Source organism: Dehalobacter restrictus DSM 9455 (genome assembly GCF_000512895.1).
Classification (GTDB): Bacteria; Bacillota; Desulfitobacteriia; order Desulfitobacteriales; family Syntrophobotulaceae; genus Dehalobacter; species Dehalobacter restrictus.
In genome coordinates, this window is sequence record NZ_CP007033.1 from 115,343 (window position 1) to 230,685 (window position 115,343).

The 115,343-nt window shown below is 44.4% G+C and carries 102 protein-coding genes, 2 tRNA genes, 3 rRNA genes, 1 other RNA gene, 4 pseudogenes and 1 riboswitch (1 of these 113 cut by a window edge); of the genes and pseudogenes, 80 read left to right on the forward strand and 32 right to left on the reverse strand.

Translation table 11 applies throughout. The annotated features are described in order from the left end of the window. Positions 1-101: 101 nt before the first annotated feature. The 13 genes and pseudogenes from DEHRE_RS00590 to rsmI all read left to right on the forward strand — a co-directional run bounded on the left by DEHRE_RS00590 (position 102) and on the right by rsmI (position 12,429). Positions 102-195, forward strand: a tRNA-Ser gene (locus tag DEHRE_RS00590). Between the two features lie 77 nt (positions 196-272). Then, positions 273-539: signal recognition particle sRNA large type (ffs, locus tag DEHRE_RS14240), an RNA gene on the forward strand. Positions 540-723: 184 nt separating this feature from the next. Further along, entirely contained in the window at positions 724-2,400 is a 1,677-nt protein-coding gene (gene dnaX, locus DEHRE_RS00595) for a DNA polymerase III subunit gamma/tau (protein ID WP_019224872.1), read from the forward strand. 108 nt (positions 2,401-2,508) lie between these two features. After that, complete coding sequence (locus DEHRE_RS00600; protein WP_015042278.1) at positions 2,509-2,847, forward strand: YbaB/EbfC family nucleoid-associated protein; 339 nt, start codon at positions 2,509-2,511, stop codon at positions 2,845-2,847. An 81-nt stretch (positions 2,848-2,928) separates the two neighbouring features. Continuing rightward, complete coding sequence (gene recR / locus DEHRE_RS00605; RefSeq protein ID WP_015042279.1) at positions 2,929-3,525, forward strand: recombination mediator RecR; 597 nt, start codon at positions 2,929-2,931, stop codon at positions 3,523-3,525. Positions 3,526-3,670: 145 nt separating this feature from the next. Continuing rightward, the gene (locus DEHRE_RS00610; protein ID WP_019224871.1) at positions 3,671-3,925 is read left to right on the forward strand and encodes a pro-sigmaK processing inhibitor BofA family protein; all 255 of its coding nucleotides are present in this window, start codon (positions 3,671-3,673) and stop codon (positions 3,923-3,925) included. A gap of 294 nt (positions 3,926-4,219) precedes the next feature. Beyond that, entirely contained in the window at positions 4,220-7,756 is a 3,537-nt protein-coding gene (gene nifJ / locus DEHRE_RS00615; protein WP_019224870.1) for a pyruvate:ferredoxin (flavodoxin) oxidoreductase, read from the forward strand. A gap of 176 nt (positions 7,757-7,932) precedes the next feature. Then, complete coding sequence (locus DEHRE_RS15590) at positions 7,933-8,154, forward strand: sigma factor G inhibitor Gin (protein ID WP_083221924.1); 222 nt, start codon at positions 7,933-7,935, stop codon at positions 8,152-8,154. 66 nt (positions 8,155-8,220) lie between these two features. Further along, on the forward strand, positions 8,221-9,666 hold the full coding sequence (locus DEHRE_RS00620; RefSeq protein ID WP_019224869.1) for an aminotransferase class I/II-fold pyridoxal phosphate-dependent enzyme: 1,446 nt from the start codon (positions 8,221-8,223) through the stop codon (positions 9,664-9,666). 13 nt (positions 9,667-9,679) lie between these two features. Beyond that, positions 9,680-10,525 (forward strand): DNA polymerase III subunit delta', encoded by an 846-nt coding sequence (locus DEHRE_RS00625; RefSeq protein WP_019224868.1) that lies wholly within the window; start codon positions 9,680-9,682, stop codon positions 10,523-10,525. Beyond that, positions 10,518-11,270 (forward strand): PSP1 domain-containing protein, encoded by a 753-nt coding sequence (locus DEHRE_RS00630; RefSeq protein WP_019224867.1) that lies wholly within the window; start codon positions 10,518-10,520, stop codon positions 11,268-11,270. The genes DEHRE_RS00625 and DEHRE_RS00630 overlap by 8 nt, the downstream gene beginning before the upstream one ends. Before the next feature lie 2 nt (positions 11,271-11,272). After that, entirely contained in the window at positions 11,273-11,581 is a 309-nt protein-coding gene (locus DEHRE_RS00635; protein ID WP_015042287.1) for an initiation-control protein YabA, read from the forward strand. 15 nt (positions 11,582-11,596) lie between these two features. Further along, positions 11,597-12,429 (forward strand): annotated as a pseudogene (rsmI, locus tag DEHRE_RS00640) (16S rRNA (cytidine(1402)-2'-O)-methyltransferase). A 59-nt stretch (positions 12,430-12,488) separates the two neighbouring features. On the opposite strand, the gene DEHRE_RS00645 reads toward rsmI, so the two are convergent. Then, positions 12,489-12,755, reverse strand: coding sequence for an AbrB/MazE/SpoVT family DNA-binding domain-containing protein (locus tag DEHRE_RS00645; RefSeq protein ID WP_015042289.1), 267 nt, complete (start codon positions 12,753-12,755; stop codon positions 12,489-12,491). A 294-nt stretch (positions 12,756-13,049) separates the two neighbouring features. Between DEHRE_RS00645 and metG the strand changes: the two genes are divergently transcribed. From metG to DEHRE_RS00660, 3 genes are all read left to right on the forward strand, one after another. Beyond that, positions 13,050-15,047: a methionine--tRNA ligase gene (gene metG, locus DEHRE_RS00650; protein WP_019224865.1), complete on the forward strand. Its 1,998-nt coding sequence runs from the start codon at positions 13,050-13,052 to the stop codon at positions 15,045-15,047. Then, positions 15,044-15,841, forward strand: a complete 798-nt coding sequence (locus DEHRE_RS00655; protein WP_019224864.1) for a TatD family hydrolase — start codon at positions 15,044-15,046, stop codon at positions 15,839-15,841. The genes metG and DEHRE_RS00655 overlap by 4 nt, the downstream gene beginning before the upstream one ends. Before the next feature lie 409 nt (positions 15,842-16,250). Further along, positions 16,251-16,889, forward strand: coding sequence for a cobalamin B12-binding domain-containing protein (locus DEHRE_RS00660; protein ID WP_019224863.1), 639 nt, complete (start codon positions 16,251-16,253; stop codon positions 16,887-16,889). 188 nt (positions 16,890-17,077) lie between these two features. Here DEHRE_RS00660 and DEHRE_RS00665 read toward each other — a convergent pair whose 3' ends face one another. The 17 genes from DEHRE_RS00665 to DEHRE_RS00745 all read right to left on the reverse strand — a co-directional run bounded on the left by DEHRE_RS00665 (position 17,078) and on the right by DEHRE_RS00745 (position 37,584). Continuing rightward, positions 17,078-17,683 (reverse strand): DUF3786 domain-containing protein, encoded by a 606-nt coding sequence (locus DEHRE_RS00665; RefSeq protein WP_019224862.1) that lies wholly within the window; start codon positions 17,681-17,683, stop codon positions 17,078-17,080. Between the two features lie 12 nt (positions 17,684-17,695). Beyond that, positions 17,696-17,887: a CooT family nickel-binding protein gene (locus DEHRE_RS00670; RefSeq protein ID WP_019224861.1), complete on the reverse strand. Its 192-nt coding sequence runs from the start codon at positions 17,885-17,887 to the stop codon at positions 17,696-17,698. Positions 17,888-17,931: 44 nt separating this feature from the next. Then, the gene (gene acsV / locus DEHRE_RS00675; protein ID WP_019224860.1) at positions 17,932-19,866 is read right to left on the reverse strand and encodes a corrinoid activation/regeneration protein AcsV; all 1,935 of its coding nucleotides are present in this window, start codon (positions 19,864-19,866) and stop codon (positions 17,932-17,934) included. A gap of 51 nt (positions 19,867-19,917) precedes the next feature. Further along, entirely contained in the window at positions 19,918-22,044 is a 2,127-nt protein-coding gene (gene acsB, locus DEHRE_RS00680) for an acetyl-CoA decarbonylase/synthase complex subunit alpha/beta (protein ID WP_025204935.1), read from the reverse strand. 55 nt (positions 22,045-22,099) lie between these two features. Beyond that, positions 22,100-22,885: a carbon monoxide dehydrogenase/acetyl-CoA synthase methytransferase subunit gene (acsE, locus tag DEHRE_RS00685; protein WP_025204936.1), complete on the reverse strand. Its 786-nt coding sequence runs from the start codon at positions 22,883-22,885 to the stop codon at positions 22,100-22,102. 81 nt (positions 22,886-22,966) lie between these two features. Then, positions 22,967-24,322, reverse strand: a complete 1,356-nt coding sequence (gene acsC, locus DEHRE_RS00690; protein WP_025204937.1) for an acetyl-CoA decarbonylase/synthase complex subunit gamma — start codon at positions 24,320-24,322, stop codon at positions 22,967-22,969. A 50-nt stretch (positions 24,323-24,372) separates the two neighbouring features. Next, the gene (gene acsD / locus DEHRE_RS00695) at positions 24,373-25,317 is read right to left on the reverse strand and encodes an acetyl-CoA decarbonylase/synthase complex subunit delta (RefSeq protein WP_025204938.1); all 945 of its coding nucleotides are present in this window, start codon (positions 25,315-25,317) and stop codon (positions 24,373-24,375) included. A gap of 19 nt (positions 25,318-25,336) precedes the next feature. Then, positions 25,337-26,104, reverse strand: a complete 768-nt coding sequence (locus DEHRE_RS00700) for an ATP-binding protein (protein WP_038603022.1) — start codon at positions 26,102-26,104, stop codon at positions 25,337-25,339. Positions 26,105-26,109: 5 nt separating this feature from the next. Then, entirely contained in the window at positions 26,110-26,883 is a 774-nt protein-coding gene (locus DEHRE_RS00705; protein ID WP_025204939.1) for an ATP-binding protein, read from the reverse strand. Between the two features lie 87 nt (positions 26,884-26,970). Continuing rightward, positions 26,971-28,935 (reverse strand): anaerobic carbon-monoxide dehydrogenase catalytic subunit, encoded by a 1,965-nt coding sequence (gene cooS, locus DEHRE_RS00710; RefSeq protein ID WP_038603024.1) that lies wholly within the window; start codon positions 28,933-28,935, stop codon positions 26,971-26,973. A gap of 545 nt (positions 28,936-29,480) precedes the next feature. Beyond that, entirely contained in the window at positions 29,481-30,446 is a 966-nt protein-coding gene (locus DEHRE_RS00715; RefSeq protein ID WP_019224857.1) for an amidohydrolase family protein, read from the reverse strand. Positions 30,447-30,536: 90 nt separating this feature from the next. Continuing rightward, positions 30,537-31,340, reverse strand: coding sequence for a methyltetrahydrofolate cobalamin methyltransferase (locus DEHRE_RS00720; RefSeq protein ID WP_019224856.1), 804 nt, complete (start codon positions 31,338-31,340; stop codon positions 30,537-30,539). Between the two features lie 192 nt (positions 31,341-31,532). Continuing rightward, a complete protein-coding gene (locus DEHRE_RS00725; RefSeq protein WP_019224855.1) occupies positions 31,533-32,384 on the reverse strand; it encodes a bifunctional 5,10-methylenetetrahydrofolate dehydrogenase/5,10-methenyltetrahydrofolate cyclohydrolase in 852 nt (283 codons plus the stop codon). A gap of 5 nt (positions 32,385-32,389) precedes the next feature. Then, positions 32,390-33,022, reverse strand: coding sequence for a cyclodeaminase/cyclohydrolase family protein (locus DEHRE_RS00730; protein WP_019224854.1), 633 nt, complete (start codon positions 33,020-33,022; stop codon positions 32,390-32,392). 271 nt (positions 33,023-33,293) lie between these two features. Beyond that, complete coding sequence (locus tag DEHRE_RS00735; RefSeq protein ID WP_019224853.1) at positions 33,294-34,970, reverse strand: formate--tetrahydrofolate ligase; 1,677 nt, start codon at positions 34,968-34,970, stop codon at positions 33,294-33,296. A 96-nt stretch (positions 34,971-35,066) separates the two neighbouring features. Next, entirely contained in the window at positions 35,067-35,921 is an 855-nt protein-coding gene (locus DEHRE_RS00740) for a formate/nitrite transporter family protein (protein WP_025204941.1), read from the reverse strand. A 100-nt stretch (positions 35,922-36,021) separates the two neighbouring features. Further along, positions 36,022-37,584 (reverse strand): methylenetetrahydrofolate reductase C-terminal domain-containing protein, encoded by a 1,563-nt coding sequence (locus tag DEHRE_RS00745; protein ID WP_019224851.1) that lies wholly within the window; start codon positions 37,582-37,584, stop codon positions 36,022-36,024. Positions 37,585-37,928: 344 nt separating this feature from the next. Between DEHRE_RS00745 and DEHRE_RS00750 the strand changes: the two genes are divergently transcribed. The 4 genes from DEHRE_RS00750 (at position 37,929) to queF (ending at position 41,700) form a co-directional block, all read left to right on the forward strand. Continuing rightward, positions 37,929-39,722, forward strand: a complete 1,794-nt coding sequence (locus DEHRE_RS00750; protein ID WP_025204942.1) for an ASKHA domain-containing protein — start codon at positions 37,929-37,931, stop codon at positions 39,720-39,722. Positions 39,723-39,823: 101 nt separating this feature from the next. Beyond that, a complete protein-coding gene (locus DEHRE_RS00755) occupies positions 39,824-40,537 on the forward strand; it encodes a GntR family transcriptional regulator (protein WP_019224849.1) in 714 nt (237 codons plus the stop codon). Positions 40,538-40,706: 169 nt separating this feature from the next. Continuing rightward, complete coding sequence (locus DEHRE_RS00760) at positions 40,707-41,255, forward strand: VUT family protein (RefSeq protein ID WP_019224848.1); 549 nt, start codon at positions 40,707-40,709, stop codon at positions 41,253-41,255. Then, positions 41,236-41,700, forward strand: a complete 465-nt coding sequence (gene queF, locus DEHRE_RS00765) for a preQ(1) synthase (RefSeq protein WP_015042314.1) — start codon at positions 41,236-41,238, stop codon at positions 41,698-41,700. The genes DEHRE_RS00760 and queF overlap by 20 nt, the downstream gene beginning before the upstream one ends. Here queF and DEHRE_RS15130 read toward each other — a convergent pair. Then, a complete protein-coding gene (locus DEHRE_RS15130) occupies positions 41,684-42,019 on the reverse strand; it encodes a protein-L-isoaspartate O-methyltransferase family protein (protein ID WP_345787669.1) in 336 nt (111 codons plus the stop codon). The genes queF and DEHRE_RS15130 overlap by 17 nt on opposite strands. Continuing rightward, a complete protein-coding gene (locus tag DEHRE_RS15135; RefSeq protein WP_242836997.1) occupies positions 42,016-42,183 on the reverse strand; it encodes a class I SAM-dependent methyltransferase in 168 nt (55 codons plus the stop codon). Before DEHRE_RS15135 ends, DEHRE_RS15130 begins: the two co-directional genes overlap by 4 nt. Positions 42,184-42,357: 174 nt before the next feature. Between DEHRE_RS15135 and glpK the strand changes: the two genes are divergently transcribed. Both glpK and DEHRE_RS00780 read left to right on the forward strand, forming a co-directional pair. Beyond that, positions 42,358-43,851, forward strand: a complete 1,494-nt coding sequence (gene glpK / locus DEHRE_RS00775; RefSeq protein WP_025204943.1) for a glycerol kinase GlpK — start codon at positions 42,358-42,360, stop codon at positions 43,849-43,851. 156 nt (positions 43,852-44,007) lie between these two features. Further along, complete coding sequence (locus DEHRE_RS00780; protein ID WP_242836998.1) at positions 44,008-44,736, forward strand: M48 family metallopeptidase; 729 nt, start codon at positions 44,008-44,010, stop codon at positions 44,734-44,736. A gap of 2 nt (positions 44,737-44,738) precedes the next feature. Here the strand turns inward: DEHRE_RS00780 and DEHRE_RS00785 are convergent, their stop codons facing one another. Both DEHRE_RS00785 and DEHRE_RS00790 read right to left on the reverse strand, forming a co-directional pair. Then, positions 44,739-45,482 (reverse strand): TIGR03915 family putative DNA repair protein, encoded by a 744-nt coding sequence (locus DEHRE_RS00785; protein WP_242836999.1) that lies wholly within the window; start codon positions 45,480-45,482, stop codon positions 44,739-44,741. A 79-nt stretch (positions 45,483-45,561) separates the two neighbouring features. Beyond that, positions 45,562-46,788 carry a putative DNA modification/repair radical SAM protein gene (locus DEHRE_RS00790; RefSeq protein ID WP_025204946.1) on the reverse strand — a complete coding sequence of 409 codons (1,227 nt, stop codon included), beginning with the start codon at positions 46,786-46,788 and terminating at the stop codon, positions 45,562-45,564. Between the two features lie 199 nt (positions 46,789-46,987). Continuing rightward, positions 46,988-47,103: riboswitch (TPP riboswitch) on the forward strand. Between the two features lie 118 nt (positions 47,104-47,221). On the opposite strand from DEHRE_RS00790, the gene thiD reads away from it, so the two are divergent. Genes thiD through thiE form a run of 4 tightly spaced genes read left to right on the forward strand, consistent with a single transcriptional unit; the run spans position 47,222 to position 50,705 of the window. Then, positions 47,222-48,028 carry a bifunctional hydroxymethylpyrimidine kinase/phosphomethylpyrimidine kinase gene (gene thiD, locus DEHRE_RS00795; protein ID WP_025204947.1) on the forward strand — a complete coding sequence of 269 codons (807 nt, stop codon included), beginning with the start codon at positions 47,222-47,224 and terminating at the stop codon, positions 48,026-48,028. Next, entirely contained in the window at positions 48,021-49,253 is a 1,233-nt protein-coding gene (gene cytX, locus DEHRE_RS00800) for a putative hydroxymethylpyrimidine transporter CytX (protein ID WP_025204948.1), read from the forward strand. The genes thiD and cytX overlap by 8 nt, the downstream gene beginning before the upstream one ends. Beyond that, positions 49,229-50,044, forward strand: coding sequence for a hydroxyethylthiazole kinase (thiM, locus tag DEHRE_RS00805; protein WP_025204949.1), 816 nt, complete (start codon positions 49,229-49,231; stop codon positions 50,042-50,044). Before cytX ends, thiM begins: the two co-directional genes overlap by 25 nt. Next, positions 50,037-50,705, forward strand: a complete 669-nt coding sequence (gene thiE, locus DEHRE_RS00810; protein ID WP_025204950.1) for a thiamine phosphate synthase — start codon at positions 50,037-50,039, stop codon at positions 50,703-50,705. Before thiM ends, thiE begins: the two co-directional genes overlap by 8 nt. 301 nt (positions 50,706-51,006) lie before the next feature. On the opposite strand, the gene DEHRE_RS00815 is transcribed toward thiE, so the two are convergent. Continuing rightward, the gene (locus DEHRE_RS00815; RefSeq protein WP_025204951.1) at positions 51,007-51,786 is read right to left on the reverse strand and encodes a DUF3102 domain-containing protein; all 780 of its coding nucleotides are present in this window, start codon (positions 51,784-51,786) and stop codon (positions 51,007-51,009) included. A gap of 170 nt (positions 51,787-51,956) precedes the next feature. On the opposite strand from DEHRE_RS00815, the gene DEHRE_RS00820 reads away from it, so the two are divergent. Both DEHRE_RS00820 and DEHRE_RS00825 read left to right on the forward strand, forming a co-directional pair. Beyond that, positions 51,957-52,187 (forward strand): DUF1659 domain-containing protein, encoded by a 231-nt coding sequence (locus tag DEHRE_RS00820; RefSeq protein WP_025204952.1) that lies wholly within the window; start codon positions 51,957-51,959, stop codon positions 52,185-52,187. A 37-nt stretch (positions 52,188-52,224) separates the two neighbouring features. Beyond that, positions 52,225-52,458: a DUF2922 domain-containing protein gene (locus DEHRE_RS00825; RefSeq protein WP_025204953.1), complete on the forward strand. Its 234-nt coding sequence runs from the start codon at positions 52,225-52,227 to the stop codon at positions 52,456-52,458. A gap of 397 nt (positions 52,459-52,855) precedes the next feature. Here DEHRE_RS00825 and DEHRE_RS00830 read toward each other — a convergent pair whose 3' ends face one another. Both DEHRE_RS00830 and DEHRE_RS14250 read right to left on the reverse strand, forming a co-directional pair. Next, a complete protein-coding gene (locus DEHRE_RS00830; RefSeq protein ID WP_025204954.1) occupies positions 52,856-53,620 on the reverse strand; it encodes a hypothetical protein in 765 nt (254 codons plus the stop codon). Positions 53,621-53,640: 20 nt separating this feature from the next. After that, the gene (locus DEHRE_RS14250) at positions 53,641-54,228 is read right to left on the reverse strand and encodes a matrixin family metalloprotease (RefSeq protein ID WP_158407230.1); all 588 of its coding nucleotides are present in this window, start codon (positions 54,226-54,228) and stop codon (positions 53,641-53,643) included. Positions 54,229-54,866: 638 nt separating this feature from the next. Between DEHRE_RS14250 and DEHRE_RS00835 the strand changes: the two are divergent. Next, positions 54,867-55,604, forward strand: a pseudogene (locus tag DEHRE_RS00835) (transposase); the annotation flags it as partial. A 231-nt stretch (positions 55,605-55,835) separates the two neighbouring features. Here DEHRE_RS00835 and DEHRE_RS00840 read toward each other — a convergent pair. The 4 genes from DEHRE_RS00840 to DEHRE_RS14565 all read right to left on the reverse strand — a co-directional run bounded on the left by DEHRE_RS00840 (position 55,836) and on the right by DEHRE_RS14565 (position 59,006). Continuing rightward, positions 55,836-56,420, reverse strand: coding sequence for an indolepyruvate oxidoreductase subunit beta (locus DEHRE_RS00840; protein ID WP_025204956.1), 585 nt, complete (start codon positions 56,418-56,420; stop codon positions 55,836-55,838). Then, positions 56,413-58,176, reverse strand: coding sequence for an indolepyruvate ferredoxin oxidoreductase subunit alpha (iorA, locus tag DEHRE_RS00845; protein ID WP_025204957.1), 1,764 nt, complete (start codon positions 58,174-58,176; stop codon positions 56,413-56,415). The genes DEHRE_RS00840 and iorA overlap by 8 nt, the downstream gene beginning before the upstream one ends. Before the next feature lie 217 nt (positions 58,177-58,393). Next, entirely contained in the window at positions 58,394-58,744 is a 351-nt protein-coding gene (locus DEHRE_RS00850; protein ID WP_019224840.1) for a type II toxin-antitoxin system Phd/YefM family antitoxin, read from the reverse strand. Then, positions 58,722-59,006: a hypothetical protein gene (locus DEHRE_RS14565; protein ID WP_144284031.1), complete on the reverse strand. Its 285-nt coding sequence runs from the start codon at positions 59,004-59,006 to the stop codon at positions 58,722-58,724. The genes DEHRE_RS00850 and DEHRE_RS14565 overlap by 23 nt, the downstream gene beginning before the upstream one ends. Positions 59,007-59,051: 45 nt before the next feature. On the opposite strand from DEHRE_RS14565, the gene DEHRE_RS00855 reads away from it, so the two are divergent. From DEHRE_RS00855 to DEHRE_RS00915, 13 genes are all read left to right on the forward strand, one after another. Further along, on the forward strand, positions 59,052-60,173 hold the full coding sequence (locus DEHRE_RS00855) for a PRK06851 family protein (RefSeq protein WP_025204958.1): 1,122 nt from the start codon (positions 59,052-59,054) through the stop codon (positions 60,171-60,173). A 139-nt stretch (positions 60,174-60,312) separates the two neighbouring features. Further along, complete coding sequence (locus DEHRE_RS00860) at positions 60,313-60,984, forward strand: AlbA family DNA-binding domain-containing protein (protein WP_025204959.1); 672 nt, start codon at positions 60,313-60,315, stop codon at positions 60,982-60,984. A 1-nt stretch (position 60,985) separates the two neighbouring features. After that, positions 60,986-61,609, forward strand: a complete 624-nt coding sequence (locus DEHRE_RS00865) for a ribonuclease M5 (protein WP_025204960.1) — start codon at positions 60,986-60,988, stop codon at positions 61,607-61,609. Further along, entirely contained in the window at positions 61,610-62,464 is an 855-nt protein-coding gene (gene rsmA, locus DEHRE_RS00870) for a 16S rRNA (adenine(1518)-N(6)/adenine(1519)-N(6))-dimethyltransferase RsmA (protein ID WP_025204961.1), read from the forward strand. A 115-nt stretch (positions 62,465-62,579) separates the two neighbouring features. Beyond that, positions 62,580-63,407, forward strand: coding sequence for a sporulation peptidase YabG (gene yabG / locus DEHRE_RS00875; RefSeq protein ID WP_019224834.1), 828 nt, complete (start codon positions 62,580-62,582; stop codon positions 63,405-63,407). 69 nt (positions 63,408-63,476) lie between these two features. After that, positions 63,477-64,352, forward strand: coding sequence for a cyanophycinase (locus tag DEHRE_RS00880; protein ID WP_025204962.1), 876 nt, complete (start codon positions 63,477-63,479; stop codon positions 64,350-64,352). Further along, a complete protein-coding gene (gene cphA / locus DEHRE_RS00885; RefSeq protein WP_025204963.1) occupies positions 64,349-66,979 on the forward strand; it encodes a cyanophycin synthetase in 2,631 nt (876 codons plus the stop codon). Before DEHRE_RS00880 ends, cphA begins: the two co-directional genes overlap by 4 nt. A gap of 88 nt (positions 66,980-67,067) precedes the next feature. After that, on the forward strand, positions 67,068-67,967 hold the full coding sequence (gene ispE, locus DEHRE_RS00890) for a 4-(cytidine 5'-diphospho)-2-C-methyl-D-erythritol kinase (RefSeq protein ID WP_025204964.1): 900 nt from the start codon (positions 67,068-67,070) through the stop codon (positions 67,965-67,967). 6 nt (positions 67,968-67,973) lie between these two features. Further along, the gene (locus DEHRE_RS00895) at positions 67,974-68,660 is read left to right on the forward strand and encodes a GntR family transcriptional regulator (RefSeq protein ID WP_015042331.1); all 687 of its coding nucleotides are present in this window, start codon (positions 67,974-67,976) and stop codon (positions 68,658-68,660) included. Between the two features lie 47 nt (positions 68,661-68,707). Continuing rightward, positions 68,708-69,520 (forward strand): pur operon repressor, encoded by an 813-nt coding sequence (gene purR, locus DEHRE_RS00900; RefSeq protein WP_019224831.1) that lies wholly within the window; start codon positions 68,708-68,710, stop codon positions 69,518-69,520. 112 nt (positions 69,521-69,632) lie between these two features. Continuing rightward, the gene (spoVG, locus tag DEHRE_RS00905) at positions 69,633-69,890 is read left to right on the forward strand and encodes a septation regulator SpoVG (protein ID WP_015042333.1); all 258 of its coding nucleotides are present in this window, start codon (positions 69,633-69,635) and stop codon (positions 69,888-69,890) included. Between the two features lie 230 nt (positions 69,891-70,120). Continuing rightward, positions 70,121-71,482, forward strand: a complete 1,362-nt coding sequence (gene glmU / locus DEHRE_RS00910) for a bifunctional UDP-N-acetylglucosamine diphosphorylase/glucosamine-1-phosphate N-acetyltransferase GlmU (protein ID WP_025204967.1) — start codon at positions 70,121-70,123, stop codon at positions 71,480-71,482. A 10-nt stretch (positions 71,483-71,492) separates the two neighbouring features. Next, entirely contained in the window at positions 71,493-72,434 is a 942-nt protein-coding gene (locus DEHRE_RS00915; RefSeq protein WP_019224828.1) for a ribose-phosphate diphosphokinase, read from the forward strand. A gap of 13 nt (positions 72,435-72,447) precedes the next feature. On the opposite strand, the gene DEHRE_RS00920 is transcribed toward DEHRE_RS00915, so the two are convergent. Further along, complete coding sequence (locus DEHRE_RS00920; RefSeq protein WP_025204968.1) at positions 72,448-73,209, reverse strand: PRC-barrel domain-containing protein; 762 nt, start codon at positions 73,207-73,209, stop codon at positions 72,448-72,450. 202 nt (positions 73,210-73,411) lie between these two features. Between DEHRE_RS00920 and pth the strand changes: the two genes are divergently transcribed. The 30 genes and pseudogenes from pth to dusB all read left to right on the forward strand — a co-directional run bounded on the left by pth (position 73,412) and on the right by dusB (position 101,141). After that, positions 73,412-73,984 carry an aminoacyl-tRNA hydrolase gene (pth, locus tag DEHRE_RS00925; RefSeq protein WP_025204970.1) on the forward strand — a complete coding sequence of 191 codons (573 nt, stop codon included), beginning with the start codon at positions 73,412-73,414 and terminating at the stop codon, positions 73,982-73,984. Positions 73,985-74,050: 66 nt separating this feature from the next. Further along, complete coding sequence (locus DEHRE_RS14945; protein WP_167539421.1) at positions 74,051-74,227, forward strand: hypothetical protein; 177 nt, start codon at positions 74,051-74,053, stop codon at positions 74,225-74,227. A 98-nt stretch (positions 74,228-74,325) separates the two neighbouring features. Further along, positions 74,326-77,895, forward strand: coding sequence for a transcription-repair coupling factor (gene mfd / locus DEHRE_RS00930; protein ID WP_025204971.1), 3,570 nt, complete (start codon positions 74,326-74,328; stop codon positions 77,893-77,895). A 61-nt stretch (positions 77,896-77,956) separates the two neighbouring features. After that, positions 77,957-78,901 (forward strand): peptidylprolyl isomerase, encoded by a 945-nt coding sequence (locus tag DEHRE_RS00935; RefSeq protein ID WP_025204972.1) that lies wholly within the window; start codon positions 77,957-77,959, stop codon positions 78,899-78,901. A 237-nt stretch (positions 78,902-79,138) separates the two neighbouring features. After that, positions 79,139-79,687, forward strand: coding sequence for a stage V sporulation protein T (gene spoVT / locus DEHRE_RS00940; protein ID WP_015042341.1), 549 nt, complete (start codon positions 79,139-79,141; stop codon positions 79,685-79,687). A gap of 232 nt (positions 79,688-79,919) precedes the next feature. Next, the gene (gene mazG, locus DEHRE_RS00945; RefSeq protein ID WP_025204973.1) at positions 79,920-81,089 is read left to right on the forward strand and encodes a nucleoside triphosphate pyrophosphohydrolase; all 1,170 of its coding nucleotides are present in this window, start codon (positions 79,920-79,922) and stop codon (positions 81,087-81,089) included. Positions 81,090-81,176: 87 nt separating this feature from the next. Beyond that, entirely contained in the window at positions 81,177-81,449 is a 273-nt protein-coding gene (locus DEHRE_RS00950; RefSeq protein ID WP_015042343.1) for an HU family DNA-binding protein, read from the forward strand. A 99-nt stretch (positions 81,450-81,548) separates the two neighbouring features. After that, positions 81,549-81,803, forward strand: coding sequence for an RNA-binding S4 domain-containing protein (locus DEHRE_RS00955; RefSeq protein ID WP_015045101.1), 255 nt, complete (start codon positions 81,549-81,551; stop codon positions 81,801-81,803). A gap of 65 nt (positions 81,804-81,868) precedes the next feature. Further along, entirely contained in the window at positions 81,869-82,147 is a 279-nt protein-coding gene (yabP, locus tag DEHRE_RS00960) for a sporulation protein YabP (protein WP_025204976.1), read from the forward strand. A 42-nt stretch (positions 82,148-82,189) separates the two neighbouring features. Continuing rightward, positions 82,190-82,372 (forward strand): annotated as a pseudogene (gene yabQ / locus DEHRE_RS15140) (spore cortex biosynthesis protein YabQ); the annotation flags it as partial. A 90-nt stretch (positions 82,373-82,462) separates the two neighbouring features. Further along, entirely contained in the window at positions 82,463-82,642 is a 180-nt protein-coding gene (locus tag DEHRE_RS15145) for a hypothetical protein (RefSeq protein WP_242837094.1), read from the forward strand. A 137-nt stretch (positions 82,643-82,779) separates the two neighbouring features. Continuing rightward, complete coding sequence (locus DEHRE_RS00970) at positions 82,780-83,019, forward strand: sigma factor-like helix-turn-helix DNA-binding protein (RefSeq protein ID WP_025204977.1); 240 nt, start codon at positions 82,780-82,782, stop codon at positions 83,017-83,019. After that, entirely contained in the window at positions 83,009-83,320 is a 312-nt protein-coding gene (locus tag DEHRE_RS00975; protein ID WP_019224818.1) for an FtsB family cell division protein, read from the forward strand. Before DEHRE_RS00970 ends, DEHRE_RS00975 begins: the two co-directional genes overlap by 11 nt. Before the next feature lie 245 nt (positions 83,321-83,565). After that, the gene (locus DEHRE_RS00980) at positions 83,566-85,689 is read left to right on the forward strand and encodes a SpoIIE family protein phosphatase (protein ID WP_025204978.1); all 2,124 of its coding nucleotides are present in this window, start codon (positions 83,566-83,568) and stop codon (positions 85,687-85,689) included. Between the two features lie 162 nt (positions 85,690-85,851). Next, positions 85,852-87,234: a tRNA lysidine(34) synthetase TilS gene (gene tilS / locus DEHRE_RS00985; RefSeq protein ID WP_242837000.1), complete on the forward strand. Its 1,383-nt coding sequence runs from the start codon at positions 85,852-85,854 to the stop codon at positions 87,232-87,234. Positions 87,235-87,369: 135 nt separating this feature from the next. Further along, complete coding sequence (gene ftsH / locus DEHRE_RS00990; protein ID WP_025204982.1) at positions 87,370-89,262, forward strand: ATP-dependent zinc metalloprotease FtsH; 1,893 nt, start codon at positions 87,370-87,372, stop codon at positions 89,260-89,262. Positions 89,263-89,328: 66 nt separating this feature from the next. Then, the gene (gene ndk, locus DEHRE_RS00995) at positions 89,329-89,778 is read left to right on the forward strand and encodes a nucleoside-diphosphate kinase (protein WP_019224814.1); all 450 of its coding nucleotides are present in this window, start codon (positions 89,329-89,331) and stop codon (positions 89,776-89,778) included. A gap of 109 nt (positions 89,779-89,887) precedes the next feature. After that, a complete protein-coding gene (locus DEHRE_RS01000) occupies positions 89,888-90,601 on the forward strand; it encodes a DUF881 domain-containing protein (protein ID WP_019224813.1) in 714 nt (237 codons plus the stop codon). 2 nt (positions 90,602-90,603) lie between these two features. After that, the gene (locus tag DEHRE_RS01005) at positions 90,604-91,308 is read left to right on the forward strand and encodes a DUF881 domain-containing protein (RefSeq protein ID WP_019224812.1); all 705 of its coding nucleotides are present in this window, start codon (positions 90,604-90,606) and stop codon (positions 91,306-91,308) included. A 62-nt stretch (positions 91,309-91,370) separates the two neighbouring features. After that, positions 91,371-92,594 carry a dihydropteroate synthase gene (gene folP, locus DEHRE_RS01010; protein ID WP_083221926.1) on the forward strand — a complete coding sequence of 408 codons (1,224 nt, stop codon included), beginning with the start codon at positions 91,371-91,373 and terminating at the stop codon, positions 92,592-92,594. Beyond that, positions 92,581-92,976, forward strand: coding sequence for a dihydroneopterin aldolase (gene folB / locus DEHRE_RS01015; protein WP_025204988.1), 396 nt, complete (start codon positions 92,581-92,583; stop codon positions 92,974-92,976). Before folP ends, folB begins: the two co-directional genes overlap by 14 nt. Next, complete coding sequence (folK, locus tag DEHRE_RS01020) at positions 92,945-93,418, forward strand: 2-amino-4-hydroxy-6-hydroxymethyldihydropteridine diphosphokinase (RefSeq protein WP_019224809.1); 474 nt, start codon at positions 92,945-92,947, stop codon at positions 93,416-93,418. The genes folB and folK overlap by 32 nt, the downstream gene beginning before the upstream one ends. A gap of 281 nt (positions 93,419-93,699) precedes the next feature. After that, positions 93,700-94,605, forward strand: coding sequence for a Rossmann-like and DUF2520 domain-containing protein (locus DEHRE_RS01025; protein WP_019224808.1), 906 nt, complete (start codon positions 93,700-93,702; stop codon positions 94,603-94,605). Next, complete coding sequence (gene panC / locus DEHRE_RS01030; protein ID WP_025204992.1) at positions 94,602-95,465, forward strand: pantoate--beta-alanine ligase; 864 nt, start codon at positions 94,602-94,604, stop codon at positions 95,463-95,465. The genes DEHRE_RS01025 and panC overlap by 4 nt, the downstream gene beginning before the upstream one ends. Before the next feature lie 6 nt (positions 95,466-95,471). Beyond that, the gene (gene panD, locus DEHRE_RS01035; RefSeq protein WP_015042360.1) at positions 95,472-95,855 is read left to right on the forward strand and encodes an aspartate 1-decarboxylase; all 384 of its coding nucleotides are present in this window, start codon (positions 95,472-95,474) and stop codon (positions 95,853-95,855) included. 61 nt (positions 95,856-95,916) lie between these two features. Continuing rightward, positions 95,917-96,837, forward strand: a complete 921-nt coding sequence (gene nadA / locus DEHRE_RS01040; RefSeq protein ID WP_025204993.1) for a quinolinate synthase NadA — start codon at positions 95,917-95,919, stop codon at positions 96,835-96,837. Positions 96,838-96,869: 32 nt separating this feature from the next. Then, positions 96,870-98,483, forward strand: a complete 1,614-nt coding sequence (nadB, locus tag DEHRE_RS01045) for an L-aspartate oxidase (RefSeq protein WP_019224805.1) — start codon at positions 96,870-96,872, stop codon at positions 98,481-98,483. Next, positions 98,461-99,339: a carboxylating nicotinate-nucleotide diphosphorylase gene (gene nadC / locus DEHRE_RS01050; protein ID WP_019224804.1), complete on the forward strand. Its 879-nt coding sequence runs from the start codon at positions 98,461-98,463 to the stop codon at positions 99,337-99,339. Before nadB ends, nadC begins: the two co-directional genes overlap by 23 nt. Positions 99,340-99,376: 37 nt before the next feature. Next, positions 99,377-100,143, forward strand: a pseudogene (locus DEHRE_RS01055) (type III pantothenate kinase). 20 nt (positions 100,144-100,163) lie between these two features. Beyond that, positions 100,164-101,141 (forward strand): tRNA dihydrouridine synthase DusB, encoded by a 978-nt coding sequence (dusB, locus tag DEHRE_RS01060; protein ID WP_025204995.1) that lies wholly within the window; start codon positions 100,164-100,166, stop codon positions 101,139-101,141. Between the two features lie 155 nt (positions 101,142-101,296). On the opposite strand, the gene DEHRE_RS01065 is transcribed toward dusB, so the two are convergent. Then, positions 101,297-103,009 (reverse strand): IS1634 family transposase, encoded by a 1,713-nt coding sequence (locus DEHRE_RS01065; protein ID WP_019226929.1) that lies wholly within the window; start codon positions 103,007-103,009, stop codon positions 101,297-101,299. A gap of 443 nt (positions 103,010-103,452) precedes the next feature. Here DEHRE_RS01065 and greA point away from each other — a divergent pair, with 443 nt between their 5' ends. The 6 genes from greA (at position 103,453) to rrf (ending at position 111,837) form a co-directional block, all read left to right on the forward strand. Continuing rightward, positions 103,453-103,923 (forward strand): transcription elongation factor GreA, encoded by a 471-nt coding sequence (gene greA, locus DEHRE_RS01070; protein WP_019226924.1) that lies wholly within the window; start codon positions 103,453-103,455, stop codon positions 103,921-103,923. Positions 103,924-104,244: 321 nt separating this feature from the next. Then, complete coding sequence (gene lysS, locus DEHRE_RS01075) at positions 104,245-105,714, forward strand: lysine--tRNA ligase (RefSeq protein ID WP_019226925.1); 1,470 nt, start codon at positions 104,245-104,247, stop codon at positions 105,712-105,714. A gap of 277 nt (positions 105,715-105,991) precedes the next feature. After that, positions 105,992-107,557, forward strand: a 16S ribosomal RNA gene (locus tag DEHRE_RS01080). A 137-nt stretch (positions 107,558-107,694) separates the two neighbouring features. Continuing rightward, a tRNA-Ala gene (locus tag DEHRE_RS01085) sits at positions 107,695-107,770 on the forward strand. 477 nt (positions 107,771-108,247) lie between these two features. Next, positions 108,248-111,578, forward strand: a 23S ribosomal RNA gene (locus tag DEHRE_RS01090). A 154-nt stretch (positions 111,579-111,732) separates the two neighbouring features. Beyond that, positions 111,733-111,837 (forward strand): 5S ribosomal RNA (rrf, locus tag DEHRE_RS01095). Together the 16S, 23S and 5S rRNA genes with 1 tRNA gene alongside form the textbook arrangement of a ribosomal RNA operon. An 82-nt stretch (positions 111,838-111,919) precedes the next feature. Here the strand turns inward: rrf and DEHRE_RS01100 are convergent. Beyond that, on the reverse strand, positions 111,920-112,252 hold the full coding sequence (locus DEHRE_RS01100) for a L,D-transpeptidase (protein ID WP_019226694.1): 333 nt from the start codon (positions 112,250-112,252) through the stop codon (positions 111,920-111,922). A gap of 883 nt (positions 112,253-113,135) precedes the next feature. On the opposite strand from DEHRE_RS01100, the gene serC reads away from it, so the two are divergent. Both serC and DEHRE_RS01110 read left to right on the forward strand, forming a co-directional pair. Continuing rightward, positions 113,136-114,218 (forward strand): 3-phosphoserine/phosphohydroxythreonine transaminase, encoded by a 1,083-nt coding sequence (gene serC, locus DEHRE_RS01105; RefSeq protein ID WP_019226695.1) that lies wholly within the window; start codon positions 113,136-113,138, stop codon positions 114,216-114,218. A 40-nt stretch (positions 114,219-114,258) separates the two neighbouring features. Further along, on the forward strand, positions 114,259-115,343 hold the 5' portion of the coding sequence (locus DEHRE_RS01110; RefSeq protein ID WP_019226696.1) for a phosphoglycerate dehydrogenase. 79 nt of this gene lie beyond the right edge of the window; 1,085 of the gene's 1,164 nt are visible here — the first part of the coding sequence; its start codon is at positions 114,259-114,261; its stop codon lies off the right edge, out of view.

The following is a 115,343-nucleotide window of genomic DNA, read 5'->3' on the forward strand; positions in this document are numbered from 1 at the left end:
TAGAGTTGACGTTCGCTGTCCGAGCCAGTATAATAACATTTGCGACTTTGTTAATCTTTTGCGAAAAACTGATATTAATGAATAATTGCTGTTTCAGACCCGGAGAGATGGCTGAGTTGGTCGAAGGCGCTCGCCTGGAAAGCGGGTACATGGTGATGAACTGTGTCGTGGGTTCGAATCCCACTCTCTCCGCCATTGACATTATTCGAAGCCTTGACATTTAAAGGCTTTTTATTTATTTACTTTCTTTTTCATGGTATAATAAAGTTTGACCGTGCTAGACGGGGAGTCAGCGGTTCCTTGTAACCCGCAATCCGCTATAGCGGGGTTTAATTCCTTTGATGAGGATCTGGTCGTCGGAGCAGTCCATGTTTGAATGTGATGAGTTTCTGGTCTTGCGCAACGGAACGCTTTGAACCGTGTCAGATCCTGACGGAAGCAGCACTAAGGAGTTAGTTCTGTGTGCCGCGAGGTGACCGGGAATGAACATTTGAGCAGGGTTAACGTCCGGAGGTTTTGGTTCGATCAAAGGTGCACGGTCTTTATTCATATAAGGTGGTTTTTGGAGACCATCTTTTTTGGTGTATCAGAAAATTCAAGTTTCTGGTCGTATATCCGAAAGTATATTGCTTTTTGATATATCTAAGTGCAACTAAGGCTTCCGCCAACGGCTTGGCGTCGGCCAAGTATTCTTTATGAATTTAGGAAGTGACGGGTGATAACATGGCATATCTTGCACTTTATCGAGAGTGGCGGCCCAAAAAGTTCAGTGAGATGGTGGGCCAGGAACATGTCAAAATAACCTTGACTAATGCACTGAACCAGAATAAGGTCGCGCATGCTTATATGTTCAGCGGCCCCCGGGGTACAGGAAAGACTTCGGCAGCGAAGATTTTGGCGAAAGCACTGAACTGCTCCGACCGGGATGGCGCTGAACCGTGCAGCCGGTGTGCATCGTGTCTGGATATTGAGCAAGGAAATGCGATGGATGTCCTGGAAATCGATGCCGCTTCCAACAGAGGCATTGATGAAATCCGGGATTTAAGAGAGAAAGTAAAGCTGGCGTCGTCTGGCGGCAAATATAAAGTATATATTATCGATGAAGTCCATATGCTCACACCTGAGGCTTTTAATGCTTTGCTCAAAACATTGGAGGAGCCACCGGTCAATGTTGTCTTTGTCTTGGCAACGACGGAGGCCCATAAAGTGCCACTGACGATTTTATCCAGAGTGCAGAGATTTGAGTTCCACCGCATTTCCGCGGAAGGCATTGCGATGAGACTGCAGGAGGTGTGTCAGGCTTTAGGGCGGGATATCGAGACCAAAGCACTGCGGGTTATCGCGGCTAAGGCCGAAGGTGGTTTGCGCGATGCATTAAGCATCCTGGACCAGTGTCTACTGCAGGATGATCCTATTAGGATGGAGCATGTTTATCAGGTGATCGGCATGGTTGGGGAAACTTTCAGTGCAGATCTGACGGATTCCCTGCTGAATCAAGATTATGCTTTGACCCTGGCTAAGCTCGGAGAAGGAATTTCTCTGGGTCGGGATCCCCGGCAAATCATCCGCGAACTGTTGGACTATCTGCGGCAGGCGCTTTTATATTTGGCCGGCGGTCAGGAACCTTTGATGGCACCTGAGATGACCCGGCGGCTTGTTGCGCAGAGTCAGGCAATCGGTCTGAACCGGCTTCTCTGCTGGATCAATGTCCTTCTGAAGGGTGAAGGGGAATTGCGCTACGCGACAAATGCCCGTCTGGCAGCGGAAATGATTCTGGTGCAGACCATTTTTGGAGCAGATATAGCGGGGGGTTCAACTGATTCAACCGAAAACCGGCCTAAAGAAACGCACGTTAAACAGCCGCAAAAGGCTGTGCAGACGGCCAGTAAACATCCGGCTGAAAGTAAGGATGAGGCTCCAACGAAGGCAGTTGAAACCACCGAACAGGACCAGAATATGGCTGAAACCTTACCTGCTGCTGAACAAGGCAGTGTCAACTTCCAGACGGTCCAGGATAAATGGCCGGAAATACTCGAGGAAGTCCGGAAACGAAAAAGATCTACTCATGCTTTCCTGCTGGAGGGAAAACCGCTTGCCGTAAAAGATGATCAGGTCTATTTGGTTTTTAAAGACGGCTATTCTTTCCACCGGGACAAATTCAATCAGGTAGAAAATAAAAATGTTGTGGAAGAAGTACTTCTGCAAACATTTGGTAGAAAACTCAGTCTGAACAACCTTATTGAAAGTGAGGTTCAGGCTCTGCCGGCTGAAGCTGCGGATTTTACAGAGTCAAAAAAAAGAGTAACGGACCGGATGGGACCAGCTGAAGACGACTATTTGGTCCAAAAAGCCCGCGAATTATTTGGAGATCAGCTTGTGCAGGTGCGAAAAGAAAAGTAATATAGATGATAGACAGCTTTAAGCGAGCCATAAGCGGGCAAACGAATGTTAGAAAAAAGAATCAAGCAATAGCAAAAAAAGAATAGTCGAATAAGGAGAGTGTTATTCATGGGATTTAAACAAGGCGGCGGCGGAATGGGCAATATGAACCAGATGCTGAAACAGGCACAGAAGATGCAAGAGAATATGATGAAAGCGAAGGAAGAACTGGAAAGTCAAAGTATTCAGGCATCTTCAGGCGGCGGCATGGTGGAAGTCGTTGTCAGCGGTAAAATGGAAGTTCTGGAACTCAAGATAAAGCCGGAAGCGATTGATCCGGATGACGCTGAACTACTCGAGGACATGATTAAAGCTGCAGTCAACCAGGGACTTAGGAATGCCCAGGCGATGGTCGAGAACGGCATGGCCAAAGCAACCGGAGGATTCAATATTCCCGGATTATTCTAAAACATTGATACCGTTTAACGCTAAATCTAATCAGTTTAAGGTTGACAAGGGACTAGAAAAATTCTGGAGAGTATACATTTTATGGATTATCTATATTATCCTCAGCCAGTATCCGATTTGATTGCGGCATTTTCTCGCTTGCCTGGAGTTGGGCCGAAGACTGCAGGGCGCCTTGCCTTTTATCTTTTGAGGCATCCGGATCAAGCCGGTGAACTGACGCAGGCAGTGACAAAAGCGTTGCAGGATATCAAACAATGCACGGTTTGCGGGAATTATACCGATATTGATCCATGTAAAATTTGTTCAGGGGAGCGCAGGGACAGAACGCTTCTTTGTGTCGTAGAACAGCCCCGCGATGTGATTGCGCTGGAGAAGACCGGCGAATATAAAGGGCTTTATCATGTCTTACACGGTGTACTGTCGCCAATGGAAGGGATCGGGCCGGAGCAGCTTAATCTATCTCCATTATTCCACCGGCTGGAAGGGGTTCAGGAAGTTGTACTGGCAGTGAATCCAACGGTTGAAGGTGAAGCCACCTCATTGTATATTTCAAAGCTCCTAAAACCCATCGAGATTAAAGTGACAAAGATCGCGCATGGCCTGCCGGTAGGCGGAGATTTAGAATACGCGGATGAAGTCACCATTGCCCGGGCGCTCGAAGGCAGACGTCAGCTGTAATTCAGATGTCGGTCCGTATTTTTAGATTATATTGATCATTGTGGGAGTATCTGAATTTGGGATACTCCCTTTGCTATTTTGGTTCTAACTTGTCCACTGTCGGCATAGCCTGATAACAGGATATACGGCGGGAGGAATCATCATCATGACGTTCGTTTTTTTAGGGTTGTTTATTGTCCTATTAATATTGGTGACCGTGGCCTCATTAAGAAAACCCAATAAACTGATTAACCTCTTCATTCACATCCTTGGCGGAATTGTTGGTTTATGGGTCGTGGATTTGCTGTTAAGCATTTTTTCATTTGAGATCCCGATTAATATTTTTACCGTGAGTGTTGTCGCAATACTTGGATTTCCTGGGGTAATTGTGCTTGCTGTTCTGCAATTAATAGGAATATAAATTGTCTGATTGAATACAGTATTCTTTTTTAAATAAGCCCTTTTGCAGCAAAATTAAGCTTGACGAATAGAAGAAATAAAAAGTATACTAAAATAGCAGGGGACTATCGTAAAAAAATAGTTCCCTGTATTTGTAGCCTAATCCAGGTAGTTTACTCTTAATCGCATACTACTGGCCGAAGCAACATTTTCAATCCGTTAATGTTATTTTTTTAGTTTCTTTTATTTAGTTGGTCGGATAGGGGTTATCTCTACGAAAGAAAAACAAACAAGAAGATTGAGGAGGAGAAAACAAATGTCGAAAATGAAAACAATGTCAGGGAACGAAGCTGCTGCGCATGCTTCATATGCGTTTTCCGAAGTAGCTACTATTTTCCCGATTACCCCTTCATCCGACATGGCAGAGCTTGTTGATGAATGGGCTGCGTATGGCCGTAAGAATATTTTTGGCCAACCGATGAAGGTAGTTGAGATGCAATCGGAAGCCGGAGCCGCCGGTGCTTTTCATGGTTCGCTGCAGGCTGGAGCGCTTACTACGACGTATACGGCTTCTCAAGGTCTGCTTCTGATGATTCCGAATATGTATAAAGTCTCCGGTGAGCAGCTGCCCGGTGTCTTTCATGTCAGTGCCAGAGCACTTGCAGCACATGCCTTGTCCATCTTTGGCGATCATCAGGATGTCATGTCTGTCCGGATGACCGGCTTTGCAATGTTAAGTTCCGGAAGTGTGCAGGAAGCCATGGATCTTGCTTACATCGCTCACCTCTCTGCAATAAAAGCCAGAGTGCCGTTCCTTCATTTCTTTGACGGCTTCAGGACTTCTCATGAGATTTCCAAAATCAACGTGCCGGAGTATGAAGAAGTTGGAACGCTGCTTGATTGGGAAGCATTGAAACAGTTCAGAGACAATGCCTTGAATCCTGAACATCCCTGTCTCAGAGGGACCGCCCAGAATCCCGATATCTACTTTCAGGCCCGTGAAGCCAGTAATAGTTTTTATCAGGCGGTGCCTGGGATTGTCGAAGAATATATGCAAAAATATAAGGGTCTTACGGGACGTGAATATAAGCTCTTTCAGTATTATGGAGCGCCAGATGCTGAGCGGGTTATTATTGTTATGGGTTCTGTCGGGGATACAATCAGTGAAACGATTGATTATCTCGCAGCCCGGGGTGAAAAAGTAGGTGTATTAAGGGTTCGTTTGTTCCGGCCTTTCTCTGCGGAACACTTTATCGCAGCTTTGCCCAAGACAGTCAAGAAAATAGCTGTATTGGAACGTACCAAAGAGCCGGGTTCCCTTGGCGAGCCTTTATACCTTGATGTTGTAGATGTTTTCTCCAAACAGGCCGAAAAACCGGTAATTGTCGGCGGACGCTATGGTCTGGGTTCCAAGGATACCACACCTTCTCAGATCCTCGCGGTATATGAGAACCTGAAAGCGGAAAGTCCCAAGCACGGTTTCACCATCGGCATTATTGATGATGTTACGTTTACTTCTTTGGAAGAGAAGCAATTTATTGATACAACCCCTGAAGGAACCATCAGCTGCCAGTTCTGGGGACTTGGTGCGGATGGAACCGTCGGTGCCAATAAGCAGGCGATCAAGATTATCGGAGATTTCACGGAACTCTATGCTCAGGCTTATTTCGCCTATGACAGCAAGAAATCAGGAGGTACGACCGTATCGCATCTGAGATTTGGCAAAACCCCGATCAAAGCGCCTTATCTTGTCAATACCGCGAACTACATTGCCTGTCATAACCAGTCCTATGTGGATAAATATCATCTGCTGAAAGGACTGAAACCTGGAGGTACGTTCGTATTAAACTGTCAGTGGCCAGTGGAGGAACTGGACGAAAAGCTTCCTGATGCACTCAAAAAAGCCATTGCGGCTAAGAATGCCAAGTTCTATATTATTGACGCCGGCAAGATTGCCAGGAAAATTGGACTCGGCAGCAGGATCAATATGATTATGCAGTCGGCCTTCTTCAAGCTGGCCAAAGTCATTCCGCTGGAGGATGCGCTTCAGTACCTGAAGGATTCGGTTGTTAAGGCCTATGGCAAAAAGGGACAGGAAGTCGTTGACATGAACAATAAGGCGATCGATGCCGGATGTAATGCACTTGTGCAAGTTGAAGTTCCCGCATCCTGGGCTGAGGCCGATGCCAATAAGGGCATTTTCCTCGGAAATGAGAAAGACCCTGCCTTTATCAAAGATGTTGCGCGTGTTATGGCTGCCCAGGAAGGTGACAAACTTCCGGTAAGTGCATTTTTAGGCCGTGAGGACGGAACATTCCCTCTGGGGACCTCGGCTTACGAGAAACGCGGGATTGGTACTGCGATTCCTGAATGGATCAAAGATAACTGCACCCAATGCAACCAATGTTCTTATGTATGCCCACATAGCGCAATCAGACCTTTCCTGATGGATGAGCAGGAAGCGGCTCAGGCTCCGGAAACTTTTGCTGCTGTCAAGGCTGCCGGCAAAGATCTGGCCGGACTTCAATACCGCATGCAGGTCAGCCCGCTCGATTGCACAGGCTGTGGCAACTGCGCGGATATTTGTCCTGCGAAAGAAAAAGCGCTAGTTATGAGGGAAGTCGAAGAGATGACCGCTGTCCAGGCTCCTCTCTGGGAGTATGCGGTGACTTTAAGCGGTAAAGAAGACAAAATTGCCAATAAATATTCCGTGAAGAACAGCCAGTTTGTTAAACCGCTGCTTGAATTCAGCGGCGCTTGCCCCGGCTGCGGAGAGACTGCCTATGTAAAACTCTTAACCCAGCTGTTTGGGGATCGGATGATGGTTGCAAATGCCACAGGCTGTACGTCAATCTGGGGCGGCAGTGCTCCTTCCATTCCATATACCACCAACAAAGAAGGTAAAGGACCTACCTGGGCCAACTCCTTGTTTGAAGACAATGCTGAATACGGGTATGGTATGTATCTTGGCGTTCAGCAGATACGCAGCAGACTGGCTGACGAAATGAAGCAGGCCCTCAGTCTGGATATTCCTGCGGAAATGAAAGCAGCTTTCCAGGAATGGACAGAGAATATGAATGATGGAGATACCTCCAAGGCCGCTGCCAAAAAAGTGCTTGACGCTTTTGCTTCCGTCGATGTGAAGTCCAATGAACTTCTACAAAAGATTTGGGAGAAGAAAGATCACTTGGTCAAAAAATCACAGTGGATCATCGGTGGAGACGGCTGGGCTTATGATATCGGCTACGGCGGACTGGACCATGTCCTGGCTTCGGGCGATGATGTCAATATTCTGGTTCTCGACACAGAAGTCTATTCGAATACAGGCGGTCAGGCTTCCAAGGCAACACCACGTGCTGCCATTGCTAAATTTGCTGCAGCCGGCAAGAAAATCCGCAAAAAGGATCTCGGCATGATGGCCATGAGCTACGGCTATGTTTACGTTGCCCAGGTTGCTCTGGGATCCAGCATGACTCAGACCTTAAAGGCCATTCAGGAAGCAGAGGCGTACAAAGGACCTTCTCTGGTTATTGCGTATGCACCCTGTATCAACCATGGCATTCATTCCGGTATGGCGACCAGTGTCACACAGGCCAAGAAAGCTGTTGAAGCCGGGTATTGGCATCTGTACCGTTACAATCCGGATCTTCTCGAAAAAGGAGAAAAACCGTTTACCCTCGATTCGAAAGAGCCATCAGCGTCCTTCAGAGATTTTATCATGTCTGAAGTAAGATACAGCTCCTTGCTTCGTACTTTCCCGGATACGGCGGAAGACCTTTTTAAAGGAGCCGAAAAATTTGCCGGAGAACGCTACAAATCATACAAGCGCCTGAATGATCAGGATTGGAACTAACACTGCAAAATTGGAGAACTAACGGAAGCTGCTGCAGGCAGATGATGAACATTTGCCGCAGCAGCCTCTTTTTTTTAGTTTCCATATCCGGCAAAAGGGTACTAATAACTCTTTTTTAAGGGAAGAATATACTATGAACAGTAAGCATTCTGGTTAACCGAAAGGAATGAGTCTCAATGCATAATATTTATCCACGTTGTTCACTGTGCCGGAATACTCCCTTAAATGGTCTGTATGACGGGTTTCGCCTTGCCGGAAAGTTTATTTGCTCAGCTTGTGAAGAACAAATTATGACAGCCGATGTCCGGACCCCAACGTATCAGGAGAATTTACTGCTTATACGGAAAGTCCTATACGGACAGTCTGCTGATTACATAAGTGGACAGTCAAATCGCTAAAACAAAGGTGAAATACAAGTGAAAATATGCTAAAATAAAATGATACCTATTGTGGGGAGGAACCCGGTGGATTCACTGAGAAAAGGACTTGATGACTACTGTGGGCAGGGTATGGTTTCGTTTCATACGCCTGGTCATAAAGGCAGTAAGGAACTACTGTCCGGAATAATGTTTCCGGATTATGATTTGACGGAACTTCCAGGGTTGGATATGCTCCACCATCCACATGGGATTATCGCTAAAGCACAGAAAAAAGCTGCGGAAGCTTATGGATCGGAAGAGACCTTTTTTTTGATTAACGGAGGTACTGCGGGTAACCAGTCTATGTTTGCCGCGCTGATGGCCGGTATGCGGCTGACAGACAGAAAAGTCCGAATTGACCGCAGGGCGCACCGGTCAGTTTTTGGTGCCTTGATCCTGTCGGGAGTTGTTCCCGAATATATTGCTCCGATTATTCATCCGGATTTTCATTTGGCGCTAGGAATGGATGCGGTAGAATATTCCGACGATCTGGCAGGAATTGGGGCCCTGCATCTGACGAGTCCAAGTTATTACGGAACAGTCACAGATCTCAAAACAATCATCAAGCAAAGGGACGGGAATGCTCCGTTTATTCCGATCCTGGTGGATCAGGCCCATGGCTCCCATTTGCAGGGAGGGCTGTTCCCTGCCGGTGCTGTAGTCGAAGGAGCAGACCTGGTGCTCCATAGTTCCCATAAGACCCTCGCGGCGCTTACTCAGGCCGGAATGCTCCATGTACAGGGCAGCAGAGTTGACCGTACGGCCCTGAAAAAATCATTGGAATTTCTGCAGACTTCCAGTCCGAGCTATCTTCTGATGGCTTCTCTGGAAACGGCGCTTGAAGGATTAACACAGACACAGATCTGGCAGGATCTTTACGTGGAAGTATGTCTGCTGCACCAAAAACTGGAGGGACCTCTTCGGATACTTACAGGTAAGGACTCCGGGAAATATGGCATTTATGATGTTGATTGGTCCAAAATTCTGATCAATGTTTCGGGTTTGGGCTTGACTGCGTTTGAAGCTGTAGATTTTTTAAGAAAGGTATTCCAGATTGAGCCTGAATTATGGGACAAAGAAAATATTCTTTTTATGCTCGGCGCAGGCAGCAGGCCTGAGGACGTACGTCATTTGACGAAGGCGCTGGAATACCTGGTGGGCAAGTACCGTGGGCTGGCAGGACAGCAAAAGGAGCGAAGAACGGATCAATCTCAGAATTCTGCCGGATCAGGCTCCACTCTGCTTATCCCTCCGATGCATTTGACACCGAGGGAAGCATGGCTGGCAGCCAAGAGACCGGTGAAACTAAAGGATGCCCTTGGTTTAATTTCCGGAGAAACTATTTCGATTTATCCCCCCGGCATCCCGCTTATTGCAGGAGGAGAAGAAATCACCTCTTATGTACTGGAATATCTGAACAGGGCCAGAGAGTATAATTGGCAGGGATGGGATGGTTCGGAACGCGGAGAAATTCTCGCAGTGAATATTTAAGGTGGATACGATCATGGGGATCAATTATACATTATTAACAAAAGCAGCACTTGAAGGAAAACTGGCCCATTTTCTCTTATTTCACGGCAGCGGGATGATCGAAAGAGAAAGGGCTGTTCGAGATCTTGCTCTCATGTTAAACTGTAGAAAAGAAAATAAACCCTGCAGGGAGTGTCCGGATTGCAAAAAGATGTTATCCGGCAATCACCCTGATTTTCATATGATCAAGCCGCAAAAGACATCGATTGGCATCGAACAGATTATTCAGATTCAGGGGAAACTATATCGTAAGACCTATGAAGGGAAATTCCGGATATGTTTGATTGACCAGGCAGACAAGCTTACACTCCCTGCTGCGAATGCGCTGCTTAAATTGGCCGAGGAGCCACCAGATCATACGTTAATTGTCTTAAGTGCAGGAAATGCCGAGGGAATTATTAATACCTTAAGGAGCCGCGCTCAGGAAGTCTATTTCTCTTCGCCGGCAGAAAGCGATTGGCTGGAGGAGACGGATGCTTTCCGGCTTAGCGGCGGAGATCCAGATCTGGCAAGGAAAATCCAGGAAGTTGGTCTAAGCCGGATCAAGAGCCTGTCAGGAAATTATCTGGAGGCCATTGATAAAAAAGATTTCCTCAAAATGTTTGCGCTTTTTCCGATGGAAAGAGAAGAAGGCCAGCTTCTTCTGCAGGTCCTGGCTGTTGTCCTGAAAGAAATGGTGATTAAAGGGCAGCAGTCACCTCAAGTTCTCAAAGAAATTACACAAATGACAGAAGCCGTCCGCAGACAGGTTAATCACAGGCTGGCGCTGGAAGTACTGGCCCTAAAACATTTGAAATTGGGAGGAACCGATATTGGCTAAAGTTGTTGGTATTCGTTTCAAAAAAGCCGGCAAGATCTATTATTTTCTTCCCGGCAGCCTCGATATAAAGCCGAACGACGGTGTTATTGTGGAGACGGTACGGGGAATGGAATACGGTAAAGCGGTCATTTCGTTAAAAGAGATTTCCGAAGAGGAAGTGGTATCGCCGCTCAAAGAGGTGCTGCGCTTAGCAACACCCGAAGATGAGGAAATCTATCAAAACAATGAGAAGAAAGAAAAAGAGGCTTTTCAGATATGCCTCAAAAAGATTCATGCCCATCAGCTTCCGATGAAACTGATTGATGTAGAATATACTTTTGATGGCAATAAGATTATTTTTTCTTTTACAGCCGAAGGCCGGGTGGATTTCAGGGAACTGGTGAAAGATCTGGCCTCCGTATTCCGTACCCGCATAGAACTTCGACAGATCGGGGTGCGGGATGAGGCGAAGATGCTCGGAGGACTCGGTTCCTGTGGCAGGGAACTGTGCTGCAGCTCTTTCCTGGGAGATTTCGAACCGGTATCGATCCGGATGGCCAAAGATCAGAATCTTTCGCTTAACCCGACAAAAATTTCCGGCATCTGCGGAAGGCTGATGTGCTGTCTTAAATATGAGAATAGCTGCTATGAATGCCACAACACATTAAATAAGGGACCCAAAGAGAATCGGATTTTCTCTGAGGTATATGATAAGGAGAGCCAAGAAGAATTGCGCAAACTTGTTGCCGAAGAAGCGGAGGAATAGAGTTGGGCCAGCTATATCAGGCAATTACGGAAGTTGAAGAAAATATCTCAACGCTTTTAAGTGAAGTAAAAAGCCTTAGGCAATATGTTGAGTATCTGGAAGAAGAAAACGTCAAACTAAAAAGGCAGCTTTGTGCCGTCTCAGAGGCAGATACGGTCAGGGTACAGAAAAATGCAGCCAAAATCCAAAAGGAAGCACAGGAAAATCTCGAAAAGCTCTATCAGGAAGGTTTTCATGTTTGCCATATTTATTTCGGGGAACCCGTTGAAGGAAGCTGCCTTTTCTGCAATGCTTTTCTTCGTAAAGACTGACGACCGGAGGATATCATGCCGCAAATAGGGACTTTGTATGTCTGTGCCACCCCAATCGGCAATTTAGGAGATATTACGCTTCGGGTGCTCGAAACACTGAAAGCAGTCGATTTTATAGCCGCGGAAGATACGAGGCATTCGAGAAAACTTCTTGATCATTATCATATTAAGACCCCTCTTTTAAGTTACCATGACCATAATGAAAAATCGCGTGCCGAGGAGATTGTTCGCTTCTTAAAAGAAGGAAAAAGCGGTGCGTTGGTCTCTGATGCGGGAATGCCCGGGATATCTGATCCCGGTCATATACTTATTGCCCGCTGTCAGGAAGAAAAAATCTGTGTTGACGTTTTGCCTGGCGCCAATGCTGCTTTAACAGCACTTGTTCTGTCGGGAATGCCGGCGGAGAATTTTCTTTTTCTGGGATTTTTGCCTTCGACAAAAACAGAGCGCAAGAAAATTCTTAGAGAAATGACCGAGATTCCTTACACCATTATTCTCTATGAGGCACCTCACCGGATCAAAGCAACGCTGGAAGACATTCTGGAGATTCTTGGGAACCGTCAGACCGCAGTTGCCAGGGAGCTGACTAAACTGCACCAAACGGTACACAGGGGTCTCATAAATGAACTTCTGCAGGAATTCCGGCTTGCACCAGTAAAAGGTGAATGCTGTATTATTCTGGCACCTGCAGAAAAAACATTGATCCCGGGGACCCTTCCCTTTGGATGGAGGACCTCCGAAAATTTGAAAAAGACGGCAAAGATCGCAAGGAAGCAATGAAAATGGTTGCTAAAAAATATGGTATGAGTAAAAGTATGATTTATAAGGCTTTTCTGGATCAGAAGTGACAAAATGGACAAAAAAAACAGGAAGTAACTATTTACCTCCTGTCTGGAAAGCCAGATGTTCAACCGGCTTTATTTTCTGAAGCAGCAGCTTCCCCCATTGCCGCGGCACATTCACGACAGACATTCTTCCCGCGGAATACTTGAACATTGGAAGCATTGCCACAGAAGACGCAAGCTGGCTCATACTTTTTAAGTATGATTTTTTCTTCGTCAACATATATTTCCAAAGCGTCTCTTTCATCAATTCCTAATGTTCTGCGAAGTTCGATTGGTAATACGACCCGACCCAATTCATCAACTTTTCTCACAATTCCTGTAGATTTCATAATTTTCATCCCCTTTCTCAACAAGTTTCGACATATATCATCCTAATGTTACCAATCATGTCTGAAAAAGTCAATAGGCGAAAAGTTTTAAAAACGCTTTTTTATCAGAAAAAATATATAGTGTATTCATGATATCCAAAATTATAATATTTAGTTTACCGAAATAGTCTCGTTGGGCCTTGACAGTATTTGCTGAAATTTCCTATATTTATTGAAGAGAATGCAAACATAGCAAACCTTGAAACTACTGATGATAACGAATTGTCTACCGTAAATAAAAGGAGGTCTATTCCTGTGAAATATTATATTACCACACCTATTTATTATCCCAATTCCAGTCCTCATATCGGGACTGCGTACACGACTATTGCTGCCGATGCGATGGCTCGTCTGCGAAGAATGAAGGGCGATGATGTCTATTTTTTGACCGGGACGGATGAGAATGCGCAAAAAATTGTACGGACTGCTGAAAATGCCGGGATGGATCCGCTTACATATGTTGACGGGATCGTCGATAAATTTAAGGAATTCTGGAGACTGCTCGACATTTCCAATGATGATTTTGTCCGGACAACAGAAGAGCGGCATGCCAAAGTCGTACAGCAAATATTTACAATGCTCTATGAAAAGAGCGATATTTACAAATCCGAGTACGAAGGTTGGTACTGTACACCATGTGAAACTTTCTGGACAGAAAACAAACTTGTTGACGGAAAATGTCCGAATCCAGATTGTGGAAGAAATGTGGAACTTCTGAAAGAAGAAAGTTATTTTTTCAGGATGTCCAAATACAGTGGCAGACTGCTGCAATATATTCAGGACCATCCCGATTTTATTCAGCCTACTTCGAGAAGAAATGAAATGATCCGGTTTATTGAAGGCGGGCTTGAAGATCTCTGCGTATCGCGTACGACCTTCCAGTGGGGCATCAAGGTTCCTTTTGATCCGAAACATGTGGTCTATGTCTGGCTCGATGCTCTGATTAACTATATCTCTGCGCTGGGCTATCCCGACGGCGAAAAATACAAAACTTACTGGCCGGCCAGTGTTCATCTTGTTGGCAAAGATATTGTCCGTTTCCATACCATTATCTGGCCAATTATTTTGATGGCGCTTGATCTTCCTTTGCCCGAGAAGGTTTTTGGCCACGGATGGTTCTTAAGCAAAGAAGGTGGAAAAATATCCAAGTCAAGAGGAAACGTTCAGGATTCGTTTCAGTTGATTCAGAGATATGGCGCTGATCCCATTCGGTATTTCCTGTTAAGAGAACTACAGTATGGGATGGACGGTACTTTCTCTGAGGATGATCTGGTCGAAAAATTAAACAGTGATCTGGCGAATGATCTCGGAAATTTTGTGTCTCGCACCTTGGCCATGGTCGTAAAATACCGGAATGGAATTGTCCCGGAACCCGGAGAAGATACCGATTTGGAGAGGGAGATCAGAGATTTAAGCAGCAAGGTAAAACAAGGGACGGAAGAAAAAATGCTGGCCTGTGATACGGCGGCGGCGCTTGAGGTTATCTGGCAGTTTGTCAGCAGGTGCAATAAATATGTCGATGAGACAGCTCCCTGGAATCTGGCAAAAAGTGAGGATAATCAGGACAGGCTGGATACGGTGCTTTATACATTTATGGAGTGCATCAGGATCCTTGGCATTTTATGTGCCCCCTTTATGCCGGGAGTACCGAGAAAAATCAAACCCCTCCTGGGAGATACAGATTTCTTCAAGGACTGGGAACAGGCAGACAGCTGGAATGTTATTCAGCCGGGCACGGCCATCCGAAAGGGAGAAGCCATTTTCCCGAGAATCGATGTCTCCGCATACCTTGAGCAGGTCAATTCTGAAATGGAAAGGTGTGTCACACAGGTGCAGGGTAATACAGGCCATCAACAAGAAGTAAATCTAGAAGTCAGTCCTTCGCAACTGGGAAATTTGCAGCAAATGGCGGAGATGGTTCCGCTCAAGGAAGAAATCAGCATTGAAGAGTTTGCCAAAATGGATTTTAGGGTTGTTAAAGTGCTGCAGGCAGAAAAAGTAGAAAAAGCTGACAAACTGTTAAAACTGGAAGTTGAAATGGGTGGGGAGCGTAGAACAATTGTATCCGGTATTGCTCAGCATTACAGCCCAGAAGCGCTTGTCGGCAAAAAGGTCATTCTGGTTGCGAATCTTAAGCCTGCCAAGCTCCGCGGAATCATGTCCCAGGGGATGATTCTGGCAGCTTCGCAGGACGGAGAGCTGGAAGTACTTACAGTTCAGAAAGATCTTCCGACAGGGGCTCAGGTCAAATGATTTGGGATACGCATGCGCATCTGGAAGACAGCCAGTTTAGCCCGGACAGGGGTGAGACCATAGCCCGAGCTACCGCAGCTGGCGTAACGACGATTGTAAACGTCGGATCTACCGAAGCGACAAGTCAGAATTCGGTGAGGCTGGCTGAAGAATACCCGTTTATTTATGCAGCAGTAGGCATTCATCCGCACGATGTTGAAGCTTGTACGGATAAAACCTGGGAGACGCTGCTCAGATTGGCGCAGAACCCGAAAGTTGTTGCCTGGGGAGAAATTGGCCTGGATTATTTCAGGGACATTTCTCCCCGGGATGACCAGCGCAAGTGGTTTATTCATCAATTAAAACTGGCCAATGAAGTTGGTTTGCCGGTGATCATCCATAACCGGGATGCACACGGGGATATTCTCCAAATTATAAAAAATCATCCTCCTGAGGCAGGCGGCGTTTTTCATTCTTATTCGGGTTCCTGGGAAATGGCAAAAGAACTTTTGGCCATGGGTTTTTATTTGTCTTTTTCGGGGCCGCTTACTTTCAAAAATGCCCGCCATGCCCCTGAAGTTGCGGAGAAAGTGCCGGAAGACAGGTTCTTAATTGAGACGGACTGTCCGTATCTTACCCCGGAGCCCTACCGCGGTAAACGAAATGAGCCTGCTTATATATGTGAAGTATTGGCGAAAATTGCGGCAATCAGGGGAATGGAGGTCAGGGAAGCAGCCCGTCTGAGCAGTGAAAATGCTCGCAGATTGTTCAGAATTGATCAGTTTCAGTGTGAGATAGGAAGTAATCTTCAGTGATCTGCTGCAAACCAAACGGAGAGACGGAGAGACGTATTATTATTCTGAAAATTTTGGCGGTTTCTTGTCAAAATGGTCATTTTTTCTATTGTGAATACTCCCGGTCTAATGGTAAAATGTACAGTGTATAGGAAAAATGTAAATGCCAAATCAGATTAGACTCGTTCAAGTTTCGAAAGGGCTAATAATTTTTTTCACTATCTTGTAGATACAGTTATACACTTCTAGCGGCAAAATGTGTTTTGGAACTGGAGCCTTCGATTAAGAAAACACATACCAGACAGGAGGAGTGCAATATTTCTCAGTTACCTGAGGATATTATTTCAGTTGTAGAAACAAGATATTAGCATTAAGCAGATGCGAACTTTTAACAATTGCTTTGCATTATTAATTTTAAGGAGGAAATAAAATGATTGATCTGAAAGTGTTAACAGATGCCGTAGGTGACCTGGACGAAGATAAACTGATGGGGATGCTGAATGACTTTGTTGCATCGAAGCCTACCGAAGAAGAGGCTCAGTCCGTCGTTGGTGCCTGCCAGCAGGGAATGGCAAAAGTAGGGGAACTGTTTGAAAGCGGCGAGTACTTTGTAGGCGATTTGATCTTTGCCGGTGAGCTCTTAACCCAGTCCATCGATATCTTGAAACCGGTAATCGGCAGTGACAAATCCGCCAAAGTAGGCAAGATCGTACTGGACACTGTCGAAGGTGATTTGCACGATATCGGCAAGAACATTTTCAGAAGCATGTCTGAAGCAGCCGGATTTGAAGTCTTTGATTTGGGGATCGACCAAGGCCCAAGCGCATTCATTGAAAAAGTCAAAGAAGTACAGCCGGATATCGTAGGGATGAGCGGTGTACTGACGTTGGCCCTGGAAGCGATGAAAAAGACGGTAGATGAATTGAAAGCTGCTGGCGTGCGTGACAGCCTCAAAATCATTATTGGCGGAAACCCTGTAACAGAAGAAGCCTGCAGACAGATCGGTGCAGATGCATTTACCACGAATGCAGCCGAAGGCGTTAAGATTTGCCAGAGCTGGGTAAAGTAAATATCTGATGTAAAAGCCGAAGCGACCATGTTCAGCAGAACTAAGGCGTTTTGGATGTTAGCGAGGAGATAAGGGAAATAGTCCACTGGGACTGTTTCCCTTATTGTGCTGTTTGGAGCTGCAAAAACGCCTCAATATAATGAAGCGTCCTTGTTAAGCTTGCTTGGATTCATGTTATAATAATCTATTTACTTCGCGAGCTCCTTCAAAAAGCTTAGCGCAATATCGCAGACAACAGCATGATCTTCAGCGTTGAAGTAATCCAGTGTATTGGCATCAAAAAGAATATTGGCTCCCGTGGCAAATTCCTCGTCGCCGTTCCAGAGAATAAAGGTGACATAAATGTTGTTTATAAACTGAAAACGGTAGCTGAGGTCTCCGTGCGTTGTTTTCACTGCATTCAGCTTTTGCATCGCGCGTTCGAGCGCAGAAAAATCCTTACCAAACATTCTGGCCAGCCGCATGATACAACGGCCGTAAAAATTCCGGTAGTACACCTGTCCGCCGGAGACTTCCTGATAGGTGATGTTCCTTTGTGTAGGAGGTGTACCCTTGGCGTGGACCAGGTAACGCAGGATTAACGTCATAACCGGAAAGTTTGTAATTTCGGAGCGGTTTGAATCGTAGATTTTCCCTGAGGGGTAGGAGACAAAATAAGTTCTGCCCATTAGAAAAACACAAAACTCTTGCTTTTGGCTGTCATACGCTGTTCCGGATTTCCGGGATATTTCCACAGGGTCACAGTCTATGAGCTTTGTGCGGATAAATTCATAATGCATCGGTGTATCGGACACGGTTTTATTCCTTTACGCTTTTTCGGTAATCAGGATTTTATGTTCCAAAAGCTTAATTTCCTGAATTATACCGTTAATCGTTTTTTCGTCTCCCAATAAACCTGTTAAAAAGATTTTACCAGAGTCAACCTTCATGTTCGCAACATTTTCCATAACCATTTTTTCTCCGTCAGGAGTCAGAACATAAGCATTCGATTCACACATACTATATCACCTTTCTTAACAGTTATTCTATGGTTTTATTTCATTCAGATGATTTTGCGCGGATCCTTGACCGTTGGAAATCTTTCTATTTCGGTGTGGGGAAGGAAACAGGCGGATATGAATTCTCCCATGTAGGAGCTGTCGGTACTGAGTTCCAGGTAAGTCATATGAGAGGCAATATCCTCGGCTTTTTTTCTGGCGTCAGTGCTTCGCAGGGTCAGATAACTGCCCATTAAGGAACTATTGCCGAGATATTTAAACTTTTCGACTGGAAGGTCCGGGAAAAGCCCAATGGTTATCGAGTTGTTCATACTAATATTTGTGCCGATTCCGCCGGCAATATATATTTTGTCTATTCCGGAATAATCCATACCCATGCTGTTTAATAATACTGCTACAGCAGCGTAGACAGCGCCTTTGGCCCGGATAAAATTTTCCAGATCAATTTCCGTAATCGTAATATCTTTGGGGATATAATATTCTCCTCTGAAAGCGAACACGTATTCACCGATTCCATATTCGTCAAAACGGATACGGCGAGTTTTTAGATTTCGGTTCAGACGTCCCCGGCTGTCAATAATGCCTGCTCGGAACATTTCGGCAATAGCATCAATGATTCCCGAGCCGCATAAGCCAAGTGGAAGTTGGTTGTCAATCGTATCTATTGTAGGCTCAAAAGTTTTTCTGTCAATCCTGACATTTTCAATTGCGCCTGGTGCCGCACGCATCCCGGAACTTATTTCTCCGCCTTCAAACGCAGGCCCGGCGGAACAGGCACAGGTGAGTAAAAAGTCTTTATTGCCAAAGACAATCTCGCCATTGGTACCCAGGTCCATAAAAAGAATATTCTGATCTTCTGACCACAGGCCGGAAGCCAGGATGCCAGCAGTAATGTCTCCGCCGACATAGCTTGAAACTGAAGGCAAAATATATAAAAGGCTCTCTGAGTAGGCTTCTAACCCAAGGTCGGCAGCTTTAAGGTATTCAGAACTTAGGAAAGCGGGAATATAGGGTTCTTTCCGCAAATAGTCCGGATAAACGCCTAGCATAAGGTGCATCATGGTTGTATTCCCGGAGGCAACCATCACACTGATGTCGTCTTTGGAAATATGGGTTTCCTGTCTCATTTTCTTAAGCAAGGGATTAATCGTTTCTTTGATAATGGCATGAGTTAATTCCTGCAAGCCATTTTTCTTGGTTGCATGAATAATTCGATTGATTACATCAGCACCATATTTAATCTGAGCGTTTCCGGCAGAGGCTTTGGCTATAATCTTTCCGTTATAAAGATCGACCAGGAAGGCAGCTACAGATGTAGTTCCTACATCTATAGCTGCTCCATATAGCCTGTCGGAAGTATCATCAGGTTCAATATTGATAACTCTGATTCTTTCGCTGTTTTCTGCAAAATACGTAACAGTCGCGTGAAAATCATTTTCTCTTAGAACATGAGGGATCTTTTTTAGGATTGGTAGTCGACAAAGGGCTTCACTGTAAGAAATATTTTTAAGCAGATGTCTTTTAATTCTGTCCCAGTCAGAGATGCAGTCATCAAGGCTTGGTAGGTCTAACTCCATATAGGCCTTTTGCATCGGGGAGTTAAATAGAATATGGTTCTCGGCAGCCAGGTTAATGACCGTGTCGATAATCTGTTGATCTTTCGTTCCAGCCAAGTCCTCAACTTTCATTCCGCTTAGTGCGGATGTCTGGATAGCCGGCACTTCAACAGTAATATCGCCATTAATTTTGGAATTACATGCTAAGACAAAACCCTGTGCTAGTTCAGATTCAGTAATGTGATGGCTTTTACGAAAATTTACACTGCCTTTAAGAACCTTTAGCTTGCATTTGCCGCATGATCCGAGTCCATTGCAAGGCGCATCAAGGAAGATACCAGCTTTGCGGGCCGCATCGAACAGTGTCTCACCTAATTTAGCAATCACAACGGTGTTTTCAGGGATAAATTTTACTTTAAACATGTTGCACCACACCCCTTCTGATAGGACAGTCCTATAACAGTACTGCTTAAATTACATCAGCGGATCCATTGTTAAGGCAGGGTGACCTTTTTCACTTAAATACTCTAAGACTGCTTCGGATTCTGAAGCAATTGTTTCATCGCAGATCATATCGACAAAATTGTCTATTCCATACATCTCTTTGGCGGTTGCATTCAGTTTGTCAGCAACAAATTCTTTAAGCTCTTTTGGCATCCAGACAATACGCCCAGGACCACCTTCAGCTGAGATGAATTTTTTGGAGGAGATGAACTGTCTGCCGTGTCCCATAAATCCAGGAGTCTGAACGCCGCCACCTGTCATGGAAGCCAGTTCGCCGAACGTCATGCCCACCGGAGATACGCCGGAGAACTCTCTGTTCACGATGACAATGCCGTTGGCTTCCGGCATAATGCCAGCAATACATTCAAAGCAGCCGCAGGAAGTCATCGGATCTTCCAGTAAACTGTACAGCGTAATCTGGCTCAAAGCGCCTTGGGAGTGCCGTTCCACGGTTTTGTTGACTTCTTGCCAGATACCTTTGACAGGATCATCAACAGGACCTTTGTTAATTGGCTGACAAGGACCGGTTGGATCGAGCTCAAAAGTAGCTTTGGAATCAAGCCAGCTTACGGCGCCGCATAATCCTAGTCTTTCCGGTGTAACAATGCACACATGGGAAGGGGCAAAGGACTGGCAAAGAATACAGGTATAAAAAGTGTCGACACTTTCATCAGTCAGACTGGCAATACGCTCGTCTCTTGCTGCATATTTGGGAACAACCTGCTGGGTTTTCACTTCTTTGACTTTGTCAGGATCAGTAATAATCGTGACCTGACATTTGTCGACGACTGCGCCAAACTCGTCCAGCATCTTGGCATACAGCACTTCACCAAAATGGCGTAGTCTGAAGCCTTTTTCGTAAGCATCCTTGCTGATACGGATCCAGGTGGCGTCTCTCTGGCCGACGTGCATGATGCCTTCAATATAGTTCATAAAATAGTGGATTCTTCTTTCCAGAACCGGCTCAAAATCTGAATGCATGCTCTTGCCGGCTACTTCGACGAGTACTGCCAGAGGCATTCTTCCGGGGACCTGCTGCACGGTGTCAATATCGTCACCAATGATCACAATCTTATGATCCTCAATCTCACTGGCTTCTCTTTGCGTAACAAGCTCCCAGGACTCTGTTTTGCTGCCGCCGAATTCAACAAACATAGCATCTTTTCTGATTCTCTCTCCTTCAAAAGCAGCAGCAAAAGCAACCGGAATCGGAATTTCTGTGATCTTTATCTTAATGCCTCTGATCTCAAGGGAAGTTGCAGCCATTTTATCGTAATCTTTTTGGGTGATAAGCTTCATCGGGACTTCGGCAACATCCTGGTCGGTTACAACCGGGAAGCCGAGGTTAATCGCAGCTGCGCCTGCAGCAACTTTGTAATTGCTTAAAGGTCCTACTGCATTGACAAAAGCTTTCAATCTTTTATAGGTATAACGCTTGAATTCTTCCCAGTCGCCAGGGGTCAAGGCTCCAAAGATTAAAGCAGCGCGGATGGTTACCGTAACGACGTGGATTACAGAGGTCATGTTATAACCTAAAGGCATGACCCTGAACTCAAGTCCTACTTTGACCCCGCCTTCAATGGCCTGATCGATGACTTTACCGACAAGGAAGGTTAAAAGCCCTTTAGCTTGGTATTCTTTGATGACTTTGGCGGCTGATTCGGGGTCCGGAAACTCACCAATGATAACCGCTTGCCCCGGGATATCGTCCATTACGAGACCAACACCCCAACCGCGGATAATCGCATCCGTCAAAAAACCCATGCACGGAGCTTCATAGGGCTTTTCGTCCACGACATACTTTAAAGCTTCAATAATTTCGGAAGAGACAGCAGCTGCCATGCCGGCATTCTCTGCTTCTCGAAGCTGTTCTTTTTCCACAATAAGGCTTCTGACAAGGTCTAAAGCACCTTCAAGTTCTCCCAGGGTGCCTATTTTTTTGCCGGTAATGGCATAAATAAGGGACAGGGAGTAAGCGGTATCCGGAAAAGCAACTTTATGCTCTCTTCCTTTTAAGGAGATTGCTTTTTCAACATATCCGGCAGCAGTATCGAGAGCTTGCTTGGCGCCTGCAAATATGGTGCTATATAAATTCATGTATATTCCCCTTTCCGTAGAATTCCCCCAGGCCGTTGCAAGACAAGACTATCAATCATAGCTCCAGGTAGGAATCGGCATATAACATATTGCCTTTAATCATGTCACAGGTTTTGATTGTCTCCATAAGCCTGTGGTCGCAAGGGTTTACAATGGCTGCAGTCAGACCGCATTGCATGGCCATTGCACAATAGGTGGCGTCAATGATCGGACGGACATGTTTTGGAGCACCATTGGAGACATTGCTTAATCCAGCATTGGTTCTGAGGCCCATTTCCGTGATCTGGCGAATGGTCTCAAGGACTTCCGGTGCTTTTTCCTGCATGCCCTTGATGACCAGAAACAGCGGGTCAAATAAGAGATCCATCGGGTCGATACCGAGCATCATTGCTTTTTCCAGCATTTCGGTGCAGTAGGTGATGCGTTCTTCAACGTCAGAAGGAATGCCGTCTTTAGCACACAGGGCAATAGCCATGGCATCGTTGGCGGCGGCGACTTCTAAGAGCCCCAGTCTTGGACCGGCATCGGCAGAATTGATAATCGGTTTGCCTTTGGAACGGTTGTAGACTCTGATACCGGCTTCAATTGCTTTTTTATTGGCTGTATCCAAACAAATCGGAACATTATCAAATTCATTCTGCAGAAGCTGAACGGCCCAGGCCATGACTTCTTCGCCGTCTCTTTCGGCAGGTCCAATATTCAGGTCGAGGTAAACAGCACCGGCATCAAGCTGTTCTTTAGCTCTCTGGAGAATCGGGGCAGGATTACGGTCAGCGATGGCCTGCCGAATGACTGGAGAAATACAGTGGATTCTTTCACCAATTATTAAAAATCTATCCATGTTAGGAGCACCTCCGAAATTTTTTATTGAGAACAGAATACTTCGAGTTAATACTTCAGGTTAATTCGTATCTTTTTCAGTTCAGTTAATGCCTTCCATCGTCCTTAAGAATTTAGGAAGATGCATGGCTTCATCAGGACCAATGATAACTTCCCAGTCAGGAAGACTGTCCTGGATGTCACCTTTCAGAACGGCAACTTTTCCAGGGATAATAAGCTTTCTGCATTTCGTTTTGCTTTCAATGCCAGACTCTTTAATGAATTTGGCAATGACCGAGCCGCTAAACTTGCCTGCGGCCCATGCTGTCAGTACAGAGTAACCGCCGGCATCAGGGATTCCCATCCAGGCCGGTACTTTGGATCTTTCCACTTCACCGGAAACAACAAAGTAAGTCAGGGCAAAGTCGACCGTAATCAAAACAGGTGAGTTGTCGCCAGGGTTATTGATCGGATAGAATTCCGGTTCAACTCTCATCGGTTTCTGCGGGTCAGTATAGATATTCTGTCTTAAACCGAAGAGCGGGAGAGCGCGGGTGTAATCCATATCGTCCATAACAATAAGGGAACCATATTTCATGGTGAACAGGGAGGCCAGAGCAACTTCCATAAATTTGTCGCCTTTGGCCAGCTCGTTGACAAAGACTACGGAAGGATAACCAAAGGTTCTGTCTTGTTCTTTTAAAGCTGTTCTGCGGATCTGCACAGCGTTGGTAAAAGCTTCACGTGCGGAAGCGTTGCTGATATCCAGCAGTAATTCTTTGTAATCAAGTTTCTGGACATTTTCAACCAGATCATACAATTCAGAAAGTGAGGGGGCTTTTAAGCCGAGAGGCAGTTTGAGCTCCTTGACCAAAGCAACCATTTCCTGATAGTTGTTGCTGTTAGCACCGAATACGATCGGGAGTTCATCTTTGACCAGTTCCAAAGCATCTTTCAGCACGGAAACATCGGCGCATACCAGCATATAGGCTACTTTTAAACCGGAAGCTTTGACTTTGTTGATTAAAGCCAGATAAGCGTCTTTGTTTCCAACATACTGTAGGGCAGCAATTTCAGCTTTCATTTCTTCGCCGATTCGGACATAGTCGACGTTTTTCATATTGGCGATTTTCGCATCAATTTGTTCCTGGGACATCGCATCGGAAAGCAGTACAGCAAATCTGTTGCGGTTGACAAAGGTTTTCTCGTGACGGAAAAGAACAGTTTCACCGCCAAGTTTACATTCGGCTTCTCCTTTGCCGAAAGTCACGATCTTCATCAGGGGAGCCGTGGACTCAGAGAGCTTTGCCATCGCATCATCACTCATGTGCGAACACTTGCTTATTTCTACACCGCCGGCTGCTACCTTCATCGCAAAAGCCATACAGGTAGGAAAGCCACATTCTTTACAGTTGGTTTTGGGAGTCAGTTTATAGATATCCAATCCGGACATTGCCATTTTCATTTTCCTCCTTGAATCAAATTACTATCAAAGTCTTCAAATATTAATTATTTCAGGTTATTCACCAAAGCACGGATCGTCTCTGCGGAACGCGGATGACGCAGAACAACAGCATCGGAACCGACGGCGATAACACTGGCGGCGGTGGAAACCTCCATGGCAATTCCACGCTCTTCCTGGCAGCCCCATTCCGGAGAATCTTCCTCTGTAGAGGCAGACTCTTTAACGTCCCAGGTATCAAAAGCAACCGGTGTAATAATCGGCATCTGTAAGGTTTTATCATTTTGACCCAAAGCAGCCAGTCTGATTCTGTCAATGGTTGAAGCGACATACTCAAAACCATAACCGACAGGTGCGGTCCCGACATTCATTACGATATTTTCGTTTTTGACTTCCAGTTGGTTGATTAAAATGTTTAATTGCTTAGCCAGGTTGATGTCAACCGAGGACTCAGCCGCTACTTTATGTTTATAAGCTGTTACGCCGGCTGCGGCAACATTCTTATAGTTATCTTCAACAGCGGATAACAGAAGGACATTTTTACCTTCCAGCTCTTGGGCTACTTTCTCAAATAATTTAAGGTCTTTCTCATAATTTTGTGTCCCGGCAATAACAAGAGGCAGTTTAACAGCATTAGCAACTTCCTTAGCCAGAGTGGCACATTCTTCAAAGGATTTATTTAGGCCGTTCGGATCTGCGCCTTCAAACCGTAAGCAAATGAAATCAGGTGCAAATTTTTCTTCCACATATTTGGCCCATTCTACAGTATTTCCAACAACCGAACCATAAAGCTCTTTAAGGCCTTTTACCCAATTTTCCGGGTAAACATCAAGAATTTCTAAACCGATCTTTGTACCACTACCGGTATCACCGTCAAAACTGTAAAACGGAAACACATTCTGTCCACCGAGCGCTAAGGTGTTTTCCCCTGTCCCTAATTCCAAGTTGTAAATGCTTCCACTATACTTTTGGACTGAGGTTTTAAAAGCCACTAGAATCTCCTCCTTCTTCTTATAAACCAATTATTTGGCAGATATCTTTAATTGCCCGTTTTGATAAACTGTCATCAGGCAAATTAACCAAGGCTTTTCCCTGAGAATCATACGCATATATCAATGGATCCAGGGCAATGATTCCCAGCAGTCCCAATCCCTGCAAGGAAATTTCTTCAATAATTCCCTCGTTTAATTTCCCATCCGGGGCTTTATTGATAATTAAATATTGTTGAGCTACTTTTAAACCTAGTTCTTTGACCAGCTTGTTAATACGGCCTACCGCCTGGACACCGCGGCGCGAACAGTCACTGACGAGAATCAAAATATCAATGTTTCTTGCTGTTCCGCGGCTGAGGTGCTCCATGCCGGCTTCATTGTCAATTATGACATAGTTGTACTTATCAGAGACTTTGTCCAGCTGTTCCCGTAAAATCCCGTTGACGAAACAGTAGCAGCCTTTGCCTTCGGATCTTCCCATGACGAGGAGGTCATAACCATTTCCTTCAGTAATACCGGTATTCAGTTGGTACTGAAGGTACTGGGCCTTGGTCATTCCTCCAGGAAAGCCGTCACGCATAGTTTCTCTTAAATTGACTTCTTCTCTGATTTCTCCAAGCGTAACTTCGATTGTTTCTCCCAGCACTTCGTTCAAGTTAGCATTGGCATCTGCATCGACAGCAAGTACAGGTCCTTGCTTGTTTTTTACAAGGTAATCGATCAGAAGTCCAGTAATGGTTGTTTTTCCGGTTCCGCCTTTACCTGCTACCGCAATCGTTTTTCCCATCGAAACTACCTCTTTTCTAGATCAAAGCAGAGCTTAATTGCTTTGACTTCCTCAACAATCTTGCTGTTCATGAAGGGAGACTGATCTGGCCGGTCAGAATTGACGACGTCTACGTTGTAAGAGATAAAGCCCAGGCAGGCTTCAGGATCGATATTTTCGAGGATATACGCTTTATCCAAATCGTTTTTGATCTTGTTGCCCACAGCATAAATTTTCGGTATGCCAATATCGGAAGCTAATTTCTTAATCTTGTGGTACGTTTGGAGACTCCTAGCTCCGGGCTCAACGACCACAATAAAGGTATTCACACCCTGGGCTGTTCCTCTGCCGAGATGCTCAATCCCGGCTTCCATATCCATAACGACAACATCTTTATTTTGCAGGACTAAATGAGAAGTAAGTCTTTTCAACAGGACATGTTCCGGGCAAACGCAGCCGCTGCCGCCGCTTTCGACGGTACCCATCGTCAACAGATTTACACCGTTACAGCAGGTACAGTATTTGTCCGGGATATCATCTACCTGAGGATTTAATTTGAATATTTTACTAAAGGAATCGGTCGGGGTACTTGTTCTTTCTGCAATCAGTTCTTTCATTTCGGCAATCGGCACGATCTTGGAAATAATCTCGTCAGGAAAACCAAGGGCTAAAGCCAGATTGGCATCAGGATCGGCATCAACTGCCAGGACCCGGTAGCCTTCCGCTGCATACAACCTGCTTAGAATTGCTGCAAAAGTTGTTTTTCCGACGCCACCTTTACCTGTAATTGCTATCTTCATTTAAATCACCCCGACGCATCATTTATCTTTTGTTATCTGTTGCCTGAAGAAATTCTTCTGGCAAAAAAACGACCATGGCCGCGTTTTTTAAAAGCCGGCAGGAGCTAAGTCGTCATAGTCGGTAACATTCATTCTCTGAACGTTAAGCGCTTCGATTTTGGCTCTCTTTTCTTCAATTCTGGCCAGCATTTTTTCTGCGGCTACAGCCGGATCTGTTTCAAAGTAGAATTTTGCCCCTACCCAGTCTTCCAGTCTGTTTGTCAGGATATCCGTAACTTCCGGGCTTCCAGTTACCGGAGGAACAACGCCTAGAAAGGTATCGATTCCGGAGCTTACCACGTAGGTACCGATTGCGACAGCTTTTTCGGACATCCATTCCGGAGCTGCACCGACAACCGGCAGTTCGCTCATATCGAGTCCCAGAATCTTGGCTACTTCACCAACCAGCTCAAGGATACGGCTGTTGTCAACACAGGAACCCATATGCAGAACAGGAGGAATATCGGCCAGTTCGCATACTTTTTGTAATCCTACTCCGCAATACTTGACGGCATCTTTGCTTAAGAGACCAGCTTTGGCAGCAGCCTGAGCCGCACAGCCGGTAACAACAACAATTACGTCATTGGCGAGCATCTTTTTAATAATTTCGATATGGCTGTGGTCACCTTTCACCTTCGGGTTGTTGCAGCCGACGACACCGGCTGCGCCTCTTAATACACCAGAGACCAAGCATTGCGCCAATGGTTCAAACGTGCCTGGCTTATGCGTATAAGAATTGACAACGCGGTCCAACTGGCCAATAATAGCCTGGTTGCTGTAACCGATCATGCCGGTTGATTTATGTGTTGGGATGGAAACTTTTTCGTGCTTTCTGTTTGTATAGTTCTCTACTGCTTTCCGAATTATTCCCTTTGCGCATTCATAGGCGTTGTTCTCATCAAATTCAATATGAACGGCGTCTTTAATTTTGGCAAGTTTTGAGGTGGTGATAAATTTGGTATGGTAACATTGAGCCAGGTTGGCCAGGGAAGGGAAGATACATTGAACGTCCACAATCATGGCTTCAACGGCACCGGTAACAATCGCGAGCTCCTGCTGATTAAAATTCCCGGCAATTTTAATGCCGTGACGCATCGCGACTTCATTGCCGGTACAGCAAATGCCGACCAGGTTGATTCCCTCTGCACCGACACCCCTGGCAAGAGCTTTTAGCTCAGGGTCATCAGCGGCAACAACGATCATTTCCGATAAACTGGGTTCATGACCATGCAAGACAATGTTCACCATGTTTTTCTCAATAACACCCATGTTGGCTTCAATTTCTCTCGGCATCGGGGTTCCAAAGATAATATCGCTGAATTCGGTACCGATATAGGAACCGCCCCAACCGTCGGTCAAAGATGTCCGCATGGAAAGATTGATCATGCTTTCAGCATCAGCGGTACAGCCCATATGTGTAGCATGCATAATCGATACAACTTCTTTGTCAATAGCATCGGGGAGGATATCATTATCTTCCCAGACTTTTAATCTTTGTTTAGTAATACTTGGCGGAATAACCATCGAACCAAAAGGCTTGCCAAAGTCATTCAGAGCTGCTTCAGCAACGTCATGGGCAACCTGGTAGATATCTTTGCCTTCTGTAGCCACACCCCATCTGGCTGCAACATTCAGCAGTTTTTTCTCGTCACGGATTTGATAATCTCCGTCCCGACTTGCCATATGAAGTACATGGGCAATATGTCTGCCGTGATCGGAGTGTGCAGATGAACCGCCTGCTACCATTCGGGCATAATGCCTGGAAGCAATAACATCCGCAGTGGCGCCGCAAATACCTTTTTGAACGCCTTTTCCTGGAATCGGGCTGACGCGGCAAGGACCCATGGTACAAATCCGGCAGCATACACCTTGCTCACCAAAACCACATTGGTTTTTGAGAGCGGCTTTTCTGTCCCAGAGTGTTTCAGAACCGTCATTTCGGGCCTTGACGTAAAGTTCTTGAGTAGCTAAATCTACTGACAGTGTTGTTTCGTCCAGTAATTTTTCGTCCATTGCGTTTCCTCCTTCAATAACCATACGTTGTCTTTAAATCGTTTAGCTGCTACAGATGGCTAATACTTAAAGTAAAAAGTGTCGTGTACTGAGGTTTTAACTCAAATCGGGCCATTTATGAGTAAATTCACAAACTTTTTTAAAGGATCAAAGCTTTATCTCTGGCAGTAAAAATGGTATAAAAATGACATTATATATTTAAGATTATTATAGTACGAAATTTTTTGGGAATATATTGATCCGTTGTTAATGAACGAAATGGGGGGCTGAATAGCAATAATTCAATTCTTAACAGCATAATTTATATATACTTGTATATAAATAAAAATTAAAAAAGTTATCTGTATAGGCCTGTATATTTTTGTATATACAAGGATAATTGCACTAAAAGAATTTTTTCACAAGATCTTACTTATCGATCTCACTTAGTAACTTAGCACGTATGGTTAGGATCTCGGGATGTTATGATATTCTGAGGAGATCTAGACGACAGGATAGTGTATGCCAGTTTTCCGATGATGGCAGAAAGCTCGTTTTTCAACATTTTACAGCAAATCACTACTGTCTTCATCATAATTCCTCAACTCAATCGATTTTTTTGCTTGGAATATATAATCTAATTCTTTATTGTTGAGATTTAAAGCGCCGATTCCGTTTGCAGTGGCCAGCTCCAAAACGGCGTGTTTACTTATTCCTGTCATAACCATGTGATCGACTTCATCATAAAAACCTTTTCCATGGGATACCCCGTATGAACCCGCATCGCTGCCAACGGCGATTTTTACGCCCAATTCAAAGGCTTTTTTGACTTGAGCTTTCTGAGCATCATAAATCCGGGCAATATTCGGCAATTGGTCTGTAAAGCGGCTGTCTTTTGAAGTAATCAGGTTTCCCAAAGGTGCTAACGTAGGAATCCAGATGGTATCGTGTTCCAGCATCAGCTGCAATTCATTTTCTGTCAGAAAATAACCATGCTCAACTGTATTTGCACCGGCTTTCACAGCGATACCAACTGCTTCTGCCGAATTAGTGTGGACCATTACGGGAAGGTCTTGATCCTTTGCCGTCTGTATCATGTAGTACATTTCATCATAACTGAAATGTGAGCCGTCAACTTTCCCGAATTGATTAAAATCTACAAGTCCGGTCAGTAGTATCTTAAGATGATCAGGATTTGACGCAAGCAGCTTTTTAAAAACATTTTTGAAATCAGCCATATCGGCGACCGGCTTGCCTAAGAAACTGCCGTAGCATCCTTGTTTGTAGATCGCAAAACCAGGGGTCCGGAGAATCATTCCTTCTTCAAGGGCCAGTTCTCTGGCCAGAAGAGATACATTTAAGTTATCTCCTCCGTCGCGCAGTGCACAAATCCCCATTTTTTTATATTTTCTAAGGAAATTGGTAATTATAGTTGGATTGGGGTTATCTTTGTGCTGCAGACGTGCCTCTTGAAAAGCTATTCCATCTAAAGCCAAATGAACATGGGCGTCAACCAATATGTTTTTAATCATTTTATTCACCTGGCTTTAAAAGGTTTTGCAGACCACCAGAAGGGGACCGCCTTTCTAGTGGTCACAACATTTCATTTTTCTCGTCGATCTTTATTTCACAGGACCAATTTTACCTTGTCTGAAAGCGGTGCTGAACTTTCTGCAGTTCTTGTCTTTACCCATTAATGCTTCAGTTGCAAGCAGGGTTGCAATCATATCTCTGCTGCAGGGATCCATAATCGCGGAATCCATACCAAAGAAAGTAGCCAGGGCCAGGAAGTTCTGGTTGACAACTTTTCTTAAAGGCATTCCAAAAGAGATGTTGCTCAAACCGGAAGTGATTTTGATTGTCGGGTACATTTCTTTGATTCTTGTCATGCTTTCATTAAAGGAGTACATAGAATTGTTATCAGTAGACAAAGCAATGACCAAGGGGTCGACATGCATCCTGTCAGGAGTAATATCATATTTAGCAGCTTCCTCAACCATTTGCTTAGCAATTCTGACTCTGGTGTCAACGTCTTTGGGAATTCCGTCATTGTCGCAAGTCAGCGCAATGACTTCCCAGGTCGTTCCCTTGATAAGCGGGAAAATGACATCGCATTTGTCGCCTTCCATGGAAACGGAATTGATAAGCCCCGGTCTCTTGGCATATTTAAAAACAGCTTCAATTGCACGCGGATTCGGGCTGTCAATACAGAGCGGAGTGTCAACGGCATCCTGAACAATATCCATTAACCATTTCAGTGTTTCCACTTCAACATCAGGTGATGTACTGGCACTGACATCTAGGTAGTGGGCGCCGTCATTGGTCTGGTCAATCGCACGCTGGCGGATAAAGTTAGCATCTCTCTCTTCAATCGCTTTTTTCACGATAGGGATTGTACCATTGATTTTTTCACCAATAATAATCATTTATCAAATTCACTCCTTTATGAAATTTGTATATACAGGTATGCGCTTAGAGTTTAACATTGTTTCTACATACGGTCAATATCTTTTTCGACAAAGTATACCTATATTCTAAAAAGATTTAGATTTAAAAAATAAAAGTATCCTACATATTCTATCTTTCATAGACTATTTAAATTGCTGGGTCAACAAGGTTTACCAGTGTTTTTTTCTGGCTGCCCGCAGACAGTTTTTCATCAAAATCGCGGTGGTAATCGAACCTACGCCGCCCGGTACAGGGGTGATCGCACTGACTTTGTTCACGACTGCATCATAATCGACATCCCCGCACATCTTGCCGTCACCGGCATCGTTGATGCCAACGTCGATGACGACAGTGTTTTCGGATACGTATTTGTCATCGATCATTTTGGCTCTGCCCATTGCAGCAATGATGATGTCCGCTTTCTTCGCAATTCCAGCCATGTCTTTGGTCTTGGAATGGCACATCGTTACGGTCGCATTCTCTTTTAAGAGCATCATGGCCAGTGGTTTTCCTACAACGAGGCTTCTTCCCATGACCACTACATTCGCGCCGCTAAGATTGTAGCCGTAATGGCTCAAGGTTTCCATACATGCTGCGGGCGTGCAGGGCAGGAGTCCGCTCATATCGCCTTCAAATACCTTGGCCAGGTTCAGTGGATTCATGCAGTCAATGTCTTTATCTGCCGAGATCAGGTGCTTGATGACTTCTTCGTCCAGCTGTTTCGGTAGTGGACGGAACAGCATGATGCCATGAACGGTACTGTCATTGTTGACCCCCGTCATGACTTTTGTGAATTCTTCCATGCTGATATTTAAGTCCAAAGGATAGGTCTTGGTTGCAATGCCAAGATTATCGCAGTTTTTAATAATACTGTTTTCATAGTAAACGTCGTCCGGACGGCTGCCGACGCGAATGATGCCTAAGGTCGGGTTGATGCCTTCAGCTTTTAAAGCCGCAACTTCCTGCTGGAGGTTTTCTTTCATGGCCTGGACAACGGGTTTAGCGTTAAGAATCTGAGTCATGCTGCTTATTTACCTCCCGTAATTGCATTCTGAACTTCCGCAAAGATGCGGTCGGCTTTGGCGGTATATGTGGTGACAAGTTCGCTCAGTTCGGTCTCGATTTTTTGTTTTAGAACCTGATCTTTCATGATTTGGGTGTTGATTAAGACATTCAGCTTGGCGCCTTCGAGCGCAGCTTTCAGGAAGGTTACGCCGACACCAACGTCGCTGATCGCAATACGGGTGCCTTTCTGAGCAAATTCTTCCTGAAGATTGATGCCGTCAGTGCAGCATCTAACAATATCAAGCGGTACAAGTGTTGCTTTAACCAAAGCAGCCTGCAGGGTTTCTTCTTTGATCCGGATTTCTTCTTCAGTATTTTTGGGCAGTCCGTAAGCCTGGGAAAGCGGATAGAAAGCATCAGCATCTTCCTTGACCAGAACCTGCAGTTTTTCAATGATCTTCTGGCCTTTTTCCATCAGGACGAGTACATCGGCTTCAACATCAGCATATTTCTTCTTGCCGACAGTTAAACTTCCTACCATGACACCCAGCGCCATGCCGATGGAGCCAACATATGCAGAAGCACCGCCGCCGCCAGGAACCGGCTCTTTGGAAGACAGAGCATCTACAAATTCGATACAGCTCTTTTTCAACATAATATCCATCTCCTGTTCTTCATTTTTTTCTAAATTTTTAGCTACTGATTATTGCATGAGCAACCAATATATAGCGATCCCATAGTTATGTTATCTTAAGACAAGTATTCTACAAAATACTCAAAGCTTAAATTCTGGCATCTTGCTCTAGAAACTAGTCTGTGTAATACATAGACAACGTCAGTGAATAAAGATTAAGAGCATTTATAGAATGAGATGGTAGTACAAAGCTGCCATCTCATTCTTATTGGAAACAATATCAAACTTTATCTTAGAATAAGCCGGAAATCTTACCGGTGCTGTCTACGTCAATGTTTTCAGCGGACGGTACTTTCGGCAGGCCGGGCATGGTCATGATGTCCCCGGTAAGTGCAACGGCAAAGCCCGCACCAGCAGAAATCTTCACGCCACGGATCGAGATTCTGAAGCCTGATGGACGTCCCAGTTTCTTCTGGTCATCAGACAAGGAATACTGGGTCTTCGCCATACAGACCGGAACATCACGATAGCCGATCTTTTCGATGTTCTCGATATCTGCGGAGCTGCTGCCAATGAAGTCAACACCGTCTGCACCATAGATCTTGGTGGCAATTGCGGTAATCTTGTCTTTGAGGCCCATGTTGATGTCATAAGCAAAGTTAAAGCTTTTCGGGCTGTCAATGATGCGAAGGACTTCTTCAGCCAGTTTCGCGCCGCCAGGGCCGCCTTTTTCCCAAACTTCGGAAAGGGCTACATTAACGCCCAGTTTCTTGCACTCGTCTTCAATCATTGCCAGTTCAGCTTCGCTGTCGGTCGGGAATTTATTGATCGCAACAACGGCAGGCAGACCAAAGTTGACGGTGACGTTTTCAACGTGTTTTAAGAGGTTCGGCAAGCCTTTTTTGAGGGCCTCCAGGTTTTCTTTGTTGAGATCAGCTTTAGCTACGCCGCCATGGGATTTGAGCGCACGAACGGTTGCAACGATAACAACGGCTTCCGGACGCAGGCCACTTAAACGACATTTGATATCAATAAATTTCTCAGCGCCGAGGTCAGCACCGAATCCAGCTTCAGTTACAACATAGTCGCCAAGTTTTAAAGCCATCTTGGTCGCCATAACACTATTGCAGCCGTGAGCAATGTTCGCGAACGGTCCGCCGTGGATGAAAGCTGGTGTATGTTCAAGAGTTTGTACAAGGTTCGGTTTTAAAGCATCTTTCATCAGGGCACCAACAGCACCTTGACATTTCAGTTGACCGGCAGTTATGGGTTCACCGCTTCTGTTGTAGGCGACAATGATTCTCTCAACTCTCGCTTTGAAGTCGTCAATATCGCTGGACAGGCACATGATCGCCATGATTTCAGAAGCAACCGTGATGTCAAAGCCGTCTTCTCTCGGAGTACCATTGGCTTTGCCACCAAGTCCGTTGACAATGGAGCGGAGCTGACGGTCATTCATGTCCATGCATCTTTTCCAAGTAATTCTGCGAACATCGATATCCAGCGCGTTGCCTTGTTGGATATGGTTGTCGAGCATCGCTGCAATCAGGTTGTTAGCAGCACCAATGGCATGAAAATCACCTGTGAAGTGAAGGTTGATATCTTCCATTGGTACGACCTGAGCATAACCGCCGCCAGCGGCGCCACCTTTGACACCAAATACAGGGCCTAAGGATGGTTCGCGTAGTGCAATAACAGTTTTTTTGCCGAGATAATGGAGAGCATCTCCTAACCCGACAGATGTCGTAGTTTTACCTTCTCCGGCAGGAGTCGGGTTGATGGCAGTAACCAGAATCAGTTTGCCATTCGGTGTGTCCGCTTTTTGATTCAATAAGTTGTAGTCGACTTTGGCTTTGTATTTGCCATAGGATTCCAGATAATCCTCGGGGATTCCGAGTTCTTTTGCTACATCTAATACAGGCAGCATGGTTGATTCCTGGGCAATTTCAATATCACTTTTGAAAGCCATTAATTGTTTTCCCCCTTTTTTTAATTATGGACATCTTTGCTTAACTTTATTTAGATTTTACGTAAGCACTATCAAATTTTTTCTGGACAAGATGGTCTATATCCATAACAGCAGTAGGTTTTTTTTGTACATGAAACTCATCCAGTAAATAATCCCGACAAACAGGCTGCCGCCGACAATATTTCCGAGCGTAACAGGAATAAGGTTATTCACAACAAACGTTCCCCAGTTAAGGTGAGCAAGTTTTTCAGGTGTTACACCGAGCGTTGCAGCCTGGGCCACCCAGGTTGGGTTGGCTTTGGCGAGAATGCCGGCAGGAATGTAATACATATTGGCTACACAGTGTTCAAAACCGGAAGTAATAAACAGCCAGATCGGGAAAAAGATAGCGAGGAGTTTACCGGTAATATCCTTGGCTGCATTCGCCATCCAAACGGCCATACAAACCAGCCAGTTGCACAAGATCCCCATGAAGAAAGCTTTCGGGAAAGTCAGGCCCGTCTTGTATGCGGCGACTTTGATTGTAAACCCTCCGAGCAAACCTGCGGAAAAGTCAAACTGGCCGGAGTAAAGGATAAACAGGACGATAAGCATGGAACCAATAAAGTTCCCGACATAGACAATCGTCCAATTCCGCAGCATCTTTAGCCATCTTGATTCTTTTTCCATACAAGATACCACAATCAGGGTGTTTCCGGTGAATAATTCAGCTCCGGTGATAACCACCATCATCAGTCCTGTGGCAAATAAAGCACCAGCGAGTGCTTTGCCTAAGCCAACAGAAGTGATGGTGTGAATGGCAGTATTAGAGCCTTCCGCCGCGAAGGCAATAAAGGCTCCTGCTAGGATTGCCAACAGCAGCAATTTCAATATAGAAGAATTCGTTTTATTCTTTCCATATTCTACAAATCCCTCAGTAATCTCTGAAGGAGTCTTAAACATTTTTTCCATTTCTCCTACCCCTATTATAAGTGTATTTAGGCTGATTTAAAAGGTCATAAAGTTTAAAGGACGGTTACAAAGACTGAATGGCCTTTAAACCTTATGACCTTTATTCTTTTTCTTCGAAATTTGTTCTAGGTTTAATGCCAAGTCTTTCCGCAGAGTGGTCCTGGCCTTCAAAAAAGTTTATCCAGCCTGAAGTATGCTGTTTTTCCCAATTGTAAGGGCTCACATGATAGGAATTCAGCTTTTCTTCCTCAGAATAGCCTTTTAAGCGGTAATAGGCTTTGACCCAGATGCACTTCTGCTTGTCCGGATACACTTCACACCAGCCGTTGTAGCTTCCTTCACATGGGCCGTTCCGTTGGTTCTTGGGACAGTTGCCCATTGGACAGACGTAGGCTACATCAATCAGCGCACAGTCACCACAGTCCTGGCAATTGTACATGCAGGATTTGGCAAAGTGCTCAATGCCGTGAAAAGGTTTTTCCAACGCAGAATCTTTTATGGCATGACAAAATCCACGCATAAAGCCGAACATTCCTTTGTTGGGTTCAAACATCATTTTGTGAACAACTCTGGACATCTTATAATTTAAATCAAAGCTCTTCTCATAATTGTTGTAGTCATTGGATTTTTGAGCAGTATTCAGGCCGGTCTTTTCATCTTTGGCGTAAACATAGAAACCGTTTTTCTGAGGATAGTCAAACTCCCGGACATAATCCTGCCAGTTGGCGGCCAGTTCGTTTCCGCGGTCAATAATATATTCAACTTGTTCGTACGTCGTATTATGCCCGCCGAGATGAACGCCTTTGTATCCCATACCTTTCAAGATAGCAAAGAGTTTCGCTGCCCTATCGAGCATGGCGGCGGCACCCTTGTCACTGCTTTGTTTTTCCTGTTCCAGTTCAGCAACGAGCTTGTCCGTAATAACACATCCGGGGACTTTATTCATACTCATCGCTTTGGCAGCACCATAAGTCAGCAGGTAAATATTTCCCATTAAGCATCCGCGCAGGTTATTGTGCTTCACAAATTGATAGAGTTCGTGGTACTTCCTGACATCGTAGCCAACTTGGGGTATAATGAATTGAGCACCGTTCTCGATCTTCTTTCTGAGCTTGGTGTACTGGAGCATCTGTTCGGCTTCGGTGGCTTTAAAAGGTGAAACAGCAGCACCCGCAAAAAGATGGGTTGGCTGAAGTTTATTGACACCTTTAGCTGTGGGGAGTTCCAATCCGTCATTCATCTTGGCGATAAAGGCCAAGAGCTGAGTGGAATCAAGGTCAAAAACCGGTTTGGGCCGTCCGAAAAAATTACCCGGATCATGGTCGCCGGTCAGTACCAACAAGTTATGGAGCCCCGAACGTTCCAGGGAAAAAAGCTGGCTTTCCAGTTGCGTGCGGTTTTTGTCCTTGCAGGCAACGTGAATAATTGCATCGATGCCTAAACTTTTGATTTCCCTGCCAATGCCCTCAGGATTAATGCCGACACTTCCACCCGGGTTGTCAGTCAGACTAACAGCATGGATCTTTTTCCCTTTAGCAGCTTGTTCCGCCAATTGAAGCGCTTTTTCCTGAGAAACTTCTTTAGAGCCGCGGCCGGGTACGAGTTCCCATGTTACAATAAACTCATTGTTGTCCTGTATTGCTTTACGAAAAGTGTTCTCCATAAGTATCCCCCTTTCCAATTATTCTCGAAAATCTAACATGAAAATAAAAAATAAAGAAAATAAAAAGAGATAATTGCGTCCAAACAATGTATACTATTGTATATACAGGGGTTTTGCTTACTTTAATATATCATCCGAATTTTCAATAGTCAATATATTTAAAAGACAAAAAATAAGAGATTTTTTAGAAAATAATTTCTATTTCGACAATAGCCTGAAACTACCGACTTGTAATGAAGGAAAGTTACGTTTTATAATATGATATGTTAGAATGATTTTTTGGAAAAAGACGGTTGTCCTTCGCTGAAAATGGCAGGTTTCATTATAACAGAAAGGAAAACAATATGATGAAAAAAGTTCTATTTCCAAACCAGAATAAAGAAATCTTATGCCAGGAGAATGATACGGTTGCTGTTGCCTGTTCAGGTCTTGGATATCCGCTTGATCTTGTATGCGGAGGAAAAGGTACATGTAAAAAATGCACAATTGAAATAGAAAGGGACGGCATACGGCAGGAAGTATTGGCGTGTCAGGAACCAGTAAGCGACGGCTTGATCGTTTATCTTAAATATGGAGACTACAAACATGAAGCCTCGATTTTAACGGACCGCATTGAAACAGAGCTGAACATCGATCCGCCGGTTAAAAAGATTTTTATTGATAAGAAGTTTCTAAAAACACCGTTCTATTACGGGGACTGGGAACATATTCAAGCCAAGGTTCCGGTCCGGATTAATACGCCAGCTTTATGCCTTCTGCAAAAATTATCACAGCTGATGCAGAAACTGGAAATGGACGGCATTACTTTGGTCTTAAGAGACGAACAGCTGCTTGATATTGAGCAGGGCGACACCTCAGCCAGCAATTATGGATTTGCCGTTGACCTTGGGAGTACCTCTGTTGTGGCCTACTTATATGACCTTAATAGTGGCAAAAAAGTAGGGGTATATTCCGCCTTGAACGGTCAGATTACGGAAGGCGCGGATGTTATATCCCGTATCATGGCGGCGATGAAGAATTCTGAAGGGCTAAAAATTCTTCAGCGTAAAGTGGCAGAGACCATTAACGCTCTGATTCTGGAAGCGATACAGCAAAACCAGATCAGCGCCGAAAATATCTATACGATGGTGATTTGCGGCAACAGTGCCATGCAGCACATCTTTTTAGGGTTGCATCCTGGATCGCTTGGCAGGACGCCTTACACCAATACGATTTTAAGTGAAGTGTTAACAACAGCACGGGAGTTGAGCCTTAACATTCATCCCAATGCCATTATTGATTTTTTACCTTTGATCGGGGGCTTCGTCGGAGCGGACACTTTGGCTGTCCTGCTGGCTTTGCCTGAAGGGGAACGTCAAGGGAACAGATTGATTATTGACCTTGGAACAAACGGCGAAATTTTATTGGGGAACGAGAAGAAATGGCTGGCCACATCAACTGCTGCCGGACCGGCCCTTGAAGGAGCAACGATCCGCTTTGGAATGCGTGGAACAAACGGAGCCATCGAACGGGTAAAACTGTCGGAAGGTAAAATTGAATTAAAAGTCATTGGCGGAGAACAGCCCAGAGGGATTTGTGGCTCCGGTATTGTTGATGCAGTTGCAGAAATGCTGAAAGCCGAGCTGATCAGTAAAGAAGGCAGATTGCTGTCTCCCGGCAAATATTTAAAAGTTTGTCGGCCGGAAAATCAAAGATTTGCCAATTATCTGGCAAATCTTGACGGGGTCAGCGTTTTCTACCTGATGGATGAGGGACAGTCCGGTGATAACGACCGAATTTACATCAGCCAAAAGGATATTCGTGCTGTACAGCTTGCCAAAAGCGCCATTTATACAGGATGCATGCTATTAATGAAAGAATATGGGCTGGAAGGAGAAGATCTTGAGGAAATTCTGATTGCCGGGGCCTTCGGCAACTATATTGACGCTCCAAGTGCTCAGGTACTCGGTTTGTTTCCCAATTTTTCGAATGTACCCATCCGGTCCATAGGCAATGCGGCAGGAGCCGGAGCATCGAATTTTCTACTGTCCAGAAATATACGGATAAATACTTTGATATTATTGGCAAAGATAACGCATTTTGACCTGGCGGCAAATCCTGCTTTTCAACAGGAATATCTGCAGAATACAGGTTTTTAAAGAAAGTAAATAAATTAGTTGCTTAAAAAATATTGATGGATTTATTAATCTGTTCCTATGTATAATATATGATAACTAAATAATTGCCGAGGAGTAAGAAGATGGAATTACCAATCTATCAACATATTATTGAAGAGATAAAGAAAAAAATTAAAGAGGGTGTTTTGAAACCGGGAGATGCGATCCCTTCAGAAAATTCATTATGCGATACCTATGGCGTGAGCCGGATGACGGTCCGTAAGGGTCTGGCAATCTTAGTGAATGAGGGATATATCACCTCTATCCCTGGCAAGGGTAGCTTTGTGAATGAGCCGGATTCCAAGAAATACATCTTATATTACAACGAGATGGCAAATCTGATTAACACCATCGATACAACCAAGCTGATTGAAGTTAAAATTATCCTGCCGACACCAAGACTCATTGACAGTCTGAATATACCCCAAAGCAAAAAAATAATTATGGTTAAACGGATCCATTACAGCAATGGAGAAGCAGTCGCATATGATGAAAAATACCTGATTTACTACAAGGGAATGCCTATCGTTGAAAAAGAAATCAAATACAGTACTTTCCCGGAAATTGTTTCTCGGTATACTTCTCTGTTTGCGATTAAGAAAGAATTAACAATTTCTGCCCAAATGCCTGATGAAAAAATATCAAAATACCTGTCCCTGTACAATGCCCTCCCACTTTTGGTTGTTGAGCAAAGACTGTTTAATACACAGGATAAGCCAATCGGGCTGGGTATTACTTATTATCGAGGAGACAGCTGCAAGCTATCCGCATCCTGGCCGTTTACCGATATGGAATAGACCATTTAACATAATAAGACAGTTCGTCATCCATCCTGTCTCTAAACAAAACTAGGGAAGCTATCGTCTGGTAGTTTTAGGGCAGTTACATGCCCTTTTTATTTTAACATCCATGGACGGCAAGGGGTGGCACACTTTTGGATCATTATTTATTATTAGGAGAAAAATAATGTTGCTTATTCTTTATTTAGCTGCCATCATTATTGCGAATATCATTACTGCAGCGCTGGCACCTTTGCAGGTAGGACCGTTTTTAATTCCTTACGGAAGCTGGCTGATAGGGGTGACGCTGGTACTTAGGGACATTATCCAGCGCAAGTACGGGCGAAAAACTGCTTATCTGGCGATTACCACGGCTCTTGTCCTATCGGCTGTTTCCTCCAAACTTCTTGGAGATACTTTGACCATTACTTTGGCTTCAGCCATTTCCTTTTTGATCTCGGAATCGGCAGACACGGAAATTTATACGAGGCTTAAAGGCTCTTTCCTGCGTAAAGTGTTTGCGAGCGGGATTGTCAGCAGTTTTCTCGATAGTGTAGTCTTTATATTAATTGGTCTGTCCCCGCTTATTTCAGGCATTCTGACCTGGGATTTTGTGCCGAATGCAGTACTGGGGCAGTTTGCTGTTAAGAGTCTGATGCAAGTGCTCGGAATAAGCATTCTGTTTATGATTAAGAACCACTGGGAGGTTACCGTAAATGAAAAACAAGGAAACTGAGGGCCTGTCACTTCTGGGATCGGGACAAACACGCTATGTTTTTGATTATGATTCGGACATACTGGAGAGTTTTGCAAACAAGTATCCCGATAATAATTATTTTGTCCGCTTAAATTGCCCTGAATTTACCAGCTTGTGTCCGATTACCGGCCAACCGGATTTTGGAACGATGATTATCAATTATATCCCGGATCAGAAATTGGTAGAAAGCAAATCGTTGAAGCTATATCTTTTTAGTTTCCGCAACCATGGAGGTTTTCACGAAGATGTTGTCAACATCATCATGAAAGACCTGATCCGGCTGCTTGAACCCAGATACATCGAGGTTATAGGAGAATTCAGCCCCAGAGGAGGGATTTCCATTCATCCTTACAGCAATTATGGACAGCCGGACAGCAAATGGGTAGAATTTGCCGTGAAGAGGCTGCTTAAGTACGGGAAATAGACGAGTGAGGACATGGGAGCGCTTCTTTTGTCCCCGCTGCTGTCCCAGAGAGCAGCGGTACAAAGCGGCAGTAGTCATCCCAGCTGTCAATATAGCCTTCCAGATTTGTACTGGTCTTTTGTCTGACCAGCAAACGCTGACAGGCTAGCCCTTCGCCGGCTTCAAGTGGGACAACGATTCTTCCGCCGACATCGAGTTGCTCAAGCCAGCAAGGTTCAATGACCGGTGCCGCTGCCGTTACGATGATTCCCCGGTATGGTGCATTTGGTTCATAACCGTTTCGGCCGTCAGCAATGATACTGCAGATCGGATAGTTCAGCTCGGAAGCGGTTCATCATCATAACTGTAGGACCATAAATCTTCAGGGATAAACAAATGCCTGGGGATTTTTTTAATGGCGTCCAGGATGCGTTTGCCATGAACTCCTTGAGGAGCTACATACTCATCAACAAGTATAGCTGCTTTTTCCTGCCAGTTTTGCATAGTCTGATCACTTCTTTCCTCTGATAATTTCGGTGGCCGTGTTCATCTATTCAGCTTAATCGGGTACTGATTGGAATTATTTTGGCCTGTTTTCTCATAATTATAGTATAATAAAATTATTTACGGAAAGTATTCGGGCTTTGGCTCATTGAACTGGTTAATGGAGGAACATAGATGGTCCAAAAATATATTATTGCGCTCGATCAGGGGACGACAAGCTCACGGGCTGTCATTTTTAACCATGAAGGAATGATCGTAGGCAAAGCCCAAAAAGAGTTTGCTCAGATCTATCCGTTCCCGGGGTGGGTTGAACATGATCCTTTGGAAATCTGGGACACCCAGCTGGCTGCTATCAGAGAGGTTCTGGATCAGACGGACATAAATCCGGATGATATTGTTGGGCTAGGGATAGCAAATCAAAGGGAGACGACTGTGGTTTGGAACCGTTTTACCGGCAAACCTGTCTATCATGCGATTGTCTGGCAATGCCGCAGAACGACGGAACTTTGCGAGCAGATATTGAACAGTACCTTAAACGAGTATATTTCAGATGCGACCGGCCTTGTTGCGGATGCTTATTTTTCCGGAACGAAAATCCGCTGGATCCTCGATCATATTCCGGATGGACAGGCGATGGCTGAAAAAGGGGATTTGCTTTTTGGCACAATTGACAGCTGGCTCGTCTGGAATCTTACCAAAGGCCGGCTGCATATCACGGATTATAGCAATGCCTCCCGGACCATGCTCTATAATATCAGGGAACTAGCGTGGGATGACAAAATATTATCTTATCTGAATATCCCCAGATCACTGCTGCCGGAAGTCTGTCCGAGCAGCCTCTGCTGCGGGGTAACAGATTCTTCGATATTTGGCGCTGAAATACCGATAGCTGGTATAGCCGGTGATCAGCAGGCCGCACTTTTTGGGCAGGCCTGCTTTACAGAAGGAATGGTTAAAAATACCTATGGTACGGGTTGTTTTATCCTAATGAATACCGGTAAAAATATGATCCGGTCTCAAAATAAATTGCTGACAACAATTGCCTGGGGAATTGACAACGGGGTGGAATATGCGCTGGAAGGCAGTGTATTTATTGGTGGAGCAGTCATTCAGTGGCTTCGTGATGAACTTGGATTGCTGAAAACTTCTGCCGAAAGCGAGTATTATGCAACTCAGGTCAAAGATACGAACGGTGTCTATATTGTTCCGGCCTTCGTCGGACTCGGCGCACCATACTGGGATATGCATGCCCGCGGCATAGTGACCGGACTTACCCGGGGAGCAAACCGCTTCCACCTTGTAAGAGCCGCGCTGGAAAGCATTGCTTATCAGACGAATGATGTTCTTGCGTTAATGGCTAAGGATACCGGTATCCGTCTTAAGGCCTTGAAAGTAGACGGCGGTGCAGCCGATAATAATTTCCTGCTGCAGTTTCAGGCGGATCTCAGCGGTATTCCGGTTGAACGGTCAGAAATTTGTGAGGTTACGGCTTTGGGAGCAGCATATCTGGCAGGTTTGGCAGCCGGATACTGGAAGGACAAAGAAGAGCTGAAATGCCTCAGTAAAGGGCGTTTTATTTCTGATTCGAACATCACCGAATCTGAGCGTCAGCAATACCTCAGTGGGTGGAAAGCGGCAGTCAGTCAGGCAACCTATCGGACCGTATGATGGGATTATGAACGGAAAATACAAATAACAGATATGTTCAGATAATATTTATTGGCGTAAAGGTTTCTTTTTTCCCCTTAGTCGTAGTAAAATAGTCTTGCTTGATTTTTTGCACAGGGCAATATCATTATTTTCGGGAGTAAAGTGGAAGGCAAAATGGAATACCTTCGTATAGGCAAAAGGCAAATTGAATATGAGCTTCGAAAAAGCAGCAAAGCAAAAAGATTGATTGTTACCATCAAACATCAGAAGTTAAAGGTTTCTGTTCCTGCCGAAATTACTTTTACCCAGGCCAGACGATATCTGGAAAACAATAAAGACCTGATATTAAAGCACATCGAAAAACAAAATTCAGCAGCAGGTGAAACTGCTGCGAAGGAATATGTTTCAGGTGAAAAACTACTGTACAGGGGCAGGCATTATCCTCTGCTGATCGAGGAAAAGGCCGGACCCGGAAGCTCCTCAGCATCGTTTATTGGAAGCAGGATCGTTGTAACCATTCCACCGGGGTTATCAAAAGAGAAGAAAAGTCAATCAACCAAAAAGATACTGGAAGAATGGTATATCCGGCAGGCCCAAAAGCTTCTTCCTGAACAGGTCGAATATTATGCCAGACAGCTGGATATTACCTACCAAAAACTTAGAATTAAGGATCAAAAAACAAAATGGGGAAGCTGTTCAAGCAAAGGATACATCAACTTAAATTGGCGCATTATCATGGCACCGAACCAGGTTGCGGCTTATGTGATTATTCATGAATTGGCCCATCTTAAGTACATGAACCATTCCAAGGAATTTTGGGCATTCGTGGAACAAATTCTGCCGGACTATAAGAAGTGGAAAAGCTGGCTGAAAGAACATTGTAATGAATTGATGGACGGATGAGATTAAAGCAGCTCCGATTTTCGAAATTCCACCAGGTTATGACGATAGCGCTGGGGGATAAAATGGGATTGGAGCTTTTTATTTTTGCGGTTTTCAATGCTGATACGGGTAAAATATTTAGCCCAGAGCTCCTGGTATAATTGTTCTGTCTCTGAATCAGGAATGGCTGCTTCCTCGGAAAAATCGGAAAGGTACCAGTCTTTTTTATTGCAGATGATCGCAAGGCTTCTTTTTTTGTCATGAATAATGAAACGTTCGCCTGCTAGCCTGTCGGCAAAATGGTCGGCCAGAAGAATTAATATATTATGATCCGGCTCCAGGGCCGAATAAAGATAACTGCGGGTATCCGTAAAGCGAAGTAGCCCCAAAAAGCGCTCTGCTTCAAAAGATACTTTCTTGGCTGTTTGCCGGATCGGCAATACCTCGGGATGAGAATGAATGCTGTCAATTTTCGGACCTAACTGAAAGCCCAGCTGAAGGTATTTTAAGATAAGGTTTTCTTTAGCGGTATTGTTCGAGAGGTATACATAATAGATCTGCATTAAGGAGTAGACAGAAATTTTTCTGTCTATCGCATCATAAACCCTGGCAGCAAGCACAGGATCACTTTGGATAACGGTAGATGGCGTGAACATATTGAACTGATACGAAGCCTCAGGATAGATTCCCTGGGCTCTTTGTTCATAATAGCTGTAATATATTGAAGTCAGCAGACCGTCAAAGCTTCCGTCATATAAATAATCCATTTTCAACAGTCCCTCATTCTTCGGAAGATTCCTAGAACCTTGTCAACCCTAAAATGATCATCTATGTTTACAGGATAAATCAGAACAAACATAGCTGAACGGGTTTGGCTACAGGTGCCAGGGCCTGGCGCACCAAGGCACTTTCTGCAGGGATGCCTCCGTAATAACAGCCCTGACACGTAATAAAATATTTAGCGCGCTTAAGAACCACACCCATTTTTTTAAGATGATTATAAGAAATATTACCCAGCCTGCGCTGCAGGATGATTCTCTGGGCGGAAGTCACGCCTACGCCAGGAATTCGAAGCAGCTCTTCATAAGAGGCTTGGTTGATTTCTAGAGGAAATAACTGCATGTTTCGAAGCGCCCAGGAAATTTTGGGATCAAAATCGGTATCCAAAAACGGACTTTGTTCATTGACGATTTCATCCGCTTTAAAGCTGTAAAATCTCAGCAGCCAGTCCGCCTGATAGAGCCGGTGTTCTCTAAGCAAAGGCGGAGAAGTGGAAAGAGCAGGAAGATTTGGGCCCTCATTAACGGGAACATAGGCCGAGTAATAGACTCTTTTCAACTGAAAACGGTTGTAAAGGGTTTCTGTGGCTTTAATAATGGAAAGGTCACTGTCTTTGCTTGCCCCGACAATCATCTGGGTCGACTGTCCTGCCGGAACAAATTTTTGGACGTGTCGGAAGATCTTTCTTTCGGAAGCGTTTTGCGTCATTTGATTATTAATTTGATTCATCGGCGCAAATAGGACGGGCAGTGTCTTTTGCGGCGCCAGGAGTTTGAGGCTCTGCTCTGTAGGCTGTTCAATATTAATGCTCATCCTGTCGGCGAGTAATCCGGTCTTGTTGACCAGCGCCGGATCGGCGCCGGGAATCACTTTGACGTGTATATATCCGTAAAAGTGATATTCATGCCTCAGAATGTCAAGAACCTGATAAATCCTTTCCATGGTATGATTTGGACTGCGCTCAATCCCCGAGCTCAAAAAAAGACCTTCAATATAATTTCGCCTGTAGAATTGAATCGTCAGGTCGGCAACTTCCCTTGGCGTGAAACTGGCTCGCGGGATATCATTTTGATTACGGTTAATGCAATAATGACAGTTATAAATACAGTAGTTGGTCAGAAGAAGTTTTAAGAGTGAAACACAGCGGCCGTCGGCAGACCAGGTATGGCAGATGCCAAATGATTTGGAATTGCCGATACCGCCTTTATTTTGTTTATTTACCCCGCTTGAAGCACAGGAAACATCATACTTGGCTCCATCGGCGAGGACTGCAAGTCTTTCCAGGGTACTCATGCTCATCACCCCAATAAATTTTAGCAGAAACAGAACAGAAATGCAAACATATGTTCGATAATTCTGCATAATACGGGTTCGGAGATAGATAAGACAAAAATAAGAACAAAAAATAAAAAAAAAGATCGACTTGAAATCTATTTCAGAAAATACTATACTAGGTTCAATTATTCTAATCTTACCAGCTCAAAATTAAATAACTTAATTTCAGGGGTGCCGGATCGAGGCCGGCTGAGATAAAGACCCAATGATGTCTTTGACTCCTATAACCTGATCCAGGTAATGCTGGCGGAGGGAAGAAGTTTTGGAATACATGAGATGTTAGACGTACGTATAGTACGTACTGCAATGTTTTTAAGCAGACAAAACACAAATCTTTTTCCGATTTGTGTTTTTCGTTTTTCTGCTCAGAAATCGAGAAAGAAGGTATCCTATGAAAAAAGTATTAACAATTGCAGGCAGTGACACTTGTGGTGGAGCAGGAATTCAGGCTGATTTGAAGACTTTTGCTGCACATGGGGTTTATGGAATGAGTGTGATAACTGCTGTGACAGCACAGAATACCCAAGGGGTTATTGCTGTGCAGGATATTAAGCCGGAGATTATCGGGAAACAAATCGATGCAATTTTTGAAGACATTGAAGTAGATGCATTGAAAATCGGGATGGTATCGGTAAGCGAGACTATAGAAACGATTCGGGATAGATTAATTGAGCATAACGTCAAAAGGATTGTACTTGATCCGGTGATGATTTCGAAAAGCGGATATCCTTTACTGAAGGAAGATGCCAGAAAGGCTTTGATTACAAACCTACTGCCGCTTGCGACCATCGTTACTCCGAATATTCCTGAGGCTGAGACAATTACAGGAAGGCCGATCCTAAATCTTCGGGATGTGAAGGAAGCAGCAAAAATAATTTTATCCTTGGGACCCGCCTGTGTCTTGCTAAAAGGTGGACACTTGGAGGGAACGGCGACGGATATTCTGTTTGATGGAAAAGTATTTTCTGAATTTAAAGCGCCAAGGCTGAATACGAAAAATACCCATGGCACCGGTTGTACCCTTTCGGCTTCTATTGCTGCAAACCTGGCCAAGGACATGGAAATGACCAGGGCCGTAGAAGCAAGTAAAAAATATATTACGATGGCGATAGAGCATTCGTTGGAAATAGGTAAAGGGGTAGGCCCAACGCACCATTTTTACGAAATTTATAAGAAAGCGGGAATGATGGATGAGTGATTCTAAAATACCTGATAATAAAACACAAGGGGTTCCTTCTTTCAGCCATTTTATCCTCTGGTTTGGGGCAGCAGTTTCTATTGCTGAAATCTATACCGGGGCATTAATTGCTCCCCTTGGTTTCAGCAAAGGTGTTCAGGCTATTCTGCTGGGGCATTTGCTTGGCGTTGTTATTCTAGGTCTCACCGGAATAATCGGTGCAGAAAAAAGAATTTCGGCCATAGAATCTACCCGAATTTCTTTTGGAAAATACGGGTCTTATGGTTTTTCAGTTCTAAATATTTTGCAGCTTCTTGGCTGGACGGCTGTGATGATTATTGTGGGCGCTCGTTCAGTCAATGAAATCAGCAAGATTCTCTGGGGCTTTAATAACCAGCTATTATGGAGCATTTTTATCGGTTTACTAATTTGTCTCTGGATTGGGGTCGGGATAAAAAAGCTTAACAAAGTGAATGCTCTGGCCGTAGGACTGCTATTCATTCTGACAATTGTCTTAAGCACGATTGTCTTCAAAAATCCTGGTTTAGCTGTCCAGATTCCAGATGGAGAGCTTTCCTTTGGTGCAGCAGTAGAACTTAGCGTAATTATGCCGCTATCCTGGTTACCACTGATTTCAGATTATACCCGTTATTCAAAGAGCCGCAAGGGAGCTTTTTGGGGGAGTGCCGGCGGCTATTTTGTCGGGAGCAGCTGGATGTATGTCATCGGACTGGGAGCGGCTATTGTTGCCGGGAATTCTGATATTTCGGCAATTCTCCTATCTGCCAATCTTGGAATTGCAGCAATGGGAATTGTGGTTTTATCTACGGTGACGACGACCTTTCTTGATGCTTATTCAGCGGGAGTCAGTTATCTGAATATCTGGCCGAAAGCAAATGATAAAATAGCTGGTCTGGTCATGACATTTATCGGAACTGTACTTGCCGTCATTGTGCCCATGGAACAGTATGAGAACTTTCTTTATGCCATAGGTTCCGTTTTTGCTCCGCTTTTCGCAATTCTTTTAACGGAGTATTATATCTTCAGAAAAAAGGAGATCAAGGAAGATCAGGCTATCAATTGGCTAAACATGCTGATCTGGGTTATAGGCGTTGTACTTTATCAGCAGTTTGCGGCGAGCGGTTTTTTCTTAGGAAGTACCCTGCCTGTAATGGTGATAACAGCAATATTTTGTATTTTAGGTAAAGGGGTTGTCGGAAAATGGATATCATCAAAGAATGTGTAGAAGCTCTGAAAGAATTAAAAGAGCGAAGACCGCTGGTTCACAACATCACCAATTATGTTACGGTCAATGATTGCGCGAATATCATTCTCGCGCTCGGGGGCTCACCGGTGATGGCTGACGATATCAGTGAAGTTGAAGATATGGTGGCGATCGCTTCAAGCCTTGTGATTAATATGGGCACTTTGAGTGAAAGAACGGTTGGTTCCATGATCAAGGCAGGAAAGAGAGCCAACCAATTACACATACCTGTTATTTTTGATCCTGTAGGTGTAGGCGCTACGCCCTATCGCAATAAGGTTGCCCAAACACTGCTAAATGAAATTCATTTTGCCGTAATCAGAGGAAATATGTCCGAAATCAAGTGTTTAAACGGCTTGAACGTTCAAACCAAGGGAGTCGATTCCGTAACGGACGAAACGGGCGGGGTAGAAGTTGCCAAAGACTTAGCGGCTAGAATGAACTGTGTAGCAGCTGTTACCGGTAAAACGGATATTATTACAAATGGAAAAGCAGTATGCAGTATCGCAAATGGTCATCCGATCCTGGCGCATGTTACAGGTACCGGCTGTATGGCGACAGCGCTGGTCGGAACCTACTGCGGCGTGGTTGCAGATTCCTTTATAGCGGCCGCAGCGGGAGTAATGACGATGGGGCTTGCCGGAGAGCTAGCCCAAAGAACATTGCAAGATAAGGAAGGAATAGGCACTTTTAGGGTGAGACTTTTCGATAGTGTCTATAATCTGGGTGAAGATACGATAAGGAAAGAAGGGAGGATAAAATTGCTTGCCTAGCTTAAAATGGGACTACTCTCTTTATCTTGTTACTGATAGAAGCTATATCGGAGTTCGGGATTTGATCGTTTGTGTTCGGGAAGCAATTGAAGGTGGTGTCTCTCTTGTTCAGCTTCGGGAGAAAATCGCCCCGTCCCGGGAATTTTATGAAATGGCCGAGAAATTGAAAAGCCTGACTTCCCGTTACAATGTTCCGTTGATTATTAACGATCGTCTGGATATTGCCTTAGCCATCGATGCTGATGGTCTGCATCTGGGACAGGAAGATCTGCCGATTGCGGTAGCCAGAAAACACATTGGACAAGATAAAATCATTGGGATATCAGTCAGTAATGTTGCAGAAGCCATTCAAGCGGAAAAAGAGGGAGCGGACTATCTTGGAGTAGGGGCAATGTATGCAACAGGAACGAAGATCGATGCCAAACTTGTTTCGCTGGCAGTGCTGGAGAAGATAAAAAAAGCCGTCTCAATCCCTGTCGTAGCGATTGGCGGGATTAAGAAGGAAAATGCTGTGCGTACGATGGAAACCGGGATTGACGGAATATCCGTAGTTTCTGCTATCCTAGCGGCGCAAGACATTGAACAGGCAGCACGGGAATTAAAAAAATCATATCAAAAACAGACTAATTATACGAAAGGGGCTGTGCTGAAACTTAAATAGTTTCACACAGCTTCTTTGCTATTTTGATATAATATTGACCATTTATGCCGCATTGCAGTAACAGCAAAGCAGAAGAATAAAAAAAGGGGCATATTACCCCTTACATACCACCATTTTTCGCATATTATGTGCTATGCAATGTAATCCCCATTCCAGTTTGACCTGAGATGCACATCAGCTTGATGACTTTTTACGTCGCGTTTCAATCAGTACTAAAGCCACCAACAAAAGTAGTATTCAATTAGAGAAGAATCCCGCTGTTCGGTCGTGACAACGGGATTCTTCACAACAGGATTTTTATTTACAGTTCCGGAATATCCTTTGCCCATATCTCATCCCGCGCCCGCTGAATCAGAAACTCATAGACTTTATCCTTATAGGCAACGAAGGTGTCCGGGTCGCTTTGTTTGATCTTATCGAGCTGGAACCACAGTTCTTTGATCACCCGGTCCAGTTCCCCGTAGAGAAAGGCGATATTGTTGGCGCGTACCTTGGTCGACGCACTGCTCAAGTTCTTGCGCAGGGAGTTCAGGGATTTATAAGCGGTTGTTTTTTTGATGGAGGTTACCTCGTTCTGCAGGTTTTCGGCTTTTCGTTCTAGCCGGCTCTTGGCCGTAAACAATTCCTGGGCGTTTTTATCTAATACGGCGTTCGCTTGGGCCAGCCGGGCGGACTTTTCCTTTTCCTCCTCCAGGGCTTGCTGCAGGACCGCTTTTTCCTGTTCGGCCTGTTCCTTCTTCCGCCGGGCCTGATTCCAGTCGTCAATCGCCTTTTGCAGCTCGCGGGTAGACGTTCTCGCGACATCCGTGTCCGTGATGAAAGCGGCTCTTTCCTCTTCCGGTACGCCTAAGAGGATGTAGGCCTGTGAAAAGCTCAGTTCGGGTATTTCCTGGTCCGGTTCGCCGTCGGTGAAGATAGAAAGCTGTTTGACGCCGTACTCCTGGTAGAGGCGCATCATTTTTTCGGCCGTATCCTGGGAGTAGCTGACCTCCTCTTTCAGCCAACGGCCCCATTCCCCATACTTGACCTGTTCCTTGATCTCCGTCAGCCGCCGCCCGATCTCGATGGCGCTGCTGAGCACGATCCGATGGGTCTGTCTTTTGATCAGGTTAATTTCCGACGCGATTAACTGCGGCGACTCCGGATATTTTTAAGGACAACCTGTAACCCCCGGGACAAAATATTCATAAAGTAGTTAATGAGGACAGGCGAGACAAGTCAGCCTGTCAAAGAGAAAGGAGGTGCACAGCCATGCCTGTCACCATGATCCCGTTAAGTTCGGTTCTGGCCGGACGCTATCAGATCGGTACGACGCCGGCCGGCGGTCCGATCCTCAGGAAAAAAGGACTGAATTATGTTAAGCCTGACGCCACGGAGCAAGCCCTTTATGATGTCATTTCAGCCTTATACAGTTTGAGTCAACATGAACTGCAGGATATCCTGTTGCAGAAGAATTACCGGCTTGAGTTCGAAGAGGGATAAGGTTTCTGCCGGTTTGGGCGGGAAAGGAGGTGATCATATGGCAAATACCAGATATGTTCGCCTGACGTTTGCCACCACAGGTGGCAAAACTTTCGGCATTAACGTGCCGGATCCGATCGAAGGCCTGACGAAGGCTCAGTGCGAAGCCGTCATGGATACGGTTATCGAGCGGAATATTTTCCTCACTTCCAGTGGGGAGTTACAATTAATGCGGGACGTTAAGGTCTACGACAACAACGTGGAGGATCTCTATGATCCTCCCGAAGGATAAGCGTGCCTAGCGCTCTGGAGCTGTTGTTTTGGCAACAGCTTCAGCCCTTTTCCCTCCAGTACATTTAAGTAAGAATGTAAGCGTCAGAGATGATCACCGTGGTTGTGCAGTGTTGTTTTGCTATATCCTGAACCCTTTTCTGTGTTTCAGGGTACATCCATAATGGAAATCTTTTTTTGTTTCCCTCTGACATTCTGTTTAACCTCCTATCGTCGAAGTAAAAGTTCGGAGAAAAAATCGCGTGAAAAGATGCCCCGAACTCTCCCACAAAAAGACAAAAGGAGCGATAGCTTCTTCCTGCTATTGCTCCCATAAAATATTCGCCTAATTTTACATCAATTTTGAGTTTATATAGAGTTCGGGATACACCCCATACACCCGTGCCATTCCTTGAAGTTTACAAATCACCTAAGACGTCATTAATAGTTTCAAATTTTCCACTTTCGTTATTCTTTACTTTTATCGTTGACATTTCGTCTTTAATTAATTTTTTAGATTCTGATTTTGCCATTGTGCTTTTATCAATTTCTCTCAAACCATCCTGCAAAAATACAATGCCGTATCTATCATAATCAGGATCATATTTTAAATACATTAAATATGTTTTACCTTGTTCTATATTTATGTTGCCCATTGTATAGGATGAAACATACTTTGTCTTTTTCTCTTCATTTGTAAGCGTCTTGGTTAATTCTACTTTTGTTTTTTGACTTTCAGTTAGTCCTTTTTCATATTCACTAAAACTAATTACTCCGCCAAGTCTTATAAATGGAATAATATTATCCTCAACATTTCCTTTGATAACTTTTTCAACTTTTATTTTGCCAATAGTTTGAATATCTGTATATAATTCTTCTTTAGGATTATAGTTTATACTTCCATCTACTGATTGGACTGTCCCGATAATTATAAAATCCGAATTTTCATTTCTAACTTTTTTATCAGTAGTATTGATTAAATAATCTAATTCAGATCTTAAGTCTAATACTACATCTTTATTCTCCGTAGTTGAACTTAAGCTATTTACATTTTTATCTATTGTGTTTTTAATGTTTGCAGATGCTAATACGGAATTGTTGCTTGTCTTAGATAATATAGTAATTCCACTCAATAATAGTATAAAAAATATACTACTAAAAATTATAACGGTTTTCTTTTTCATGAAAATCCCTCCTTGTATTATTAATATTTTGCATTTATTGCATCATTATCTTCTTGTTGTACAGTTTGTACTGTCCTACCATAGGCAGTTTGGCACATAATACTACCTGTGGGGTTACTATTATAATGTGCCAACCCGAATGCGTGTCCCATTTCATGTGCCGTTACTCCTTGCCTTAATGAAGAAGACAAAGTTGATAGTGCAGTATTATTTAAATAAATTTCTGAATACAACCAATTACTTAAATTTGGGTCTATTTCATAACCAGACGCATTCATTGGGCGAGTTTGTCCTCCTATATTATCTCCATCTGGACCCCAATAGGAGCTAGTCTTAGCATAGAAATCAATTGCGGTTCCACTATTTGTACTTTTAATATATAAATATATTGGATTAGATCCATAGCCTGTATGTTCCCAGTTATATGCGGCATCTCTAATCGGAGTATATAGAGGATTACTTGAACCATTCTCTATATAATAATATACATTAACTCCTCTAGAGCATGAATAAGTAAATGTAGGTGTTATTGCAAATACGGGTGTCGCCAAAAGAATAGTAAATAATGTTGATAAAATTATAGAACACAGATATTTTTTTGGTTTCATGTTCATGAATAAACATCCCTTCATCAGATATTTTTTACCAATAATTCTTGATAGGTTTTCAATTCCAACGTTCATTTTTCATGAGAACTGCCTCTTCAATTTAATTTAGTTAAATTAAACCAGACCTGAACTTTATTAAGCAAAGTTATGGACGTCGCCCTTGATAAACAGTACCCTTGGAAGTCCTGTTTATTGGGGGTTTCTTTATTGTAATATTTCTATTGCCTCACTCTTAAATGTCCTAATAATAAATCACCTCACTTTGGATATTTTTTTGCTACTTTCAATAAAAGCGTAAATTTCCAATATTGCTTTCTCATTACATAAAGACAATCACAATGACTTTTCGCAACACATTTTTATAGAATTCAAATAAAAAATAAAGGTCCATTGTCCAAGCTACGGACAGAGATAGAAAAAACGCTTGTTCTATTTTTGGTAAAATTGACTTATAAAGAGAGAAATAAACCCCTAAAGGTGGTTTTCGTCAGACAATAATAAATATAGAAGGGGCTGTGTGAAAACTAGCCCGAAGAAGCCGTCTAGAACGCAAGTTTTAGGCGGCTTTTCATACCATATAGAAAGCAAAAAATGGTAAAATATAAACATAGATATATAGTAAAAGCAGGTGAAAAAAGTTGTCAAAACCCGAGCAAAAGGTACATAACAAAGTCATTTTTAAAGAATATAACCAAAATCAGCTGAGTCTGCCCATCGACCTAGAGAGCCTGATTCCCCCGAATCATATGGTTAGAGTAATCAACACGGCCATAAAAAAAATGAACCTGGAACCACTCTATGCCCAGTATCCCGGCAAAGGAAGATCCAGTTTTCATCCGATAATGATGACAAAACTCGTTGTTTATGCCTATTTCGATAAAACATATTCCAGCCGCAGGATCGAAAAAGCTGCCAGAGAAAATATTATGTATATGTGGATCTGCGGAGGCAATGTCCCTGATTACAAGACTATCAATACCTTTCGCGGGGAAGGGATGAAGGATGTGATTCTCGACGTTTTCAGTGAAGTTGTAGAACTGCTTATAGAAGAAGGATATATCAAACTCGAAAACTACTTTATGGATGGCACAAAAATCGAAGCCAATGCCAACAAATACAGCTGGGTATGGGGGAAATCATCCAAACGCTACAAAGAAAACCTGCGTCAAAAGTGTCAGGAACTTATTCAATATGCCGAACAAGAAAATGACGAAGAGAACGCAGAATACGGGGAGCGAAACCTGGAAGAACTTGAAACCGACAAACCTATCGATTCTACAGCAATCGAAGCAGCAGTAAAACGTATCGATGAAAGGCTGTCCCAAATCCCGAAAGATAAAAAACTCAAAAAAGCCAAACGAATAATAGAAAAAGAATTGAGCAAGGTCAAACTGAAATGGGGATTACATTGCATAGCACATAATATGCGAAAAATGGTGGTCTGTAAGGGGTAATATGCCCCTTTTTTTATTCTTCTGCTTTGCTGTTACTGCAATGCGGCATAAATGGTCAATATTATATCAAAATAGCAAAGAAGCTGTGTGAAACTATTTAAGTTTCAGCACAGCCTCTTTCGTAATCAGTTATGTTGTAATCATCATAAATGCTTAACTTAGGTAACCGTTCCAACCAGCTTCAAAAGCTTTCAGATTAACTGCCAGTAGTTTAGACGGGACTGTTTCCCGGATAACATCAAGCCAAATCTGCTTGTCGATCTTCAGGCATCTGGCCAGCAATCCCAGCAAAACAACGTTGACTGCTTTGGCGTTGCCAGCTTCGACAGCCTTTTCGAGCCCGTTGATGATAAAAACTTCTTTACGTTCTTTTTCAATAATATCCAACACATCGGAAGGATATTGCGCAGCTCCGACGACTACCGGCATAGGATCGATTCTTTGGTCATTAATTAAGATGCTGCCATCCTTTTTCAGATAGGGCAGCCAGCGGAGAGCCTCCAGCTTCTCAAAAGCGAGTATAATATCCGCTTCACCTTCAGGAATGATCGGGGAGGCGACTTCTTTGCCGTATCTTACCTGGGTAACCACACTCCCGCCCCGCTGAGCCATCCCGTGAATCTCCGAGACCTTAACGTCCTGGCCGGTCATTTGGACGGCGCCCGCCATCACTCGGCTCGCAAGGATTGTCCCTTGTCCACCTACACCAACAATAAGAATATTCGTGATATCAATCATTGGCGCCACCTTCTTTCTTGATTGCTTCGCTGGGGCAGACAGTTGCACATAGCCCGCAACCTACACACTGAGCAAGGTTGATCCTGACTTCTTTTCCTTCCTTGGCGATACAGGGACAGCCTAATTTAAGACAGCGTAGACAGCCGGTACAAGCTTCTGTGGATATGCGATAAGGGTTATTCTTGCTTTTATCGATTAAGGCGCAAATCCGCTGGGTAATAATTACGGAAGGCTCTTCAGCAGCCAGCTCTTCTTTGATGATTTTCTCCAGTTCGTCCAGCTTAAACGGGTCAACAGCCCGGACCCTTTCTACGCCGACGGCCTTGGCCAGAAGGACGAGATCAATTTCTTTGGTAGGTTCTCCTTTAACAGTAAAACCGGTCGTCGGATTATGCTGGTGGCCGGTCATTGCCGTGATGCGGTTATCCAGAATAATGGTCGTTGTTGTTGCTTTATTGTATACGACGTCAACAAGTGCAGTTATCCCGGAATGAATGAAAGTGGAATCCCCAATCACCGCTACCAGATTGCGGGCGAAATCCTTACCTCTGGCTTTCTCCATGCCCATGGCAGTACCGATACTTGCTCCCATACAGATGGTCGTGTCAATGGCTTTAAGCGGAGCAAGGCAGCCAAGCGTATAACAACCAATATCACCGGCGACGGTGACTTTAAGCTTATTAAGTACATAGAAAAGACCTCTGTGCGGACAGCCGGGACATAGGACAGGAGGACGCGGAGGAATTTCATATTGCAGTTGATCTGGTTCGGTCGTCTCACGGGGAGAACAGTCCCCAAGCGTCTGCATGATTTTGGCGGCAATCGTTTCCGGCAGTAGTTCCCCGATCAGCGGAAAAGTATCCTTGCCATGAACATCAAGACCCCAGGACCTCACATACTCTTCGATAAAAGGTTCCAACTCTTCGACAATATATAACTGATCTACTTTGTTCGCAAAGTCCATAATCATTTTTTGGGGCAGCGGGAAGGTCATGCCAAGTTTTAAGATTGAAACTTCCGGTAAAACTTCTTTGACATACTGGTAGGTTACGCCGCTGGTAATTACTCCAATCTTCGTATCGTTCCATTCAACGCGGTTTAGATCGGTACTTTCAGCGTAGTCTTTTAGTTTTATTAGCCTATCCTCAACAACCACATGGCGGTGACGGGCATTTGCGGGAATCATCACATATTTGGAAGGATTTTTCTGATATTCCTTAATTCCTTTCTCTTTGCGGTCAGCAAGTTCGACCAGGGACTGGGAATGTGCCACCCGTGTTGTCGTTCTAAGCATAACCGGCGTATCAAACATCTCGCTGATGTCAAAAGCCAATTTGGTAAAAACTTTGGCCTCCTGGCTGTTGGCCGGCTCTAGTACCGGAATTTTTGCTGCCCGTCCAAAATGACGGTTATCCTGTTCATTTTGAGAACTATGCATGCCCGGATCGTCAGCAGATACAAGTACCAGTCCACCGTTAACACCGGTATACGAAAGTGTAAACAAGGGATCTGCTGCTACGTTTACCCCGACATGTTTCATGGAGACAAGCGCTCTTCCGCCGGCGATCGCAGCACCCAAACCAACTTCGAGTGCTACTTTTTCGTTCGGGGACCATTCCGCATACATCTCATCATATTTTGCTGCGTTTTCTGTAATTTCCGTACTGGGGGTTCCTGGATAAGCCGTGCATACTACAACTCCGGCTTCCCAGGCACCTCTTGCAATCGCTTCGTTGCCTGTCAGAAGCTTTTTCATTGTCCCCATCCTCTCAAATTTTAGATCTGCATTTATAAGATATCATCAAATGTTATAGGTTGTTTTCGGTGATATAAGATTCATTATAGTATGAATAAAGAAAACAGTTCAAGCAAAATCCAAGCTATTTTTTGAAAATATCTGGATGATTGCCAAACTGTTATAATTTATATAACTGTTCAATTTATATATAGGAATCAATTTAGTGGTTCGTCATTTAGTCATTTGATTCGCTTTCAAGGTCCAGGCCTTCGGGGTCTTCACTTTCAAGGAAAATATTGATTTCATCGTCAGAAAGAACATTATTTGTTTTCAGGGAGGCATAATTATCCTGGAAATGGGGCGAATAGAGCGGAGAACTGATATTCTGACCAGAGGCGACCATATCTCGGATGCGCATTAGTTCCGAATATTCATGGATGGAGATGATGACAGCCTGGGGTTTGTTATTTTTGACGATGATATAGGGATTGCCTTCATCTTCAACGGCCTGAATAACTTTTGAAGCTTGTCCACGGCCTAACTCCGAAACGGAAATCATACAGTCAAATACCCGGCGCAAATCCATGCGAGAAACTCCCCTCCCTCAGCAGATCACAAATGTCATGCTCAGACAAACGTCCAAAGACATTTTGATTATAAGCTGGAAACTGGAATAATGCAACAAGCGGCTGAATGATTTTAGTGGTAATTAACATGCATATCTGCATGAAAATAGTCGAAGAAACGACAATCCTTATTAATAAGAGAAATAAATCAATGAGATTTGTCAAAACTTTTTTCCTGAACTGCCCTGAACCATCAATTGAACCTTTTAAGGCAACAGGCAATAAAATGAAGCGTGAACATATTATTCATTGAGGAGTGTCGGTAAAATGAAAGGAAACATGAAACATGTATTTCCGGGCGGAAATACCTCAGAGGGATTTTTTTCGTACTATTCGTTTCTGCTGGAAAAAGGTACGAAACGAATTTTTGTGGTCAAAGGGGGACCTGGCGTCGGAAAATCAACGTTGATGAAAAAAATTGGGAACAGAATGGTAGAAATGGGTTATGATGTGGAATTCCACCACTGCTCTTCCGATCATCATTCCCTCGACGGAATAGCGGTTGTGGATGCCGGGATTGTGATGGTTGATGGAACTGCACCGCATATTGTGGATCCGAAGTATCCTGGAGGTCTGGATGAGATCATAAATCTGGGAGAATTCTGGGATACGGATGCCATACAGCACAATGTAAAACATATTATCGCGTCAACGAATGAAGTCAGCCGTCTGTTTGCCAGGGCTTACCGTTTGTTAAGTGCAGCCAGAGCGGTCGCGGAGAATATGATGGCAATAACCAGGCAGTCTATGGATTTTTCCGCGTTGAATATGGAAACATCGCGTTTGGCAAAGAAAATATTTGAGGGTGTGTACATGGTGGAAAGCTCCGGTAGGACCGGCGTGGCCAGACATCTGTTTTCCTGTGCGTATACACCGGAAGGTTTTGTTGATTTTACAGATTCTATTCTTCAGGAAATCCGGGAAATCGTTTATCTGGAAGGCGAGATGGGCACAGGAAGATCCGTTTTTATGGAGAAAATTGCCACCAAGGCCATGGAAAAAGGTTTTGATGTAGAAATCTATCACTTACCGCTGATCCCTTCCAAGATCGGAACGATTGTGATCAAAGAACTGCAGGTTGCCCTGACGTCGAGCGAATCTTTCCGAAACAATCATCAAGAGTCCGTTAACCTGAACAGGCATGTCCATACAGAGCTTTCTTCATCACTGACACAGGAACTGAACAGTGACCTGGATTTGTTTGGTCATCTTATGCACAGCGGAATGGACTGCATTCACCAGGCCAAACAGGAGCACGATGCTCTGGAGCAATATTATGTCCCGTATATGAATTTCAAGGCTGTCGAAGAAAAATACGAGGAGATCTTGAGCAGGATTTTGGATATTGCGGGCAGTGAGGCCTGCGCAGCAGAAAAACAACTGCATTAAGACATACCGCGGAGGGGGGGACAAAAGATGTGTCCCTCCCTCCCTTGGTTTTCTATCTCCCTGAGCGATCCTTTGAAGTGATTTTTTGTTTGATGATTGGTTATGATAGAATAGGAAAATATCCTATCATGAGGTTTTTATGGAAAAAGATCTATATATGACAATTTCCAGCAAAACAAAACAGCTGCTGGTCAAACAGGAAGGTTTCGATGCGGATTTCAAGATGACAGTTAAAGGCATTCAAGCCACAGATTTAGTAGCATTTGCGAATTCAGAAAATGGAGGAACCATTTTAGCTGGCGTGGGTGAAGTTGAAGATAAAAACAGCATGCAGAAAGGTAGAATCATCGGCTGTCCTGTTGGTGACAAGGAGAGACTCTTTATTTTAAGTAAAGCTGAGAGTTGTGTTCCGCCTGTTGAAGTCGCTATAATAATAGAAAACTATGCCAGAAAACCAATCTACCGAATTGAGATTCCCTCCGGTAAAGAAAAGCCGTACTGTACGGCCGGGGGCACATACAAGATCAGAGGGGACGGCCGGACCAACACCCTGCTTCCCGGAAGGCTGCTGACCCTTTACATCGAAAAACAAAGCGAAACATTTTTTAACCGCTTTCGCGAAGCAACGAAAGAACTGGGGAAAGATATTCTGGCTTCGGATACACTGCTTCAAAATGCCTTAAACGAGCTCAGACGCAAAGTGCTGCAGATTGAATCTGCCATTGGGAGCAATCAAAACAGCCTGGAAAAAATAGAGGCTATTGATAAAAAAATAGATAAGCTTTTGTCGCTGCAAGCTAAAGGAGAATGAAATGAATTTCAACACAAATACGGATCTTGATTATGAACCGCTGATCGTGGTCGAAGGGAAAAACGATGCGCATGCGGTCAGACGCGCCCTGGGCAAAGTTGACGTCATCTGGACGGAGGGGTTTGGATTGACCGAGCAAAAGCTGGAGTATATTGCGGAGATGGCAGAGAGACGTGGCGTTATTGTCTGTACGGATCCTGATTTTGCTGGAAAACAGATTCGGGAGCGAATCAATAAACGGATCCCGAAAGCCAGGCACGTTTATCTTTCCGTCGAGGTAGCGCGCAATCCGAAAGATTATGATATTGGCCTGGAAAACGTTTCTTCGGAGGAGATCAGGAAAGCGTTTTCCAAAATACTCGAAGTAAAGATTTCGAATATGGACAGCAACGACGGAGTGAAAATTGCTGAGAAGATAAATGCTGAGGCGGTAGTAATGGCTGATTTGCGGCAAAGCGGCCTGGTTGGGCAATGCTGTTCGGCTGCAAAACGGGTCCGGCTCGGGAAAATTTTGGGGATTGGGGATACCAACGCCAAGCAATTTTTATTTCGCGTCAACCGTTTTGGGATAACTAAAGACGAATTTTATTCCGCAGTAAAGCAGATGGAAGGGAATGGGAAGTAAGTGACGAAAGCAGGATGGGAAGATACGGCGTCCTATGTCCGCAGAGTTGTACGCCATGGGGTCCGGGCCAAAAAATCTTTGGGTCAAAATTTTTTAGTTAATGACAGTATTATCGAAAGGATCGTTCGGGAGGGTATGCCCTTAAATGATCTGCCGCTGGTTGAGATTGGACCGGGGCCGGGTGCTCTAACGAGGATGCTTGCCCCCAAATTCCCCAGATTGTGGGCGGTAGAACTTGATAAGGAAAAAGTTGAGTTACTCCAAAGAGAATTAAACGCCTACCCGTTTGTTCTGTTGCATATGGATGCCCTAAAGCTTAAACTAGCCAATCTTTGGGGACAGGAAAAAGGCTGGCTGATTGGCAATCTCCCGTACTACATCACAAATCCGCTACTAATGCATTTCCTTAACCAAGCGGAATCGCTGCTGGGCATGACCGTAATGGTTCAGAAAGAAGTTGCCGACCGAATGTGTGCCCTGCCCGGGGGAAGGGATTATGGGATATTATCGATTGCCGTTCAGTTATCAGCCGAGGTTAAAAGGCTGTTCGATGTTCCACCTTCGGCCTTCTGGCCTCAGCCGAAGGTCACATCGACGGTGCTAAGACTGGATATCCGGCCATATCCAGGATTCTCATTGGAAAAGAGAGACGTCTTTTTCAAGGTTGTGCGGGCGGCTTTTGCGCAGCGAAGGAAGATGCTGCTGAATACGCTTTCCAGCGGACTCTCTTTACCCAAAGAGCTAACTGCGGAGATACTCAAGGCTGCGGGAGTAGACCCGAAGCTCAGGGCTGAAGATGTCGGGATACTTGATTATCAGAAGATTGTAGCCGTCTGGGAGGCGCAAAGAAATTGATTCTAAGGATACCGGTTTGGGAACCGGTATTTTTTTATGTCATAAAATAGAGTAAATCAGAAAATATAGATGCAGCTATTTTTAAAGGAGTTTGCGAAGAGCAGGAGGGTTAGACATGTTTAAGACAGGAGATATTGTGGCCCGCCTTTCTTATAACCAGGATTTATTTCTAAAAATACTGGCCCTGAATAAAAGGCGCAAGAAAGTAACGGCAGTACTCGGTGGGCTCAATTACCGATTAATCGCCGACGCCGATGTCGATGACCTTATTTTCAAGGATGATAAGCAAATTGTCCATTATCAGCTGGCCGATTCTCAGGAAGTTTATAAAAAATTCCGTAAGGTTGTCTACGATCGCAAATTCAAGGTTGAAGAAGAGTACTTTGAAATACCGGGCAAAATTCTTCATTTGGACGGAGATCAGGAATATTTGGATCATTGTCTAAAAACGTATAGACAATTGGGACTTCAGGCCAAAGGAATTTGCAAATCGGAAGCGGAACAGCCCAAGGCAATTGCCGGGTCTTTGCGAGATTATCCGGCGGATATTCTGGTTTTGACAGGCCATGATTCTTTGCTTAAAGGGAAAAGCAATTTGAAAAGTCTGGACAGCTACCGGAGCTCGGGTCATTTTGTGCAGTCCGTTACGGAAGCAAGGAGAATTCAGCCGAATAAAGATCAGTTGGTTATCTTTGCAGGCGGATGCCAGTCTAATTTCGAAGCAATCATTGAAGCCGGTGCAAACTTTGCCTCTTCGCCAAGACGAATGATGATTCATGCCTTAGACCCTGTGTTTCTGGTGGAGAGCATTGCCTATACGCCAATTGACCGTACCGTTTCTCTCAAAGATATTATTCGGCATACAGTTACGGGCGTAGACGGTGTAGGCGGAATTGAAACAAGAGGACAGCTCAGAAGAGGTTACCCCAAAGTAGAGCATTAATTCATGAATAAAATACAAGTTTAGGAATAATTTACGCAGATTTCCACAAATTAAGCTCGGAGGGATGCTATGACCGAGCATATTATGGGAAATCTGCTTATTATCGGCGGAGCAGAAGACAAGGAAAAAGACTGTAAAATTTTAAAATATTATTATCGCGAGGCAGGAGAAAAAAGATCCAGGATATGTGTTATTACTGCAGCTTCAGAGGACGGGGAGCAGGCGGGGATCATTTATAGAGACCTTTTTATGAAGTTTGGCTGCTCAAATATAGACGTGATTGCCATTCAAGACAGAGCGTCTGCCAATGTAGGTGAAAATATTGAAAAGATCGTTCAAGCCAGCGGTATTTTCTTTACAGGGGGGGACCAGCTCAGGATCACAGCGATGATCGGCGGAACTGCAATGGGTATGGCCTTGCAGCATCTGTATGAGCAAGGGGTTATTATCGGAGGGACCAGTGCCGGAGCATCCGTAATGTCTGATACAATGATCATCGGCGGACAGGGAGATACGCCTGGTGAAGACTTAATTCAGATGGCCCCCGGACTAGGACTTTTGAAGGGTATCATTATTGACCAACATTTTGCCCAAAGAGGAAGGATTGGACGGCTAATGACGGCTGTCTCCTTAAATCCGTACTTCTTAGGAATCGGAATTGATGAAGATACATCTGTCCATATCAGAAATGACGGGAACTTTCGGGTGATCGGGCGCGGAACAGTACTTATTACCGATGCTTCATGTGCAGTAATCAGTAATGTGGATGACTTAAATAATGGAAAGCCTCTGGCCCTTGCCCCGGTCAAAGTACACATTTTGAGTGAAGGCTGGAGATTTAATATTACTGAACGGACCAGCTTTCTGAGTGAGGCTGAAGGATTCAGTATGAATCATTCGGAGCTGTCTAAAAAGGAAATGAAACAGGAGGCTACATCTTCATGAGGATACATCAGGTGAAAGCAATTGAAGGTGCAAACTTTTTCAGTTACAGGCCCGTGATCCGTGGAATCGTCAGTATTGCCGAATGGCAGGGGAAAATGACCCATGAGCTTGGCGATTTCAATCAAAGATTGTTAAAGGCGCTACCTTCACTTGCCGACCATACCTGTTCCCGTGGAAAACCCGGAGGGTTTGTTGAAAGACTGGAAGAAGGAACATTGCCTGGACATGTACTGGAGCATGTCAGTATAGAATTGCTGACGTTAGCCGGAGAAAAAAGCCGTTACGGCAAAACGCGTGTTCTGGTTGAAGAAATGGAAGAATATGAGGTGATCTATGAATATGAATGCAAGGAAGCAGCGATTGAGGCACTTTATGCTGCAGCCGGTTTTCTCAACCAGCTGCGCTATGGGGAAGAGCCGAATGCTGAGCCGTTGGTTGCTCAATTAAAAAAACTTCGTTCAGCGTATATGCCCGGGCCGTCCACGCAAGCCATTCTTCAGGCTTGCCTTGACAGAGGTATTCCTTACGATAAGCTCGGGGATGGAAATCTTTATCAGCTTGGCTATGGCCGTCTGCAAAAAAGAATACAGGCGGCGATGACAAGTGGAACGAGCTGCATCGGAACAGATATTGCATCAGACAAACAGCTTACGCGGCTAATACTCAGTGAGTCTGCCATACCGGTTCCACGCGGAAAGATTGCTTCTTCGGAAGAGGAGATTCTGAAGCTGTTCCGACAATTTGCCAGCAGTGTGGTTATAAAGCCATGTCTGGGAAATCAAGGGAAAGGTGTATCTCTCAATTTAACGAAGGAAAGTGAGATTGTTAAAGCCTGCCGCCTGGCGCAGGTCTACAGCACAAAGGTGATTATCGAAGAATACATCAAAGGAAACAACTACCGGCTTCTTGTTGTTGGGGGCAAATTGGTGGCGGCGGCCAGGAGAAGACCGCCGATGGTTGCCGGAAACGGCAAATCGAGCATTGAAGAACTGATCGAACAGGAAAATAACAATCCTCTAAGGGGAACGGGGCATGAAAAGTATTTATCAAAAATTGCGGTTGATCCCATTCTTATTTTGGATCTCAGCCGGCAGGGATTTTCGCTGAAATCTGTTCCACATCTTGGAGAAAAAGTCGTACTCCGGCAAAGTGCGAACCTCAGTACCGGATCAACGGCAGTGGACGTGACGGGTTTGGTGCACAGGGATAATGCTGAGCTGGCTGTTTACGCAGCAAGCGTACTGGGACTTGATATTGCCGGGATAGACTTTATTCTGGGAGATATCAGGCATTCTTACCGGGAGCAGGATGGCAGAATTATTGAGGTCAATGCAGCTCCGGGTTTAAGAATGCATTTGCTGCCCAGTGCCGGCCAAAGCAGGAATATCGGCAGGGATATTGTCAATATGCTCCTTCCGCATGGAAACGGCAGAATCCCTATTGTCTCGGTGACAGGAACCAATGGCAAGACAACTGTCGTCCGTCTTTTAAGTAAGATGCTCCGGAAACAGCAGTTAACGGTAGGGATGACATCCACGGAAGGAATCTATATTAATGACAGGCTGCTCAGCAAGGGTGATCACAGCGGACCTGCCAGCGCCCGGACTGTTCTGAGACACCCCGATGTCCAAGTTGCAGTCCTGGAAACAGCCAGAGGGGGGATTTTACGGGCAGGTCTCGGTTATGATTATGCGGATGTTGCGATTATCACAAATATTTCTGAGGATCATCTCGGTCAATACGGTATTGACAATATTGAGGATTTGAGCAAGGTGAAGAGTCTGGTTGCTGAAAGAGTACAAAAGCATGGTTTTGCCATTCTGAATGCGGATGATCCTCAGGTTGTGAACCTGGACCAAAAAACCAGTGGACATGTTATTTATTTTAGTACCGAAATCCAGAACAGAAGAATCTGTAAACACCTGGCGTTTGGAGGGGTTGCCGTGGTCGCAGATCAGAAGAAGATATGGATTTATCAGGGGACCTGCGGCTCAACTGTTTGTAACCTGAACAAAATCCCGATTACCTGGGGAGGAAAAGCGAGGCATAATGTTCAAAATGTCCTGGCAGCTGTTGCAGCTTGCTATGCGTTGGGATATAATGCTCAGCAAATCAGGAGGGCGGTAAGCGGCTTCGGGCAAAATCCTGAAGATAATCAGGGAAGGCTCGAATATTATGAAATGGATGGCTTTAAGGTAGTTCTGGATTACGGTCATAACCCTGCCGGTATTAAAGAGGTTGTCCAAACACTTCAGATGATTGGGCACAAGAGGATTGTGGGGTGTATCGGCTTGCCCGGTGACAGAAGCGACGCCACAGTAAAACAATTTGCCAGGGAAGCTGCCGCAGGATTTGATCTGCTGTATATTAAGGAAGATGCAGATCTGCGAGGCAGAAAATCAGGAGAAATTGCGCATATGATCTATGAAGAGGCTTTAAGTGAAGGGAAAAAGGCAAGTTCAATGAAGATCATTCTTAAGGAAGAGGAAGCACTGCGCGAAGCTCTGGCAAAAGCCAGAGAAGGAGATATTGTTGTGATCTTTTATGAAAAAGCAGAGCCGTTAAGAAAAATCATTAATGACCACCTCAATTTAATCCTGCCGGAAATAAGAAATTTGGCGGATTAGAATATTTTTCTGGCAGGATGAGGGTGTAATACGCTATAATATTAGGAAAATAATTCTATCGTATCAAAGGTAAAAGAACTTGGTAAATATGAAAGAAAATTCTGTGGTTGTTTTGGCACCGGCCAAGATAAACCTCGCGCTGGCTGTCAATGATATCAGGACTGACGGATATCATAGTCTTGAAACGGTCTTCCAATCTGTGTCTCTATTTGACCGGGTTGAAATCACACTTCAAGGTGACGGGATATCTTGCCTTTGCGGCGAATTAAGCGGCGAAAAAAATCTCGCTTATCAGGCTGCCGGGCTTTTTCTGGATGAATATAAGGCCAGGACATCAGGTGTAACTCCCGGAGCTGAGATTAATATCGAAAAGCATATTCCGTTGCAGGCGGGGCTTGCCGGGGGAAGCAGTGATGCCGCAGCTGTTCTTATAGGACTGAACAGGCTACTGTCAAATCCTTTCTCTTATGAACATTTAGTGGGACTGGCTAAACAGTGTGGTTCGGATACGGCATTTTGTCTGCTTGGAGGAACAGCATGGGGGGAAGGGACCGGTTCTGAACTCAAAGAACTTCCCCGGGCGCCCGAGATGGATATCATCCTGGTTAAACCGGAACAGGGAGTAAGCACTGCAGATGCATATCGATTGTTTGATAAACGCGCTGAATTTTCGAAGCTCAATCAAAAAAAATGGGTGAGTGTTCTAAGTGCTGCCAGGATTGATATGATTGGCAGAATGCTTTCCAATGATCTGGAGAATGTTGTTTTTGATCTTGTCCCTGAGATTTCTGTCTTAAAACGGTGGCTGCTGGAAGGAGGCTGCCTTGGAGCTCTGATGTCCGGAAGCGGGTCTACACTGTTCGGAGTCGTAAAGGATCATGGTCAGGGAGAAAAGATGCGCAAGGTTCTGGCTGAGAAGGGTTATCATCAAACCTGGTTAGTAAAAACGATCGGTTCTCGAAATATTAAATCTGGAGAAAAGGAGTGATTTTTGGTGGAAAGACGTTTAGTACCGGTAAAACTTGACAGTTATAAACCTCTGAGGGAAATTGTGCTTGAGGCTCTACGGGAGGCTATCGTCAGTGGAGTCCTGGAGCCGGGAGAACGCTTGATGGAAATCCAGCTGGCGGAAGAAATGGGCGTAAGCCGTACACCTGTAAGAGAAGCGATCCGTAAACTTGAACTGGAGGGCTTTGTGGTCATGGTTCCGCGAAGGGGCGCTTATGTGGCAGGAGTCTCTCATAAGGATGTTAAAGACGTATTTGAAATCCGCGCAGCCCTGGAAGGACTGGCAGCAGGACTCGCCGCCGAGAAGATTACAGAAGAAGAAATTGACGAGATGGAGCGGATTTTATATTATGAAAAAATGCCTGATTCTCTGGATGTTATTGTCCAGTCCGATATAGACTTCCACGCTCTTTTGTATAAGGCAAGCCGGAATGAAAGGCTGATTCAAATTCTTGCAAACCTGAAAGAGCAGACACAGCGGTTCCGGACAACATCTTTGGCAGTTCCGGGAAGGGTTAAAAATACGATTCAGGAACACCGGGCGATCATTGATGCTGTGGCAAGGCATGATGTGGAAGAAGCGCAAAAGCTTGCAGCGGCGCATATTGAAAATGCCGGGAATGTCATGTTTGAAGCTTTAAGGGGCATGTCATCGAGCCGTAAAAGCGAATAACAGTTCCTGCATAGTGTTTTATGAGATAAAATAAAAGAGATGATTGCATGAAAAGAATTGAAAGAATGATTGCGTTAACAGAAATCCTGATTTCCCACCCGAATGAGCTTTTGACTTTAGGTTTTTTTGCCGACCGTTTTGATACTGCGAGATCGACCATCAGTGAAGACCTGGTCGCGATTAAAGAAAGTTTAACGCTCACGGACAAGGGAAATTTGGATACAATCTCAGGAGCGGCCGGAGGTGTCAAGTATTTGCCCGGAATCGGCAGAGAAGAAGCAAAAGACTTCCTGACATCTCTTGCCGGAAACTTAAATGCGGGCGACAGAACGCTTCCTGGCGGATTTCTTTATATGTCTGATATTCTCTATAATCCTATCATTGCCAGGAAATTAGGGCTTATTTTTGCGAGCGTTTTTCGGAAAAGAAGTCCTGAAGCCGTGATAACGATTGAAACAAAAGGGATTCCGCTGGCCCTGATGACTGCTGATGCGCTGGGTGTACCTGCTGTTGTGGTGCAGCATGGCAATAAAGTGACGGAAGGTTCTTCGGTTAGTATCAATTACATATCCGGTTCCTCCAAAAGAATTCAGACCATGTCTTTAACCCGCAAGGCTTTGGGTACCGGGAAAAAAGTACTGATCATTGATGATTTCATTAAAGCCGGGGGCACAGCCAAAGGGCTGATCGACCTTATGCAGGAATTTGATGCCAAAGTCGTAGGCCTTGGCATTTTGATGGAAGACACACTCTGGAATAACTCAAGGCTAGTCGAAGACTACCTTGCTCTTCTGCAGCTGGAAATCGATTCTTCAAAAGGCAGGACGTTTGTCAAGGCAAATGACCCAAAAATGATGTAGAATATTTTGAATTGGAAATTTTTTTTGTTAAAAAGAAGGAGTTTTTTGCCAAATAGAGAATAAAAAAAGAAGATTTTTCTGGAGGCGAAAGAGAAGGGTGGTGATTCTCAGCATGGAGATTACTGACGTCAGAGTCCGAAAGGTAAATGCCGAAGGCAAGATGAAAGCAGTCGTATCGGTTACATTTGACAACGAATTTGTTGTTCACGATGTAAAAGTGGTTGAAGGGACGAATGGTTTATTTGTGGCGATGCCCAGTCGAAAGACCCCGGAAGGCGATTTTCGCGATATTGCCCACCCGATTTCATCTGCGGCAAGAGAAAAAATCCAGACTAAGGTACTGGAAGAATACGGAAAGGGCATTGAATAATATTTGATTCAGCTGAGGAGAGACCATCATTTGAGAGGTCTCTTTTTTATCATATTAAATAAATCTGCAATAATATAGGCGGAATACAAAAAAATATCTGTAATTTCTTTTTATTCTTGGCAATAATTCGTTATAATAATGAAGTACAACTATGCGAGTATCTGCTCATCAATCATAGGATATTTTAAGGTTGATAAGGTACTTGATCACTTTGGAGGGTAAATAAGGAAATGTCTCATTTTACAGCAGTCATTTTGGCTGCGGGAAAAGGTACCCGTATGAAATCGGAATTACCAAAAGTGATGCACACGTTGGCTGGCCGTCCGCTGATCGACCACGTTCTGGAGAAGGTTGCAAAACCGGGAATTAATGATGTTATTACGATTGTCGGTCATGGCCGCGAAATGTTGTGGGAACACCTTGGGGAACGAACCAGGGTGGTTGTTCAAGAAGAACAATTGGGCACAGGTCACGCCGTGATGCAGGTATTGCCATTGATCGATGAAGACAGTAGCATTCTGGTCTTAAGCGGGGATCAGCCGCTTTTAGCCGGGCATACGCTTCAGTCATTAATGGAGATTCACCAAAAGACGGGCTCTTCAGCTACAGTACTCACGGCGGTCATGGAGAATCCTTCTGGTTATGGAAGGATATTGAAAGAGGACAATGTTTTTCAAGGCATTATCGAAGAAAAAGATGCAGATGTTTTGCAAAAAGGGATTAAGGAGATCAATACAGGCACCTATTGTTTCAACGGAGCAGCCTTAAAATTTGCGCTTCAGAAGATTACACCTAAAAATGCCCAGGGCGAGTATTATCTCACTGATGTCTTTGATATCCTACTTTCGTACGGTCAAAAAATTGAGATCTTTTGTACGGACGACCCGTCAGAAGCTTTAGGCATTAATAATCGGGTTCAGCTGGCTGAAGCTGAGGATATCTTGTATGATCGAATCAGAAAATACTGGATGATGGAGGGAGTAACGATCATCAATCCTCCATCGGTTTTTATAGATGCGGAAGTTGTTCTTGGGAAGGACGTCATCCTTAATCCTTTTACAATGATTAAAGGAAATACCAGGATTGAAGAAGGCGCAAACATTGGCCCCTCGACAACACTGATCAACTGTGTTTGTCAGAAGGGATGTCAGATCGAACACTCTGTTGCGCGAGACGCGGTGATCGGAGAGAATTGCCTTGTGGGACCGTATGCTTACCTGAGACCCGGAACGGTTTTGGGTAAAGAGGTTAAAGTTGGTGATTTCGTAGAAATTAAAAACAGCATCATTGAAGAGGGAACCAAAGTCCCTCACCTGAGCTATATTGGCGATTCCAGGTTGGGCAAAAATGTGAACATAGGTGCAGGAACGATTACCTGCAACTATGATGGCGAGAATAAGCATCAGACCATTATTGAAGACCGTGTTTTTGTCGGCAGCAATACAAACTTTGTTGCTCCGGTATCTATCGGCAAAGAAGCAGTCATCGGCGCCGGGTCAACAATTACGAAAGATGTTCCTGATCAGGCTCTGGCGATCGAAAGATCACAACAGCGAATTATTGAAAATTGGCACTTGTCCAAGAAAAAGTAGGGGGAAAATTATGGCTACGAAAGAACTTAAAATTTTTTGCGGAAACGCAAATAGGGAACTCGCGCAGGAGATTGCCGATTATCTTGGCATTTCCATGGGGGTTGCCAATGTCAAAACATTTATGGACGGCGAAATCAACATCGGAATTGATGAAAGCGTAAGGGGTGCCGATGTGTTTGTTGTTCAGCCGACCTGCGCGCCAACCAACGATAGTATTATGGAGCTGTTAATCCTTATTGATGCCTTGCGGAGAGCGTCAGCCTATCGGATTACGGCAGTGGTTCCCTATTACGGCTATGCCAGACAGGAAAGGAAGACAAAGGCCAGAGAACCGATTACGGCGAAACTCATGGCCAATCTCATAACGACTGCTGGAGCGGATCGTCTGGTGGCCATGGATCTTCATGCACCTGCAATTCAGGGATTTTTCGACATTCCAGTTGATCATCTCCCCGGAGTACCGATCCTCGCGGAATATTTTATGGAGAAGAAACTCGAAGATATTTGCGTTGTATCACCTGATATCGGAGGAGTCGGCAGGGCCAGGAATTTTGCGGAACGAATCGGGGCATCGCTCGCAATTGTGGATAAACGTCGGCCTGAACCGAATGTATCAAAAATAATGCATGTCATCGGTGACCTGCAGGGAAAAATAGCAGTACTTATTGACGATATCACAGATACCGGTGGTACGATTACCCAGGCTGCAGCTGTACTGATGGAAAAAGGAGCCAAAGAGGTCTATGCCTGTTGTACGCACCCGGTATTATCTGGCCCTGCTATCGGCATTCTCGAAAAATCCGTTATTAAAGAATTTGTCGTAACAAATACCATTCCTTTAACCCCGGAAAAGAAGATTGATAAGATTAAAGTGCTTTCTGTTGCTCCTTTATTGGGCGAAGCTATCGTTAGAATCCATGAGGATTTATCCGTCAGTAAATTATTCAGTTAGTTCTTCGGAGCACTTAGATAAGGCCGTCTTTGGGACCTTTGTCTGCATTGGTGGTGGCTTCTTCATCTTGCCCCTCGCAGAAATTATCCGTAACAGACGTGCTGATTTCTGCTGAGACAGGCTGGATTGGTTTGTCTGTATCATCCGGGAAATCTTCGCTTGTTTCAGCGTCCTTGTTCTTTTTCCAGAATCTGTTCAGATCCTGACTTTTTCGGCTTGCCTTTTGGGAAGCAACCTGGATCATGGATTTGACATTATCATTGATGCCTTTCGTAAAAAGTTCAAGTCTCTCTTCACAGTCTTTAACCACAACGACGACATCGGAACCGATGGTAAGAATATCGTCGGCTTTCAGGCTGGCTTTTCCCTTGAAAAGCCCCTCTATTTTACCTCCGGAGATATCAAGACTTGATATCATGCCATTTTCGGTATCGATATAGAACTCTTCAATGATACCGAGGGTTTTGCCGCTGGCAGTAATGACTTTTGTTCCAATGATCGCCGTTTTTTCTTTGAGAAGTTCTAAAATATCAGGTAAATTTGTCGCTTTTTCCGCCTGATTCTCAGTGCTGACGGTGATGACGTTTTCACCAATGCTGACAACCCTGTTATAAGGAATAATACGCTGTTCTTTGAAGAACCCCTTGGGGTCGACCATCAATGCGGCAACAGCTTTGGCTTTCGGGTCAATGACGATATTGCGCACAAGCCCGATTTGTTGGCCTTCTTTTAGAGAAATAATCGGCAGGGATAAAATTTTTTTACTGGGCAGCATAGGATTCCCTCCTTTTTTAAGTCTATCAAGAAAACGCTAACAGCTTTCCGACAGATCAAAGTGCAACTAAGGCTACCGCCAAAGCTTGGCGCCAGCCAAGTTTTCTAAAAAATAATCTTTATAAAATTAATCCTTGATTAATGCTGTTCTGTCTATTCAATTTATGCTTAGGACTTAAACGATATGCCGATAAGGAGAATTTATGAGGGCTGTAATCGGTCTCGGGAATCCGGGAGTTAAATATAGCGAGACAAAACATAATGCAGGATTCATGCTACTGGACAGAATTGCGGCTCAGGAAGGATTGTCTTTTCGTAATGATTTTCGCGGTAAAGTGGTTGAAATGAGAAACAAAGATGAGCGGATATTCTTTCTGAAGCCAATTACTTATATGAATCTAAGCGGTTTAGCCGTTGGGGAACTGATAAGCTATTATAAAATAAATACGCAGAATATATTGGTGGTCCATGATGATATGGATCTCCCCCTCGGCAGGATACGATTGAGGGCCAAAGGGAGTGCCGGGGGACATAACGGACTGAAATCCATAATTTCGGAATTGGGGTCACAGGATTTCTGGCGTCTTAAAATCGGCGTTGGAAGACCAAAGACAGAATTTGATGTGGTTAATCATGTACTCTCAACGTTTCCCAAAGAGGAAAAAGCAGTGTTGGATGGTACTCTGGACAGGGCACAGCGCGCTGTAGGATTGTGGATAGAGGGCCGTGGGGACGAGGCCATGAATCTATTTAACCAGGAAAAACAGTCACTTTAAATGAAGCTGAAGCGTATAACCTTAGATTGGATAGGCAAGCATATTACTTAGGAGGTGTTTTATCCTATGTATATGCTTAAAATATGCCGTTGCTGTGATACCATCGTTGGTGAACTGGAGATGGATGACGCCAGGCCACTCAGGATGGATTTTTCTGTTGAAATTAAAGGTAATGTTGCCTATACACTTTGCTCAAAATGCATGAGGGAACTGGATATCAGCCGAGTGACGTACTATCAGTAAATATGGTTTGCTCAACCCGAATACTCGGAGAACAGGTATTTTCTATCCTGACCAGAGATATGATAAGGAATGAGCCACTTTTTGCAGGAGGGCAGCACATGCCTACGATTAATGATTTTTTGTACAAAGGTTTGGATATTGGGGAAATAAGCGCTGCCTTAAGCAGAAAAGAGTCCCCACAAATGATTTACCAAATGACCGGCAGCGAAAAAGCTGCGTTTGCAGCCCAGGTCTCCTTGCTGAAGCAGCAGGCTCTGATCATCACCTATACAGATGAACAAGCCCAAAAATGGGCAAGAGATCTGGAGGCATGGCTTCCCGGAAAAAATATTATGCTTTTCCCGACAACAGAGTGGCTTCCGTTTGAAGTTTTCAGCAGAAGTCACGAAATTACGGCAGAGAGAATCCGGGTCCTGAGCAGCCTGCTCCCATTCAACCGGGAAACAGACAGCGAAACAATTGTCGTTGCGCCCGTCCAGGCGATCATGAAGAAACTAATTCGCCCGGAAAAGTGGCTGATACATTGTATCCTTTTTAAGGTCGGGGAACAGTATGCAGTTTCTGACCTTATGCGCTTATTGGTAGAGGCCGGTTATGAACGTGAAGAAACCATTGAGGGCAGAGGACAGTTTGCTTTGCGCGGTGGGATTCTCGATATTGCACCACATGACAGAGATCCTGTCAGGATAGAATTTTTTGATGAGGAAGTAGATTCTATCCGGATATTTGATTTGGAGACCCAAAAATCACTGGAAAGTATTTCTGAGGTCCTTATTGTTCCTGTTCAGGAGTATGTTATTGATACCAAAAGGCAGCAGGATCTGAAAGGGGAAATCAAAGCCAGGGCCCGCAAAGCCGTCGGTCGTTTACAGCGGCTGGATCGGGTAGAAGCGGTTAAGAGACTTCATAAAAAAGTAGAATATCTTGAAAACCGGCTGAACACGGGAATTCTTGATGAAAGCATTTATCCTTACCTTAGTCTGCTGTCCGAAGAGTATGTTCCTTTCTTTGAATGGCTCGATCAGGATTGTCTTGTATTTCTCGATGAACCGCTCCGGCTTAAGGAGCAGCTGGATTTTCAGTCCAATCAGCGTCTTACTGAATTTACGGACAACCTAGAAAAGGGAGAAGAGTTTGTTAATCCCGATCATTTATTTATCAGCTTTGAAGATTTGCTCGCTAGCGGAAAGCGTCCTTTGCTGGGCCTGTCGAATTTATTGCGGGAAATACCCGGGTTTGACCCTAAAAGAGTGACGAACATGATTGCCCGCCCTTTAGCCGGGTATGGTAAGACTTCAATCCTGGTGGAAGAGATTCAGCGGTGGAAGTCCATCGGATACGTGATTGCACTTTTTGCAGGGAACGAGGAACAATCTCAGCGACTTGGGCAAGGGTTAAAGGACAGAAGCATTAATGCCAGTCTGGTCAGGATGGAAGATCCAATCATACAGGGCGGCGTTTATATTTATCCGCTTTCGATCAACCAAGGCTTTGAACTGCCTGTAAGCAAAATGGTTATTTTTTCAGAATCGGAAATATACCGAAGAGAACGAAAACACCAGGCAAAGCCCAAAAAAGGCCCAAAAGAAACAGATATTCTTTCTTTCAGCGACCTTAAACCAGGTGATTACGTTGTGCACTTTTACCATGGAATCGGCAAGTTTACCGGAATTGAAACCATTGAGGTCGATGGTATTGAAAAGGATTATTTTGCGATTCGTTATGCCGGTGAAGATAAGCTGTATGTGCCGCTTGATCAGCTGCAGCTGCTGCAGAAATACCTCGGGACAGAAGAATCAAGCACGCCCAAGCTGAACAAACTGAACGGCAATGAATGGAACAAGGCGAAAGCCAGGGCACAGAGTGCTGTTAAAGAGATGGCCATCAATTTACTTGAGCTTTATGCGAAAAGGGAAGGGGCTGTGGGATTTGCTTATCCGGAAGACAGCCATTGGCAGAAAGAGTTTGAAGACCGCTTCCCATATGAAGAAACACCAGACCAGTTGCAGAGTATTATGGAAGTCAAGAAAGATATGATGAAGTCCCGGCCGATGGACCGGCTTCTTTGTGGGGATGTGGGGTACGGTAAAACTGAAGTTGCCCTGAGAGCCGCATTTAAGGCGATAATCAGCGGCAAGCAGGTTGCAGTCATGGTACCGACGACCATCCTCGCCCAGCAGCATTATAATACGTTTAGAGAACGCTTTATGGATTATCCTGTAAAAATCGAAATGCTAAGCCGTTTTCGCACAGCCAAGGAACAGAAGCAGATCATTCAGAGTCTGAAGGACGGGTCGCTTGATATCGTGGTCGGTACCCACCGTCTCCTATCGGAAGGTGTTAGCTTCAAGGACCTGGGTCTGCTTGTTGTCGATGAAGAGCAGCGTTTTGGTGTTGCTCACAAAGAGAAGCTCAAAACCCTGAAGACCAATGTCGATGTTTTAACCCTTTCAGCTACGCCGATTCCCAGAACCCTGCATATGTCTCTAGTTGGCTTAAGAGATATGAGCGTTATCATGACGCCTCCGGAAGATAGGTTCCCTGTTCAGACATTTGTTGCCGAATTTAATGCGGATCTAGTAAGAGATGCAATACGCAGGGAATTATACAGAGGGGGCCAGGTGTTTTTTGTCCATAACCGGGTCGAGACACTGGATAGAGTGGTCAGACTGCTGAATTTGATTATCCCGGAAGCCCGTTGTGGGGTTGTACATGGGCAGATGAGCGAAAGCCAGCTTGAGAAAGAAATGATTTCCTTTTTGGAAAAAGAGAAAGATATTCTAATTTGCACTACCATCATCGAAACAGGTTTGGATATGCCGAACGTCAATACACTTATTGTCGATGGAGCGGATAAATTTGGCCTGAGCCAGCTTTATCAGCTCAGGGGCAGGGTGGGCAGGTCAAACCGGAAAGCGTATGCCTACTTTTTATACCAACCGCAAAAAATTCTGACAGAAGAGGCAGAAAAGAGGCTGACTACAATCAGGGAATTCACTGAATTTGGTTCCGGTTTCAAGATTGCCATGCGTGATTTGGAAATAAGAGGAGCAGGTAATTTTATCGGGGGGGAGCAGCATGGGCATCTTGCAAGCATTGGCTTCAGCCTTTATGTCAAGATGCTGAAAGAGGCAGTTCAGCAATTACGTGGTGAAACAGTGGAAGAAGTCGCTGAGCCAGTCATAGATATTCAGGTCAAGGCGCTCCTTCCTGATGAATATATCGTGGATAAGCAGATTAAGGCTACGCTTTACCAGAGAATGCTCGGCATTTCTAGTGAAGAACACTTAAGTGACTTTCTGGATGAACTGGTGGACAGATTTGGAAACCCGCCCGATGAAGTTGAAAACCTGGCTAAAATTATCAGGATAAGAATGAAAGCCAAACAACTGGGTCTCGAACAGGTTGCTCAGCATAAACAGAATATCTCCCTGCGGTTTGCCGCTGATCCCGGAATATCCGGAGAACAGCTGATGAGTATTGCCGCAAAATTTCCTTACCCGTTGTCATTTGCAGCTGGGGAACAAGGTAATCTTGAATTGAATCTGCGGCTTAGGGTTTCGAGTATAGAAGATATCTTTAAAGCCATATTCAAATTATTTGATATTTTAGAGGAATATGTGATGCATCCGGCAGCAGCTGCCAGGACCGTATCCGGTACAGTTTAAATTGCTTAATAAATCGTAACTTGGTATAATGACTTCATCCAGCGAAAGGGAGATAGGATTAATGAAAAAAATAACAATAACAATGATCATCATGCTGCTTGCTTCGCTGCTTATGCTCAATGGCTGCGCCAAACAGGAATTTGCAGTTAAAGTGAATAAGCAAAGTATCCCCATGACGACTTATGAAGAAAAGTTAAATGCCAGCAAAACCTATTATGAGAAGCAGGGTATGGACTTTAGCACGGATGAGGGCAAGGCCAGTCTGGAAAGCATCAAGAGTTCCGTCCTCGAAAATATTATTATGACAGAATTAATTCGACAGGAAGTTGAGAAGAATAAATGGGATACAACCAATCCAGATGTTACAAAGAAAATAGATGAGCTCAAAAGTACGCTGACCAATCAGGATTATGCAAGTTTTCTGAAAGAACAGGCGATGACCGAAGAAGAAGTGGCCAATTTTTATGCTTTTTCGTATTACGTTGGTAAAGATGTGACAGTTTCGGATCAGGAAGTCCAGCAGTATTTTGAATCGCATTACTCGGATTTTGGCGGACAGGATGAACAGGTCAAGGCCAGCCACGTTTTGGTTGCAACTGAAGCGGAAGCCAATAAAGTAATCCAGGAGTATAAGGCTGGTAAAGATTTTTCCGAACTGGCCAAGGAATATTCTACAGACACCGGCAGTAAGGATTCAGGCGGGAATCTCGATTATTTTTCCCACGGAGAAATGGTGACTGAATTTGAAGAGGCTGCTTTCAGCCAGAAGGTAGGAACCATCTCGGAAAAACCGGTGAAGACGGAATATGGCTACCATGTCATTTTGGTTGAAGACCATAAAGAGGCTGTTGTGCCTGACTTTGAAAAGGTTAAAACAAGCGTTCAGGAAGCTGCTTTGGCAAATGCCAAAAATCTGAAAGTATCAAGCTATTATTCGGAACTCAGACAAGCAGCTGAAGTCGAATACGCCGAAGAATTAAAACCGGCAGATACAACTGCTAAATAAGCAATAGGATTGTTTAATCTGATCAAACCATAAGAGGAGTAACAAAACTTCAGTTTTTGTTACTCCTCTATTTATTTATTCGTGAGTCTGCAATAGACCAAGAATATTTTGGTACAAGACAGATCGGTCATCTTGGATTATTCTTTTTTGCGTGTATGGAAAAATATGAATAATAAAGCAGTTCAAGATATATACTAAGATTGAATTAGTCGCTTTGGAAAAAGGAGGGAGAACTTAATGAAAGCAACCGGAATTGTCAGAAGAATAGATGATCTTGGCCGAGTAGTTATTCCCAAGGAAATCCGGCGGACTTTACGGATAAGAGAAGGAGATCCACTGGAGATTTTTGTGGACAGAGAAGGGGAAGTGATACTAAAGAAGTATTCGCCCATTGGTGAGTTGGGAGACTTCGCCAAAGAATATGCGGATTCTTTATTTGAATCAACAGGACATATTGCCTGTATCGGAGATAGAGATGTCATCATCGCGGTGTCAGGGGCTTCCAAGAAAGACTACCTAAACAAATCTCTTGGCGCTGTAGCCGAGCAGGCCATGGAAGAAAGGAGGACCATTTACAATACGGGAGAATCTTCTGTTTTGAAAGAAACAGAAGGAGAGGAGAAAGTCAAAGCAACAAATCAGGTCATTGCACCGATTATTGCTGAAGGCGATCCCATTGGGGTAGTCGTACTCATGTCCAAAGAACCGAACATCAAGATGGGAGATTTGGAAATCAAACTTGCTGAAACTGCAGCGGGCTTTTTAGCCAAACAAATGGAACAGTAATGTTTAAATGCAAAGAATAAAAATCAAAAAGGACTGTTAACAGCATGTTGACAGTCCTTTTCTTAATGGTGCGTGCTCAGATAAGCGCGTATTACCTAATTGGTGAAAGTCCAGTTGGGGTAAGTACCAAGGCGTCCCGAGATGCTTGCCAAAGATCTTCCTACCATTTATAGTATTATTGGACAAGCAACGAGTGCCTTATCAACCTTAATATCAAACAGGAGGAAAGCAAGTGAACCCGATATTAAATATTCTGGGCCTCGGAGACCAAGGACTTGATTCTTTGTCTCTTGCCGCCTATAAATTATTGAAAGGTTCAGATCTGATATTCCTGTGGAATGCCGAACATCCGGCAGCTTCAGATCTGATTCGGGAGGGTTTTCCGTGCCAGGAAATATTCGCAGCAGCGGAAAAAACGGAAAATATTCTTTTAGACCTAGACACAGGACTCGATTTGATTGCAGAAAAGGTTATGACGGTGTCCGGTAAGAAGCAAATAACGCTCGCTTTGCCGGGTTTCCCAATCGCGGAAGGCAGGATCACAGCCGGACTTTACCGAAGGCTTGGAACCTCTTTTACTCTGAAGGCGACAATGATCAGGGAAAATAGTGACCCGCTGGAAAGGCTCACTGCAATTATGGCCGAATTGCGTTCTGCTCGGGGGTGTCCTTGGGATAAGGAGCAGGACCATGAGTCGCTGAAGAAATATCTGATTGAAGAGACCTATGAAGTGTTGGATGCAATTGATTCCAAAAATATGAATAATTTATGTGAGGAATTGGGAGACTTATTATTACAAGTCGTGTTCCATTCCCGCATTGCAGAGGAATCCGGGCGATTCAGCCTGAACGATGTCATAAAGGGCATTTCGGATAAACTGATACGCCGGCATCCTCATGTTTTTGGGTCAGTTGAAGTAGCATCAAGCCAGGAGGTTCTGGTAAACTGGGATGAAATTAAAAAAATGGAAAAGCTGACATCCCAAAGTCCGGAAAAAGAAACGGAAAGGAATTTCTTTGATATTCCAGGAGGGCTTCCAGCGCTGCAATTCGCTGAAAAGACTCAAAAAAAGGCTTCCAAAGCCGGTTTTGACTGGGAGGATCACCGGGGCCCCCTTTCTAAAATCTATGAAGAGCTCGCTGAGCTTGAAAAGGAAGTGGGAAAAAGTCCAAGAATAGAAGAAGAACTAGGCGATTTGCTCTTTTCTATTGTTAATCTGTCGCGTTTTCTCGGAATAAACGCTGAAGAAGCCCTGCGGCAGGGGACGAAGAAATTTCAACAAAGATTTTATAAAATGGTGCACAAAATAGATTTGGAAGGACCTAACAGAGGAGGAATGAGCATGGAAAACATGAATTTTTTCTGGGAAGTGGTAAAAAGTGAAGAAAAAACTGGGGTTTGAGGTTTATTTTAGCATTTCCAAGAAGGAGAATGCAGTTTCATAGCGAATATAGAGGCTATTAGTTTATTATTATTGGGAGGGAGACTTTTGAATAAAGCGGAACTCGTTGCTGCAGTAGCAGAAAAGACCGAATTCACCAAGAAGGATGCCGAAAAAGCGGTAGCCGCAGTCTTTGACACAATCAGTCAAGCAATGGCAAGTGGTGAGAAAGTCCAATTAGTTGGTTTTGGTACATTTGAGGTTAAGAAAAGAGAAGAGCGTGTTGGTAGAAATCCTCAGACCAAAGAGGAAATTGTCATTCCCGCATGCAAAGTACCTGGCTTTAAGGCAGGAAAAGCTTTAAAAGAGTCAGTACAGTAAGTTCTTGAATTTTTTAAGTTCATAGCTTGATTGCGAAAAACCAGGTTCTTTTTGAGCCTGGTTTTTTAAGATGCATTTCAAAATAAGGAGTTGTTTTGTTTGAGACTGGACAAATATCTTAAGGTATCAAGGCTTATCAAAAGGAGAACTGTGGCCAAGGATGTCTGTGGAGGCGAAAAAGTCAGTGTAAATGGCAGAGTTGCCAAACCTTCGGCAGAAGTAAAGCCTGGAGACATTATTTGCATTGATATGCGGAATCATATCCTTGAGGTCAAGGTGCTGTCGACGCCACCAAGTGCCAAGGCGGAAGAAGCTGAGACACTCTATCAGTTGATTAAAGATGAAAAAAAATAATGATGTCTAAACCCCCGACTTTCTGAATAAGTATTTATTCAGAAAGGGCTTTGGGGGGGATGGAAATGACAGGCCAACAGGAAATTGAGCATAAGATTGTTATCAAAGACAGAAGACTACTTACGGTTTCAGGGGTAAAAAAGGTAAAATCGTTCGACCCCAAAGAGATTACGCTGGATACCACAAAAGGTAGGGTGACGATTAAGGGGCGGGACCTGGGTGTAAACAATCTCAACCTCGAACAATCAGAGCTGGAGATTGAAGGCCAAATTGACATGCTGACTTATGCTGCGAGTGGATCTGGAGAAACCTCCAAAGGAGTATGGGAAAAAATTTTCAAATAGCTTTTTGAAGGGGGCGAAATCGGGATTAGCGAGTTTGCTGTTTTGATTAGCATTGTCCTAAGTGGATTACTTGTTGGGATATGTTTTGATTTTTACCGAATGTTACGCTGGCATTTGGGCCTGACAAAGATACAGACGTTTTTGGGGGATTTACTTTTCTCTATTGCTGCGCTTGGAATTATTTTTTGCTTAGCGCAAAAAGCAAATTACCTTGAATTTCGTTTTTATCTTTTTTTGGGAAGTTTGTTAGGTCTTTTGCTCTATATTGCGATTTTTAGCCGATATGTTAAAAAAATTTTTGATGTATTATTTCGCTTGATCCGTTACGTTAGCCAATTCATCAGAAAGCTTATCCAGGCGTTTTTGCGGGGCGTTTACATCGGAATTGCCGGAATGATGCGGATTCCCTATGGCATTCTGCGCTGGCTGGGGATGCTTCTGTATCGGATCGGTGAAGCGATAAGCCGGAATACTTTGATCAAAAAAAGCAAATAGTATTGATTTTGACTAGCTTTAATTATATAATAACTATACTTATAATATTTTTGTAGTTGATTTGTACGGAATATGTAGCTGGTATGTAGACGGATTTTTGTCTTTGTTGGTAAATTGACAATAAGGAAAAGAAGATTTTGCACTGGGAAATACGAGGGTTGGAAAAACTAAGTTTCCGGGAGAGACAAGCTGTCATGCTTAAAGAAAGCGGGCGTTCCAGCGAGGATATCGCCAAGGTTTTGGGGATAAGCGGCAGTTCTGTTTCAACCATGCTCGCAAGGGCCAAGACCAAAGGATATCAGATCATCGGAATCATCCAGGATCATGAATTAGGGCTGAATTATCCACTGGAGGATGATGAGGAAAATGAGAAATAGCAAAAAGCATACAAAAAAGAGAATAAAAAAGATAAACCCAATATTCGTAATTGTTTTGGGGATTGCTTTGATGTTAGGCGGAAGCTGGTCCTATCAGCTGCTTCAGTTGGATCGTTCCATTGAGCAGCAAAAAGCAGAGCTCGAGAGTAAAAAGCTTCAGATTATTGCTCAAAATGGTCAATTGCATGAGGAAATAGAGAAATTAAATACCCCGAGTTATGTGGAACAATTAGCCAGAGAAAAACTTGGACTGGTTCGTAAAGGAGAAATTTTAATAGCTCCCAAAGAGTCGGAAAATTAATCTATAAATGATAAGTGTATTTGATAAGCGCTGCCGCACAACGAATTATTTTTAATTTGTTAACGGCAGCGCTTTTTGATCAGGTAATATCATGTCAATTGGGCGGTGATATTCGTATATGATACAATGCCAATAGTTTTTTTGCTGAAGCAAGAAAAATGATTGCCGACGGAGATTCCCGAATTAGACAAGCTTCGCGGCAGCCATCAGCTATAATAATTCCATTAAGTGGAAGAGGTGGCATTATGGCTGAATGGGCAACACTCAAAGCGGAAAAAATCATTAACCGATTTTCTGACTCGCTGGGAATACAATGTCTGATTGTTATCGGAGGTTTTTTAACAGCCCGGGCAAACCTATTGGGTATTTATCCATTTGCTATTGCCTATCTTGCAGTTCTCGGCATGAATATGAAAAAATGGATTCTGCCGGGTCTTACCGGAATTACGGTCGGTCTGGTATCTGTCCAGGATTTTTCAGTGTTTCTGGAAGTTATGCCGAGCGCGGTTCTAGGTGTTCTGGCAGTTCAGATGATCAAAGAGAGCAAGGGAAAAATACTTCTTCTCGCTGGGCTTACGGCACTTGGAACCTTACTGCCCGGATTAGGCGTATCATGGTTTACCAATGGCTTCGGAGTGGAGTCTATCTTGCTGGTAATGGTCCAAAGCATTATTGCGGCAGGCTTTTCAATTATTTTTTTCTTTGCGTTTCTTCATAAGGAAAGCCTTATGAAGGGCAATTTCAAGGGCGAACAAGGTATGGTATGGATTTTAGTTCTGGCAGTCTGCTTAAGCGGCTTACAAGGGCTCGCTTTTGGGAAAATCAATTTACAGATCACATTTCTGGGGTTCTTTCTGCTTTTTGTGGCCTATAAATACGGAGCTGGTTCAGCTGCAGGTGTCGGAGCAATTTTAGGCTTTTTGTTAAAATGGAATCTTGGAATCGATAACCTGATTGATGCGGGACTCTACAGCTTACTCGGGTTTATGTGCGGAGGGTTTACCCGTTTTGGCAAGATGGGAGTTGCGGCTGCCTACAGCGCTTCTATTTTGATGGCCTCTTTTTTTGTCAATGAGACATTTTTGACTTCTCATCTTTATTCGTCCGCGCTTGCGCTTCTTATGTTTTTCTTATTACCCGGAAAACATGAAAAATTTTTTCTGAAGAATAAAGTAATGCCAGAAATCGAAACAACAGTAAGCAAAGTCAAAACTGTTGGTGACCTATTTGATCAGCTTGCTTATGGTTTCCAGGCGGCAGGACTTGAATCCAGGCTGCAGCCGGAAGTACCGGAAATGATGAATACCCTGGTCGATAAGATATGTCGGCATTGCCCGGATTCGAATTATTGCTGGCAGCAGGATTTTCACCAAACCTATCATTTTATGTATGACTTGTTTGCCTATGAAGAGAAAAGAATTCAAAGAAACCAAACCGGTGAAGCTTCAGACCAAATCAATCAGGAGAAAGTGCCTGTCGAATGGGGAAAATGCAGTAAACTTGAAGAAGTCATGCTGGCGGCTCAATTTATTCTGGAGCAGGAAAAAGACAAAGAGGTTTGGCAAAAACGTCTGGCCATAAACAGAGAAGCCTTAGCCGGCCAGTACAGAAGTGTATCTCAGGTGATCGGGCACCTCGCCCAGGAGCTTCATTCTCAGCATAATCACGAAGACGGAAAACCACTGGTCTGGTCCCGCAAGCATAAACTGGTTTTAGATCTGGGTATCGGCTCTTTTATTAAAACCGGTAATGGCATAAGCGGCGATAACTTTAGTTCGGTTTCGTTATCTTCATCCAAAAACGCGCTGATTATCTGTGACGGTATGGGCGCAGGGGAAGAGGCGGCCAGGATGAGCTCAGCGGCACTTACAATACTGGAACAGCTTCTGAGTACTGGATTTGAACCGGAGAGTGCCATCAAAGCGCTTAATTCAATCCTGGTTTTACGTTCTCCGGAAGAGAGCTTTGTCACCGTCGATATGGCCGTGTTGAATATCGAGGCAGATCAAGCCAGGCTGATTAAAATTGGAGCAGCACCGACCTATATCATCAGCAGAAACAAAGTAGATGCAGTAAAAACATCAAGTCTGCCGGCTGGTATACTGAACGATATTGATATCCCGGCGATTGATATTCCTTTTAAAGACGAGACGCTTGTCATCGTAACAGACGGAATCTTGGATGTGGCTAAAAGAAAGGACGATTGGCTCAAAGAATATCTGAAGAACAACAGAAGTTTGTCTTCGCAGGATCTGGCCGACAGTATTGTCAAAGAAGCACGAAGACTGTCCGGGGCCTGCCTGGAGGATGACGGGGTTGTCCTGGTTGTCAAGAGGAAGGACTTGGCTGGAAACGATGCCAGAAATTAAACCCAGTTTTAAGCTGTTGTTAAGATTTAACCTTTATATTAAAAATAAAAATATTTGTTTTAAATGCTTTGACAAATCGGCAAAATCTGGAGAGAATAGTATTAATACGATTTTAGGAAGGCTGCGGAGAAAATAATGTATGAAAGCTTGAGCTCGGAGGTATTGCCGCAACAAATTCCGTCTCAGTCCAAGGTGCTTGTAGCTGTTTCGGGAGGACCGGACTCGGTGGCCCTGGCTCATGTCATTTACCGCTATTCGTGCGAAAATCAAGATAAGAATATTTCTTTTGTTATTACGCATGTCAATCATAAGGTCAGGAGAGAAGCCGACAAGGAAGCGGAGCTTGTTAAGAATCTTGCTGGGGAATGGAAAGCAGGATTTATTTTGCATGAATTTGATGCGAAACGTAACGCTTCAGCTTGCCGCCAAAGTTTTCAGGAAGCATCAAGGGAATGGCGCTATGCCCGCTGGAAGGAAGACATGGAAGCGTGGGGCTGTGATTTACTGGCCACTGCCCACCATTTGGGAGATCAGGCGGAAACTGTTCTCTACCGTCTCTTAAGAGGGAGCGGAACAACAGGACTTGCAGGCATTTATCCTGTTAAAGACAAAATCATCCGTCCGCTCCTTTCGGTAACAAAAGAAGAAATCCTGGAATACTGCAAAGTTCAAAGTCTTCCCTATTCAATTGACAAGAGCAATCTGGAAACGGACTATTACAGGAATAAGATCAGACTCGAGCTAATTCCTGGACTGGAAAGCAAATATAATCAGAGGATTACGGATGCTTTGGGACGAACAGCGGAACTGCTGCGCTGGGACGAAGAATATATTTGTGCCCAGACGGAAGCTTTGTGGCCCAGGTACTGTCTCCGGGCAGATCATACCAGAGTCCTGCTTTCGCACGAAGCCTGGAAAGAACCGGAGGCAATCCTTTCCCGCCTGCTCCGGAAAGCGGCTTCGCAGGTATCGGGAGAAACAAGAGGGCCAGCGTTTAAATTTGTTAAGCTTTGGATGCAAAAGGGGAAACAGACCGGATGGCGTCAGGATCTTCAAGGTTTTAAGGTAGAAGTTGTCAAGCAAGGCCTTTTCTTTTTTAACGTAGAGCGAGAATCAAAAGAGTATATTTCCGGGAAAGATAGAATTGAAGAGTTCCGGCTTTTTGTCAAGTTACCTCTTGCTTTGAACGTTTGGAATAAAATTACGGAGTTAAAAGTACAGGTGGGAATTTTTGATTTCTATCCGGAAGAACAGCATGTTTTGTGGAGTACCGAACTTGATCCGGTCCAAATGTCTGTTCAGACTGAGCCTTTGGTATGTAGGACGAGACAGGCCGGAGACCGTATTTATTTTAAGAATTTAGGGCATAAAGCAATTAAAAAGGTTTTTCAGGACAAAGATATTTCTGCTGGGGAACGTGATAAGATTCTGTTTTTTGCTTTTGGCGATCTCGTCGTCTGGATCCCAGGTGTATGCAGGGGAGATAGCCTTTTGCCGGCTGGTCCGCAATCTTCCAGACTGTATTTGGTTGCGGCTGAAATATAAGGTTTTCTACTATTTTGGATTGATTGTAAAATAGGAAACCACATGATATAATATCTCATAGTTTTTCAAACGTTCGAATAAATGTACTTTAAGTATTGACAATATGTTTCCATCAATGAGAGGAGGATCTCCGGATTGAAAATACTAAAAAATGTCGCGATCTATTTGTTGATTATTCTTCTTGCAGTTTTGCTTATCAAATGGGTAAATCCTCCTGAAGCAAAGGATACCAGTCTAAAATATAATGCTTTTAAGCAGGCTATTGCTTCGGGCGGCGTCAGTGATGTTTCCGTTCAGGTCAATGATAAATACTACGTCTATACCGTTACCATGAAAGACAGCAAGATCTACGAAGTCGCCGGTCCCTCGGGAGATCAAACCCTTCTGGATGAGATGGAAAAACAGAATATCAACCTTACATTTGAGCCTCCGGCCACTGTACCGTGGTGGGTTTCTGTCCTGCCAACTCTCCTGATGTTCCTGTTTATTTTTGGGTTGTTCTTCTACATGATGCAGCAAACCCAAGGCGGCGGAAGCAAGGTAATGCAATTTGGCAAAAGCAGGGCACGGTTGGTATCAGATGAACACAAATATACGTTTAAAGATGTTGCAGGTGCAGATGAAGTTAAGGAAGAATTGGAAGAAATCGTAGAATTTCTGAAATCACCGAAAAAATTCAATGAGATTGGAGCTAAGATTCCGAAAGGGGTACTCCTTTTTGGCCCTCCCGGAACCGGAAAAACTTTGCTGGCGAAAGCCGTTTCCGGAGAAGCCGGAGTTCCGTTCTTCAGCATCAGCGGTTCGGATTTTGTGGAAATGTTTGTTGGTGTTGGAGCCTCAAGGGTGAGGGATCTTTTTGAACAGGCTAAAAAGAATTCCCCCTGTATCGTTTTTATCGATGAAATTGATGCTGTGGGACGTCAGCGCGGTGCCGGCTTGGGCGGCGGCCATGATGAGCGCGAGCAGACCCTGAATCAGCTTCTGGTCGAAATGGACGGATTTAACGGTAACGAAGGTGTCATCGTCATTGCTGCGACCAACCGTTCGGATATCCTGGATCCGGCTCTTCTCCGTCCTGGGCGTTTTGACAGACAGATTGTTGTCACTCTCCCGGATATCAAAGGAAGAGAGGAAATTCTGATGGTCCATGTCAAGGGTAAACCGTTAGCTTCAGATGTTAACCTTGAAGTTTTAGCGCGCAGAACCCCCGGCTTTACAGGGGCTGATCTTGCCAATCTGGTCAATGAAGCTGCTTTGCTTTCAGCCCGGCGTAATGAGAAAAAAGTCGATATGAAGGCGCTGGAAGATTCGATTGAAAGAGTCATTGCCGGTCCGGAAAAGAAAAGCCGGGTGATCAGTGATTTTGAAAAGAAACTGGTTTCTTACCATGAAGCCGGCCATGCGCTTCTGGGAGAATACCTTCCGCATACGGATCCCCTGCATAAGGTTTCGATTATACCAAGAGGCCGGGCAGGAGGCTATACGCTGCTGCTGCCGAAAGAGGACCGCAACTATATGACGAAGTCCCAGCTGCTTGACCAGGTCACCATGCTTTTGGGCGGCAGAGTAGCTGAAGCTCTGGTTTTGCATGAGATCAGTACCGGCGCTTCCAACGACCTGGAACGTGCGACAGGCATCGTAAGAAAAATGATTACCGAACTCGGGATGTCGGAAGAGCTCGGACCGGTAACTTTCGGCCATAAAGAAGAACAGGTTTTCCTGGGACGTGATATTGCGCGTGACCGTAATTACAGTGAATCTGTAGCCCAGGCGATTGATCATGAGGTGCGCCGTATCATTGATGAATCTTATCAAAAGGCGCAGGATATCATTTCAGAGAAAATTGAGATTCTGCATGCGATTGCCCAGGCACTGATGGTCAATGAAACGCTGGAGGCAGACTCTTTCCAGGATATTATTGCCAAATATGACGAGTCACGCATAGGTGATCCTTATGACACGCCTCTGTCCACAAACGGCAACAGTACGGAAGATAATGAACCAAAAGAAGAAAGTGAAAATGCTTAAGGTTGACAAGATACTTGCTCAGATGAGCTCAAAATATCTTATAATAGACATTTAAGGAGGATTCCCGTGGAAAGAACTTTTCTTATGCTTAAGCCGGACGCCATTCAAAGAGGTCTGGTTGGTGAAGTGATTGGCAGATTTGAAAAGAAAGGATTTAAGCTTGTTGGCTTAAAGTTGATCCAGGTAGACAGAGCCTTGGCGGAAGAACACTATAAGGAACATAAGGGTAAAGGTTTTTTTGAACCTACCGTTCAGTATATTATGTCCTCGCCGGTTGTGGCGATGGTCTGGGAAGGCAAGAATGTAGTCGCTATAGCTAGAGAAATGATGGGGGCGACCAATCCTGCCAATGCCAACCCTGGTTCTATCAGAGGCGCCTATGCGATGGACATCAGCAGAAACGTCATCCATGGCTCAGATTCTGTGGAAAGTGCCGAGAGGGAAATTTCCTTGTACTTCAAACCGGCGGAGATTCTTCATTATGCAAAAGCCGGTGAAGAGTGGCTTAGCGAGTAAATACAAGGACACCCATTCGGGTGTCCTTTTTACAGTCTGTCAGAAAAACTCAAAGTACTTTCTGAACCAAGTTTTGTTTTATATGTCAGAATAAGCCGGGGTGAATCAGATGCAGGATAAAAAGAAAATGGCATGGATGATGATCAGTGTGGGTATGCTGCTGATCGGTGTTTTTCTTGTAATTATTATTAAATCCTATATGGCTGATCAAAATGCTTCTTCGCAGGAGAAAAATCTCCCGAGCCTTCTTCAGCTGGAGATGGAGAATGAACAATTGGCTGGAGAAAATGACAAACTGCTGGAAGAATTGACGAAGTATCAGGCGGGGGAAAGCGCTGCGGCCCTGGCTTCCGAGCAGTTGGAGCAGGCGAAGATCAGTGCAGGGCTTGTGTCCCTCAGTGGCCCGGGCATTGTGATCGTTCTGGATGATTCTGATCAGAAGCGAAGCACAAGTAATGGGAACATTGGGAATTATTATATCCATGAGGAATACTTGAGGGCAATCGTCAATGCACTGTGGAATGGCGGAGCTGAGGCCATTTCGATTAATGACCAGCGGATTACTTCTAATACAGAAATATTCTGCAGCGGTTCTTATATTAAGATCAACAACACAAGACAGATGCCACCGTATAACATCGTGGCGATTGGCAATCAGGATAACTTAAAATCGGCTCTTCAGTTTTACGTATGGGACATGCTCGGGGAATATCAGCAACAATACGGCATAACCCGTAAACTGGAAATACCTAAGGAATCTGTCACAGTACCTGCCGCCAATCAGTACAGTTATAAGTATGCACAGCCTGTCAAGGAGGGTTAGACTTGATAAACAAACATGTCATAACGGTTGCGACGATTGCCGCCGTAGCGATTGGCTTTTTGATTTCCCTTCAATTTCAGGCGCAAAGAGAAGTGGACAGTGCAGAAAAAATTCAGCAGCAAAGAGTTGAGCAGACCGATACGGTGATGAAAACCTTGCAGGATGAAAACAATTCTTTGCAGGAAGAATATAATCGAATATCTGCAGAATTGGAAAGATACAGGAACCAAAACAGTGAGAATCCCTATCTTAGGGCAAGACTGGATCAGCTTAAAATCGCTGACGGAACCATCGCTGTTACCGGACCTGGGGTTAAGATGATTGTCAAAGACAGCGGTCCGGATACTGATGCAGTTATCCCGCTGAGTACGGATGAGCTGCGCGAGATCGTGAATGTCCTGCGATTGGCAGGAGCAGAAGCGATCAGCATCAATGGTCAGCGGATTGTTGCTTCGACTTCCATTGTTATCAGCGGGACAGCGACAATCCTGGTGAATTCAGTCCCGATCAGCAGGATTGGCGGAACCACGTATGAAATCCTGGCTATTGGCAAACAGGATGATCTACTCGACTATTTGACGAATATGATCGCGATTGACTTGAAACAATTTGGCAGAAAAGTTGAAATAACCCGCGAAACGGTGACAATTCCATCCTTTAAAGGAAGCTATACCTTCGAGTACGCTTCGGAGGTAAAGAAAGGATAACCTGATAACAGGTGAGCGCCTGAATTGGAGAAAATGAATTCATTGATTAAGGCGGAAAAGGAGTGAAGGATTTGAAGGCGTACAATATGCGATGGCTAAAAATAGACAGCCTGCTGCAGGCTGAAAGAGCCCTAAGCCAGGTTGGCGTTGACCCTGGTGGTCTTCCATATATGAACGGCAAGGCTTTGACCAAACCGATCAAGCTGGAGAATGTACCGGCTCCGGTAGCCTTGGTTCTGAAACAGGAAATGCTCTCCTCCGGTGGAGATGCAGCTGTCCATAAAGATTTGCTCGACAACGGAGCACCGGAAAGCGATGTGTTGCTTATAGGTACCTATAAGCAGTTAACCAAACTTGCGGACAGACTGGCGACGATGTCCGCGGAGTTCCAATCCCTCGCTCAGTCCTTATGCGAGCTGATGACCTATTTGGAGGAACCTCCGGCCGGAATCATTGATTGCAGGGGAAAGAGTCTCATTTGGGGTCAAAAGACTTTGATCATGGGAATATTAAACGTAACGCCGGATTCCTTTTCCGACGGCGGAAAATTTGACAACATCGAGAATGCTTTAAAGCAGGCGGAAAAAATGGTTGCCGACGGTGCTGATATGCTTGATATTGGCGGGGAGTCCACCCGCCCGGGATATGGCGGCGTCAGTGCCGAAGAAGAGTGGTCCAGACTTGAACCGGTACTTAAAGCACTTATCCCGGTCTGTTCGGTTCCAATATCGATTGATACCCAAAAAGCAGCTGTTGCAGCCAAGTCTTTGCGGTTGGGGGCCCATATCATTAATGATATCTGGGGTTTGCAGAAAGATCCTGAAATGGCCGGCGTTATTGCAGAATATCAAGCTCCGGTCGTGATAATGCATAATCAGGATCATACAGAATATAAGAATATGATGGGTGAAATATTGTCATTCCTGGAGCGTAGCATTGAAATGGCTCTAGACTGCGGATTGACGCAGAATCAAATTATTGTCGATCCCGGAATCGGGTTTGGAAAAACACCGGAACAGAATATGGAAGTCTTAAGCCGGATGGAAGAATTTAAATCGCTAGGGTGTCCTCTTCTTCTGGGAGTATCCCGCAAATCCGTGATTGGACGGACCTTGAACCTTCCGGTTGATCAAAGGCTGGAACCGACGATTGCCCTGGGGACGCTCGGAATTGTCGCCGGAGCAGATATTCTGCGTGTGCATGATGTTCCCGAAAACAAAAAGGCTGCGCTTATCACTGACCTGGTGATACGTCGAAAAAGAGGAGAAGATTATGAAGGAAAGTGATGTCATTCACCTGCGTGGTATGGAGTTTTATGCTTACCATGGGGTGATGGAGGAGGAGCAGGTTCTTGGCCAAAGATTTCTGATTGACGTGGACATCTTCCTGAAAAAACCGGTCAGTATGCAGGACAATCTAGCGGAAACTGTCAATTATGCTGAAGTCTATCAAGTAATCAAAAATTGTGTCCTTGATCAGCGTTATCAGCTGATCGAAACGCTTGCCGAAAAAATAGCCTTGGAAATTACAACCGGATTTCGCTGTTCAGGCGTCCGGGTAGAGGTACATAAGCCGAATGCCCCGGTTTCCGGAATTCTTAAGGATATATCCGTAGAAATCATACGGGAGAAAAAAGATGAGAGCATTTTTAAGTTTGGGGAGCAATGAAGGAGACCGCAAGGAATATTTGGATCGGGCACTCAATATGCTGATGGATACTTCAGGGATCATGATTCAGCGTATTTCCAGCCTCTATGAGACTGAACCCTGGGGCAATGTTGACCAGTCACCTTTCCTGAATATGGCCATTGGCATTGAAACGGAGCTGGATCCTTACGAACTGCTTGAGGTCTGCCAGCAAATTGAAACGTCTCTAGGAAGAAAACGACTGACTCATTGGGGGCCGCGCACCATTGATATCGATATTCTTTCCTATCAGGATTACGTAATTCAGACTGAAAAACTGACAATTCCGCATCCCTTTATGGAACAAAGAGAGTTCGTACTGGCTCCGCTAAGAGAAATATCACCGGATTATATTCTGCAGTCAGGAAGAGTAATCGGAACTGTTCAAGGCGAAGGACTTATTAAAAAAATTACTAAAATATAGGTATAAATAAGATCAATACGTTTTAAGTAAAATTATAAAAAATCATAAAATATGGATGGTTCTTTAAGATTTTTCTTTATTATTTCTCTTCTTTATCATATACTAAAGAGTAAGCTGCAGACGATATCTGTATAGAGTTGTACCGTAGCAGTTCTACTATTTTTTATGACTGATCGGATCGTGCATCAACCGCTTGGATTATTACTACTGGGACGGTGAAGGCAGGGTATATGTTGAATTCGTTTATAACAATACACCTTCACCATGTGAGGTGTATTTTTTTGTCAGAAAATACAATAAAATTTGGAATCATCGGAACTGGCGTGGTCGGGACATCTCTGGCGATTCTGTTGGAGAAAGCAGGGCTGGAGTGTATCGGAGTCCATACCCGCGGCAAAAGGTCATATGATCATTTTCGCAGATACTTGCCAAAAGAGCAGCTTGGATTGAAGCAGCTTGTGATGGAGTCAGATCTGATTTTTATTACGACTCAGGATTGCAACATTGAAGACGCAGCGGCCAGACTTTCTCAGGAGAAGGATATTAAACCAGGTCAAATCTGGATTCACTGCTCAGGGTCTTTGCCTTCGGGAGTCATGTGTCAGGATCCTGTACTGCCTGTCGGCTACCTGTCTCTGCATCCACTGCAGGCCTTTGCAAATATTGATGTCGCGGTTTCCGTCATGAAGGGAACCTATTTTGGCATAGAAGGCAGCAGTCCGGAGGTTGAGCGCCAAGGGGAGGAACTGGTTATGTTATTAGGCGGAATTCCACTTAAAATTAATCCGGCTAAAAAAAGCCTTTATCATGCTGGAGCGGTTGTCGTCTCAAATTATCTTGTTTCGCTGGTCCTGCTGGCAGTCAAACTATTTGAACAGGCCGGAATAGAGCGTAAAGACGCTCTGGCTGCCTTACTTCCGCTGTTAGCCGGATCCTGTCGGAATATTGGCAAACTGGGGCTTCCTGGGGCGCTTACAGGGCCAATTGCCAGGGGAGATGCCGAAGTCGTCGCAAGACATTTACAAAGCATGCCTGAAGAGATAAGAACAGTCTATAGAGAGCTTGGAAAGCTGGCCTTGGAATTGGGATTAGAAAAAAAACTATGGGATAGGGCATCCTATCGCCCAGAAGATTTAAACGACCTGGAAGAACTTTTGAATGACTTAGGAAAGGAAACAAAGCAATGATCATTGCCAAAAAAATAACTGAAACAAGAGAAAAAATAGCATCAGCCAAACAGCTGGGAAAAGCTGTTGTCCTTATACCCACGATGGGCTTCTTGCATGAAGGCCATCAGTCCATGGTCAAAATAGCCAGAAATCAAGATCCGAATCACAAAAAAATCTATATTGTGATGAGTATATTTGTGAATCCCTTACAGTTTGGTCCGAATGAGGATTATGAGAAATATCCGCGTGATCTTGCCAGGGATTCGGGACTCGCCGAACAGGCAGGAGTAGACTTGTTATTTGCTCCTTCGGTCGCGGAAATGTATCCGGACGGAAAAAGCCTTACGGCAGTTCAGGTATCCCAGATCACCGAGGTCCTCTGCGGAGCCAGCCGTCAGGGACACTTTCAGGGAGTAGCAACTGTTGTGACGAAACTTTTTAATATTATTCAACCTGATGAAGCCTATTTTGGCTTAAAAGATTACCAGCAGGTTGCTGTCATCAAACAAATGACAAAAGATTTAAATAGCCCTGTTAAAATCGTGGCCTTCCCGACGGTTCGAGAAAGCGACGGACTAGCCAAGAGTTCTAGAAACGCTTATTTGAGCAGTGAAGACCGGCGGCAAGCCCCGGTGTTATTCCGTTCATTGCAGGAAGCGGAGGCACGAATTATTGAAGGTGAGACCTGCACTGAAGTTGTCAGAGAAGAGATCAGACAGAGAATAAGCAGTGAATCAAACGGGAAAATTGATTATGTAGAAATAAGAAAAGCGGACAATCTTGCAGCTGTCGACAGTATTGACTGCCCTGTTGTGATTGCTCTTGCCGTACGTTTTGGCACAACGCGCTTGATTGATAATATTGTCGTGGAGGTGTGAGAAAAAATGTTCAGAAATATGATGAAATCAAAGATCCATAAAGCTAGGGTTACTGAAGCCAACCTGAATTATGTGGGAAGCATAACGATAGACCGCAGCCTGATGGAGCAGGCCGATATTCTGGAAAATGAGAAAGTTCAGGTCGTTAACCTGAATAATGGAGCAAGGCTGGAAACGTATGTTATTCCAGGAGAGGAGAATTCCGGAATGATCTGTCTAAATGGAGCAGCAGCCAGGCTGGTTCAGGTCGGGGATCAGGTGATTATTATTTCCTATGGGCTGTTTTCCGATGAAGAAAGCAAAGGATATACACCGAAAATTGTTTTTGTCGACGAAAAGAACCAGCCGGTCAGAATCGATGATGTTGAAGTGCACGGCGTACAGGCTTGACACATTTTATGTCGAAGAATAGAATTAGAAAAAGGTCTACGAGCGAAAGGAGCGGCTGATAATGGATAATGACGAACGCAAAGATCAGCTGATCAATGATATAAATGCTCTGCGCAAGCAAAGAAAAGCGGTAATTCTTGCCCATTATTACCAGCCGAGGGACATTCAGGATATTGCGGATTTTGTCGGAGATTCACTTCAGCTCGCCCAGCAGGCTGCCCGGACAGATGCGGATGTCATCGTATTCTGCGGGGTCCATTTTATGGCAGAAAGTGCTGCAATCCTATCCCCGGAAAAGACTGTCCTGCTTCCAGAACCTTCGGCCGGCTGCCCAATGGCTGACATGGTCGAAGCAAACCGGCTCAAAGAAGCGAAGACCAAATTGCCCGGTGCAAAGGTGGTCTGTTATGTTAATTCATCCGCAGAGGTGAAAGCCGTAAGCGATATTTGTTGTACATCATCCAATGCAGAGAAAATTGTTCAATCTCTTGGAAAAGAGGAGATCCTGTTTGTGCCTGACGGCAACCTCGGCGGATATATTGCAGCCAAAACGAACAGAAAGATTAACCTGTGGCCGGGATTTTGTCCGACCCATCACAGACTCGCCAGGGAAGATATCTTAAAGGCGCGGGAGGAACATCAGGGAGCAAAAGTTCTGGTTCATCCTGAATGCCGCGAGGAAGTCTGGCGGGAAGCCGATTATGTTGGCTCTACTGCCGGAATTATTAAGTATGCAGAAAATTCAACGGACACCGAATTTATTATTGGAACGGAATGCGGCATTTTGCATGAACTTACTAAACGCTGTCCTGGAAAACAATTTTATATGGCTTCAGCGCATATGATCTGCCCGAATATGAAAAAGATCAGCTTGCAAAAGGTCAAGGATACCCTTTCAAACATGGCACCGGTCGTTACTGTGTCAAAAGAAATCAGAGAGAAGGCGGTCTGCGCGCTGGAAAGAATGCTGGCCGTCCAATAATGAACATATGATATTGAGGATGAGTAAGAGATATGAATGAGAATGACTATCTGATTCCCTGGGACAAGGATAAGCTTGAGATCTTCCAGACAGAAGTGCTTATTCTCGGAAGCGGAATTGCGGGATTGTTTGCAGCAATCAAACTTTGTCCCAAATATGAAGTAACCGTTCTGACCAAGAAAGATGTGATGGCAAGCAACACTGAGCATGCTCAGGGAGGTATTGCCGTTGCTCTTAATGAGGATGACTCTCCTGAATTTCACTATGGCGATACCATTAAAGCCGGAGCAGGGCTATGCAACCTGAAAGCAGTCAAGATCCTGGCTGAGAAAGGACCGGAGTGTGTCAGTAAGCTGATTGATTTTGGCACCAAATTTGATGAAAGCAATAATAAACTGGATTTTACGCGGGAAGGTGCCCACAGTAAAAGCAGGGTACTGCATGCTCACGGTGATGCCACCGGCGGAGAAATAGAACGTGCCCTGGTAGAAGTTGTGCATTCCAGCCCGATTACCGTTAAAGAAAACTATTATTTAATTGATTTTGTTAAGAACAGTAAAGCAGAGGTTTGCGGAGCTCTGGTGCTTAACAATATTACCTTGGCAATGGAAATATGGCTGGCTAAAGCCATTATCCTGGCCACGGGCGGTGCAGGTCAGATGTATAAGCATACGACCAATCCTGCGGTTGCGACAGGAGATGGAATAGCTGCTGCTTATCGGGCAGGAGCCGAACTTATGGATATGGAATTTATTCAATTCCATCCTACGGCCCTGCTGCTGCCGGGAGCGCCCAATTTTTTAATTTCGGAGGCAGCCAGAGGAGAGGGAGCTGTACTGGTAAACTCACGCGGAGAACGTTTTATGGAGGGTGTTCCCGGTAAAGAGCTTGCTCCGAGGGATGTTGTATCAAGGGAGATATGGAAGCAGATGCAGACAGGACAGGTCTATCTCGATTTCAGCCCGATGGGACACTCCAAAGTCGAACAAAGGTTTCCAGGAATCCATAAAACCTGTCTGAATTATGGCGTTGATATTTCTACAGATCCGGTACCGGTTGGCCCTGCTGCGCATTACTTAATGGGCGGAGTCCGCATCAATGAATTTGGTGAAACGAATTTGCCAAATCTTTTTGCTTGTGGTGAATGTGCCTGTAATGGCGTTCATGGTGCCAACAGGCTCGCCAGCAACTCCTTGTTGGACGGATTAGTATTTGCTTCAACCATTTCTGATACAATCAATCAGAAGATTGGCGAAATGCCCAACCCGGAAGATGTTTTGCCGTATGAAGGCTGCCCCGATGAATGTGATGTCCGGGATTCCGCTGCAGACCCGGCTAATCTGAAAGAAGAACTGCAGAATATTTTATGGGATAAAGTCGGAATCATTCGGGATGAAGAACATTTGCGGCAGGCCCAGGCGGAATTAAATCAATTGATGGAACGGTTTAACCCCCATTCTGAAGTATCGGAACTCGAGCTTGGCAATATGCTTGCGATTGGAATGGTGATTATCAAGGCTGCTTTGGCACGTGAAGAAAGCAGAGGGGGCCATTTCCGACGGGATTTCCCGAATGCGGAGGAACACTGGCAAAAGCATTCTGTCTATATGAGGGGGGATTATCATGTTCGCTACGTTTCAATATGAAGAATTGATTGAACGTGCTTTAAAAGAAGATATTGGTACCGGAGATCTCAGTACGCTGATCATTCCTAAAGATTACCAGAGTGAAGCCAGAATCTATGCCAAAGCACATGGGATTATCTGCGGCCTTTTTATTGCTGAGATGACCTTTAAGAAGATAGATCCGTACATAGACGTTCAGATGCAGGTTGAAGACGGAGACAGTATCGGACCAGGGACCCTGATCATGAAAATTAATGGTTCACTGGCAGGAATCCTTCAAGCTGAAAGAACTGTACTTAATTTCATTCAGCATCTTTCAGGAATATCTAGTATTACCAAAAGATTTGTCGAACTTGTATCTGATTTAGGCGTTAAGGTCACAGATACGCGCAAAACGATGCCGGGTATGAGAAACCTGCAGAAATACGCTGTCAGGGTCGGCGGAGGAACGAACCACCGTTTTGGTTTGTATGATGCCGTTATGCTTAAGGATAATCATCTGGACGCAATCGGAAATCTGGCTGAGGCTGTTCAAAAAATCAAAACAAAAGTTGGCCATATGGTTAAAATAGAGGTTGAATGTGAAACGCTGGAACAGGTACGGGAAGCCGTTCTGAGCGGCGTTGACGTGATTATGCTCGATAATATGTCCCTGCAGGATATGAAAACAGCGGTTCAGTATATTAACCACCGGGTTGTCGTAGAGGCGTCCGGAGGAGTTAGGGAAGACACAGTGCGTCAAATTGCTGAGACGGGAGTGGACATTATTTCAGTAGGCAGGCTTACGCATTCGGTCGAAGCGATTGATTTTTCAATGGTCGTTGATGATTTCAAACCATCTATTCAGAAGCACCTTCATTCTGCTGAAAAAATATAATCTGGCACTTATCCGGTTCTAAAGGGAGGCGGGTACAATGATTTTGGTCATCGATATCGGGAATACGAATATTGTACTTGGTGTTTACCAAGACCGTGAGCTTATTCATTACTGGAGAATTTCCACGGAAAAAACAATACATCGGATGAATATGCGTCGACAATTAAGAATTTATTCAGTTTTCACGATTTGTCTTTCAGCAATATATCCGGGGCTATTATTTCTTCGGTTGTACCACCTGTGACGCCTGCGCTGGAACGGATGATCAAAAAGTATTTCAGCGTAACCCCGATTATTGTTGGTCCAGGCGTTAAGACCGGTATTTCCATTAATATTGATAATCCAAGGGAACTTGGGGCTGATAGGATTGTAAACGCTGTAGCTGCCTATGCCAAATACGGCGGGTTAATAATTATTGTTGATTTTGGCACGGCAACAACTTTTTGCGCTGTCAGTGAAAAGGGAGAGTACTTAGGGGGAGCGATTGCGCCTGGAATCGGGATTTCTACTGAGGCACTCTACCAGAAAGCCTCGAAATTGCCTAAAGTAGAGATTGTTAAGACCAAAAACGTTATCGGCAAAAATACAGTCAGCGGTATGCAAGCGGGAATATATCATGGATTTTGCGGACAGATTGACCGTATTGTCGAGCTGATGAAAAAAGAACTTGGCGGAAAAACTAAAGTCATTGCAACCGGGGGTCTGGCTGAACTGATTGTCGGGGATTCCAAAATGATCGATATTATTGATCCTTTTTTAACGTTGGAAGGACTTTTGTATATTTATGAAAGAAATCTGCGGTAATTGTATATGTTGAGGTAAAAATGAAATTAGGGAAGTATCATTTGTCAGAAAAGCCTGTTTTTATGGCCCCGATGGCAGGGATAACGGATAAGGCCTTTCGGGAAATCATCCGGCTTACAGGCGGCAAATACGTCATAACGGAAATGATCAGCGATAAAGCCCTGCTGCATCATAACGCCAAGACATTTAAAATGCTTGATCTTAAAGGAGAAGAAGAACCCCGAATTGTTCAGCTTTTTGGATCTGAACCTGTCCCAATGGCCAGAGCAGCTGAAATAGCTGAAACATATGGAGCTGATATCATAGACATTAATATGGGATGTCCGACACCAAAGATTGTGAAAAATGGTGAAGGAGCATCCCTTCTTCGAAACATTCCGTTAGCGATAGAAATTGTCTCCGAAGTGGTAAAGGCTGTGAGGGTTCCTGTTACCGTTAAAATCCGCCTGGGATGGGATAGTTCCACTATCGTTGCGCTTGAACTGGCGCCAATGTTAGAGCAGGCAGGAGTCAGCATGCTGACAGTTCATGCCCGGACCAGAGAACAATATTATTCCGGCAAGGCTGACTGGGAATGGATCAGTAAAATTAAAGCAAGAATTGGCATACCTGTGATTGGGAATGGGGATATTCTATCTCCGGAAGATGCGCTGAAAATGGTTCAGCTTACCGGATGCGATGGAGTCATGATAGCGAGGGGAGCTTTAGGAAATCCGTGGCTGATTGGCAGATCCCAATATTATCTCGATACGGAAACACTTCCACAGGAACCTGACAATAGAGAAAAACTTAGAATACTTATTCAGCATTTTGAAAAGATTATTGAATATAAAGGCGAAAGAACCGGTGTACAGGAGATCCGCAAACACGCTTCCTGGTATATCAAGGGTATGAGGAAAGCAGCAGAGTACCGGAACCAGATCATGAAAATCAAAAGTTACCAAGAAATGAAGACGTTGTTTTCAGGCATTTACTCGATGGAATGCCCGGACCATTAATCCGGCTATCAAAATATTAAGTAAATTTGCTTGACAATAAAATGGAGGTTCCTTATAATCTCATCTTTGACACTTTAAAGAGCAAAAAAGCCTGGAACCCCTTGCAAACAAGGGAAATCCGGGCTTTTACATTTTTAAAAAAGTGAGTAATGTTTTTATGACTTTGTACTTTTGAGAATTTTTTTCATCTGACTGGTACTGACGATCTGATAGTCGGTACGGAAACCAAAGATATTGTGTAAAGCATCTGTAAAATCGGTTCTGGTATAGGTCGGAATATAACCTTCACCTTTAACTTCAAAGAAATTCATATCCTTTAATCCTTGAATAATCTCGCTACAGGTATATTTTTCTTCAAGCTTCTTTTCAAGAAAACGGTAGAGGATCAAAGACATAAAACACGTGGTGAAATGTGCTTTTATTCGATCATCACGGCTTAAGTATGCTGGTCGGGCTTTGAATTCGCTTTTCATAATTCGGAAACACTCTTCAATCTCCCAACGCCTTTGGTTCACTTTGATGATTGCCGCTGCTTCGTCTTCAAGGTTAGTACAGACGGCATAGAAACCGTCAAACAGCTCTTCTTTGGCAACCAGGTCAGTGTTAATACTGTACAATTCATTATCTGCTACCTCACCGTCATCCGTACAGTATCTTTTTTCAATAAATCTTTTATAATCATTAGCATTGCATTTCTTTAACTTCCCCGGGTTTGAAGCCATTGTTTTTCGGGCACGTTCTATTTGGGAATCACGGATTTTTCGCTGATAATTTCGGTATTTCAAAGAAAAGGTCACAATAAGCTTCTGCTCCAGATCGTTTTCTTTGATCCAGCGCTCTTTATAAAAAACTTTATCTTTATCCGTATTCTCATCAAGTTCTGTAATATCATAGCTTTTACGTTCACCGAAAAGTTTCCAACCGGTAGAATCCAGTGCCCATTCCATGAGGTGTTTCTTCAGTTTTTTTATTGATTGGGTGGTAATGAAAGCCCGTTCGCCTTCGTTATTGAATTCCCGGTTCTTTTGAGAAGCGAGACCGGCATCCGTACAGACGATAAACTTGGAAAGTTTAAAATCAGCCAGGATTTTTTTCTCCAAAGGTCTTAGCGTCAGCTGCTCATTAGTATTGCCATTAAAAAGATCAATAGCGATGGGAATACCGTCACCGTCCATAAACAGCCCCATCTGGACAATGGGATTTGGGCGGTGTTCTTTTGATGCCCCATACTGCTTAAGGCCTTCTTCCTCCTCAATTTCAAAGAAATAATTCGTACAGTCATAATAAAGCACACCGGTATTGCGTTTGGAAATTTTCAGACTGTTATTGTAAAGGGAAGACTGGATAAAATCAATTTCTTTAGCAATGATTTCAAGCGCCCTGTAGATGTGTTGAAGCTCGAAATTGGGCTGTTCAATAAATTTTTTGGACAGCTCAAGGGTTGCCAGCTTAGAGGCAGGGAAAATAATCCTGGCATAAAGCAGCCTGGACAAAATTGAATTAAGATCAAAAGAAAATTTATATTTGGTGGAGAGTTCTTTGCAGATCCGATGTAACCCGAGCTCGTGATATATTTTCTGAAGGAAAAGGTAGCCGCCGTTAAAGAAACGCTGTTCATCTCTAGCAATGATTTTGGAAGGAGAATATTTGACTAAGACATCCCGCTGTTCCTCTTTTTCTTTTTGGTTCAGATCTGCAATATACTTTTTTGCCCATTCGATAGGATCTTCACCGTTTAGTTTCTTTTCCAGTTCAGCAAGTGTTCCCAGTTTTTCGACCATTTTTGAAGTATGTACACCATTCACGTAAATTGATTTCGTAACATAAAGCGATGTGGCATTTTTAGATTTAGATAGCGTAAGTTTCATAACAAACACCTCCATACCCTTATATTATAACACATTACCACAAATTGCTCAATACTAAATAGCAATAATTTGACGATTTTCTAACAAAAAAAGCCCTGTTTTCAAGGCTTTCAAAGATTTTAATATTTATGCAAGTGTCAAAGACCCGGGTATGAGGAAAGCAGCAGAGTACCGGAACCAGATCATGAAAATCAAAAGTTACCAAGAAATGAAGACGTTGTTTTCAGGCATTTACTCGATGGAATGCCCGGACCATTAATCCGGCTATCAAAATATTAAGTAAATTTGCTTGACAATAAAATGGAGGTTCCTTATAATTACGAGTATTAAAAAGCTAGGAAGAGATTTACAGCGTATATTTTATTTTACTTGTGTATATAATGTCTCACATAAAAGGATTCAAAAAAATTACCTCATAAGAAAAAGAGGGAGGGGTATTTTTTATGCCCGAAAAAGAAGTCATTTTAACGCTTGATGGTTTGAAGAAACTGGAAGAAGAACTGGAGATTCTAAAGACCCAAAGAAGGAGAGAAGTTGCTGAAAGGATTAAACAAGCCATTGAGTTTGGAGATATATCCGAAAACTCAGAATATGAAGATGCTAAAAATGAACAGGCTTTTATTGAAGGCAGGATCATTACTCTCGAGAAAATGCTGAGAAATGCCAGAGTCATTGACGACAATGATGAAAAAGACCATGTTGCCATAGGAAGTACAGTGCTGTTAAAAGATGTTGAATACGGGGACGAAGAAGAGTATACCATCGTCGGCTCGGCAGAGGCAGATCCGGCAGTCAATAAAATTTCCAATGAATCACCGGTTGGCAAAGCTGTTCTTGGACAAATTAAAGGCAGCGTTGTTGAGGTTAATGTTCCGGCAGGAATGCTTCGTTATGAAATTGTAGATATCCGTTAGTTTATTTGCTGCTTTCTATTAAAAAATTTGTTCGTTCAATGGTCCATTTCAACAAAATGAAGCTGAATTTTAGCCCGTAATACCGCGTGATGGTGTTACGGGCTGGATAGTGTTTACAGGGTATTGGTATTATGTGAACACTAAATCTACATGTTTCCGCTGGTTAAATTTTTGTATGACTGCGTTGCCCTTCATTTCCTTGCCATCCGAAAATTTTCCTCAACGGTTTACATGTGTTTTAGAGCTGATAAGGTACTAGTTGGATAGCCTTGTTTGGTATAATATAGTATTGAACTGAAACAGATGTTGGGGGAAAAAACGATGGAAAATCTGGATATTAATGAACTGATGCGTATTCGCTTGGACAAGCTGGACAATCTCAGGGCGAAAGGTATTGAGCCCTATGCGGACCATTACTTGAGAACCCATTTATCACAAGGCATTATCGAGAATTTTGATGAGCTGGAAGGGCAGGATGTCAGCGCAGCCGGAAGAATCATGTCCAAAAGAGATCAAGGGAAAGTTCTTTTCGTGCACATTCAAGACCTTCAGGGGAAAATCCAGATCTATATTCGGGTTGATGCGTTCGGCGAAGAAATGTTTGACACGATAAAGACGTTTGATATTGGTGATATTATCGGCGTCCGCGGCAGCGTTTTCCGTACCAAAAGAGGCGAGATTTCAATAAAGGCTGAGGATATTACATTGCTATCAAAATCGCTGAGACCGCTGCCGGAAAAGTTTCATGGGCTTACCAACGTCGATATCCGTTACCGTCAGCGTTATCTTGATTTGATCATGAATGCAGAAGTGAAGGAAACATTTATCACCAGAAATAAAATTATTAGAACGATGCGTGAATACCTGGAAGAGAAAGGATTTCTGGAGGTTGAGACGCCTACGCTGCTTCCGATCGCAGGCGGCGCGACTGCAAAGCCTTTTATTACGCATCATAACGCGCTTGATATGCAGTTATACATGAGGATAGCTCTGGAACTTCCGCTTAAGAGGCTGATTGTGGGCGGTTTTGAAAAGGTATTTGAAATTGGCCGTAATTTCCGGAATGAAGGAATTTCGATTAAGCATAACCCTGAATTTACCATGATGGAACTATATCAGGCTTATGCAAATTATGAAGACATTATGAACCTTACAGAGGATATGATCGTTTATATTGTGGAGAAAGTTCTTCATACCCAGGAAGTTACTTATCAGGGTGAAAAGATTAATTTCGCGAAGCCCTGGCGCCGCTTGCCGATGCTTGACGCAATTAAAGAGTATGCTGGAATAGATTTTACCCAAATTGAAACCGATGAAGAAGCCAGAAAAGTTGCCATGGAGAAAGGGCTGCAAATTAATGCCCTGGAAACCAAGGGCAAAATTATCAATGAGGTTTTTGAAGAATTTGTTGAACCAAAACTTATTCAACCAACTTTTATCATCGGTCATCCTGTAGAAATTTCTCCTCTTGCTAAAAGGAATGCAGAAAATCCTGAGTATACGGACAGGTTTGAGGTATTTATTTATGGTAGAGAGGCAGGAAATGCGTTCTCGGAGTTAAATGACCCCATTGATCAGAGAGGGAGATTTGAAAAACAGGTTCTGGAAAGAGAAAAGGGTGACGATGAGGCGCACATGATGGATGAAGACTTTCTTCAAGCGCTTGAATATGGACTTCCGCCTACAGGCGGACTTGGCATTGGGATTGACAGGCTCGTCATGCTTCTGACAGATTCAGCCTCTATCAGGGACGTTATCTTATTTCCTACCATGAAATCCAGAGAAGATTAATAAAGATGAATATTTAATTAAGAAAATGATTATCCTTTAGATATTCGTAGAATTTTGTAGAAAAAACGAAGCATTCTTGACCTAGTGATGTTTAAACTGGGATAAAGATGCTTGAAAGGTACCGGTAACTTTGTTATTATAACTAAGCGCTCGGGACACAGCGAGCCAAAAGGAAATCAAGGTCATTGAAAACTGAACAACAAGAATGAATTAAAAGCTAGACTCGTCAATGAATTTTTGGTAAACAAACGAGCTGAATCAAGCTCCGTAAATAGTTTTTATGGAGAGTTTGATCCTGGCTCAGGACGAACGCTGGCGGCGTGCCTAACACATGCAAGTCGAACGGAGATAGTTAATGAAGCTTGCGATTTAGCTATCTTAGTGGCGAACGGGTGAGTAACGCGTGGGTAACCTGCCCTTAAGACCGGGACAACAGCTGGAAACGGCTGCTAATACCGGATGTATTGTCCGAGAGGCATCTCTTGGAGAAGAAAGCTGGCCTCTGAAAATGCTAGCGCTTAGGGATGGACCCGCGTCTGATTAGCTAGTTGGTGGGGTAGCGGCCTACCAAGGCGACGATCAGTAGCCGGCCTGAGAGGGTAAACGGCCACACTGGGACTGAGACACGGCCCAGACTCCTACGGGAGGCAGCAGTGGGGAATCTTCCGCAATGGACGAAAGTCTGACGGAGCAACGCCGCGTGTATGAAGAAGGCCTTCGGGTTGTAAAATACTGTTGTTAGGGAAGAACGGCATCTGTGTAAATAATGCAGGTGATTGACGGTACCTAACGAGGAAGCCCCGGCTAACTACGTGCCAGCAGCCGCGGTAATACGTAGGGGGCAAGCGTTGTCCGGAATCATTGGGCGTAAAGGGCGCGTAGGCGGCAATATAAGTCTGATGTGAAAGTGCGGAGCTTAACTCCGTAAAGCATTGGAAACTGTATGGCTTGAGGACAGGAGAGGAAAGTGGAATTCCACGTGTAGCGGTGAAATGCGTAGAGATGTGGAGGAACACCAGTGGCGAAGGCGACTTTCTGGACTGTAACTGACGCTGAGGCGCGAAAGCGTGGGGAGCGAACAGGATTAGATACCCTGGTAGTCCACGCCGTAAACGATGAATGCTAGGTGTAGAGGGTATCGACCCCTTCTGTGCCGCAGTTAACACAATAAGCATTCCGCCTGGGGAGTACGGCCGCAAGGTTGAAACTCAAAGGAATTGACGGGGGCCCGCACAAGCGGTGGAGCATGTGGTTTAATTCGACGCAACGCGAAGAACCTTACCAAGGCTTGACATCCAACTAATCCCGTAGAGATATGGGAGTGCCCTTCGGGGAAAGTTGAGACAGGTGGTGCATGGTTGTCGTCAGCTCGTGTCGTGAGATGTTGGGTTAAGTCCCGCAACGAGCGCAACCCCTATATTTAGTTGCTAACAGGTAAAGCTGAGAACTCTAGATAGACTGCCGGTGACAAACCGGAGGAAGGTGGGGATGACGTCAAATCATCATGCCCCTTATGTCTTGGGCTACACACGTGCTACAATGGACGGTACAGACGGAAGCGAAGCCGCGAGGTGAAGCAAATCCGAGAAAGCCGTTCTCAGTTCGGATTGCAGGCTGCAACTCGCCTGCATGAAGTCGGAATCGCTAGTAATCGCAGGTCAGCACACTGCGGTGAATACGTTCCCGGGCCTTGTACACACCGCCCGTCACACCACGAAAGTTTGCAACACCCGAAGCCGGTGGGGTAACCGTAAGGAGCCAGCCGTCGAAGGTGGGGTAGATGATTGGGGTGAAGTCGTAACAAGGTAGCCGTATCGGAAGGTGCGGCTGGATCACCTCCTTTCTAAGGAGAACCGATTGAAGCTAGACTTCAATCTACTCCAAGGTCGGTACTTAGAGTAAAGCAGTGCAAACTGGACTGACTCTCAAGTAAGGTGAGTTTAGCAATTTATTTCTTGTTGTTTAGTTTTGAGTGACCCTGGGGGTATAGCTCAGCTGGGAGAGCGCTTGAATGGCATTCAAGAGGTCGCCGGTTCGATCCCGACTACCTCCACCATTAAAGCTTCATTCAGTGATAAAGGTGACTCAAAATTTTTTTGACTATATTTAACGTTATAATACGGTAAGTATGGAAAAAAATAAGGATTGCAAAGTAGAAACAGAAATGTTAAACTGACGATCCTGCTGCAGAAATGTGGTCAATCAAATCGGAAGTTAAAATGTTAATGCCATCCGTGGCGCATTTTAACTTAGCGCCATCCATGGCGCAGACGTTCTTTGTCGCTCCTTGCCATCCATGGCATCGCGACACTCGAACATCCTTGTTCTTTGAAAACTGCACAACGAGAAAAGCAGAATGCGAAATGCGAAAGTAAAGACAACGAAATGGCGTTCAAATTCTAAAGCGCAAAAACTTAAGGTTTTGGCGTGTGGCGAATTTGAACTTAGGAGCATCTATGCTCCGTCAGGTAAGAATTACTAAGCGCATAGGAGACATTCAAATCATCTATAACAAGTCGAGGAAGAACCAGAAGGTCAAGATATAAAGGGCATACGGTGGATGCCTTGGCGCCAAGAGCCGAAGAAGGACGCGGTTAACAGCGAAATGCCACGGGGAGTCGTAAGCAGGCATAGATCCGTGGATGTCCGAATGGGGCAACCCATCCAGAGTCATATTTGGATATCCTGTACTGAATAAATAGGTACAGCGAAGGCAAGTCGGGGAACTGAAACATCTAAGTACCCGGAGGAAAAGAAAGAATAATCGATTCCCAGAGTAGCGGCGAGCGAAACGGGACTAGCCCAAACCGGTCTCTTCGGAGGCCGGGGTTGTAGGACTCTCAAAACGGGTCAGTGTTTTTAGCTGAAGCGAACTGGAAAGTTCCGGCATAGGAGGTAAAACCCCTGTAAGCGAAAAGAAGACTGACTTAGAGAGTATCCTGAGTACCGCGGGACACGAGAAACCCCGTGGGAAGCAGGGGAGACCACTCCCCAAGGCTAAATACTACTTGGCGACCGATAGTGAACAAGTACCGTGAGGGAAAGGTGAAAAGCACCCCGGGAGGGGAGTGAAATAGAACCTGAAACCGTATGCTTACAAGCAGTCAAAGCGTTTAGGCGTGATGGCGTGCCTTTTGTAGAATGAACCGGCGAGTTGTGATATGCAGCGAGGTTAAGTATTTAAGATACGGAGCCGAAGCGAAAGCGAGTCTAAATAGGGCGACTAGTTGCATGTTGCAGACCCGAAACCGTGTGATCTACCCATGGTCAGAGTGAAGGTGAGGTAAAACTCATTGGAGGCTCGAACTCACTGTCGTTGAAAAGGCAGGGGATGAACTGTGGGTAGGGGTGAAATGCCAATCGAACACGGAGATAGCTGGTACTCCCCGAAATAGCTTTAGGGCTAGCCTCAATGGATGAAATACGGGGGTAGAGCACTGAATGGGCTAGGGGCTTAAAAGTTACTGAACCCTATCAAACTACGAATACCGTATTTTTAGAAGTTGGGAGTCAGACTGTGGGGGATAAGCTTCATAGTCGAGAGGGAAACAGCCCAGACCGACGGCTAAGGTCCCAGAGACTACGCTAAGTGGAAAAGGATGTGGAACCGCAGGGACAACCAGGATGTTGGCTTAGAAGCAGCCACCATTTAAAGAGTGCGTAATAGCTCACTGGTCGAGTGGTTCTGCGCCGAAAATGTAACGGGGCTCAAGCGTAGCACCGAAGCCGCGGCATACAGAGGTCAGATGACAGAGACCAGAAGTCGGAAAGAGGTAAAAGATGATAGAAAGCTATCGTGATCTGAGGGTATATCAGATTGCATATAAGCTAGCACTAGAAATTCATCGAATAAGCCAAAGATTTCCTGACTTCGAAAAGTATGAGATTGGGAGCCAAATAAGATAACAGATGACAGATGACAGAAGCCAGAGGTCAGAACGAGAATCTGACATCCGGCATCTGGTATCTGGATTCTGGAATTACAAATGGCCCAAGGATCAAAAGAAGAAACGAAGGTCTTGTTAGAGATAGTGAAAGATCTAGGTTATATCCAAGAAGAAGAGTATAAAGAATTGTTTAACAGATATGATGAGTTAGGCAAGCAACTCTATAAGCTTCATCAGAATTGGGAATAATCTGGCTTCTGGAATCTGTCATCTGACTTCTGAATGGGTAGGGGAGCATTGTCACAGCGTAGAAGGATAACTGTAAGGTTTACTGGAGTGGTGACAAGAGAGAATGCCGGTATGAGTATGCGAAAAGGAAGGTGAGAATCCTTCCCGCCGAAAATCTAAGGTTTCCTGGGGAAGGCTCGTCCGCCCAGGGTAAGTCGGGACCTAAGCTGAGGCCGAAAGGCGTAGGCGATGGACAATTGGTTGAAATTCCAATACCACCATAAATCGTTTGAGCGATGGGGTGACACAGGAGGATGACCTGAGCGTGCTGTTGGTTATGCACGTCCAAACATCAAGTGGGTGCTGTAGGCAAATCCGCAGCGCTAAACCGTGAGATGTGATGGGGAGCGAAAATAAGTAGCGAAGCGGGATAGTTCATACTGTCAAGAAAAGCCTCTAGTGAGAAATGTGGTGCCCGTACCGCAAACCGACACAGGTAGATGAGGAGAGAATCCTAAGGCGCGCGAGAAAACCCTCGTTAAGGAACTCGGCAAAATGACCCCGTAACTTCGGGAGAAGGGGTGCTCTGGCAACAGAGCCGCAGAGAAATAGTCCAGGCGACTGTTTAACAAAAACACAGGTCCCTGCAAATCCGTAAGGAGAAGTATAGGGGCTGACGCCTGCCCGGTGCTGGAAGGTTAAGAGGAGAAGTTAGCGCAAGCGAAGCCTTGAATTGAAGCCCCAGTAAACGGCGGCCGTAACTATAACGGTCCTAAGGTAGCGAAATTCCTTGTCGGGTAAGTTCCGACCCGCACGAAAGGCGTAACGATCTGGACACTGTCTCAACGAGGGACTCGGCGAAATTGTAATACCCGTGAAGATGCGGGTTACCTGCGACAGGACAGAAAGACCCCATGGAGCTTTACTGCAGCTTGACATTGGATTTTGGTATAAAATGTACAGGATAGGTGGGAGGCTTGGAAGCCAGTACGCCAGTATTGGTGGAGCCGCCGGTGGGATACCACTCTTTTTGTACTGAAGTTCTAACCTAGGCCCCTGAATCGGGGTTGGGGACAGTGTCAGGCGGGCGGTTTGACTGGGGCGGTCGCCTCCTAAAGAGTAACGGAGGCGCCCAAAGGTTCCCTCAGCGCGGATGGAAATCGCGCGAAGAGTGTAAAGGCAAAAGGGAGCTTAACAGAGAGACAAACAAGTCGACCTGGTACGAAAGTAGGGCTTAGTGATCCGGTGGTTCCGAGTGGAAGGGCCATCGCTCAACGGATAAAAGCTACCCTGGGGATAACAGGCTTATCTCCCCCAAGAGTTCACATCGACGGGGAGGTTTGGCACCTCGATGTCGGCTCATCGCATCCTGGGGCTGTAGTAGGTCCCAAGGGTTGGGCTGTTCGCCCATTAAAGCGGTACGTGAGCTGGGTTCAGAACGTCGTGAGACAGTTCGGTCCCTATCCGTCGCAGGCGCAGGAAATTTGAGGAGATCTGACCCTAGTACGAGAGGACCGGGTTGGACGGATCACTGGTGTACCAGTTGTCTCGCCAGAGGCATAGCTGGGTAGCTATATCCGGAATGGATAAGCGCTGAAAGCATCTAAGTGCGAAACCAGCTTCAAGATGAGATTTCCCACAGAGTTAATCTGGTAAGACCCCTGAAAGATGATCAGGTTGATAGGCCGGGAGTGGAAGCATGGTGACATGTGGAGCGGACCGGTACTAATAGGTCGAGGTCTTGACCTTTAGATTCCTAGATTGATGATTGAATGCATGAAGCTGATTTGTTGTGCAGTTTTGAGAGAACGAGCTAGAAGCACGGGAAAGATTAAAGAAGGAATCGGTAAGCCGATTCCAACTAGATCGAACCTTGAGCTTCAAACCTCGAGCCTCGAAAAGATCTGGTGACTATACCGGAGGGGTACCACCCGTTCCCATCCCGAACACGGAAGTTAAGACCTCCTGGGGCGACGATACTGCAAGGGAAAATAGCACGTTGCCAGGTAATTAAGAACAGAGCATCTATTTTGGTGCTCTGTTTCTTATTTGGTTTCCATGCGATTGGTGGACAATAGGGGTATTCTTAATTAAGAACGGATAGTGACTGAGGTGCCAGTGGGGATAATTCTAGCGAGCTCTAAGACATCTTTATTAAGCATGCGGATACAGCCTTTAGAAACTTGTCTGCCAATTGACTGAGGATTATTTGTACCATGGATTCCATATCCAGGGATGCTGAGTCCAAGCCACATCACACCAAATACGCCTCCGGGATTTGGTACTTTACTAATGATTTCATAAGATCCGATTGGAGTAGGTGTCGCTGTTTTTCCGATGCCAATCGGATAGTTCCTGATAATTTGACTGTCTTTGGACACATAAAGCTGACGTTTATTTAAAGAAAGCATAATCGAATACATGTTAATCACCTCAGTTTATACTATTTGCCAGGTCTTTGTTTGGTTAAAAATTTAATAAAATATATGGACTAATTTCAAAAAAAGCAGTATGGAATATAATGGTAATACAAAATCTAAATCTACTTTGTTTAAAAAATTTATACGAGGAGGTAACAAAAAATGCACCTTTTTGGAAAAGGCTTTTATTCGTATGCATGTACGTGTTATTATCCAGTGATTTGCTTTCCGACTATGCCCTGCTGTAATGTTCCTTATCAGCAAAAGACAGTACAATACCGACAAACAGAGCAATATCAACAGACCCGATTTACTGGTGGCAAAGGTTAATTAAGAAATGAGGACAGAGCATCAATGGGTGCTCTGTTTCTTATGTGCAGAGGGGGTTTTATATGCACAATTGGATGGAGAAAAATGAAGATCGTCCATCACATGAAGATCATCTATCCACTTGACAAATCATTCTGAATACATTAGTATATTGAAAATAACCTATATGCTCAAACACGATGAGAGGAAAATCTGATTTAAATGTTGTTCAGAGAGCTGATGGCCGGTGCGAGTCAGCCAACATGCGATGAGATTCCATCCTGGAGTGGCCGATGACGAATTGTGACGGGTTCCGCCCGATAACGCGGATATAAGTTGGCCGATTTGGCAACATGGGTGGCAACGCGGGAATACCTCTCGTCCCTAATTTTGGGATTAGAGGTTTTATTTATATATTTCTGCAGATGAAAACGTTGTCACTTAATGAAGAAATACTGGCTAAAACTTGGGTGGCACCGCGGAATATCCGCCCCAACACTGGGGGTGGATTTTGCTTTTTTATAGGGCTATACAAAAGTGAAAGAATACTAATAGGATAATGGAGGAGGAATTTACAATGACAAGAGTATTTAATTTTTCTGCTGGACCGGCAGTATTGCCTGAAGAAGTTCTCAAAGAAGCTGCCGAGGAAATGCTGGATTATGATGTCACGGGGATGTCCGTGATGGAAATGAGCCATCGCTCCAAAGCTTTTGAAAAAATTATTGGTGATGCGGAGCAGGATCTTAGGGATTTGCTGAACATTCCGGATAATTATAAGGTGCTGTTCCTGCAAGGCGGAGCATCACAACAGTTTGCCATGGTCCCGATGAATTTAATGAAGAACAGGGTTGCTGATTACCTGAACACTGGACAATGGGCTAAGAAAGCGATTCAGGAAGGAAAGATCTACGGTAAAATCGACGTCATTGCGTCTTCAGAAGACAAAACCTATACGTATATCCCGGATATGAAGGACCTGAAGATCTCTGAGGACGCTGACTATGTGTACATTTGCCATAACAACACCATCTATGGAACGAGGTTTACAGAACTTCCTGAAACCGGTGACAAAATCCTGGTTGCGGACATGTCGTCGGATTTTCTGTCTGAACCTGTAGATGTAAGCAAATATGGTTTGATCTTTGCAGGTGCTCAAAAAAATGTCGGCCCGGCCGGCGTTGTCGTCGTCATTATTCGGGAGGACCTGATTACGGATGATGTGCTGCCGGGGACGCCTACCATGTTAAAATACAAAACACAGGCAGACAACAAGTCACTTTATAACACACCACCGGCCTATGGCATTTATATTTGCGGCAAAGTATTTAAATGGCTGAAAAAACTGGGCGGACTCGAAGTCATGAAAAAAATCAATGAGGAAAAAGCCGCAATTTTATATGACTATCTTGATTCCAGCAAAATGTTTAAAGGAACAGTCGTTAAGAAAGACCGTTCACTGATGAATGTGCCGTTTGTAACCGGATTAGAAGAGCTGGACAAGAAATTTACCAAAGAAGCCAAAGAGGCCGGCTTGGTAAATTTAGAAGGTCATCGCTCAGTCGGCGGAATGAGAGCGAGCATTTACAATGCGATGCCCATGGAAGGCGTGAAAGCGTTAATCGCATTTATGAAAAAATTTGAAGAAGGAAACATCTAGAAAGTAATTCTTCATACCATCAGAGTAAAGGAGTATCTATATGTTTAAAATCAATTGTTTAAATCCGATTGCCAAGATTGGGCTGGACAATTTCTCGGAAGAATATGCTATTACGGATAACTATGAAGAGGCGGATGCCGTTCTGGTCAGAAGTGCCAGTGTTCATGAACTGGACCTGCCGGATTCTCTGCAGGCAATTGCCCGGGCCGGAGCAGGAGTGAACAATATACCGATTGATAAATGCGCTGAAAAAGGGATTGTTGTTTTTAATACACCGGGGGCTAATGCCAATGGTGTTAAGGAATTGGTACTGACCGGACTGTTTCTGGCATCCCGTGACATTATCGGCGGCGTAAATTGGGTGAATTCTGTTAAAGATGATCCGGATGTTGCTAAACTTGTTGAGAAAAATAAGGCCAAGTATGCAGGTATTGAAATCAGCGGCAAGAAACTGGGTGTAATCGGGCTTGGGGCGATTGGGGTTCTCGTAGCAAATGCGGCGATGAAACTTGGCATGGAAGTATACGGGTATGATCCGTTCATTTCTGTCCGCTCGGCCTGGCATTTGTCTAAATATATCAAGCCCAGCAAATCCTTGGCGGAGATTTATAAAGAATGTGATTTCATCAGCATCCATGTACCCTTGTCCGATGCAACTCAGGGGATGCTGAATGAAGAAGCCTTCAAAATGATGAAAAACGGCGTCCGCATTCTAAATTTCTCGCGCGATTCTTTAGTCAATGAAGAAGATATGATTGCAGCACTAAAAGTTGGCAAGGTATTCAAATATGTTACCGACTTTCCTACTCCTAAAATGGCGCCTCTGAATGAAGTCGTTGCTATTCCGCACCTGGGAGCTTCCACCTGTGAATCAGAGGATAATTGTGCGGTGATGGCTGTCAGCCAGCTCATGGATTATCTTGAAAACGGCACGATCAGAAATTCCGTGAACTATCCGGACTGTGACAACGGTTATCCTGATAATGCCGGCCGTCTCGCGATTCATCACAAAAATATCCCGAATATGATTGGTCAGTTCACTTCGGCCCTAGCTCAGGAGAATATCAATATCTCTGATATGATTAATAAGAGCAAAGGCCAGTATGCCTATACCTTGGTTGATAT

What these genes read in the sequence shown, in the direction of transcription:
- serC (WP_019226695.1), top strand. Translation starts at nt 113,136, where the DNA reads ATGACAAGAGTATTTAATTTTTCTGCTGGACCGGCAGTATTGCCTGAA.
- spoVG (WP_015042333.1), top strand. Translation starts at nt 69,633, where the DNA reads ATGGAGATTACTGACGTCAGAGTCCGAAAGGTAAATGCCGAAGGCAAG.
- mfd (WP_025204971.1), top strand. Translation starts at nt 74,326, where the DNA reads ATGCCTACGATTAATGATTTTTTGTACAAAGGTTTGGATATTGGGGAA.
- DEHRE_RS00935 (WP_025204972.1), top strand. Translation starts at nt 77,957, where the DNA reads ATGAAAAAAATAACAATAACAATGATCATCATGCTGCTTGCTTCGCTG.
- dnaX (WP_019224872.1), top strand. Translation starts at nt 724, where the DNA reads ATGGCATATCTTGCACTTTATCGAGAGTGGCGGCCCAAAAAGTTCAGT.
- DEHRE_RS15135 (WP_242836997.1), bottom strand. Translation starts at nt 42,183, where the DNA reads ATGCAAAACTGGCAGGAAAAAGCAGCTATACTTGTTGATGAGTATGTA.
- DEHRE_RS00865 (WP_025204960.1), top strand. Translation starts at nt 60,986, where the DNA reads ATGAATTTCAACACAAATACGGATCTTGATTATGAACCGCTGATCGTG.
- iorA (WP_025204957.1), bottom strand. Translation starts at nt 58,176, where the DNA reads ATGAAAAAGCTTCTGACAGGCAACGAAGCGATTGCAAGAGGTGCCTGG.
- DEHRE_RS00975 (WP_019224818.1), top strand. Translation starts at nt 83,009, where the DNA reads ATGAGAAATAGCAAAAAGCATACAAAAAAGAGAATAAAAAAGATAAAC.
- panC (WP_025204992.1), top strand. Translation starts at nt 94,602, where the DNA reads ATGATCATTGCCAAAAAAATAACTGAAACAAGAGAAAAAATAGCATCA.
- DEHRE_RS00660 (WP_019224863.1), top strand. Translation starts at nt 16,251, where the DNA reads ATGATTGATCTGAAAGTGTTAACAGATGCCGTAGGTGACCTGGACGAA.
- DEHRE_RS00920 (WP_025204968.1), bottom strand. Translation starts at nt 73,209, where the DNA reads ATGCTGCCCAGTAAAAAAATTTTATCCCTGCCGATTATTTCTCTAAAA.
- DEHRE_RS00830 (WP_025204954.1), bottom strand. Translation starts at nt 53,620, where the DNA reads ATGAAAAAGAAAACCGTTATAATTTTTAGTAGTATATTTTTTATACTA.
- acsB (WP_025204935.1), bottom strand. Translation starts at nt 22,044, where the DNA reads ATGAATTTATATAGCACCATATTTGCAGGCGCCAAGCAAGCTCTCGAT.
- spoVT (WP_015042341.1), top strand. Translation starts at nt 79,139, where the DNA reads ATGAAAGCAACCGGAATTGTCAGAAGAATAGATGATCTTGGCCGAGTA.
- thiM (WP_025204949.1), top strand. Translation starts at nt 49,229, where the DNA reads ATGGATATCATCAAAGAATGTGTAGAAGCTCTGAAAGAATTAAAAGAG.
- DEHRE_RS00705 (WP_025204939.1), bottom strand. Translation starts at nt 26,883, where the DNA reads ATGAAGATAGCAATTACAGGTAAAGGTGGCGTCGGAAAAACAACTTTT.
- DEHRE_RS00735 (WP_019224853.1), bottom strand. Translation starts at nt 34,970, where the DNA reads ATGGCTTTCAAAAGTGATATTGAAATTGCCCAGGAATCAACCATGCTG.
- DEHRE_RS00850 (WP_019224840.1), bottom strand. Translation starts at nt 58,744, where the DNA reads ATGGATTTGCGCCGGGTATTTGACTGTATGATTTCCGTTTCGGAGTTA.
- panD (WP_015042360.1), top strand. Translation starts at nt 95,472, where the DNA reads ATGTTCAGAAATATGATGAAATCAAAGATCCATAAAGCTAGGGTTACT.
- DEHRE_RS14945 (WP_167539421.1), top strand. Translation starts at nt 74,051, where the DNA reads ATGTATATGCTTAAAATATGCCGTTGCTGTGATACCATCGTTGGTGAA.
- folK (WP_019224809.1), top strand. Translation starts at nt 92,945, where the DNA reads ATGAGAGCATTTTTAAGTTTGGGGAGCAATGAAGGAGACCGCAAGGAA.
- DEHRE_RS00610 (WP_019224871.1), top strand. Translation starts at nt 3,671, where the DNA reads ATGACGTTCGTTTTTTTAGGGTTGTTTATTGTCCTATTAATATTGGTG.
- DEHRE_RS00750 (WP_025204942.1), top strand. Translation starts at nt 37,929, where the DNA reads ATGATGAAAAAAGTTCTATTTCCAAACCAGAATAAAGAAATCTTATGC.
- DEHRE_RS01065 (WP_019226929.1), bottom strand. Translation starts at nt 103,009, where the DNA reads ATGAAACTTACGCTATCTAAATCTAAAAATGCCACATCGCTTTATGTT.
- dusB (WP_025204995.1), top strand. Translation starts at nt 100,164, where the DNA reads ATGAAATTAGGGAAGTATCATTTGTCAGAAAAGCCTGTTTTTATGGCC.
- DEHRE_RS00880 (WP_025204962.1), top strand. Translation starts at nt 63,477, where the DNA reads ATGACCGAGCATATTATGGGAAATCTGCTTATTATCGGCGGAGCAGAA.
- yabP (WP_025204976.1), top strand. Translation starts at nt 81,869, where the DNA reads ATGACAGGCCAACAGGAAATTGAGCATAAGATTGTTATCAAAGACAGA.
- yabG (WP_019224834.1), top strand. Translation starts at nt 62,580, where the DNA reads ATGTTTAAGACAGGAGATATTGTGGCCCGCCTTTCTTATAACCAGGAT.
- DEHRE_RS00730 (WP_019224854.1), bottom strand. Translation starts at nt 33,022, where the DNA reads ATGTTGAAAAAGAGCTGTATCGAATTTGTAGATGCTCTGTCTTCCAAA.
- DEHRE_RS00720 (WP_019224856.1), bottom strand. Translation starts at nt 31,340, where the DNA reads ATGATTATTATTGGTGAAAAAATCAATGGTACAATCCCTATCGTGAAA.
- DEHRE_RS00825 (WP_025204953.1), top strand. Translation starts at nt 52,225, where the DNA reads ATGGCAAATACCAGATATGTTCGCCTGACGTTTGCCACCACAGGTGGC.
- glmU (WP_025204967.1), top strand. Translation starts at nt 70,121, where the DNA reads ATGTCTCATTTTACAGCAGTCATTTTGGCTGCGGGAAAAGGTACCCGT.
- nadC (WP_019224804.1), top strand. Translation starts at nt 98,461, where the DNA reads ATGTTCGCTACGTTTCAATATGAAGAATTGATTGAACGTGCTTTAAAA.
- DEHRE_RS00840 (WP_025204956.1), bottom strand. Translation starts at nt 56,420, where the DNA reads ATGATTGATATCACGAATATTCTTATTGTTGGTGTAGGTGGACAAGGG.
- DEHRE_RS14250 (WP_158407230.1), bottom strand. Translation starts at nt 54,228, where the DNA reads ATGAAACCAAAAAAATATCTGTGTTCTATAATTTTATCAACATTATTT.
- DEHRE_RS00700 (WP_038603022.1), bottom strand. Translation starts at nt 26,104, where the DNA reads ATGGGAAAAACGATTGCGGTAGCAGGTAAAGGCGGAACCGGAAAAACA.
- DEHRE_RS01000 (WP_019224813.1), top strand. Translation starts at nt 89,888, where the DNA reads ATGCAGGATAAAAAGAAAATGGCATGGATGATGATCAGTGTGGGTATG.
- nadA (WP_025204993.1), top strand. Translation starts at nt 95,917, where the DNA reads ATGGATAATGACGAACGCAAAGATCAGCTGATCAATGATATAAATGCT.
- lysS (WP_019226925.1), top strand. Translation starts at nt 104,245, where the DNA reads ATGGAAAATCTGGATATTAATGAACTGATGCGTATTCGCTTGGACAAG.
- glpK (WP_025204943.1), top strand. Translation starts at nt 42,358, where the DNA reads ATGGTCCAAAAATATATTATTGCGCTCGATCAGGGGACGACAAGCTCA.
- DEHRE_RS00740 (WP_025204941.1), bottom strand. Translation starts at nt 35,921, where the DNA reads ATGGAAAAAATGTTTAAGACTCCTTCAGAGATTACTGAGGGATTTGTA.
- nifJ (WP_019224870.1), top strand. Translation starts at nt 4,220, where the DNA reads ATGTCGAAAATGAAAACAATGTCAGGGAACGAAGCTGCTGCGCATGCT.
- DEHRE_RS00820 (WP_025204952.1), top strand. Translation starts at nt 51,957, where the DNA reads ATGCCTGTCACCATGATCCCGTTAAGTTCGGTTCTGGCCGGACGCTAT.
- greA (WP_019226924.1), top strand. Translation starts at nt 103,453, where the DNA reads ATGCCCGAAAAAGAAGTCATTTTAACGCTTGATGGTTTGAAGAAACTG.
- cytX (WP_025204948.1), top strand. Translation starts at nt 48,021, where the DNA reads ATGAGTGATTCTAAAATACCTGATAATAAAACACAAGGGGTTCCTTCT.
- DEHRE_RS01100 (WP_019226694.1), bottom strand. Translation starts at nt 112,252, where the DNA reads ATGTATTCGATTATGCTTTCTTTAAATAAACGTCAGCTTTATGTGTCC.
- acsC (WP_025204937.1), bottom strand. Translation starts at nt 24,322, where the DNA reads ATGGCAATGTCCGGATTGGATATCTATAAACTGACTCCCAAAACCAAC.
- purR (WP_019224831.1), top strand. Translation starts at nt 68,708, where the DNA reads ATGAAAAGAATTGAAAGAATGATTGCGTTAACAGAAATCCTGATTTCC.
- DEHRE_RS00655 (WP_019224864.1), top strand. Translation starts at nt 15,044, where the DNA reads ATGATTTGGGATACGCATGCGCATCTGGAAGACAGCCAGTTTAGCCCG.
- DEHRE_RS00790 (WP_025204946.1), bottom strand. Translation starts at nt 46,788, where the DNA reads ATGAGTACCCTGGAAAGACTTGCAGTCCTCGCCGATGGAGCCAAGTAT.
- DEHRE_RS00760 (WP_019224848.1), top strand. Translation starts at nt 40,707, where the DNA reads ATGTTGCTTATTCTTTATTTAGCTGCCATCATTATTGCGAATATCATT.
- folB (WP_025204988.1), top strand. Translation starts at nt 92,581, where the DNA reads ATGAAGGAAAGTGATGTCATTCACCTGCGTGGTATGGAGTTTTATGCT.
- cooS (WP_038603024.1), bottom strand. Translation starts at nt 28,935, where the DNA reads ATGGACGAAAAATTACTGGACGAAACAACACTGTCAGTAGATTTAGCT.
- DEHRE_RS00860 (WP_025204959.1), top strand. Translation starts at nt 60,313, where the DNA reads ATGGAAAAAGATCTATATATGACAATTTCCAGCAAAACAAAACAGCTG.
- cphA (WP_025204963.1), top strand. Translation starts at nt 64,349, where the DNA reads ATGAGGATACATCAGGTGAAAGCAATTGAAGGTGCAAACTTTTTCAGT.
- DEHRE_RS00670 (WP_019224861.1), bottom strand. Translation starts at nt 17,887, where the DNA reads ATGTGTGAATCGAATGCTTATGTTCTGACTCCTGACGGAGAAAAAATG.
- DEHRE_RS00780 (WP_242836998.1), top strand. Translation starts at nt 44,008, where the DNA reads ATGGAATACCTTCGTATAGGCAAAAGGCAAATTGAATATGAGCTTCGA.
- DEHRE_RS00600 (WP_015042278.1), top strand. Translation starts at nt 2,509, where the DNA reads ATGGGATTTAAACAAGGCGGCGGCGGAATGGGCAATATGAACCAGATG.
- thiD (WP_025204947.1), top strand. Translation starts at nt 47,222, where the DNA reads ATGAAAAAAGTATTAACAATTGCAGGCAGTGACACTTGTGGTGGAGCA.
- DEHRE_RS00980 (WP_025204978.1), top strand. Translation starts at nt 83,566, where the DNA reads ATGGCTGAATGGGCAACACTCAAAGCGGAAAAAATCATTAACCGATTT.
- ispE (WP_025204964.1), top strand. Translation starts at nt 67,068, where the DNA reads ATGAAAGAAAATTCTGTGGTTGTTTTGGCACCGGCCAAGATAAACCTC.
- acsV (WP_019224860.1), bottom strand. Translation starts at nt 19,866, where the DNA reads ATGTTTAAAGTAAAATTTATCCCTGAAAACACCGTTGTGATTGCTAAA.
- DEHRE_RS00625 (WP_019224868.1), top strand. Translation starts at nt 9,680, where the DNA reads ATGGGGATCAATTATACATTATTAACAAAAGCAGCACTTGAAGGAAAA.
- DEHRE_RS15590 (WP_083221924.1), top strand. Translation starts at nt 7,933, where the DNA reads ATGCATAATATTTATCCACGTTGTTCACTGTGCCGGAATACTCCCTTA.
- acsE (WP_025204936.1), bottom strand. Translation starts at nt 22,885, where the DNA reads ATGGATAGATTTTTAATAATTGGTGAAAGAATCCACTGTATTTCTCCA.
- DEHRE_RS00715 (WP_019224857.1), bottom strand. Translation starts at nt 30,446, where the DNA reads ATGATTAAAAACATATTGGTTGACGCCCATGTTCATTTGGCTTTAGAT.
- DEHRE_RS00755 (WP_019224849.1), top strand. Translation starts at nt 39,824, where the DNA reads ATGGAATTACCAATCTATCAACATATTATTGAAGAGATAAAGAAAAAA.
- DEHRE_RS00785 (WP_242836999.1), bottom strand. Translation starts at nt 45,482, where the DNA reads ATGGATTATTTATATGACGGAAGCTTTGACGGTCTGCTGACTTCAATA.
- DEHRE_RS00855 (WP_025204958.1), top strand. Translation starts at nt 59,052, where the DNA reads ATGAAAGGAAACATGAAACATGTATTTCCGGGCGGAAATACCTCAGAG.
- DEHRE_RS00725 (WP_019224855.1), bottom strand. Translation starts at nt 32,384, where the DNA reads ATGACTCAGATTCTTAACGCTAAACCCGTTGTCCAGGCCATGAAAGAA.
- recR (WP_015042279.1), top strand. Translation starts at nt 2,929, where the DNA reads ATGGATTATCTATATTATCCTCAGCCAGTATCCGATTTGATTGCGGCA.
- DEHRE_RS00645 (WP_015042289.1), bottom strand. Translation starts at nt 12,755, where the DNA reads ATGAAATCTACAGGAATTGTGAGAAAAGTTGATGAATTGGGTCGGGTC.
- pth (WP_025204970.1), top strand. Translation starts at nt 73,412, where the DNA reads ATGAGGGCTGTAATCGGTCTCGGGAATCCGGGAGTTAAATATAGCGAG.
- nadB (WP_019224805.1), top strand. Translation starts at nt 96,870, where the DNA reads ATGAATGAGAATGACTATCTGATTCCCTGGGACAAGGATAAGCTTGAG.
- DEHRE_RS00745 (WP_019224851.1), bottom strand. Translation starts at nt 37,584, where the DNA reads ATGGAGAACACTTTTCGTAAAGCAATACAGGACAACAATGAGTTTATT.
- DEHRE_RS00915 (WP_019224828.1), top strand. Translation starts at nt 71,493, where the DNA reads ATGGCTACGAAAGAACTTAAAATTTTTTGCGGAAACGCAAATAGGGAA.
- queF (WP_015042314.1), top strand. Translation starts at nt 41,236, where the DNA reads ATGAAAAACAAGGAAACTGAGGGCCTGTCACTTCTGGGATCGGGACAA.